This is a genomic window from Streptomyces sp. NPDC050433 (genome assembly GCF_044458565.1).
Lineage (GTDB): Bacteria > Actinomycetota > Actinomycetes > Streptomycetales > Streptomycetaceae > Streptomyces.
This window is the reverse complement of sequence record NZ_JBITIB010000002.1, coordinates 342231-457573: the sequence shown is the minus strand read 5'-3', so window position 1 is coordinate 457573 and position 115343 is coordinate 342231. Positions and strand designations below refer to the sequence as shown.

Annotated in this window: 85 protein-coding genes, 1 tRNA gene and 1 pseudogene (2 of these 87 cut by a window edge); 38 read left to right on the top strand and 49 right to left on the bottom strand. The window is 70.4% G+C overall.

The genetic code is table 11. The features are described from left to right. Positions 1-111, top strand: the 3' portion of a protein-coding gene (locus ACIBLA_RS04735; protein ID WP_363244826.1) for a LacI family DNA-binding transcriptional regulator. It extends 930 nt beyond the left edge of the window; the window shows 111 of its 1041 coding nt (coding positions 931-1041); the start codon falls outside the window, past its left edge; the stop codon is at positions 109-111. 59 nt (positions 112-170) lie between these two features. Here ACIBLA_RS04735 and ACIBLA_RS04730 read toward each other — a convergent pair whose 3' ends face one another. Both ACIBLA_RS04730 and ACIBLA_RS04725 read right to left on the bottom strand, forming a co-directional pair. Beyond that, the gene (locus ACIBLA_RS04730) at positions 171-2435 is read right to left on the bottom strand and encodes a glycosyl hydrolase (protein WP_363244827.1); all 2265 of its coding nucleotides are present in this window, start codon (positions 2433-2435) and stop codon (positions 171-173) included. Positions 2436-2557: 122 nt separating this feature from the next. Next, a complete protein-coding gene (locus ACIBLA_RS04725) occupies positions 2558-3430 on the bottom strand; it encodes a putative protein N(5)-glutamine methyltransferase (protein ID WP_363244828.1) in 873 nt (290 codons plus the stop codon). Positions 3431-3645: 215 nt separating this feature from the next. Between ACIBLA_RS04725 and ACIBLA_RS04720 the strand changes: the two genes are divergently transcribed. After that, entirely contained in the window at positions 3646-4410 is a 765-nt protein-coding gene (locus ACIBLA_RS04720) for a MerR family transcriptional regulator (RefSeq protein ID WP_363244829.1), read from the top strand. 19 nt (positions 4411-4429) lie between these two features. Here the strand turns inward: ACIBLA_RS04720 and ACIBLA_RS04715 are convergent, their stop codons facing one another. From ACIBLA_RS04715 to ACIBLA_RS04705, 3 genes are read right to left on the bottom strand one after another with little or no spacing between them, the layout of a single operon-like run. After that, positions 4430-6604: a 3-hydroxyacyl-CoA dehydrogenase NAD-binding domain-containing protein gene (locus ACIBLA_RS04715; RefSeq protein WP_399197733.1), complete on the bottom strand. Its 2175-nt coding sequence runs from the start codon at positions 6602-6604 to the stop codon at positions 4430-4432. Positions 6605-6644: 40 nt separating this feature from the next. Next, positions 6645-7859 (bottom strand): acetyl-CoA C-acetyltransferase, encoded by a 1215-nt coding sequence (locus ACIBLA_RS04710; protein WP_363244832.1) that lies wholly within the window; start codon positions 7857-7859, stop codon positions 6645-6647. Further along, positions 7856-9025, bottom strand: a complete 1170-nt coding sequence (locus ACIBLA_RS04705; protein WP_363244833.1) for a CaiB/BaiF CoA-transferase family protein — start codon at positions 9023-9025, stop codon at positions 7856-7858. The genes ACIBLA_RS04710 and ACIBLA_RS04705 overlap by 4 nt, the downstream gene beginning before the upstream one ends. A 233-nt stretch (positions 9026-9258) precedes the next feature. On the opposite strand from ACIBLA_RS04705, the gene ACIBLA_RS04700 reads away from it, so the two are divergent. Continuing rightward, on the top strand, positions 9259-10449 hold the full coding sequence (locus ACIBLA_RS04700; RefSeq protein WP_399197732.1) for a saccharopine dehydrogenase family protein: 1191 nt from the start codon (positions 9259-9261) through the stop codon (positions 10447-10449). Between the two features lie 324 nt (positions 10450-10773). Here the strand turns inward: ACIBLA_RS04700 and ACIBLA_RS04695 are convergent, their stop codons facing one another. Together ACIBLA_RS04695 and ACIBLA_RS04690 are read right to left on the bottom strand one after the other, a co-directional pair. After that, entirely contained in the window at positions 10774-11631 is an 858-nt protein-coding gene (locus ACIBLA_RS04695; protein WP_399197731.1) for an alpha/beta fold hydrolase, read from the bottom strand. Between the two features lie 81 nt (positions 11632-11712). Next, positions 11713-12408, bottom strand: a complete 696-nt coding sequence (locus tag ACIBLA_RS04690; RefSeq protein WP_399197730.1) for an endonuclease V — start codon at positions 12406-12408, stop codon at positions 11713-11715. Positions 12409-12591: 183 nt separating this feature from the next. On the opposite strand from ACIBLA_RS04690, the gene ACIBLA_RS04685 reads away from it, so the two are divergent. The 5 genes from ACIBLA_RS04685 to ACIBLA_RS04665 all read left to right on the top strand — a co-directional run bounded on the left by ACIBLA_RS04685 (position 12592) and on the right by ACIBLA_RS04665 (position 19541). Next, positions 12592-13008: an SsgA family sporulation/cell division regulator gene (locus ACIBLA_RS04685; protein WP_363244839.1), complete on the top strand. Its 417-nt coding sequence runs from the start codon at positions 12592-12594 to the stop codon at positions 13006-13008. 239 nt (positions 13009-13247) lie between these two features. After that, entirely contained in the window at positions 13248-14903 is a 1656-nt protein-coding gene (locus tag ACIBLA_RS04680; RefSeq protein WP_399197729.1) for an ABC-F family ATP-binding cassette domain-containing protein, read from the top strand. Between the two features lie 100 nt (positions 14904-15003). Further along, on the top strand, positions 15004-17274 hold the full coding sequence (locus ACIBLA_RS04675; protein WP_399197728.1) for an ATP-binding cassette domain-containing protein: 2271 nt from the start codon (positions 15004-15006) through the stop codon (positions 17272-17274). A gap of 236 nt (positions 17275-17510) precedes the next feature. Continuing rightward, entirely contained in the window at positions 17511-18485 is a 975-nt protein-coding gene (locus ACIBLA_RS04670; RefSeq protein WP_363244842.1) for an acyl-ACP desaturase, read from the top strand. A gap of 138 nt (positions 18486-18623) precedes the next feature. Further along, positions 18624-19541 (top strand): chitosanase, encoded by a 918-nt coding sequence (locus ACIBLA_RS04665; RefSeq protein ID WP_363244843.1) that lies wholly within the window; start codon positions 18624-18626, stop codon positions 19539-19541. Positions 19542-19574: 33 nt separating this feature from the next. On the opposite strand, the gene ACIBLA_RS04660 is transcribed toward ACIBLA_RS04665, so the two are convergent. From ACIBLA_RS04660 to ACIBLA_RS04650, 3 genes are all read right to left on the bottom strand, one after another. Next, positions 19575-19895 (bottom strand): WhiB family transcriptional regulator, encoded by a 321-nt coding sequence (locus tag ACIBLA_RS04660; protein ID WP_399197727.1) that lies wholly within the window; start codon positions 19893-19895, stop codon positions 19575-19577. Between the two features lie 71 nt (positions 19896-19966). Beyond that, positions 19967-20755, bottom strand: a complete 789-nt coding sequence (locus ACIBLA_RS04655; RefSeq protein ID WP_399197726.1) for a VOC family protein — start codon at positions 20753-20755, stop codon at positions 19967-19969. Between the two features lie 188 nt (positions 20756-20943). Further along, positions 20944-21981: a multicopper oxidase domain-containing protein gene (locus ACIBLA_RS04650; protein WP_363244877.1), complete on the bottom strand. Its 1038-nt coding sequence runs from the start codon at positions 21979-21981 to the stop codon at positions 20944-20946. Between the two features lie 204 nt (positions 21982-22185). Between ACIBLA_RS04650 and ACIBLA_RS04645 the strand changes: the two genes are divergently transcribed. After that, on the top strand, positions 22186-24666 hold the full coding sequence (locus ACIBLA_RS04645; RefSeq protein ID WP_399197725.1) for a ThuA domain-containing protein: 2481 nt from the start codon (positions 22186-22188) through the stop codon (positions 24664-24666). Positions 24667-24728: 62 nt separating this feature from the next. Further along, a complete protein-coding gene (locus ACIBLA_RS04640; protein ID WP_399197750.1) occupies positions 24729-26882 on the top strand; it encodes an OmpL47-type beta-barrel domain-containing protein in 2154 nt (717 codons plus the stop codon). Positions 26883-26968: 86 nt separating this feature from the next. Here ACIBLA_RS04640 and ligD read toward each other — a convergent pair whose 3' ends face one another. Further along, positions 26969-27991 carry a non-homologous end-joining DNA ligase gene (ligD, locus tag ACIBLA_RS04635; RefSeq protein WP_363244847.1) on the bottom strand — a complete coding sequence of 341 codons (1023 nt, stop codon included), beginning with the start codon at positions 27989-27991 and terminating at the stop codon, positions 26969-26971. A gap of 75 nt (positions 27992-28066) precedes the next feature. Between ligD and ACIBLA_RS04630 the strand changes: the two genes are divergently transcribed. Then, on the top strand, positions 28067-29131 hold the full coding sequence (locus ACIBLA_RS04630; protein ID WP_363244848.1) for an ATP-dependent DNA ligase: 1065 nt from the start codon (positions 28067-28069) through the stop codon (positions 29129-29131). 50 nt (positions 29132-29181) lie between these two features. Here ACIBLA_RS04630 and ACIBLA_RS04625 read toward each other — a convergent pair whose 3' ends face one another. The 4 genes from ACIBLA_RS04625 to ACIBLA_RS04610 form a co-directional block, all read right to left on the bottom strand. Next, positions 29182-29616, bottom strand: a complete 435-nt coding sequence (locus ACIBLA_RS04625) for a YchJ family protein (protein WP_399197724.1) — start codon at positions 29614-29616, stop codon at positions 29182-29184. A 274-nt stretch (positions 29617-29890) separates the two neighbouring features. After that, a complete protein-coding gene (locus ACIBLA_RS04620) occupies positions 29891-30691 on the bottom strand; it encodes an SAM-dependent methyltransferase (RefSeq protein WP_363244850.1) in 801 nt (266 codons plus the stop codon). A 144-nt stretch (positions 30692-30835) separates the two neighbouring features. Continuing rightward, the gene (locus ACIBLA_RS04615; RefSeq protein ID WP_363244851.1) at positions 30836-31072 is read right to left on the bottom strand and encodes a DUF397 domain-containing protein; all 237 of its coding nucleotides are present in this window, start codon (positions 31070-31072) and stop codon (positions 30836-30838) included. After that, complete coding sequence (locus tag ACIBLA_RS04610; protein ID WP_363244852.1) at positions 31073-31933, bottom strand: helix-turn-helix transcriptional regulator; 861 nt, start codon at positions 31931-31933, stop codon at positions 31073-31075. A gap of 200 nt (positions 31934-32133) precedes the next feature. Between ACIBLA_RS04610 and ACIBLA_RS04605 the strand changes: the two genes are divergently transcribed. The 4 genes from ACIBLA_RS04605 (at position 32134) to ACIBLA_RS04590 (ending at position 34987) form a co-directional block, all read left to right on the top strand. Then, positions 32134-32601, top strand: coding sequence for an ATP-binding protein (locus tag ACIBLA_RS04605; protein WP_399197723.1), 468 nt, complete (start codon positions 32134-32136; stop codon positions 32599-32601). Then, positions 32601-33023, top strand: a complete 423-nt coding sequence (locus ACIBLA_RS04600; RefSeq protein ID WP_363244854.1) for a hypothetical protein — start codon at positions 32601-32603, stop codon at positions 33021-33023. Before ACIBLA_RS04605 ends, ACIBLA_RS04600 begins: the two co-directional genes overlap by 1 nt. A 242-nt stretch (positions 33024-33265) precedes the next feature. Further along, on the top strand, positions 33266-34504 hold the full coding sequence (locus tag ACIBLA_RS04595; RefSeq protein WP_363244856.1) for an ROK family protein: 1239 nt from the start codon (positions 33266-33268) through the stop codon (positions 34502-34504). Between the two features lie 345 nt (positions 34505-34849). Continuing rightward, on the top strand, positions 34850-34987 hold the full coding sequence (locus ACIBLA_RS04590) for a hypothetical protein (protein WP_363244857.1): 138 nt from the start codon (positions 34850-34852) through the stop codon (positions 34985-34987). Positions 34988-35184: 197 nt separating this feature from the next. On the opposite strand, the gene xylA is transcribed toward ACIBLA_RS04590, so the two are convergent. Continuing rightward, positions 35185-36354 (bottom strand): xylose isomerase, encoded by a 1170-nt coding sequence (gene xylA, locus ACIBLA_RS04585; protein WP_363244858.1) that lies wholly within the window; start codon positions 36352-36354, stop codon positions 35185-35187. Positions 36355-36604: 250 nt separating this feature from the next. Between xylA and xylB the strand changes: the two genes are divergently transcribed. Both xylB and ACIBLA_RS04575 read left to right on the top strand, forming a co-directional pair. Then, entirely contained in the window at positions 36605-38080 is a 1476-nt protein-coding gene (gene xylB / locus ACIBLA_RS04580; protein ID WP_399197722.1) for a xylulokinase, read from the top strand. Positions 38081-38216: 136 nt separating this feature from the next. After that, positions 38217-39347 (top strand): hypothetical protein, encoded by a 1131-nt coding sequence (locus tag ACIBLA_RS04575; RefSeq protein WP_399197721.1) that lies wholly within the window; start codon positions 38217-38219, stop codon positions 39345-39347. Positions 39348-39385: 38 nt separating this feature from the next. Here ACIBLA_RS04575 and ACIBLA_RS04570 read toward each other — a convergent pair whose 3' ends face one another. The 3 genes from ACIBLA_RS04570 to tdh form a co-directional block, all read right to left on the bottom strand. Beyond that, positions 39386-40300: a LysR family transcriptional regulator gene (locus tag ACIBLA_RS04570; RefSeq protein ID WP_363244862.1), complete on the bottom strand. Its 915-nt coding sequence runs from the start codon at positions 40298-40300 to the stop codon at positions 39386-39388. A 67-nt stretch (positions 40301-40367) separates the two neighbouring features. Then, entirely contained in the window at positions 40368-41555 is a 1188-nt protein-coding gene (locus ACIBLA_RS04565) for a glycine C-acetyltransferase (protein WP_363244863.1), read from the bottom strand. A 73-nt stretch (positions 41556-41628) separates the two neighbouring features. After that, positions 41629-42660, bottom strand: coding sequence for an L-threonine 3-dehydrogenase (tdh, locus tag ACIBLA_RS04560; protein WP_363244864.1), 1032 nt, complete (start codon positions 42658-42660; stop codon positions 41629-41631). Between the two features lie 266 nt (positions 42661-42926). On the opposite strand from tdh, the gene ACIBLA_RS04555 reads away from it, so the two are divergent. Together ACIBLA_RS04555 and ACIBLA_RS04550 are read left to right on the top strand one after the other, a co-directional pair. Continuing rightward, positions 42927-44501, top strand: a complete 1575-nt coding sequence (locus ACIBLA_RS04555) for a CAP domain-containing protein (protein ID WP_399197720.1) — start codon at positions 42927-42929, stop codon at positions 44499-44501. A 381-nt stretch (positions 44502-44882) separates the two neighbouring features. Continuing rightward, positions 44883-45965, top strand: coding sequence for a hypothetical protein (locus tag ACIBLA_RS04550; RefSeq protein ID WP_363244867.1), 1083 nt, complete (start codon positions 44883-44885; stop codon positions 45963-45965). Between the two features lie 46 nt (positions 45966-46011). Here ACIBLA_RS04550 and ACIBLA_RS04545 read toward each other — a convergent pair whose 3' ends face one another. Genes ACIBLA_RS04545 through ACIBLA_RS04525 form a run of 5 tightly spaced genes read right to left on the bottom strand, consistent with a single transcriptional unit; the run spans position 46012 to position 50749 of the window. Further along, a complete protein-coding gene (locus tag ACIBLA_RS04545; RefSeq protein ID WP_363244879.1) occupies positions 46012-47571 on the bottom strand; it encodes a cytochrome P450 in 1560 nt (519 codons plus the stop codon). A 56-nt stretch (positions 47572-47627) separates the two neighbouring features. Further along, positions 47628-48239 carry a GTP-binding protein gene (locus tag ACIBLA_RS04540; RefSeq protein WP_399197719.1) on the bottom strand — a complete coding sequence of 204 codons (612 nt, stop codon included), beginning with the start codon at positions 48237-48239 and terminating at the stop codon, positions 47628-47630. Then, positions 48220-48591, bottom strand: a complete 372-nt coding sequence (locus tag ACIBLA_RS04535) for a DUF742 domain-containing protein (RefSeq protein ID WP_363244869.1) — start codon at positions 48589-48591, stop codon at positions 48220-48222. The genes ACIBLA_RS04540 and ACIBLA_RS04535 overlap by 20 nt, the downstream gene beginning before the upstream one ends. Continuing rightward, on the bottom strand, positions 48588-48995 hold the full coding sequence (locus tag ACIBLA_RS04530; RefSeq protein WP_363244870.1) for a roadblock/LC7 domain-containing protein: 408 nt from the start codon (positions 48993-48995) through the stop codon (positions 48588-48590). The genes ACIBLA_RS04535 and ACIBLA_RS04530 overlap by 4 nt, the downstream gene beginning before the upstream one ends. Then, complete coding sequence (locus ACIBLA_RS04525) at positions 48992-50749, bottom strand: sensor histidine kinase (protein ID WP_399197718.1); 1758 nt, start codon at positions 50747-50749, stop codon at positions 48992-48994. Before ACIBLA_RS04525 ends, ACIBLA_RS04530 begins: the two co-directional genes overlap by 4 nt. 369 nt (positions 50750-51118) lie before the next feature. On the opposite strand from ACIBLA_RS04525, the gene ACIBLA_RS04520 reads away from it, so the two are divergent. The 3 genes from ACIBLA_RS04520 to ACIBLA_RS04510 all read left to right on the top strand — a co-directional run bounded on the left by ACIBLA_RS04520 (position 51119) and on the right by ACIBLA_RS04510 (position 53772). Further along, positions 51119-52042, top strand: a complete 924-nt coding sequence (locus tag ACIBLA_RS04520) for a hypothetical protein (RefSeq protein WP_399197717.1) — start codon at positions 51119-51121, stop codon at positions 52040-52042. A gap of 115 nt (positions 52043-52157) precedes the next feature. After that, entirely contained in the window at positions 52158-53486 is a 1329-nt protein-coding gene (locus ACIBLA_RS04515) for a D-alanyl-D-alanine carboxypeptidase family protein (RefSeq protein WP_399197716.1), read from the top strand. 85 nt (positions 53487-53571) lie between these two features. Further along, positions 53572-53772, top strand: a complete 201-nt coding sequence (locus tag ACIBLA_RS04510) for a hypothetical protein (protein ID WP_363244288.1) — start codon at positions 53572-53574, stop codon at positions 53770-53772. On the opposite strand, the gene ACIBLA_RS04505 is transcribed toward ACIBLA_RS04510, so the two are convergent. Beyond that, entirely contained in the window at positions 53757-56426 is a 2670-nt protein-coding gene (locus tag ACIBLA_RS04505) for an AAA family ATPase (protein WP_363244287.1), read from the bottom strand. The two genes, ACIBLA_RS04510 and ACIBLA_RS04505, sit on opposite strands and share 16 nt — an antisense overlap. A 146-nt stretch (positions 56427-56572) precedes the next feature. Here ACIBLA_RS04505 and ACIBLA_RS04500 point away from each other — a divergent pair, with 146 nt between their 5' ends. Then, a complete protein-coding gene (locus tag ACIBLA_RS04500) occupies positions 56573-57586 on the top strand; it encodes an abortive infection protein (RefSeq protein ID WP_399197715.1) in 1014 nt (337 codons plus the stop codon). Positions 57587-57652: 66 nt separating this feature from the next. On the opposite strand, the gene ACIBLA_RS04495 is transcribed toward ACIBLA_RS04500, so the two are convergent. Next, the gene (locus tag ACIBLA_RS04495; protein ID WP_399197714.1) at positions 57653-58423 is read right to left on the bottom strand and encodes an antibiotic biosynthesis monooxygenase; all 771 of its coding nucleotides are present in this window, start codon (positions 58421-58423) and stop codon (positions 57653-57655) included. A 758-nt stretch (positions 58424-59181) separates the two neighbouring features. Here ACIBLA_RS04495 and ACIBLA_RS04490 point away from each other — a divergent pair. The 9 genes from ACIBLA_RS04490 to ACIBLA_RS04450 all read left to right on the top strand — a co-directional run bounded on the left by ACIBLA_RS04490 (position 59182) and on the right by ACIBLA_RS04450 (position 76080). Beyond that, positions 59182-59397 (top strand): type A2 lantipeptide, encoded by a 216-nt coding sequence (locus tag ACIBLA_RS04490; RefSeq protein ID WP_363244284.1) that lies wholly within the window; start codon positions 59182-59184, stop codon positions 59395-59397. 169 nt (positions 59398-59566) lie between these two features. Then, entirely contained in the window at positions 59567-60373 is an 807-nt protein-coding gene (locus ACIBLA_RS04485; RefSeq protein ID WP_399197713.1) for a hypothetical protein, read from the top strand. 155 nt (positions 60374-60528) lie between these two features. Then, positions 60529-62649, top strand: coding sequence for an NHLP family bacteriocin export ABC transporter peptidase/permease/ATPase subunit (locus ACIBLA_RS04480; protein ID WP_363244291.1), 2121 nt, complete (start codon positions 60529-60531; stop codon positions 62647-62649). A 1-nt stretch (position 62650) separates the two neighbouring features. Continuing rightward, positions 62651-65611, top strand: a complete 2961-nt coding sequence (locus ACIBLA_RS04475; protein ID WP_399197712.1) for an NHLP bacteriocin export ABC transporter permease/ATPase subunit — start codon at positions 62651-62653, stop codon at positions 65609-65611. Positions 65612-65660: 49 nt separating this feature from the next. Then, positions 65661-67154 carry a membrane-associated oxidoreductase gene (locus ACIBLA_RS04470; protein ID WP_399197711.1) on the top strand — a complete coding sequence of 498 codons (1494 nt, stop codon included), beginning with the start codon at positions 65661-65663 and terminating at the stop codon, positions 67152-67154. 80 nt (positions 67155-67234) lie between these two features. Beyond that, positions 67235-68536, top strand: a complete 1302-nt coding sequence (locus ACIBLA_RS04465; RefSeq protein ID WP_399197710.1) for an FAD-binding protein — start codon at positions 67235-67237, stop codon at positions 68534-68536. A gap of 326 nt (positions 68537-68862) precedes the next feature. Continuing rightward, on the top strand, positions 68863-70014 hold the full coding sequence (locus ACIBLA_RS04460; RefSeq protein ID WP_399197709.1) for a ricin-type beta-trefoil lectin domain protein: 1152 nt from the start codon (positions 68863-68865) through the stop codon (positions 70012-70014). 165 nt (positions 70015-70179) lie between these two features. Beyond that, entirely contained in the window at positions 70180-72408 is a 2229-nt protein-coding gene (locus ACIBLA_RS04455) for a DEAD/DEAH box helicase (protein ID WP_363244278.1), read from the top strand. 231 nt (positions 72409-72639) lie between these two features. Further along, positions 72640-76080: a CARDB domain-containing protein gene (locus ACIBLA_RS04450; RefSeq protein WP_399197708.1), complete on the top strand. Its 3441-nt coding sequence runs from the start codon at positions 72640-72642 to the stop codon at positions 76078-76080. Positions 76081-76149: 69 nt separating this feature from the next. Here ACIBLA_RS04450 and ACIBLA_RS04445 read toward each other — a convergent pair whose 3' ends face one another. Beyond that, positions 76150-76302 carry a hypothetical protein gene (locus ACIBLA_RS04445; protein WP_399197707.1) on the bottom strand — a complete coding sequence of 51 codons (153 nt, stop codon included), beginning with the start codon at positions 76300-76302 and terminating at the stop codon, positions 76150-76152. Positions 76303-76507: 205 nt separating this feature from the next. On the opposite strand from ACIBLA_RS04445, the gene mptB reads away from it, so the two are divergent. Both mptB and ACIBLA_RS04435 read left to right on the top strand, forming a co-directional pair. Next, a complete protein-coding gene (gene mptB / locus ACIBLA_RS04440; protein ID WP_399197749.1) occupies positions 76508-77962 on the top strand; it encodes a polyprenol phosphomannose-dependent alpha 1,6 mannosyltransferase MptB in 1455 nt (484 codons plus the stop codon). Then, positions 77959-79206 carry a glycosyltransferase 87 family protein gene (locus ACIBLA_RS04435; RefSeq protein WP_399197706.1) on the top strand — a complete coding sequence of 416 codons (1248 nt, stop codon included), beginning with the start codon at positions 77959-77961 and terminating at the stop codon, positions 79204-79206. Before mptB ends, ACIBLA_RS04435 begins: the two co-directional genes overlap by 4 nt. Here ACIBLA_RS04435 and ACIBLA_RS04430 read toward each other — a convergent pair. From ACIBLA_RS04430 to sucC, 8 genes are all read right to left on the bottom strand, one after another. Further along, complete coding sequence (locus tag ACIBLA_RS04430; protein WP_363244290.1) at positions 79136-80086, bottom strand: lysylphosphatidylglycerol synthase transmembrane domain-containing protein; 951 nt, start codon at positions 80084-80086, stop codon at positions 79136-79138. The genes ACIBLA_RS04435 and ACIBLA_RS04430 overlap by 71 nt on opposite strands. 213 nt (positions 80087-80299) lie before the next feature. Then, positions 80300-81823, bottom strand: a complete 1524-nt coding sequence (locus tag ACIBLA_RS04425; protein ID WP_399197748.1) for a GMC family oxidoreductase — start codon at positions 81821-81823, stop codon at positions 80300-80302. Positions 81824-82121: 298 nt separating this feature from the next. Next, positions 82122-82209: transfer RNA gene (locus tag ACIBLA_RS04420), tRNA-Leu, on the bottom strand. 129 nt (positions 82210-82338) lie between these two features. Further along, positions 82339-82749, bottom strand: coding sequence for a VOC family protein (locus ACIBLA_RS04415; protein WP_363244272.1), 411 nt, complete (start codon positions 82747-82749; stop codon positions 82339-82341). A gap of 10 nt (positions 82750-82759) precedes the next feature. Beyond that, positions 82760-83212: a helix-turn-helix transcriptional regulator gene (locus ACIBLA_RS04410; RefSeq protein ID WP_363244271.1), complete on the bottom strand. Its 453-nt coding sequence runs from the start codon at positions 83210-83212 to the stop codon at positions 82760-82762. Positions 83213-83334: 122 nt separating this feature from the next. Further along, entirely contained in the window at positions 83335-84876 is a 1542-nt protein-coding gene (locus ACIBLA_RS04405; RefSeq protein WP_363244270.1) for an aldehyde dehydrogenase family protein, read from the bottom strand. 408 nt (positions 84877-85284) lie between these two features. Continuing rightward, the gene (sucD, locus tag ACIBLA_RS04400) at positions 85285-86175 is read right to left on the bottom strand and encodes a succinate--CoA ligase subunit alpha (protein WP_363244269.1); all 891 of its coding nucleotides are present in this window, start codon (positions 86173-86175) and stop codon (positions 85285-85287) included. A gap of 21 nt (positions 86176-86196) precedes the next feature. Next, positions 86197-87330: an ADP-forming succinate--CoA ligase subunit beta gene (gene sucC / locus ACIBLA_RS04395; RefSeq protein ID WP_363244268.1), complete on the bottom strand. Its 1134-nt coding sequence runs from the start codon at positions 87328-87330 to the stop codon at positions 86197-86199. Positions 87331-87511: 181 nt separating this feature from the next. On the opposite strand from sucC, the gene ACIBLA_RS04390 reads away from it, so the two are divergent. From ACIBLA_RS04390 to ACIBLA_RS04375, 4 genes are all read left to right on the top strand, one after another. Beyond that, on the top strand, positions 87512-89194 hold the full coding sequence (locus tag ACIBLA_RS04390; RefSeq protein ID WP_363244267.1) for a thiamine pyrophosphate-binding protein: 1683 nt from the start codon (positions 87512-87514) through the stop codon (positions 89192-89194). 11 nt (positions 89195-89205) lie between these two features. Continuing rightward, a complete protein-coding gene (frc, locus tag ACIBLA_RS04385; protein WP_399197705.1) occupies positions 89206-90477 on the top strand; it encodes a formyl-CoA transferase in 1272 nt (423 codons plus the stop codon). A gap of 47 nt (positions 90478-90524) precedes the next feature. Then, positions 90525-92624, top strand: coding sequence for an acetate--CoA ligase family protein (locus tag ACIBLA_RS04380; RefSeq protein ID WP_399197747.1), 2100 nt, complete (start codon positions 90525-90527; stop codon positions 92622-92624). Between the two features lie 276 nt (positions 92625-92900). Beyond that, on the top strand, positions 92901-94289 hold the full coding sequence (locus ACIBLA_RS04375; RefSeq protein WP_363244264.1) for an OFA family MFS transporter: 1389 nt from the start codon (positions 92901-92903) through the stop codon (positions 94287-94289). A gap of 121 nt (positions 94290-94410) precedes the next feature. Here the strand turns inward: ACIBLA_RS04375 and ACIBLA_RS04370 are convergent, their stop codons facing one another. The 14 genes and pseudogenes from ACIBLA_RS04370 to ACIBLA_RS04305 all read right to left on the bottom strand — a co-directional run. Next, the gene (locus ACIBLA_RS04370; protein ID WP_363244263.1) at positions 94411-95460 is read right to left on the bottom strand and encodes a sugar phosphate isomerase/epimerase; all 1050 of its coding nucleotides are present in this window, start codon (positions 95458-95460) and stop codon (positions 94411-94413) included. A gap of 17 nt (positions 95461-95477) precedes the next feature. Next, complete coding sequence (locus ACIBLA_RS04365; protein WP_399197704.1) at positions 95478-96884, bottom strand: alkaline phosphatase family protein; 1407 nt, start codon at positions 96882-96884, stop codon at positions 95478-95480. Beyond that, positions 96881-98050 (bottom strand): metabolite traffic protein EboE, encoded by a 1170-nt coding sequence (eboE, locus tag ACIBLA_RS04360; protein ID WP_363244261.1) that lies wholly within the window; start codon positions 98048-98050, stop codon positions 96881-96883. Before eboE ends, ACIBLA_RS04365 begins: the two co-directional genes overlap by 4 nt. Before the next feature lie 3 nt (positions 98051-98053). Continuing rightward, positions 98054-98902: a TatD family hydrolase gene (locus ACIBLA_RS04355; RefSeq protein WP_363244260.1), complete on the bottom strand. Its 849-nt coding sequence runs from the start codon at positions 98900-98902 to the stop codon at positions 98054-98056. Then, complete coding sequence (locus ACIBLA_RS04350; protein WP_363244259.1) at positions 98902-99498, bottom strand: EboA domain-containing protein; 597 nt, start codon at positions 99496-99498, stop codon at positions 98902-98904. Before ACIBLA_RS04350 ends, ACIBLA_RS04355 begins: the two co-directional genes overlap by 1 nt. Beyond that, positions 99495-100340, bottom strand: coding sequence for a sugar phosphate isomerase/epimerase family protein (locus ACIBLA_RS04345; RefSeq protein ID WP_363244258.1), 846 nt, complete (start codon positions 100338-100340; stop codon positions 99495-99497). Before ACIBLA_RS04345 ends, ACIBLA_RS04350 begins: the two co-directional genes overlap by 4 nt. Then, positions 100337-101617, bottom strand: a pseudogene (locus ACIBLA_RS04340) (UbiA family prenyltransferase); the annotation flags it as partial. The gene ACIBLA_RS04345 and the pseudogene ACIBLA_RS04340, both read right to left, overlap by 4 nt. A gap of 2 nt (positions 101618-101619) precedes the next feature. Continuing rightward, positions 101620-102747, bottom strand: coding sequence for an inositol-3-phosphate synthase (locus ACIBLA_RS04335; RefSeq protein ID WP_363244256.1), 1128 nt, complete (start codon positions 102745-102747; stop codon positions 101620-101622). Positions 102748-102877: 130 nt separating this feature from the next. Further along, on the bottom strand, positions 102878-106513 hold the full coding sequence (locus ACIBLA_RS04330; RefSeq protein WP_363244255.1) for a ThuA domain-containing protein: 3636 nt from the start codon (positions 106511-106513) through the stop codon (positions 102878-102880). 316 nt (positions 106514-106829) lie between these two features. Next, positions 106830-110537, bottom strand: a complete 3708-nt coding sequence (locus tag ACIBLA_RS04325) for a ThuA domain-containing protein (RefSeq protein ID WP_399197703.1) — start codon at positions 110535-110537, stop codon at positions 106830-106832. Positions 110538-110878: 341 nt separating this feature from the next. Then, on the bottom strand, positions 110879-111883 hold the full coding sequence (locus ACIBLA_RS04320) for a sugar phosphate isomerase/epimerase family protein (RefSeq protein ID WP_399197702.1): 1005 nt from the start codon (positions 111881-111883) through the stop codon (positions 110879-110881). An 11-nt stretch (positions 111884-111894) separates the two neighbouring features. Further along, positions 111895-113121 (bottom strand): Gfo/Idh/MocA family oxidoreductase, encoded by a 1227-nt coding sequence (locus ACIBLA_RS04315; protein ID WP_363244252.1) that lies wholly within the window; start codon positions 113119-113121, stop codon positions 111895-111897. A 77-nt stretch (positions 113122-113198) separates the two neighbouring features. Further along, positions 113199-114230: a substrate-binding domain-containing protein gene (locus ACIBLA_RS04310; protein WP_363244251.1), complete on the bottom strand. Its 1032-nt coding sequence runs from the start codon at positions 114228-114230 to the stop codon at positions 113199-113201. Positions 114231-114348: 118 nt separating this feature from the next. Continuing rightward, positions 114349-115343 carry the 3' portion of an ABC transporter permease gene (locus tag ACIBLA_RS04305; RefSeq protein ID WP_363244250.1) on the bottom strand. The gene runs 70 nt beyond the window's last position, so the window shows 995 of its 1065 coding nt (coding positions 71-1065); its start codon lies beyond the right edge, outside the window; the stop codon is at positions 114349-114351.

Sequence of the window (115343 nt, the reverse complement as noted above, 5' to 3'; positions counted from 1 at the left end):
CGGTTGATGGCGCGGCTGCTGCTGCGGGGTCTCGACAGGGAGAGCACGGAGGCGCGGGCGCCGGCGTCCGTGATCACGCCGACGACGCTGGTGCGGCGGGCCTCGGCCTGAGGAGTGTCGTTCCGATCAGGCCGGAGACCCGCCGCGGTCGGGGGACGGCGGTTCGGGGATCAGCCCGTGCTGCTCGCCGTGGAGCGGGCGGGCACCGTGAGCGTCGTACCGTCCGAGAACGTGACCGTCCGCTCCGTCGACGCGAAGTTGTGCGCCGTGTACGTGCTCACCCCGCCCTTCGTGAAGACGGCCGAGGTGGGGATCGACCCGGTCACCGTCGGGTCGGGGGCGCCGACCGCGTCGAGGGTGCCGATCCAGTGGTGGACGTGGGCCTTGGACTCGCCCGCCTCCGGGGACAGCGCCGCCTGGCCCGCGTCCCATTTGGCCTTCGCCGCCGCCGGGTCGGCGATGGCCTCGAACTCCCAGAGGATGTCGCGCCATTCGACGGCGGGCCCGCCGTTCTCCTTCTCCATCTCGGCGATGTTGCGGCCGATGGCCTCCTTCTCACGGCCCAGGTGGAGTGAACCCCCGGTCACGGGAAGGACGTTGATGCCGTGGATCTCCTCGGGGTTGGCGGTCCACCAGGTGGAGTACGCACCGCCGCTGCCCCACACCATGCCGACCGTGCCGCGTGCGAAGTCCGCCGGGAAGACCTCCTGGTCGGCGTCGAACCAGTACTGGCCGATCGCCTCGGACTCGGTGGCCAGCAGATACGAACCCAGCTCGCGCAGTTCGTCGTTGCCCGTCGCCGAACCCCAGAGGACCAGTCCGGCACTGAGGTTGATGGACTCCGACGACGACTCCTGGTTGTTGCCCGCGGCGAAGCCCTGGTGGCCGGAGGCCCAGCTGTGGCCCGCGTACACGTCGAAGCCGCGCAGGAACGGGAAGTCGCTGTCCGTACGGCTCGGGTTGGCCGCGTCCCGTACCAGCGTCTCGACCATCCCGCCCCAGGCGGACTCCGCCGCCCACGCCTGGTCGTACTGGGCGACGATCGCCGCCGCGTAGACGTAGTAGCTGTAGTGGAAGTGGTGGTCGTTGAGTTCGGTGTCGCTGCCGTACGACGCCGGGTATCCGGTCAGCGTCTTCCAGTCGTCGTCGTAGCTGAACTCACTGGCGCCACCCGCCGTGAACCACTCCTCAAGACGGCCCTTCAGCAGGTCCACGATTCTGTCGCGGGTCGCGCTCTCGCCGATCTGGTCGGCGATCGGGGCCAGTTGGGCGAGCCGGCCGAGCGCCTTGCCCGTCCAGTAGGTGTCGGTCGCGCCCGAGAACGGGTCGCCGGCGTTCACCACGTCGTCCAACTGCGCCTTGAGCGCCGCCGCGTCGACCCCGTTCGACTTGGGCAGTGCGGGCAGGACACCGGACGCCTTCTGGCGGGTGGTGAAGGACGTGGACTCGCGCACCTTCATCGTGCCGCGCGGTGACACGTAGGTGTACGGGGTGAGTTGGTCGGTGGTGTTGAGCCACTGGTGCCGGTAGAGGGCCTGGAGGGTGCCCGTCTCGGTGCCCTCCTGCGGCTCGGTGGTGAGGGTGTACGTCGCCTCGACGTCGCCGCCCCCGGCGTTCCAGCTCGTCGTGGAGCCGGTGACGAAGCTGAAGGCGTACTTGGTGTACGTCGCGAGCGCGTCCTCGGACGGCAGGAGCGCGAGCGAGAAGTAGTCCTTCGCGCCGAGTCCGGCCGTGAGGGTGGAGCCCGAGACCGACCAGTCGCTGCCGGTCGGCGCGAAGAGCGCGTAGTGGTGGCCGGAGACGGTGATGCCGAGGACGTTGCCGTCGTCGGCGAAGACGGTCGGTGCGGCGGCGGTGGTGATGCTGGCGTCGCCGCCGGAGCCCTTGGCGTACACGTAGGGCATGCCGTGGCCGATGGTGGTCCGCAGCGTGCGGGTGCCGTCGGACCAGTAGGGCGTGACGGTCCAGTCGGACCAGTCGTCGGCCTTGGTGTCCGGGGAGTTGAGGCCGGACAGGCCGAGGGTGAGATCGGCCTTGTGCGCGTACTCGTACTGCCGGCCGTCACCCACGATGGCGGGGGTCGTGGGATAGCCGACCTCCAGTCCGCCGGCGGTGGCCTGGTAGGTGAGCGGGTGGCCGTACATCGGGGTGGAGTACGGGTTGTCGCCGTACCGCTGATAGGCGAGCGAGGTCCACCAGTCGTTGGTGGGCACCGGCCGGTCCTTGGCCGCCTCGGTCAGCTTGGGCGTGACCGGGGCGCCGACGTTGTTCGTCGGCCCCGACGTGCCGGCGGGGCGGGTGTCGGAGTAACTGCCGGAGCCGACAGGGATGTTCGCGGCCGACGCGGGACCGGCGGCGGGACCGAGTCCGACGGCGGCCATGGCGGTGACCAGAACCAGCACCGAGGCCGGTCGTCCGGGGCGGGAGGTGGGCATGGACGGCACCTCGAAGTCATGGGGGGGAAGGGGGTCCGAGAGCGCTCTCAGATGCAAAGGAACGTAAAACTTCTGAAACGTAAGTGTCAATAGACCTGACAGAGAAGGCAGTTGTGTGTCGGTCAACGCCGTTGTGCGTTCGAGTCTTGACGGCTGGACACAACCGGAAGGCCGCCCCTGTGCTGGGCTACGACGACGGTCGCGTCCCACTCCTCGGACGTCACGACCCGTGGTGCGAGTCCGTCGCCGCCGACCGTGCCGACGGCGTCCGGCACCTGGCGCTCACTGGTCTCGAACAGCAGATGTCCGCCGGGTGCCAGCCAGCGGGACGCCTCGGCGCTCACGCGCCGCAGGACGTCGAGCCCGTCGGCGCCGCCGTCGAGCGCCACCAGCGGCTCGTGGTCGCGCGCCTCGCTCGGCAGGAGTCCGACCTCTTCGGTGGGGACGTACGGCACGTTGGCGAGAAGGATGTCGATACGGCTCCGAAGGTCGTCCGGCAGCGCCTCGAAGAGGTCCCCTTCGAGGACCGTGCCGCCCGGGGCGATGTTGCGGCGGGCGCAGGCGACGGCGGCCGGGTCGATGTCGGAGGCGTACAGCTCGACGTGGCCGTGCGCCGTCGCGAGCAGCGCGGCACCGAGCGCGCCGGAGCCGCAGCACAGGTCGACGACGACGGCGGGCCGTCCGGCGGTGGCCTGGTGGGCCAGGGCCGCCGCCTGCCGTACGAGGAATTCGGTACGGCGCCGGGGGACGAAGACCCCGGCGTCGACGGCGATCCGCAGGCCGTAGAACTCGGCCCAGCCGATGACATGTTCCAGGGGCAGTCCGGCGGCGCGGCGGCTCACCATGTCGGTGAGGTCGGCGGGGGTCCGCGCGGCGGAGACCAGGAGCCGCGCCTCGTCCTCGGCGAAGACACAGCCGGCGGCGCGGAGCCTGGTGACGACGGCGGGGAGGGAGGGCAGTGCGGAGGAGAACGACAAGGAGCGTGTTACCGACATGGAAACCTTTCGGGGCGCTGACGGGCGCTCCGGCGGTCTCAGCCTGTCGGAAGGACCGCGCGGCCGTGGGAGGGGAGCACCCGGCCTGACACTGCGGTAATGGGTCCCACCTCCTCCGGTCGTGCTGTACGTAGGCCGGTCACAGTACCCCACCGGTGCCCCTCGTGGTCCTCGATCATCTTTCGCAGTAGTGGTGAGACAGCAATACTGTCGGTATGGACACAGAGGCCGCAGGGGAGAGCGCGACCGAGGCGGGGGCCGGGCCCGGGGAGCCGACGCTCACCGTCGACGAGCTGGCCGCGCGGGCCGGTGTCACCGTGCGCACCATCCGCTTCTACAGCACCCGCGGTCTGCTGCCGCCCCCGGTGATCGGGCCGCGCCGGGTCGGCCACTACGGCCCTGACCATCTCGCCCGGCTCGCACTCATCGAGGAGCTTCAGCACCAGGGCATGACCCTCGCGGCGATCGAGCGGTATCTGGAGCAGCTGCCGCCGGACCTGAGCGCGAACGACCTGGCGATCCACCGGGCGCTGGTGGCGACCTGGGCGCCGGACTCGGCGGAGGACGCGACGCGGGCGGAGCTGGAGCGGCGCGCGGGACGCGCCCTGGCCGAGGACGACGTCGACCGGCTCGCGGCCATGGGCGTCCTGGCGCGTGCCGAGGCTCCCGGCCGCTACCGGGTCGATCCGGGGCTGCTGCGCCTCGGCGTCGAGCTGCTGGACGTGCCGATCGCGCACGAGACGATCCTCGCCGCCCGTACGGTCCTGCTGGAGCACACCCGCTCGGCCGCGCACCAGTTGTCGCGGCTCTTCCGGGACGAGGTGTGGAGTCCGTACGAGGGGAGCGAGCCGGACCCGGAGCGGGTGGCCGCTATGAAGTCGCTGTCGGCCCATATGCAGCCGATGGTCGTGCAGGCGCTGGTGACGGCCTTCCAGCGGTCGCTGAAGGAGGAGTTGCGGGCCGCGTTCACGCAAGGGTGACGCGGCCCGCACGAAGGGATCAGCCGTCGTGGTACGTCTCGCCCCGCTCCGCCTTCGCCACCAGCGACGCGGGCGGCGCGAAGCGCTCCCCGTACGTCGCGGCCAGCTCACCCGCCCGCGCGACGAAGCCCGGCAGGCCGCCCTCGTACCCGTTGATGTACTGGAGCACTCCACCGGTCCAGGCCGGAAAGCCAATGCCCATGATGGAGCCGATGTTGGCGTCGGCGACCGTCGTCAGGACGTTCTCGTCCAGGCAGCGCACGGAGTCCAGCGCCTCCGAGAAGAGCATGCGCTCCTTCAGGTCGGTGAACGACACGTCCACCTCCGGCCTGGTGAAGTGCTCGCGCAGGCCCGGCCAGAGGCCGGCGCGGCTGCCGTCCTCGGCGTAGTCGTAGAAGCCCGCGCCGCCGCTGCGGCCGGTGCGGCCGAAGTCCTCCACCATGCGGTCGATGACCACGTCCGCCGGGTGCGGGATCCAGGTGCCGCCCGCCTCCTCGACCGCGCGCCGGGTCTCGTTCCGGATCTTGCGCGGCAGGGTGAGGGTCAGCTCGTCCATCAGCGAGAGGACCTTGGCGGGGTAGCCGGCCTGCGCCGCCGCCTGCTCGACGGAGGCGGGCTCGACGCCCTCGGCGACCATCGCGACGCCCTCGTTGATGAAGCGGCCGATGACGCGCGAGGTGAAGAAGCCACGCGAGTCGTTGACGACGATCGGCGTCTTCTTGATCTGCCGTACCAGGTCGAAGGCGCGCGCGAGTGCTTCGTCGCCGGTCTTCCCGCCCTTGATGATCTCCACGAGCGGCATCTTGTCGACAGGTGAGAAGAAGTGCAGACCGATGAAGTCGGCGGGCCGGGCGACTCCTTCGGCGAGGGCGGTGATGGGCAGCGTCGAGGTGTTGGAGCACAGCAGCGCGTCGGGCTCGACCACGTCCTGGATCTCCTGGAACACCTTGTGCTTGAGCGCCGTGTCCTCGAAGACCGCCTCGATCACGGCGTCGCAGCCCGCGAGGTCCGCCACCTCGCCGGTGGGGGTGATCCGCGCGAGCAGCGCGTCCCGTTCGGCCTCGGTCCTACGGCCCCGCGCGACCGCCTTGGTCAGCAGCTTCTCCGAGTACGCCTTGCCCTTGGCCGCCGCCTCGGCCGTGACGTCCTTGAGAACGACGTCGATACCGGCGCGGGCGCAGGAGTAGGCGATTCCCGCTCCCATCATCCCGGCGCCGAGGACGGCGACCTTGCGCACCGGGCGCTTCTCGGTGCCCTGGGGACGGCTGGCACCCGAGTTGACCGCCTGGAGGTCGAAGAAGAACGCCTGGATCATGTTCTTGGCGGTCTGCCCGGTGACCAGTTCGGTGAAGTACCGGGCCTCGATGGTCTGCGCGGTCTCGAAGTCGACCTGCGAGCCCTCGACGGCGGCGGCGAGGATGTTGCGGGGGGCGGGGTAGGGCGCGCCGCCGGTCTGCTTCCGGAGGTTGGCGGGGAAGGCGGGGAGGTTGGCGGCGAAGCGCGGGTTGGACGGCGTACCGCCGGGGATCCTGTAGCCCTTGACGTCCCACGGCTGCCAGGACTCGGGGTGGGCGTCGATGAAGGCGCGCGCCCTGTCCAGCATCTCCTCGGTGGTGGCGGCGACTTCATGGACGAGGCCGCTGTCCAGCGCGCGGCGCGGCGAGTACTGCGTGCCCTGGAGCAGCACCTTGAGGAGCGCGTCGGAGATGCCGAGGAGCCGTACGGTACGGGTGACGCCGCCGCCCGCGGGCAGCAGGCCGAGGGTGACCTCGGGCAGGCCGATCTTCGAGCCGGGCGCGTCGAGCGCGACGCGGTGGTGGCAGGCCAGGGCGATCTCGTAACCGCCGCCCAGGGCTGCGCCGTTGATGGCGGCGACGACAGGCTTGCCCAGTGTCTCGATGGTGCGCAGGGCGCGCTTGACGGCCAGGCCGGCGTCGAACGCCTGCTGGGCGTCGCCCGGACCGAGCTTGATCATGTCCTTGAGGTCGCCGCCGGCGAAGAAGGTCTTCTTGGCGGAGGTGACGATGATGCCGCGGATACTGTCCTTCTCGGCCTCCGCGCGTGCCGCGATCGCGGCGATCGAGGTCCGGAAGCCCTGGTTCATGGTGTTGGCCGACTGGGCGGGGTCGTCGAGGACGAGGGTGACGACGCCTGTCGCGTCCTGCTCCCAGCGGATGGTGGTGGACTCGCTCATGCTGCTGCTCCGTAGAGATGCGTGGGGAGAGGACGGAAGGTCAGACGCGTTCGACGATCGTGGCGACACCCATGCCGCCGCCGACGCAGAGCGTGACGAGGCCGTACCGCTTGTCCCGGCGCTCCAGTTCGTCCACGAGGGTGCCGAGGATCATCGCGCCGGTGGCGCCGAGCGGATGGCCGAGCGCGATGGCCCCGCCGTTGACGTTGACCTTGTCCAGGGAGAGCCCCATGTCGGCGACGTAGCGCAGGACGACGGCGGCGAACGCCTCGTTGATTTCCACGAGGTCGATGTCGTCGATGGTCAGTCCGGCCTTGGCGAGTGCCTTGCGGCTGGCGGGCGCTGGGCCCGTGAGCATGATCGTGGGCTCGGAGCCGGACACGGCGGCCGAGACGATACGGGCGCGCGGCGTCATGCCGTACCGCTCGCCGGTCTCGCGCGAGCCGATCGCGACGAGGGACGCGCCGTCGACGATGCCGGAGGAGTTGCCCGCGTGGTGGACGTGGTCGATCTTCTCGACCCAGTGGTACTTCTGGAGCGCCACCGCGTCGAATCCCCCGAGGTCGCCGATCTGCGCGAACGAGGGCTTGAGCGCGGCCAGCGAGTCGGCGGTGGTGCCGGGGCGCAGATGTTCGTCGCGGTCGAGGACGGTGAGTCCGTTGGCGTCGCGGACGGGGACGACGGAGCGGGCGAACCGGCCGTCCTTCCAGGCCGCCGCCGCGCGCTCCTGCGACAGCGCGGCGAACTCGTCGACGTCGCGCCGCGTGTAACCGCCGATGGTGGCGATCAGGTCGGCGCCGATGCCCTGGGGGGCGAAGCCCACCCGGAAGCTGGTCATCGGGTCCATCGCCCAGGCGCCGCCGTCGGAGCCCATCGGCACGCGCGACATCGACTCGACGCCACCGGCCAGGATCAGGTCCTCCCAGCCCGAACGGATCTTGGCGGCGGCCAGGTTGACGGCTTCGAGGCCGGAGGCGCAGAAGCGGTTCTCCTGGACGCCGGCGACGGTGTCCGGCAGCCCGGCGGCGACGGCGGCGATCCGCGCGATGTCGGAGCCCTGGTCACCGAGCGGGCTGACGACGCCGAGGACGATGTCGTCGATCGCCGCCGGGTCCAGGCCGGGGAACCGGTCGCGCATCTCGTGGATCAGGCCGACGACGAGATCGATCGGCTTGGTGCCGTGCAGGGCACCGTTGGCCTTGCCGCGACCACGCGGGGTGCGGATCGCGTCGTACACATACGCTTCGGTACTCAAGACGGCGGCCTTTCGGGGTCGTTGGGGGTGGTGGGGTTCGCGCTGCCGCTGCGGAGGCTCGGTACGTCCCAGTCCTCGGCGATCCGCCCGGCGTCCGCCCCCGGCAGCGCCGGCGCGCTCCGTACGGAGGTGGGCGTCGCCGAGAAGCGCGGCGCGGGGGCGGGCTGCGTGATGCCCGCGTGGTCGGTGAAGGTGCCGCGGGCCACGAGGTGCGGGTGGGCGGGCGCTTCGCGCAGCGACAGTACGGGCGCCACGCAGGCGTCGGACTCCTCGAAGACGGCCGTCCACTCGGCGCGGGTCTTCTCCTTGAACCGGGCGGTGACCGCGGCCTTCAGCTCGTCCCAGCGGGCGAAGTCCTTCCGGGCGGGTACGTCGTCCTTGATGCCCAGCAGGTCGATGAACTCGTTGTAGAAGCGCTGCTCCAGCGCCCCGACGGCCATGTACTCGCCGTCGGCCGTCTCGTAGTTGCCGTAGAAGGGGGCTCCGCCGTCCAGCAGGTTCGCCCCGCGCCGGTCCTGCCAGCCGCCGGCCGCCGACATCGCGTGGATCATCGTGGTCAGATGGGCGGCGCCGTCGACGATCGCCGCGTCCACGACCTGGCCGGTGCCGCCGGGTGTGCGGGCGTGCTGGAGGGCGGCGAGGACGCCGATGACGAGGTAGAGCGAGCCGCCCGCGTAGTCGCCGACGAGATTGGCGGGGACCGTGGGCGGCCGGTCGGCCTCACCGAACATGGAGAGAGTGCCGGCGACGGCGATGTAGTCGATGTCGTGCCCGGCGCGCTGGGCGAGCGGGCCGTCCTGGCCCCAGCCGGTCATCCGGCCATACACCAGGCGGGGGTTGCGGGCGAGGCATTCGGCGGGGCCGATGCCGAGGCGTTCGGCGACGCCGGGGCGGTAGCCCTCGATGAGGATGTCGGCGCGCTCGACGAGGTCGAGGACGCGGGCGGGTCCTTCGTCGTCCTTGAGGTCGACGAGTACGGAGCGTTTGTTGCGGTTCATGAGGTCGTACCGGGGGTCGATCCCGAGCCCGGCGCCGCCCGGCCGGTCGACGCGTACGACATCGGCGCCGAGGTCCGCCAGCTGCATGGCGGCGAACGGGCCCGGCCCGATACCGGCCAGCTCGACCACCCGCACCCCGGCCAGCGGGCCGTTCGTTGTCGCTGTCATGGTGAGCCCCCAGCGGTGTGACACCAACGATGTAACAGCAGTGATGTTAGGAACGCCCACCAGTCCGCACAAGCCCACGGGGCCGCTCGGCAAGCAAGCGCTTGTTCCTGTCAATGGTCGCAGACTTCCACACGAAGACAGCGCTCCCCCGGTCCGGCGCCGCGGGCGACAGGTACTAGCCTCGGCCCCCGGTACGGCACCGACAGCGGCACGGCTCGAACGGCGGAGACTCGATGAACAGGCAGAACGGGGCAGAACGCCCGTACGACGTGGTGCTCTTCGGGGCGACCGGCTTCGTCGGAACGCTCACGGCCGAATATCTCGCCCTGACCGCGCCCGAGGGCTGCCGCTGGGCGGTGGCCGGCCGCGACCGGACCAAGCTGGAGAAGCTGCGGACCCGGCTGGCCATGCTCTCCCCGCGCTGCGCGGACCTTCCGCTGCTGGTCGCCGACTCCTCCGACCCCTCGTCGCTGCGGGCGCTCGCCGAGTCCACCCGCGTGCTCGCCACGACCGTCGGTCCGTACGTCTGGCACGGGGAGGACCTGGTCGCCGCGTGCGCGGAGGCCGGGACGGACTACGCGGATCTGTGCGGCGAGCCGGAGTTCGTCGACCGGATGTATCTGGCGTACGAGGACCGGGCGCGGCAGACCGCGGCGCGGCTGGTGCACGCCTGCGGGTTCGACTCCGTACCGCACGACCTGGGCGCGTACTTCACGGTCCAGCAGCTGCCTGCCGAAGTGCCGCTGCGTATCGACGGGTTCGTCCGCACCAACGCGTTCTTCTCGGGCGGCACCCTCGCCTCGGCCCTCAACGCGGTGAGCCGTGGCCGGCAGACCATGGAGGCCGCGAAGCAGCGGCGGCTGCACGAGCCCCGGCTGGTCGGCAGGCGGGCCGTCGGGGCGCTGGGCACGCCGCACTTCAGCAAGGAGACCGGCGCCTGGGCCCTGCCGCTGCCCACGCTCGACGCCCAGGTGGTGGCACGCTCGGCGGCGGCACTGCCCCGGTACGGCCCCGACTTCCGCTACCGGCACTTTGCGGCGGTCAAGTCGCTGCCGGTCGCCCTGGGCGGCACGGTGGCGGCGGGAACGGGCGTCGCGCTGGCGCAGGTTCCGGCGGTACGGCGGGCGCTGATGAACCGTTTCGAACCGGGCTCCGGGCCCAGCGAGGCGCGCAGGAGCGCCAGTTGGTTCACGGTGCGGTTCGTGGGCGAGGGCGGCGGGCGCAGGGTGTTCACCGAGGTCGCGGGCGGTGATCCGGGTTACGACGAGACGGCGAAGATACTCGCCGAGGCGGCGCTGAGCCTGGCGTTCGACCCCCTTCCCCCCACGGCCGGCCAGGTCACCCCGGCCACCGCGATGGGCGACGCGCTGCTGGCCCGGCTGCGGTCGGCCGGGATGACGTTCCGGGTCGCGCACTCACGCTGATCCCCCAGGGGGTGTCTTGTCGATCAGGCCCCGCTCCCTGATCCGGCCTGATCGGCAAGACACCCCCTAGGGCGCCCCCGACGGAATCTGTGGCCTGGCGTCGGCCGTACGTCGGGGGGAGCTGACCGTGGGGAACATCGTGTCCGTGGCCGTCGGGGCCGGTTTCGGGCTCATGGACCGTCCGGCCCACGGACGGCAGGGACGATCGCAGAGCCGAGCACCGGGAGAGCGCGGCGGCCCGTCCCCAGCACGGGCCGCCGCGCTCGTACGGGACCCGCCGTCGGCGTCCCCCGGTGCGCGGTGGGTCAGGTCGGTTCGGTCGGTTCAGGTCATGTGGCTGGTGAGGAAATCGCGCAGCAGAGGCGCCAGTGCCGCCGGGTCGAACTGGTGGCTCTGGCCCGGCAGTTCGCGGTATTCGGCGTGGGGCAGCAGCTCGGCGGCCGACCTTGCACCCGACCGCATGAAGGGCTCGCTCTCACCGCCGCAGATCACCAGCACCGGCGCGCTCACGCCGCTCCAGAGACCGGCCGGGAGTGGGTTGCCGGACATCGTGTCGCCCATGACGAGGCCGTCGTACACGAGGGTGTGGGCGATCTTCTCCATGTCCGCCCAGGACGGCGGCTGGATCTCGCCCTCCGCGGTCCCGGCCGCGGGCTGGTTCTTCATGGCGTCGACGTACTCGGCGGGTATGCCGACCGCGTCGGTCAGGAACAGCCCCACGGCCTGGTCCCTGCGGCCCGCCGCCACGGCGGTCCTGATCCGCTCGACATAGTCGGCGGGCAGCGGCGGGCGGCTGTCGTCGACGATGAACGGCGGCTCGTACACGGCGACTTGGCTGACCTTCGCGCCGAGCGCGTCGGCCGCCGCCAGCGCGAGCGCGGCGCCGGACGAGAAGCCGAAGACGGCGGACCGTCCGCCGTGCGCGTCGATGAGCGCGTCGATGTCCTCCACCTCGCGCGCCACGGCGTAGGGCTCGGTGTCCCCGCTGCGGCCCCGTCCGCGTCTGTCGAAGTCGACGACGGTGAACCCGGTGGCCAGCGGCGCGCCGATGGCGGAGTCCTGCGGGCCGGTGCCGGTGCCGAGTGCGCCGGTCACCGGGATCAGGACCGGTCCCGTGCCGCTCGTACGGTAGGCGATCGATGTGCCGTCCTTCGACGTCACCGTGCCCGCTGTGCCGGTCATGGCGTGGCCCCTTACGTATGGCTGTCCGCTTTCAGAGGGGCAGACCGGGGCACCGCGCGAAACTCATCGCTGCGCGCGGGATCAGTTTCCGCGCGCGTCCCGCGTCGCCGCGCGCAGCGCCTGACGGCAGAGCGTGTCGGCGCGGCGGGTCGTCTCCGGGATGCGGAAGTCCGGGGACAGCCGCAGGGTGTGCGCGCAGGCGGTGTCGAGGCCGGTCCGGTGCCCGACCGAGACGAACACGGGCTTCACACCGTCCTGCGTACGCAGCGCCCGGCCCACCTCCTCACCGCCGTCGGCCAGCAGCGGCGAGAAGTCGCCACGCCGGGCGCCGGGCTGCTCGTACGAGAAGGTGAACGGGTTCTTGGCGACACCGATCACGGGCAGCCCGGTCAGCACCCCGAGATGGCTGGCGAGCCCGAAGCGGCGCGGGTGGGCGCGGCCGTAGCCGTCGCAGACGACCAGTCCGGGGTCCGACGACAGGCCGTCGAGGGCGGCGAGGACGGTCGGGACCTCCCGGAAGGCGAGCAGCCCCGGTACGTACGGAAAGGCGACCCTGCCGACGGCGGTCGCCTCGTCGACGACGGCGAGGGTGGCCGCGTCGAGGACGACGGCCGCGGCGGCGACGATGTCCCGCTCGTCGTCGTACGCGACGTCGACCCCGGTCACCAACCCGGTCCCGGCGGCCGGCCCCGCCTCGTCGAGCACGACGCGCTCGCGCAACTCGTCCTGGATCGCCCTGGCTTCGGCCTCGTCGGCGGGTGTCCTGATCGTCGTCATGGTGCGCCAAGACTATGGCGTGTCCGCCGGCCTCATCGCGAGCCGCCGATCACCCGACCCGCCGGTAACGAAAACGGTGACGTAGGTCACGCCGTTCGCCGAGCACTCTTCAGTGCGCTGCGTCGTCCTTCCCTGTAGCGGAGGACACTCATCCGCCCGAGCCGTGCATAAGGGGAGCTGGCCTTGTCCAACGTCATCGAGCAGGCCCTGCAAGCCCGGCTGGTCGCCTCGGCGCCGCAGCTGGAGACCGTTCCCGCGACCCTGCGCTACGACGGCGAGGATCCGTTCGCCGTGCGGATGGCGTTCCCGGCCACGGCGACGCTGGAGGGCACCGAGGTGGCCTGGGCCTTCTCGCGCGAACTCCTGACCGTCGGGATGGACGAGCCGGCCGGGCTCGGTGACGTACGGGTGCGGCCGTTCGGCTACGACCGTACGGTCCTGGAGTTCCACGCCCCCGAGGGCGTCGCGATGGTCCATGTCCGCACCTCGGATGTGCGGCGTTTCCTGGACCGTTCGCAGACCGTCGTTCCCGTCGGCCGCGAGCATCTGTACCTCGATCTGGACCACGACGTCGCCGAACTGCTGCGCGACGCCTGCTGAGCCCCCGCCGTAAAACGCGTTGCCCGCGCATCCGCGCCCTCGTACGGTGTTCAGCAGCCCTGTTGTCACCGAACGGAGTGGGACGTTGATCTTCTGAGGTCCTGAGACACCGTGCGGCGCGGCCCTCTGCCCGCGCGCACCGCGTGTGACCTCGGCTGTCGAGCCGTCCTTTCCCGGTGCCGTCCGCCGGTGTCTCCCACCGTTGCCCCGCTTTCCTTCGCAGCAACCTGGAGACCTCCATGTCTACATCCCCCCATGTCACGTGCTCCGCGCTCTCCTTCGCCTGGCCCGACGGGTCCGTCGTGTTCGAGGACTTCGACCTGGCCGTCGGCCCCGGCAGGACCGGTCTGGTCGGGGTCAACGGGTCGGGGAAGTCAACGCTGTTGAAGCTGATCGCCGGCGCGCTCACGCCGACCGGCGGCAGGACGAACACGGTGGGTGAGATCGGCTACCTCCCGCAGGACGTCGTGCTGGCCACCGGTCTCCGCGTCGACCAGGCGCTCGGTATCGCCGGTACCCGCGCCGCGCTGCTCGCCGTCGAGGCGGGAGACGCGAGCGAGGAGAACTTCGCCGCGATCGGCGACGACTGGGATGTCGAGGAACGGGCGCGCGCCACCCTCGACCAGCTCGGTCTCGGACACATCGGACTCGACCGGACCATCGGCGAAGTGTCGGGCGGCGAGTGCGTCCTGCTGCGGCTGGCGGCCCTGCTGCTGGCCCGCCCCTCGGTGCTGCTGCTCGACGAGCCGACGAACAATCTGGATCTGTACGCACGCAGACGGCTCTACCGGACCGTCGACGCCTGGTCGGGCGTGCTGGTCGTGGTCAGCCACGACCGTGAACTGCTCGATCTCGTCGACCGGATCGCCGATCTGCGGGACGGCGACGTCACCTGGTACGGCGGGAACTTCTCCGCGTACGAGGAGGCGCTGGCCGTCGAGCAGGAGGCCGCCGAGCGCATGGTGCGCGTCGCCGAGAGTGACGTACAGCGGCAGAAGCGCGAACTGACGGACGCCCACGTCAAGTTGGCCAGGCGCAAGCGCTACGGACAGAAGATGTGGGACACCAAGCGCGAGCCGAAGACCATCATGCAGGAGCGCAAACGCCAGGCGCAGGTCTCGGCGGGCAAGCACCGCATCATGCACACCACAAAGCTCGCGGAGGCGAAGGAGCGGCTCGACCAGGCGGTGGAGGCGGTACGCGACGACGACGAGATCCGGATCGAGCTGCCCGCCACCGAGGTGCACCCAGGCGTCGGAGTGCTGCGGCTGCGCGAGCTGGAGCTGCGGTACGGTGCGCGGGCCGACGGCGAGTTCACCGTCCACGGCCCGGAGCGGATCGCGCTGGTGGGCCGCAACGGGGTGGGAAAGACAACGCTGCTGCGGACGGTCGCAGGGGAGCTGGCGCCGGTCTCCGGCGAGGCCGAGGCCCTGGTACCGACGCGCTTCCTGCCGCAGCGGCTCGATGTCCTGGACGACACGCTGTCCGTGGTGGAGAACGTGGCGCGGTTCGCGCCCGCCGCCACGCACAACGAGATCCGGGCGCGGCTCGCCCGCTTCCTGTTCCGGGGCACTCGGGCGAACCAGCCTGCCGGGACCCTGTCGGGCGGGGAGCGGTTCCGCGCGTCGCTCGCCGCCCTGCTGCTGGCGGAGCCGGCGCCCCGGCTGCTGATGCTGGACGAGCCGACGAACAATCTCGACCTGGCGAGCGTGCGCCGGCTCACGGCGGCGCTGGGGTCGTACCGGGGCGCACTCGTCGTGGCCGGCCACGACGTGCCGTTCCTGGAGTCGATCGGCATCACGCGGTGGCTGGTGCTGGACGGCGAGCTGCGGGACACGACGGTGCGGGAGGTACGGGCGGGACTGCCGTCGGCGGGCGCGTCAGGCACCTCCTGAGGTGCCGTCCCGGGGTCCGTCCTGAGGCTCGGGAGAAACACGTGAGGCCGATCGGAAATCCGGACAGAGGCTGTCTGGATTTCCGATTAGCTTCGGGCCCATGCCTCAGAACATCACCATCGTGGGCGCCCGTGAGAACAACCTCAAGGACGTCTCACTGACCATCCCAAAGGACCGGATCACCGTCTTCACCGGGGTCTCCGGGTCGGGCAAGTCCTCGATCGTCTTCGACACCATCGCCGTGGAGTCGCAGCGCCAGCTCAACGAGACCTTCACGACGTTCATCAGGAACCGGCTGCCCAAGCACGAACGCCCCCATGTCGAGGCGATCGACGACCTGTCGGTGGCGATCGTCATCGACCAGAGACCGGTCGGCGGCAACATTCGCTCCACGGTCGGCACGATGACCGACATCTACTCGGTGATCCGGGTGCTGTTCTCGCGGTACGGCACGCCCAGCGCGGGGGCGGCCACCGCGTACTCCTTCAACGACCCGTCCGGCATGTGTCCCGAGTGCGACGGCGTGGGACGGGTGGTCCGGCTCGACCTCGACCGTGCGGTCGACTGGTCGAAGTCCCTGAACGGGGGCGCGCTGCTGCTGCCGGGGCTGACGGTGGGCAGCTGGGAGTGGAATCTGTACGCCGGGTCGGGGCACTTCGACCCGGACAAGCCGATCGACCGGTACACCGCCGAAGAGCGCCGACTGCTGCTCCACGGGGGTGACTTCACCGTCAAGGTGGAGATGCGGACGGGCTCGGCCGATGTCAGGTTCGAGGGTGTCGTGGGCCGTTTCACCCGGCTTTTCCTCAAGCGGGACACGGCCAACATGTCCGAGAAGCGCAGGGAGGCGGCGAACCGGTTCACCGCGCAGCGGGTGTGCGACGCGTGCGGCGGGGCGCGGCTCAACGAGGCGGCGCTCGCTACCCGTATCGACGGCCTGGGCATCGCCGACTACACCCGGATGGAGGTCGCCGACCTGGTGGATGTGCTGGCACGGATCGACGACCCGGTGGCGACGCCGATCGCCGACGCCGCGCGCGCCCGGCTCGACCGGCTGGTGGGGATCGGCCTCGGCTATCTGAGCCTGGACCGGGAGACGAGCACGCTCTCCGGCGGTGAGGGTCAGCGGCTCAAGATGGTGCGCCATCTGGGGAGTTCACTGACGGGGCTGACCTTCATCTTCGACGAACCGAGCGTCGGCCTGCACCCGCGCGACGTGGGACGGCTGAACGATCTGCTGCGGCGGCTGCGCGACCGGGGCAACACGGTGCTGGTGGTGGAGCACGATCCGGACGTCGTGGCGATCGCCGACCATGTCGTCGACATGGGGCCGCGGGCGGGCGCGGACGGCGGGCACGTGGTGTTCGAGGGGACGGTGGAGCGGTTGCGGGACGCCGGCACGCTCACCGGTCGGCATCTCGTGAGCCGTACGCCCCTTAAGGGCGTCTTCCGCTCCCCCACCGGCCAACTGCCGGTACGCGGAGCCGCGTTGCACAATCTGAAGGGCATCGACGTACGGTTCCCGACAGGGGTGCTGACGGCGGTGACCGGCGTCGCCGGGTCGGGCAAGTCGACGCTGGTCTCGCAGGTCTTCACGACGGCGCACCCGGACGCGATCGTCATCGACCAGACCGCGATCACGGCCTCGTCGCGGTCCACCCCGGCGTCGTATCTCGGCGCCATGGACATCATCCGTAAGGTGTACGCGAAGGAGAACGGTGTCGAGCCGGGCCTCTTCAGCTTCAACTCCTCGGGTGCGTGCGCCGGGTGCGCGGGGCGCGGGATCATCTACACCGACCTCGCGTTCATGGATCCGGTGACGACGGTCTGTCAGGTGTGCGAGGGGCGGCGGTTCAACGACGACGTACTGGCGCTGCGGGTGGGCGGCAGGTCGATCGTCGACGTACTGAACATGACGGCCGCTCAGGCGATCCCGTTCTTCGGGGAGTTCGGCGCCGACCGGGCGATGCTGCGCAAGCTGCGGACACTGAACGACGTGGGGCTGACCTATCTGACGCTCGGTCAGCCGCTGAGTTCGCTGTCGGGCGGGGAGCGGCAGCGAATCAAGCTGGCGACCCAACTGCACCGTACGGGCAGCGTGTACGTCCTGGACGAGCCGACCACCGGGCTGCACATGGCGGACGTGGGCACCCTGCTGGCGCTGCTCGACCGGCTGGTGGACGCGGGGAACTCGGTGATCTGCGTCGAACACAACATGGATGTGGTCAAGCGCGCGGACTGGGTGATCGACCTGGGCCCGGACGGCGGGAAGCACGGCGGCGAGATCGTGTTCGAGGGCACTCCGGCCGAACTGCTGCGCCATCCCAAGTCGTTCACCGCCGAGTATCTGCGACGGGAGGTCGGGGCGTGACGGCGCCTCTCCGGTGATTCGCGGGCGGGCTCCGGGTGACCGGCTCCGGGAGGCGGGGCAGGGCAGGCGCGAAGGGTGCGTGACCTGCCTCTCGGTGCGGCCATCTGACCTGCGCGCATAACCGCAGGTAACCGGTCATCGCGGATCCGGGCTTGGCTCTCCGCTTACCGCACCCTTAACCTACGGTCACGTAACCTACGAACCCGTAGGTACTACTCCCGTCCCCAGGAGCATCCGTGACACTCACCTCTCCCCATCTCGGCAGTTCGGAGGCGTGGAGCGACGCCCGCCTGCTGTACGCGCTGGAAGAGGTGGTGGAGAAAGAACTCAACCGCCATCTCAAGGTCGCCAAGGACTGGATGCCGCACGAGTACGTGCCCTGGTCCGACGCCCGCAACTTCCCCGGTCTCTTCGAGGACGGCACGGCCTGGGAGCCGCAGCAGTCCAAGGTGACCGACATCGGCAAGATCGCCCTCGTGGTGAACCTGCTGACCGAGGACAACCTCCCCAGCTACCACCACGAGATCGCCAGCCTCTTCGGCCGCGACGGAGCCTGGGGCACCTGGGTGCACCGCTGGACCGCCGAGGAGGGCCGGCACGGCATCGTGATGCGCGACTATCTGCTCGCCTCGCGCGCCGTGGACCCGGACAAGCTTGAGCAGTTCCGGATGACGCACATGTCGGAGGGCTTCGAGTCGGACAACCGGCACTCGATGCTGCACTCGGTGGCGTACGTCGCCTTCCAGGAACTGGCGACCCGCGTCTCGCACCGCAACACCGGCCACCAGTCGGGCGATCCGGTCTGCGACCGGATGCTGGCGCGTATCGCCACCGACGAGAACCTGCACATGGTCTTCTACCGCAACCTGCTCGGCGCGGCGTTCGAGATCGCCCCCGACCTGACCATGCAGTCCGTACGCGACGTGGTCGTGAACTTCCGGATGCCGGGACACGGCATGCCGGGCTTCGAGCGCGCCGCCGCGCAGATGGCGATCGGCGAGATCTACAACATGCGCATCCACCACGACGACGTACTCCAGCCGGTGCTGCGCTATCTGAAGGTGCTCGACGTCGACGGGCTCGGCCCCGAGGGGCTCAAGGCGCAGGAGGAGCTGGGTCTCTACATGGGCGGGCTCGACGCGGAGGCAAGCAAGTTCGACGAGAAGCTCGCCGCCCGCAAGGCGCGGATGGCAGCGCGCGCGGGCAGCTGATCTCGGGGGTCACGGCGGTCGCGCCGCCCTGCGCCGTCGGGGGTCACCGCAGGTTCATCACGTGCCCCACCAGGGTGTGTTGACTCCGAGAGGGAGCTCCCCGCGGGTGTTCGAATCGGGCATCGTACGCTTTACGCCGTGAAGCCCGTCACCCGTCTCTTTCTCATCGGCGCACCCGTCGTTGTCGTCGTCTCCGTCATCTTCGGCGGAGGCGGCGACTCTGGCGTTCTGGCCGACGATCCGCCCGCGAGCGCGGCGAGCGCCGCCCCCAATCCCCTCGCCTCCGGAAGCGCGGACGAGCAGGCGGAGCTGGAGGAGCGGATCAGGAAGATGCCGCCGGGTCTCGCCGCCCCCGCGAAGAAGGAGACGGCCGCCCGGATCATCGCGAGCGCGGAGAACTCCACACTGGACTGGCGCAGTCAGTACGACGCGATCGAGGACCTGGACGACGGCAACGGCTACACGGCCGGGATCATCGGATTCTGCTCGGGCACCAACGACATGCTCCAGCTCGTCGAGGACTACACCAAGAGCCACCCGGACAACCCGCTGGCGTCGTACCTCCCGGCGCTGCGCGAGGTGGACGGCACCGACTCGCACGAAGGACTGGATCCCGGCTTCACGGCGGCATGGGCGGAGGCGGCCGAGAGCCCCGACTTCCGCGAGGCCCAGGACCGGACCCGTGACCGGGTCTACTTCGACCCGGCGGTACGGCTGGCGAAGATGGACGGCCTGGGCACCCTCGGCCAGTTCATCTACTACGACGCGATGGTGCTGCACGGGCCCGGTCTCGACACGGGCGGCTTCTACGGCATCCGGCACGCGGCGATGAAGAAGGCCAGGACGGCGGCCGAGGGCGGTTCGGAGAAGGAGTATCTGAACGTCTTCCTCGACCGGAGCAGGCTCGTGATCAAGACGAAGGTCACCGAGACGCAGCGGGACACCTCACGTATCGACACGGCGCAGCGGGTCTTCCTCAGGGAGGGCAACATGGAACTCGCGGGGCCGCTGCGCTGGAAGATGTACGGAGAGCCGTTCGAGCTTCCCGCTCCCTGACCCTCTGTGTACGGGACGGAATCAGGCGGTCAATCAGGCGGTCCTGGACGCCACCGTCCCAGCCGCGAGGCCACGGCCCCCGGCGGCACCGCGGCGGCGCAGGCGCTCGCGCTCCTTCTCCGAGAGCCCGCCCCACACCCCGAAACGCTCGTCGTTGTCCAAGGCGTATTCAAGGCACTCCAGCCGCCCCTCGCAGGCACCGCAGAGCTGCTTCGCCTCGCGGGTGGACGAGCCGGGGGCCGGAAAGAAGAACTCGGGGCCGGTCTGGGCGCACAGGGCGTTCTCCTGCCAGGCGAGTTCCCGCCCCGTGCGCCCGGTGATGCTGGTGAGGGTGTTCGTGGGATTGATCGGCATGGCACACACGCTGCCTGGTGCCGATAAACATTCGATCAACGACCTGTTGGCAACCGTCCGAAAGACTGCCTTCAGGCGTCCTGCGAGAAGCCCTGCATCAGCGCAAGACGCGCGCCGTACGGGTCGGTCAGGACGGCGAAACGGCCGACACCCTCGATGTCCGTGGGCTCCTTGACGGTCGTGCCGCCGAGCCGGTCCGCGTTCGCCACGGCAGCATCGCAGTCGGCCGTGCCGAAGTACAGGAGCCAGTTCGGCCCTGTCGCGGGATCGCTCTCGGTGGGGACGATCCCCCCGAACATGCCGTCCGGGCCCTTGCCCGCGGGGTGGACCATCAGATAGTCGCCCCCGCCTCCGGGCATCGGCATCGTGCTCGTCTCCCAGCCGAAGACGGAGCCGTAGAAGCCGGTGGCGGCCTTCGTGTCCGGCGTGGACAGCTCGGCCCAGCAGAGGCTGCCCGGACCGTCGGTGGCCTCCAGGCCGGTGTTCTTCCCCGGCTGCCAGGTGGCGAAGCCGGCCCCGGCCGGGTCGGCGCAGAGCGTCATACGGCCAAGGTCCTCGACGTCCATCGGCTCGTTCACGACCGTGCCGCCGTTGTCCTTCACGGCCGTGGAGGTGGCGTTGGCGTCGGCCGTCTGGAAGTAGACGGTCCAGGTCGGCGGGGCCTGTTCGGCGGGGAGCTGCATGGCCCCCGCGACGGTCTTGCCGTCCAGCTGGAACATGCCATAACCGCCGAATTCGGGGCCGGCCGACACATGGTTCCAGCCGAAGACGCCTCCGTAGAAGTTCTTCGCGCCCTCGATGTCGGGCGTGGCGAGATCCGCCCAGTTCGGTGATCCCGGTACGTAACGGGTGGTGAGCATCGTGACTCCTTCGAGAGTCCCCCCGTGCGCTTTCCCTCCCGAGTCTGCTACTGATCGGGGCCTCTCGCATGTGTACGACGGGCGACCCGCGTCGGCGCCGGACGCGGCGCCGGACCGGCCGTGCGGCGGCCCGTCCGGCGGCCGGTCCGACGCTCGATGTCACGCGTCTCGCGATGCCGGCCCGTCGGTCAGTGACCCGCGTGGGCGCCCTGCGCGGCGTCCGCACCCTTCGCGGCGTCCGCGTCCTTCTCGGCCGTCGGGTGGTGCGGCTCGTAGCCGGGAATCGTGCCGTCCGGCTTGGCGATCAGGAACAGGCCCGCCATGCCCTGGTCCGAATGGCTCTGCACATGGCAGTGGTACATCCAGGCACCCGCGCCGACACCCTCGCCCGCGATGATCTGGAGCCCGAAGGAGTCGGCGGGCCCGGTGATCTTGTTGTCGACGATCCGGCTGGTGTCACCGGGGCCGCTGAGCAGCCCGGTCCTGTTGTCGGCCCAGCGGTGACCGTGGATATGGAACGTGTGGTAGAACTCGCCGTGCGTGATCATGACGACTTCGAGCCGGTCGCCCACCGTGGCCTCGAAGTTGGGGCTCTGAGCACCCGGCAGATTGTTGATCTGCATGTCGTTGAAGACGATCGTGAACTGCTTGTCGGGCAGAATGTCACCCTCCCGGCGGACCACGAGGCCACCGTAGAGGCCCTGCTTGATGCCGCCCGTGCCGTGGTCCGTGCCGACGACATGGTCGTGGTAGTGCCAGTAGCCGGCACTGCCCTCGCGGTACGTGCCGTCCGCGCGCTTGCCGGGCCTGTGGGTGCGCCAGGTGTAGGTGCGCTTGCCACCCGGCGCCACATGACTCTTGTTCATACGGGTGCCGTCGCTGGCGATGTCGTAGTCGACCCCGTGCACATGCAGGCTGGCGTCGACGTCCGTGAGGTTCGTGAACTCGATGTGGACGGTGTCGCCCTCGACGATGTCGATCAGCGGACCGGGGATCGTCGCCTTGCCCTTCTCGAAGCCGTAGCCGATCTTCCCGGTGCCCAACCGCTCGGCCACCATCGTGAGATGGTGCACCTTGCCGCCGGCGGGTGCTCGCTTCGGGCCCTCCGCCACCGCCATCGGCGCGGGAGCGGCCGAGGAGGCCGAGGCAACGGACAACGATGTCACGCCAGTTGCCGCGACTGCGCCTCCGGCCATCAGGCGCCGGTTGAAACTCCGTCTGTCCATCGCCATGCCGAACTCCCCACATGCGGTGCTGAGACTGTCGGGACACAGTGAAGCCCCTGGGACGGCCACACGGTAGCTCGGGGATCTTCGTTTATCCACACTCAGGACAAAGTTAGTTCCATTCTGGTGATACCTCTTGGCTCACCACCGAAAGAGGTCTAGCTTCACGCCTGTTGCTGTGACCAAAGATGGGTGGGTGAACACATGCAGCGCGTACCACATCGCCGGTCAAGATCCCGGCGCGCAATGGCCGCGGCCGTGGTGGCCGGGACGATGGCCGCGTCTCTGCTAGGCGGAAACGCCATGGCGGGTCCGTACCCGGAGCCGCCGTCGACAACGTTGTCCCTTCCTTCGCCGCCCGGCGGCGGCAAGACCGTGAAGGTACTCGTCTTCTACGGCTCGACGTCGGAGGAGTCTCCGATCGTCAACGCCGGAATCGAGGCGATCGAGAAGATCGGCCTCAGCGCCCCGACCGGACAGCGGTTCCAGACCGAGACCAACGGTGACGGTTCGGTCTTCACCAACGCCACCAAACTCGGCACGTACAACGCGGTCGTCTTCCTGACGGGCGGCGGCGATGTACTGGATCCCGAGCAGGAAGCAGGACTGGAAGCCTTCGTCGAAGCCGGCGGAGGCTTTCTCGGTATCCGGGACGCGGCGCGCACCGAACCGTACTCGGACTGGTTCACCGGACTGATCGGCGCCCGTCCGAAGGAGACGAGCCCGGACAACGTCCAGCGCGCGACCGTCGAGGTGGGTGACCGTCAGCACCCCGCGACCAAGAACCTCCCGAAGGAGTGGAAGCGCTCCGACAAGTGGTTCAACTGGGACAAGAACCCGAGCGGCGACGTGCACACCGTGGCCCGCGTCAGGGAGAGCACCTACAAGCCGGGTGAGGGCGCCAACGGCGCGGACCACCCCGTCTCCTGGTGCCGCGACTACGACGGCGGCCGGTCCTTCTACACCGGCATGGGCGCCACCGTCGACTCGTACTCCGAGACCGACTTCCGCGACCACCTGCGCGGCGCCCTCCTGTGGACCACGCGCCTCTCGCGAGCCGACTGCAAGGCCACGATCAACGCCAACTACACGGCCGAGCGGGTGACCCAGCCCAACAAGCCGGGCGAGTCGGACCAGATCGGCGAGCCGCACGGCACCGTCGTGGCGCCGGACGACCGCGTCTTCTACATCGGCCGCGGCGGCGGCGACAACACCCAGCCCGTCGTGACCGACTGGGCGAACCCGGACATCGGCAAGGGCGAGGGCCAGATCCACGTCTACGACCCGAAGACCAAGCAGGTCACCAAGGTCGGCGGCCTGACCATCTTCGGCAACAAGGGCGGCGGCGACGAGCTGGTCAAGAACGAGGAGGGTCTGCTCGGTATCGAGCTGGACCCCGACTTCATGACCAACGGCTGGGTGTATCTGCACTACACACCCCACTCCGAGATCAACCGTGACACCCGGATGGCGGAGCGCCGCGTCTCGCGTTTCACGCTGGACCTCGCGACGAACAAGCTCGATCTCGCCACCGAGAAGACGCTGCTCGCCTGGCCGGTGCAGATCAACAGCTGCTGTCACTCGGGTGGCGGCATGGCCTGGGACTCCAAGGGCAACCTCTACATCGCGACCGGGGACAACAACTCCTCGCAGTTCAGCCAGGGTTACTCGGGCAACAACCCGGAGCCGAACTACAAGGGCGTCTCCTTCGCGGACGCGCGCCGTACGGCCGGTAACACCAACAACCTCAACGGGAAGATCCTGCGGATCCACCCCGAGGCCAACGGCACGTACACCCTGCCCGAGGGCAACCTCTTCACGGGTGAGGAGACCGCCGAGGGCGGCGGCAAGACCCGCGGCGAGATCTATGTGATGGGTGTACGCAACCCGGCACGCATCTCGGTCGACAAGAAGACCGACACCCTGTACGCGGGCTGGGTCGGCCCCGACGCGGGCGCTCCGAGCACCACCTGGGGCCCGGCCAAGTACGACACCTTCGCCGCCATCACCAAGGCTGGCAACCAGGGCTGGCCGTACTGCATGGGCAACAAGCAGCCGTACCGCGACCGCAATCTGCCGGACCCGACGAAGCCGCTCGGCTGGTACAACTGCGACGCGCCGAAGAACGAGTCCCCGAACAACGACGGGCTCGTGAACATCCCGCCGATCACGGGCAACACCATCTGGTACTCGCCCCAGGGCGGCGCGCCGGACTACCCGCGTGACGCGAACGGCATCCCGAGCTACAAGGCGGAGGAGGCGACCTTCCTCCTGCCGTGGCTCAAGGGCGGTGGCCAGGCGACCATGAACGGCCCGCTCTACCGGTACGACGCCGCCAAGGCGACCGCCGAGAGCTGGCCGTCGTACTGGGACGGCAAGTGGTTCGTGGGCGACTTCTACGACCAGACCCAGCCGCGGCACGCGGTCGAACTCGACCCCAGGACCGCCGGCAACGGCGGACTGCCCGTGCACGCCGAGTCGCTGAAGAAGATCATTCCAGTCGGTGACAGCGGCATCCGCAACCTCATGGACTGGAAGTTCGCTCCGGACGGCTCACTCTACGTACTCGACTATGGGCGTGGCTTCTTTACTTCGGACGCGAAGTCGGCACTGTGGCGTGTGACGTACAAGGGCGGCGAGGCCACTCCCGCCGCCGCGGATCTGGCAAGGAAGGCGGCGCAGTGAGACAGAGTGGCGCAGTGAGAAAACGACCTCTGCATCTGTGGACGGCCCTGCTGGGCTCGTTGATGCTGGTGCTGGGGCTGACCTCGACACAGGCATACGGACGGGCCGACGACCGGCAGGCGGCGGCGCAGGTACTCAACTGGACGGCGGGCAACTCCACCACGGGGTACCTGACGTCCCCGAAGACGGCCGTCGCGGGTCCCGCGACGATCGTCTTCGAGAACAGCAAGGCGACCGGCAACACCACGTCGATGCCGCACACGGTCACCTTCGACACGTCGAACCCCGACTACAACAACGACGTGGCGCTCAACCTGATGGCCAGCCCGGACGACGCGCAGGGCGGTAAGTGGACGGCCGAGGTCAATCTGACAGCGGGCACCTACCGCTTCTTCTGCCAGATTCCGGGTCACGGCATGATGACCGGCACCCTCACCGTCACCGAGGGCGGCGGGGGTGACGACACCACCGCCCCCGAGACCGCGGCCAAGGTTGACGGCGACCAGAATGAGGCCGGCGCGTACATAGGCCAGGCGTCGGTGACGCTCTCGGCCACCGACGCCGGATCGGGTGTCGACAAGATCGAATACGCGGTCGGGGCAGACGGCGAATGGCAGCTCTACACCACACCCGTGGTGGTCAATACGGTCGGTGATCACGTGATCAGATATCGCGCGACCGACAAGGCGGGCAATGTGGCCGCCGAGAAGACTGCCGAGTTCAAGGTCGCCTCACCGCCCACGGACGACACCACCGCGCCGGAGACCTCGGCGACGGTGACCGGCGAACAGGACGCGGACGGCGCCTACCTCGACATGGCGACGGTCACCGTGACCGCTTCGGACGCCGGTTCCGGTGTCAACAAGATCGAGTACGCGATCGGTACGGACGGGGCCTGGCAGGACTACACCGCGCCGGTGATGGTCCACGAGGTCGGTACGCACAAGATCCGTTACCGTGCGACCGACAAGGCGGGCAACGCCGCCGCCGAGAAGGCCGTCGACTTCAAGGTCGTGACGCCGCCGGTGAAGGACACGACCGCGCCGGTGTCGACGGCGGCCGTCACGGGTGACAAGAACTCCGACGGCGCCTTCATCACGAGCGCCACGGCGACGCTCAAGGCGACGGACAGCGAGTCGGGTGTCGAGAAGATCGAGTACTCGCTCGACGGCGGTCCGTACCTCGCGTACTCCAATCCCGTGATCGTCGACGCGGTGGGCTACCACAGGCTCGCGCACCGGGCGACGGACAAGGCGGGCAACACCTCGGTGGCCAAGGAGGTCACGTTCACCATCGCCAAGGGCGGTGGCGTTCCGGCCCCCAACTGCCCCGAGTACGACGTACGGCTGACGGTCATCGTCGGCGCCGTCGACACGGGTGTGCCGAACCGGCTCACCACGAACCGGTGCACGATCAACGAGCTGATCGAGGACGAGAAGGACTGGTCCTCGCACGCCCTGTTCCTCAAGCACGTCGAGACGGTGCTGACCAAGCTCCGCACGGACGGGGTCATCGACCAGCGTGAGTTCACGAAGATCACGCAGGCCGCCAAGGCGTCGAAGATCGGCAGGCCGGGTCAGACCACCGGCTACCGCACGCTCTTCGACGGCACGGAGGGGACCTTCTCCGACTGGGCGCACGTCGGCGGCGGCAAGTTCGCGCTCTCCGCGGACGGTGCGATGACGAGCAGCACGACCGTCGCGGGCATGGGCATGCTGTGGTTCCCGGAGCGGAAGTACGACGACTTCTCGCTGAAGCTCCAGTTCCGTGACGACGCGCCGGGCACGGGCAACGCCAACGGCGGTGTCTTCGTGCGCTTCCCGGACGTCAACGGTCACCCGCTGGAGTCCCGGCCGGAGTGGGTCGCCATCAACTACGGGCACGAGGTCCAGATCCTGGACCGTCCGGACGGCGACATGTACAAGACGGGATCGATCTACGGCTTCGACCGCGTGGGCCTGGCCGGCGCGGGCATCACGCCGAAGGGCAGCTGGAACGACTACGAGATCAAGGTGGTCGACCAGCACTACACGATCCTGCGCAACGGCGTCGTGATCAACGAGTTCGACAACATCGGCGGCCAGGAGTTCACTCCGCCGCGCGCCGGTGACGTGGGTACCGACGGCCGGCGTTACTCGTCAGGCTATGTCGGGCTCCAGGTGCACGGCACGACGGACGTCATCTCGTACCGCGACATCCGGATCAAGCAGCTCTGACGCCTCTGTAGGAGGCTGAGCCGACAGAAGTGCCCCTTCCCTTACGGGAGGGGGCACTTCGCCGTTCCCCGGCCTCGTCGGCCACCCTAGGCCGTGTCCTCACGGGCACGGCTCGGCTGGACCCGCTTCGGCTCGCCCGGCATCTTCGGGTAGTCCGGCGGGTACGGCAGATCGCCGTGGCCGTGGTCGCGCTCGTCCCTGGCGGCCAGTTCCAGCAGGCCCTCCAGGCTGAACGCCTCCGAGTCCATGTCCGCGTGCAGGTCGCCGAGTTCGGCGAAGCGGGCCTGCATCGTCGCGATGTCGAAGTCGCGCGGGGTGACGTCGTCCAGCTCGTCCCAGCGCAGCGGCGCGGAGACCGTGGCGTACGGATTGGGGCGCACCGAGTACGCCGAGGCGATGGTGCGGTCGCGCGCCGTCTGGTTGTAGTCCACGAAGATCCTCTCGCCGCGCTCCTCCTTCCACCACGCCGTGGTGACCCGGCCCGGCATGCGCCGTTCCAGCTCCCGGCCGACGGCGATGGCGCAGCGCCGTACCTGGGTGAAGGACCAGCGCGGCTCGATCGGCACGAACACGTGCAGTCCGCGCCCGCCGGAGGTCTTGGGCCTGCCGTGCAGGCCCTGTTCGTCGAGGAGGCCGTGCAGTTCGTGGGCGGCCCGGACGGCGTCGTGGAAGTCGGTGCCGGGCTGCGGGTCCAGGTCGATGCGCAGTTCGTCGGGGTGCTCGGTGTTTCCCCGCCGTACCGGCCAGGGGTGGAAGGTCAGGGTGCCGAGATTCGCCGCCCAGAGCACGGCGGCCGGTTCGGTGGGGCAGATCTCGTCGGCGGTGCGTCCGCTGGGGAAGGCGATACGGGCGGTGGGGATCCAGTCGGGCAGATTCTTGGGGGCGCGCTTCTGGTAGAAGGACTCGCCGGTGATGCCTTCGATGTAGCGCTGGAGGGTGGTCGGCCGGTTCCGCAGGGCGCGGGTGATCCCCTCCCCCACCGCGATGTAGTACTGGGCGACGTCCAGCTTGGTGAAGCCACGGTCGGGAAAGTAGATCTTGCCGGGGCTGGACAGCCGTACGGTCCGCCCGCCGACTTCCAGCTCCATCGCCGCGCCCTTGCTCGCCATACGCGCCACCGTAGGCCTGGCTCCCCCGGCCCGCATATCGGGCGGACCGGCCCCGTCCCGCGCACAATCGGGGGCATGGATCTGCCGGTGATGCCTCCGATGAAACCGATGCTGGCCAAGTCCGTGGCGAAAATCCCGCCCGGTATGCAGTACGAGGCCAAGTGGGACGGCTTCCGTGCGCTGATCCACCGGGACAGCGACGAGGTGGTGATCGGCAGCCGGAACGGCAAGCCGCTGACCCGCTACTTCCCCGAGCTGGTCACCGCCTTTCTGCGGGAGCTGCCCGAGCGGTGCGTGATCGACGGCGAGATCGTGATCGCGTACGAGGGCCGGCTGGACTTCGACCGGCTCAGCGAGCGCATCCACCCGGCGGACTCGCGCGTGCGGACGCTCGCCGAGCGGACCCCGGCGAGCTTCGTGGCCTTCGACCTGCTGGCGCTCGGCGACCGGTCGCTGCTCTCCACCGCTCAGTCGGAGCGCCGGGCCGCTCTCGTCGACGCGCTCGGCGGCGTCTCGGCCCCGGTCCATCTGGCGCCGGCCACCACGGATGTGGAGGTGGCCCAGGAGTGGTTCCGGCGCTACGAGGGCGCGGGGCTCGACGGGGTGGTCGCCAAGCCGCTGGACCTGCCCTACCGGTCGGACGTACGCGTGATGTACAAGATCAAGCACGAGCGGACGGCGGATGTGGTGGTGGCCGGGTACCGCCTTCACAAGAGCGGTCCGGTCGTCGGGTCCCTGCTGCTCGGCCTGCACGACACCGCCGGGACGCTTCAGCATGTGGGGGTGTGTGCCGCGTTCTCGATGAAGCGCCGGGCGGAGCTGGTGGAGGAGCTGGCGCCGCTGCTGATGGATCCGGCCGACGGCCATCCGTGGGCCGACTGGGCGCGGGAGTCGGCGCACGAGGGTGCCAGGCTGCCGGGCGCGCCGAGCCGCTGGACGGGGAAGAAGGACCTGTCGTGGGTCGCGGTGCGGCCGGAGCGGGTGTGCGAGGTGGCGTACGACCACATGGAGGGCGACCGGTTCCGGCACACGGCGCAGTTCCGCCGGTGGCGCCCGGACCGTACGCCCGAGGAGTGCACGTACGCGCAGTTGGAGGAGCCGGTGCGGTACGACCTGGCGGAGGTGCTGGCGTCCGGCTGATCCGGGCGGGGCGGGGGCACGGCTGATCCGGGCGGGCGGGCGGGGGGCGGCTATTCGACGAACGTGCCCTCGACGTAGACCCAGGCGCCTTCGTGCCGTTCGAAACGGCTCCGCTCGTGCAGCGCGCCCTCCTCGCCGCGACGGGTGTAGCGGGCCCGGAAGGTGACGGTGCCCGTGGTGTGGAAGGCGCTGCCCTCGGTGGTGGCCAGGATCTCCAGGCCCGCCCAGCGCATCGCCGGGTCGAGATCGACGCGCGAGGGGCGGGTGGTGGGGTGCCAACTGCTCAGCAGATACGGCTCGTTGCCCACCGCGAAGGCGCTGTAGCGGGAACGCATCAGCCGCTCGGCGGTGGGGGCGGCGGCTGCCGCCGAGTGGAACCGCCCGCAGCACTCTCCGTAGGAGGCGGGCAGACCGCAGAGACAGGGCGCGGTGTCTCGCGTGGGGCGTAGGGGGCGGCGCGCGGGGCGTGGGGGGCGTGGGGCCATCCACATATTGTGCCCGGCGCCGGACGCCCTGCGGGCCGGGAGGGGAGGGCCGAGAAAGGGGCCAGGGGGCCGCTGGGCGGTCGCGGGGCCACTCCCCCAGCATCCGGGGCACCGGGGCCGGCTCGGCGCTGTGACGTGGCGCACACGCGGTCCTCTGCGGTCCGGAGCCGGGTCGGGAAACGCCTCGGCGCCGCTGCACCCCCCGAGAGTGCTGCGGCGCCCAGGCGCTTGCCCGTCCGGACCCCCCGCCGGTCCGAACCGTGAAAGTCCTGTGTCAGGGCTTGCGGGCCACGCCCACAAAGCCGGGAATGAGTCCGTTGTCCGGAACGAAGACGACCTCGCCCAGCTCCGGCCGCCACTCGGCCACCAGGGAGATGCCGGGGTCGGCGAGTTCGAGACCGTCGAAGAACTGCCCGACCTCCTCGCGTGAGCGCAGCGCGAGCGGCACGCCCTTCGCCTTGTACAGCTCGGCGGCCTTCTCCGAGCCCTCCGGGTCGTAGTCCCCCGTGACGTGGGAGATCACCAGGTAGCTGCCGGACGCCAGCGGCTCCAGCAGCTTGCGTACCAGCTCGTGCGCGCCGTCCTCGTCCGGGACGAAGTGCAGCAGCGCGATCAGCGACAGGGCGACCGGTTTGTCGAAGTCGAGGATCTTCCCGGCCTGTTCGACGATCTTGCCGGGTTCGCGCGCGTCGGCCTGGATGTACTCGGTGAGGCCCTCGGGGCTGCTGCGCAGCAGCGCCTCCGCGTGCCGCAGCACGATGGGGTCGTTGTCGGTGTAGACGACGCGCGAGTCGGCGGCGACCTCCTGCGCTATCTGGTGCAGGTTGGGCTCGGTCGGGATACCCGTGCCGATGTCGAGGTACTGGCGCACGCCCGCGGTGGCGCCGAGCCAGCGGGTGGCCCGGTGCATGAACGCGCGGTTGCACTTGGCCATCTCCCGGCCGAGCGGGTTCAGTTCGAGGAGTTGCCGAGCCATCTCCTCGTCGACGGGATAGTTGTCCTTGCCGCCGAGGAACCAGTCGTACATCCGGGCCGGGTGCGGCCTGCTGGTGTCGATGGGGTCGTGCCCGGTCATATGCGCTCCATGGGTCTCGGCGTCACTGGCAAGAACGAGTGGCAAGGAACAGGTGAGCTGAGATCCGATCGGGCCTTGTCGGCTCGTCGGGTCCGGTCGGTCCGGTCGGTCCGGTGGGTCCGGCCAGGTGCGGGCCGGATCAGGTCACGTCAGCAGGAAGTCGGCCTGACCGGACTTGGCGCCTTGAATGAACGCGGCGATCTCGCCATGGGTGTAGATCAGCGCGGGGCCGTCAGGGTCGTTGGACTGGCGCACGGCGACTCTGCCGTCGGCCAGCTTCATGGCCTCGATGCAGTTGCCGCCGTTGCCGCCGCTCCATGGCTTGTGCCAGCCGTCGGCGCCAAGGTCGGTGGCGGGCATGCCGTTGTATATCGGATCCATTCACAGCTCCTTGCGGACATCCTTGAGGATCTCCTTCGTGCGTTGTGCAGTTGCAGCCTGAGCCGCCATGCGGTCCATGACCTCAAGGTGGGTCGCCACCTCGGGACGCGCGTCGAGATAGACGGCGCCGGTCAGGTACTCGCTGTAGATCATGTCGGGCAGTTCGGGCATGGCGAAACGGAAGAGCACGAACGGCCCGTACGTTCCGGGGTGGTGTCCGGAGGAGAACTCCGCGATCTGAAGCGTCACATTGGGCATCTCGGACGCGTCGACGAGCCGGTCGATCTGCTCGCGCATGATCTCCGGCGTCCCGACGGGACGGCAGAGCACCGTCTCGTCCATGATCACCCACAGCTTGGGCGCGTCCGACCGTGTGAGCAGGGACTGACGCTGCATACGGAGCGCCACATGCCGGTCGATGGCCTCCGGCTGGACCTGCCCCACGGCGCCGGCGTGCATGACCGACAGGGCGTACCCCTCCGTCTGGAGCAGCCCCGGCACGAAGTGCGGTTCGTACGCCCTGATCAGGGAGGCGGCGCCCTCCAGACTGACGTACATGCTGAACCAGTCCGGCAGGATGTCGTGGAACCGCTGCCACCAGCCGGGTTTGTTGGCCTCCTCGGTCAGCTCGACGAAGGCGGCCACTTCCTCGTCGCCGACTCCGTAGGCCCGGAGAAGCACCTGCACATAGGGGACCTTGAGCGTGACCTCGGCGGTCTCCATCCTGCGGACGGTGGCCGCCGCCACCCGGAGAAGCTTCGCGGCTTCCTCGCGTTTCAGGCCGGCTCTCTCGCGCAGATCCATCAGGCGTTTGCCGAGTACGACCTGTCCCACGGTCGGGGCAGACCGCGGTTCACTCACTTTGGAACCTCCCCATGCACGGTTGCCAGCAGTGTGCCATGCCCTTGCCACGAAGAACACGGCACTCTGAAAATTTCACAGTGCCACTTGCCAAGTGTCTCGCACGGGTCCAGAGTGGTTCGCTGAACCAGTTCACGCAGTCGTCGTGCTCCGCCCGGAGGTTTCGCACGGTGCTGCTTCCCCACCGTTAGGAATCGGTCGTGGCACCTGGTAACGCGCTCACCCCCCCACTGATGACCGTGTGCCGTGGCAACGTTGTCCGCCGATACGGTTTCGCACTGCCCGCCCACGCGGAGTCGGTCTGCCGCGCCAGAAGGCTCACGCGTGAGCGCCTTGACCGTTGGGGCACCACGATCGAGACGCTTGAGACGGCGATTCTGATCATTTCGGAGCTGGTCACGAACGCCGTCGTGCACGCGCCCGGTGACCATGTCATCTGCGAATTGCGCGAAGAGAAAAGCCAGCTGCGCATAGCGGTCGAGGACCAGGGTTTCGGCCCCATGGGGCCGCAGTTGCACCGCGTGTCCGACGACGAGGGCGGCCGGGGACTGCTCCTCGTGGACGCCATGAGCAGCTGCTGGGGAACGCACGACACATCCGGTTACGGCGCCGGGCGTGTCGTATGGGCGGAGCTGCCACACGAGGCGGGGCAGGGGCAACCGTGTTGATGGGTACGTTGCGCCGGTTCGCCCGTGGGCTGCGTGAGGAGCGGAGCGGCTTCGCGGAACTGCCGCTGCCGCCGACGCTGCCCGCCTCGCTCGGCTGTGACGCGGTGGGCGTCCCCGCGCGGCACGGGTTCCGGCTGATGGGCAGGCTGCCCAGTACCGGCTGCGTCTTCGCCGACACCGACTGGTGGTGGTGGATCGTGCCCGCCGGCTCGGATCAGGAACTGGACTGGCCGCTGCCCGCGCGCTACGTCTCCGGGACCCTGGTCCCGGCCACGCACCCCCGGCTGATCCACTGGCCGGACGCACCCACGCCGTACACCCCGCCGATCCCCTTCTATCTGATGGTGTGCCAGCTCGCGGGGACGACGCCTACGTGGGAGGCGCGGCGGCAGGGAGAGATCCCGGTGCGGCAGCGGGGCTGACGGCCGGCGTTTTTCGTGGGGTGGCGCACGCGTCCGTGTATAAGGACGCGTCCTTATAGGGAGAGCGAGTTCCAGTTCGTCTCGTCGGCCGCCGGCAACTCCCGTGTGCGCTCCCGGCTGCGCGGCCTGCGGGAGGCGCCCGCCGGACGGCCGTTGACCACGGAGCAAGTGTCTGGAAGGGCCATTGATCTGTTGGGATCGGCCATCCGTCCGGATACCGATCACATAGGCTCGACCGCACCATGAACAGCAACCACACATCGCTCGGTCCCAAGGCCGACAAAGAGACGGTGCGCCGGCACAATCTGAGCCTGGTGCTGCGCGCCGTACGGGACGAGGGCGAAGCGACCAGGGCCGGTGTGGCCGCGCGAGTCGGGCTCACGCGGGCCGCGGTGTCGTCGCTGGTCGAGCAGTTGCTGGACAGCGGATTCCTGTCCGAGTCCGGCAAGACGTTCAGCGGGCAGGCCGGGCGGCCCGGCACCGTACTGAAGGTGACGCGCTCCGGTCCGGCGGGTATCGGTGTCGAGATCAACATCGACTACGTGTCGGTGTGCGTGGTCGACCTGTCGGGCACCGACCGGGTGCGCCTCACCGAGCACCTCGACAATCGCGGTGCCGCGCCCGCCGAAGTCCTCGCCCGTGCCGCCCGGATCGCCGCGCGCACCCTCGACTCGGCGGCGGAGCAGGACCTTTCCCCGGTCGGTGTGCAGCTCGCGCTGCCCGGTCTGGTGTCCGGGGGTACGGTCCGCCAGGCGCCCAACCTGGGCTGGAACCAGGTGCCCGCCGAGGAGTTGTTCGCGGGGGCGCTGGCCGAGGCGCAGCCCGCCGTGCCGCCGCTGCCGGTGCGTTCGGAGAACGAGGCCAATCTGGCGGCGCTCGCCGAGCTGTGGTTCGGCGGCCTCGGCGGGATCCGCAGCTTCCTCTATCTGTCGGGCGAGATCGGTGTCGGTGGCGCGCTGGTGCTCGAAGGTGAACTGCTGCGTGGCGCAAACGGGTTCGCCGGTGAGATCGGCCATGTGGTCGTGGACGCCGAGGGGCCGCTGTGCCGGTGCGGCTCGCGTGGCTGTCTGGAGCAGTACGCGGGCCAATCGGCGCTCCTGCGGGGCGCCGGGCTCGACGAGAACGCCGGGGTGCCGGGCGTGGCGGAGCTTGAGGCGCTGGCCAGGAGCGGCGACAAGCGCGCGATCACCGCGATCGGTGAGGCGGGCAGGATGCTGGGCCGGGTGCTGTCGGGCGCGGTGAATCTCTTCGACCCCGACGCGGTGGTGCTCGGCGGGATCTACCGGAGCCTGATGCCGTGGCTGTCGCCGCCCGCCGACGGCGAGTTGACGGACCGGGTGGTGTCCGGCCTGTGGCCGCGCGACAGTGGCAGGCTACGCGCGTCATCCTCGGCGGGCGACGCGGCGCGTGGCGCGGCGGCCCTGGTGGTCCGCGCGGTCCTGGCGGACCCGGTGGCGTACGCGGACCGTGCGAGCGCGTAGCGCGCGGGGCGCGGGGGTTGGGGTGTCGCCGGCGCCGACGCGCGCCGGCGCGGAGCCCGGGTCGGCGCCGGACCGGGCGACGCGGCGCGGGGGCGCGGCAGCCATGGTTGGTCCCCGCGGTCCTGACGGACCCGGTGGCGCACGTGGACCGCGCGAGCGCGTAACCGTGCGGAGCACGGGAGTTGGAGTGTCGGCGGCGCCGACGGGCGACGGCGGCGGACGTCGCCAGACACCGAACCGGGACCGGGACAACACGCGGATGCGCAGGGGCCTTCGGACCACGACCGGCGGGCCACCGACGCAGGCCCAGGGCGCTGTCGCGCGGATGCCCGAAGGCTCCGGACGATGACGGGCGTCGACACACGCCGCACCGGCTCCGTCGCGCGACGCGAGGAGTTCGGGTCGGCGCGCGGCGCCGAACTGGGCACCACCGGACAGCCAGGGCCCGGTACGCGAAGCCGCAGCGCACGCTGCACGGAGTAGCACCGGCACACAGGTCACGTCTCGGAAGCGGAAGCGCAGGCCGCGCGGCGGCCGGACCGAGCGCCACCGGACGGCCGGGGCCCGCCTCGCGAAGCGGCACCCGGCGGGGATCGCGCGCGGGCCGCCCGGCCCCGCGCGGGCAGGGCCGGGCGGCCCGGCGCCGTACGCGCGGGGGTGTCAGGACACGGTGCGGCGGGTCAGCGGGCGCCCACGAGGTGGTCCATGGCCAGTTGGTCGAGGTGTTCGAAGGCCATGCCGCGGCTCGCCGCCGCCGCCGCGTCGAAGTCCTCGTACGCGCTCCGGTCGGCCAGCAGACCCGCCAGCCCGTCCGCCGCGGTCGGCTGCGCCAGTTCGTCCAGGCGCGCGGCGCGCAGCGCCTCCTGGACCTCCGGGTCCGCGCGGAACGAGGCGGCGCGCTCCTTGAGGATCAGGTAGTTGCGCATGCAGCCGGCGGCGGACGCCCACACCCCGTCGAAGTCCTCGGTGCGCGGCGGCTTGAAGTCGAAGTGCCGCGAGCCGTCCCAGCCCGCCGACTCCAACAGGTCCACCAGCCAGAACGCGGCGCGCAGGTCACCGGCGCCGAAGCGCAGGTCCTGGTCGTAGCGGGTGCCGTGCTGGCCGTTGAGGTCGATGTGGAACAGCTTGCCCGCCCACAGGGCCTGCGCGATGGCGTGCGGGAAGTTCAGCCCGGCCATCTGCTCGTGGCCGGTCTCGGGGTTGACGCCGTACAGCTCGGGGCGCTCCAGGCGCTCGATGAAGGCGAGCGCGTGGCCGACGGTCGGCAGCAGGATGTCGCCGCGCGGCTCGTTCGGCTTGGGCTCGATGGCGAACTTGATGTCGTACCCCTGCGACACGACGTACTCGCCCAGCAGGTCGAAGCCCTCCTTCATCCGGTCGAGCGCGAGGCGTACGTCCTTCGCGCCGCCGGACTCCGCGCCTTCCCGGCCGCCCCAGGCGACGAACCGCTTGGCGCCCAGCTCGGCGGCGAGGTCGAGGTTGCGCAGGGTCTTGCGCAGCGCGAAGCGGCGGACGTCGCGGTCGTTCGCCGTGAAGCCGCCGTCCTTGAAGACGGGGTGGGTGAAGAGGTTGGTCGTGACCATCGGCACGACGAGCCCGGTGGTGTCCAGCGCCTGCCGGAAGCGCTTGATGTGCGCCTCACGCTCGGCGTCGGACGAGCCCCACGGGATCAGGTCGTCGTCGTGGAAGGTCACTCCGTACGCGCCCAGTTCGGCGAGGTGCTTTACGGATTCGGTGGGATCGAGCGCCGGGCGCGTCGCGTCTCCGAACGGGTCCCTGCCTTGCCAGCCGACCGTCCACAGACCGAAGCTGAACTTGTCCGCGGGGGTGGGAGTGAAGCGTTCCGTCATTTCTCTGGCCGCCTTCGATACCTCAGGTCCGGCAGGTGCAGACCTTTTTGTTTCCTGACATGACTAATAATGCACGTCTGGGTGGACACCGAAAAGACCCCGCGTTCGCCCAACCGTGTCCGAGGGGTCGAACACCGCCTCGGCCAAGGAAATGACGCTCACCCCTGCCGGATGCACGACAACATCACGTAATTTGTTGGCCTGCGGCCAAAATCCCGCCGCAAGCCCGGACTCAGGAAGAGGTACGACCGTGCCGCACAGCCAGGTGGTCATCGGCGTCGACAGCTCCACCCAGTCGACCAAAGCGGCGTTCACCGACGCGGCGACCGGGCGGCTGCTCGCCGTCGGGCGCGCCCCGCACCGGGTGACGGGCGAGGCCGGGGCGCGGGAGACCGACCCGGAGGTGTGGTGGCAGGCGCTGCGGGAGGCCGTCGCCATGGGGCTCAAGGAGTCCGGCGTACCGGCGTCCGCCGTCGCCGGCATCGCGGTGGCCGGGCAGCAGCACGGCCTGGTGGTGCTCGACGCGGCCGGGAAGCCGCTGCGGCCCGCGCTGCTGTGGAACGACACCCGCTCCGCCCCGCAGGCCGCCGCGCTCACCGAGGCACTGGGCGGGCCCGAGGCATGGACCGCCAGGACCGGATCCGTGCCGGTCGCCTCCATGACGGCGGCGAAGTGGCAGTGGCTCCGGGAGAACGACGCCGCATCCGCCGACGCGGCGGCGGCCGTCCGGCTCCCCCACGACTTCCTCACCGAACGCCTCGCCGGTACGGCGGCCACCGACCCCGGTGACGCGTCGGGCACCTGCTGGTACTCGACGGCGACCGGGGCGTACGACCCCGAACTGCTCGCGCTCGTCGGCCTCGACGAGTCGCGGCTGCCGGCCGTCGCCCCGACCGGCGCCGCGCGGGTCGGCTCGCTCACCGCGTCCGCCGCCGAGCAGTTGGGACTGCCCGCCGGGATCGCGGTCGCCGCCGGGACCGGCGACAACATGAGCGCGGCCGTCGGCCTCGGTCTCGGCGGCGCCGGGCTGCTGGACCACCCCGTACTGAGCCTCGGCACGTCCGGCACGGTCTTCGCCGCCACCCGCACCCGGCCCGCGTCGGCGGCGCTGTCCGGGTTCGCGGCGGCCGACGGTACGTTCCTGCCGCTCGGCTGCACCCTGAACTGCACGCTCGCCGTCGACAAGGTCGCCCAACTGCTGCGCCTGGACCGCGAGGACGCGGCGCCCGGCGGCGAGGCGGTGCTGCTGCCGTACCTCGACGGCGAACGCACCCCCGACCTGCCGACCGCCGCCGGCCTGCTGACCGGCCTGCGGCACGACACGACGCCGCAGCAGCTGCTCGGGGCGGCGTACGAGGGCGCGGCGTACACGGTCCTGCGCGCGCTCGACGAGGTCCTGCGCGCCTGCGGCCTCGACCCGGCGGACCCGGCGGTGGCGACCCGGCCGCTGCGCCTGGTGGGCGGCGGCGCCCAGGGCCGTACGTGGGTGGACACCGTACGGCGCCTCTCCGGCCGGCCCGTGATCGTGCCGGAGAGCGGCGAACTGGTCGCCCTGGGCGCGGCGGCTCTGGCGGCGTCGGCGGCCACCGACGAGGACCCGGTGGCGATCGCCACGTCCTGGCGGACCGGCGACGGCCTTGAACTCCCGTCGGTCGCACGGGACATGGAGACATGGGAGCGCGTCGGCTCGGTGCTGGACCGGGCGGCGCCGAGCCTGCTGTCGTAGCGGGTGCGGGCCGGCACCGGTGTACGAAACGCGCCGGTGCCTGGCCCGAGTCGCCCTCTTGATGGTGGCTCAGGAACCGCCCTACCCTGCGGGTTGCGCGGCGTCGCCGCGCGCCGGAGGAGGACGAGACCCGCCCATGTCCGACGCACCGAACGACGACGCGCTCGCCGACGCACTGCCCGACACGGACATACTCAAGGCCCTCGCCCCGTACGTGGCCAAGAGCGGCGGGGCGCCGATCCGTCCCGACCGGCTCCGGGACGTCGAGCGACGGCAACTGCTGCGCTGCCGGATCGTCCGCTTCACCGAGCGACGTCAGGAGAGATCCCGTACCGCCTTCGGTACAGAGGATCTGTCGGCGTTACCTCTTTACGAAGGCGCCATCGAGGACCACCCCTTACCGGCGCCCGAAGGACCCGGCAAGCTCACCCTGATCCGCACGGGCTCCTACCGGCCGGTGCCCTGCCCGTGCGACAACGGTACGCAGCGGTGCGCCAGTTGCTCGGGCAGCGGCGAGCATCCGTGCACCTGCCGCAACGAGCCGCCGCCGTGCGACCGGTGCCTGAATGTCGCACCGTGCTCGGCGTGCGAGAAGACGGGCACGCGCCGGACGCGTACGACGAAAGCGCGCCCCGCCGCCACCGGTCCCGGCGCCATGGCACCCGGCGCGCAGCGGATCACGTGCGCGGTGTGCGGAACGCCGGAGGCCGCCTGCCCGCGCTGCTCGGGCCGGGGCAGGGTCCGCTGCCCGCACTGCGGGGGCCGGGGACGCGAGACATGCGCGCGCTGCTCGGGGCGCGGGGTCGGCACGCACGACGTGTGCGGCGGCAAGGGCAGCCTCACGCACTGGGTGGAAGGGACGGTCGAGTACGCACACGAGACCGCGACCCTGTCGCTGCCCCGGCCGGACTGGCCCGACAGGGTCCGGGAGCGGCTGACCACCGCCGCCCGGTGGCAGCCGTGCGAGATCCCGGCGGGCGGCGCGGCGCCCTCCGGCGTCCACGGCGTCCACGGCGAGCACCGCGCCGCCCTCGCCGCCCACCTCGCGCGCGGACGGTTGGAGCTGTCCCGGCGGGTGACTCTCGAAACCTGCCCACTGGCCCGTGTCGAGCTGGTGGACGATCCGAACCGGGTCTTCCACGTCTTCCCCGGCGCCCGGAGTCTCGAAGTCGTCGCGACGCTCTCGCACCGGCTGAAGCGGCGGCTGATCGCGGCCGGTGCGGTGATCATCATCGTCGCGGTGCTGGTGCTGCGGCTGCTCACCTAGGTCGCCGGTGAGTGCCGGACAGACCCGGTCAGGCCCGGTCAGCCGGTCGTCAGGCCCGACGCCGACTCCGTGAGCGCGTCCAGGACCGGGCGGATCAGCGGGTGGTGGTCCGCGCCCCTGCGCACCGCGGCGAAGACCCGGCGCGTGGCGGGCGGGCCGGACACCGGGCGCACCACGGTGCCCTTCAGCTCCATCCCGCGCAGCGCCGAGCGCGGCACGAGCGCCACCCCCGCGCCGGCGCCCGCCAGGGCGACCACCGCGCGGAAGTCGTCCGACGAGTGCACCAGGCGCGGTTCGAAGCCCGCCAACTCACAGGCGAGGCGCATCACTTCGTGGCACGGGTTGCCCGGATACGGGCTGATCCAGTCGCTGTCCGACAGCTCCGCGAGGGGAACCTCGATCTCGCGGCACAGCGGGTGCCCCTCGGGCAGGACCGCGTCGAACGGCTCGGCGTAGAGCGGTACGCGCGACAGGCGCGGGTCGTCCTCGGTGGGCGCGCCCCGGTACTCGACGGCCAGCGCCACGTCCGCCTGGCCGTCGAGCAGCAACGGCAGGCTCTCGTCGCCCTCGGAGTCCCGTACCCGTACGCGGATGCCCGGCCGCGAATCGGCGAGGTGCGCGATCGCGGGGGCCAGCACCTCGGCGATCCCCGTGGCGAACGCGGCGACCGTGACCTCACCGGCCGCGCCGCCCGCGTACGCCGCCAGCTCCGCCTCGGCCCGCTCCAGCTGCGCGAGCACTTCGTGGGCGTGCGTGAGCAGGATCTCCCCGGCGGCCGTCAGCCGTACGCCCCTGCCGCTGCGGGACAGCAGCGCGTGGCCGGTCTCCTGCTCCAGCGCGGCGAGCTGCTGAGAGACGGCCGACGGGGTCAGGTACAGCGCCGCCGCCGCGGCGGTCACCGTGCGGTGGTCCGCCACGGCACGCAGGATACGCAGCCGCCGGGGGTCGATCATTCGGCCATACTGCCAGGCCAGGGCTGCTTACGGATCGGCCGCCCTCAGGGCCCTCGCAGGGCCGCCCTCAGGCCTTGAGCGCCTCGCGCGCGTCCACGAACGCCGCCACCGCCCGCCGTACGTCGTCCGCCGAGTGCGCCGCCGACAGCTGGACCCGGATCCGCGCCTGTCCCATCGGAACGACGGGGTACGAGAACCCGATCACATACACCCCGCGCTCCAGCAGCAGCTCGGCCATCCGCCCCGCCTCGGCGGCGTCGCCGATCATGACGGGGGCGATGGCGTGGTCACCGGGCAGGATCTCGAACCCGGCCGCCGTCATCTCCGTACGGAAGAGTGCCGTGTTCGCCTTCAGCCGTTCGCGCAGCCCGTCGGCGCTCTCCAGCAGGTCGAGGACCTTGATCGAGGCGGCGGCGATGACCGGGGCGAGGGAGTTGGAAAAGAGGTACGGGCGCGAGCGCTGGCGCAGCAGCGCGACGATCTCGGCACGGGCGGCGACGTAACCGCCGGACGCGCCGCCGAGTGCCTTGCCGAGCGTGCCGGTGATGATGTCGACGCGGTCCATCACACCGTGCAGTTCGGGGGTGCCCCGGCCGCCGGGGCCGACGAAGCCGACGGCGTGGGAGTCGTCGACCATCACCAGGGCGTCGTAGCGGTCGGCGAGGTCGCAGATCTCGGCGAGGGGCGCGACGTAACCGTCCATGGAGAAGACGCCGTCCGTCACGACCAGGCGACGGCGCGCGTCCTGCGACTCCTTGAGGCGCGCTTCCAGCTCGGCGAGGTCGCGGTTGGCGTAGCGCAGCCGGCGGGCCTTGGAGAGGCGGATGCCGTCGATGATACTGGCGTGGTTGAGGGCGTCGGAGATGACGGCGTCCTCGGGGCCGAGGAGCGTTTCGAACACGCCGCCGTTGGCGTCGAAGCAGGAGGAGTAGAGGATCGTGTCCTCCTGGCCGAGGAACGAGGAGAGGCGCTGCTCCAGTTCCTTGTGGATCTCCTGGGTGCCGCAGATGAAGCGTACGGAGGCCATGCCGTAGCCCCACCGGTCGAGCGCGTCCTTGGCCGCCGCGACGACGTCGGGATGGTCGGCGAGGCCGAGGTAGTTGTTGGCGCAGAAGTTGAGGACGTCGCCTTCGGCGACGGAGACGGCGACGGACGCGTTCTGCGGGGTGGAGATGACGCGCTCGGGCTTGAAGAGGCCGGCCTCGCGGATCTCGTCGAGGGTGGCGCGGAGGTCGTCGCGGACGGAGGCGTACACAGGGGGCTCCCGGTGGGAAGAGTGAGCGGGGCGAGGGGTACTGCGCGGGAGGGCGGGGCCGGGCCCGCGGGGATCAGGCCCAGTTGAGGATGATCTTGCCGCCGGTGGCCGTGGCCGCCTCGTCGAAGGCCGCGTCGAAGTCCTCGTAGGCGTAGCTGCCGGTGATGACGGGCGCCAGATCGAGTCCGGCTTCGAGCAGCACCGTCATGGCGTACCACGTCTCGTACATCTCACGGCCGTAGATGCCCTTCACCGTGATCATCGAGGTCACGATCTTCGCCCAGTCGACGGCGAACTCCCGCGCGGGCAGCCCCAGCATCGCGATCCGGCCGCCGTGCGTCATGTTGTCGACCATGTCGCGCATCGCCTCGGGGCGGCCGGACATCTCCAGGCCGATGTCGAAGCCTTCCTTGAGGCCCAGCCTGCGCTGCGCCTCGGCGATGCCGGTGTCGGGGTCCGACACGTCGAGCGCGAGCGTGGCGCCGACCTTGCGGGCGATCTCCAGGCGGTCGGGGCTGACGTCCGTGATCACGACGTTGCGCGCGCCCGCGTGCCGGGCGACGGCCGCCGCCATGATGCCGATCGGGCCCGCCCCGGTGATCAGCACGTCCTCGCCGACGAGGGGGAAGGTGAGCGCGGTGTGCACGGCGTTGCCGAACGGGTCGAAGATGGCCGCGATGTCGAGGTCCACGGGCGCGCGGTGGACCCAGACGTTCGACGCGGGCAGCGCGACGTACTCGGCGAACGCGCCGTCGCGGCCGACACCGAGTCCGACCGTGCTGCGGCACAGATGCCTGCGTCCGGCAAGACAGTTGCGACATTTACCGCAGACCAGATGCCCCTCGCCGCTCACGAGGTCACCGACGGCGATGTCCCGGACGTCGGCACCGACGGACGCGACCTCGCCGACGAACTCGTGGCCCAGGACACGCGGCGTCTCGACCGCCTGCTGAGCCCAGCCGTCCCAGGCACGGATGTGCAGGTCGGTGCCGCAGATGCCGGTGCGGAGCACCTTGATGAGTACGTCCGCCGGGCCGGCCTCCGGCTCGGGTACATCGGTGAGCCGGAGCCCCGGCTCGGCCGTCAGCTTCACAAGTGCCTTCATCGGGGCGGCTCCAGGCGGTGCGGGTGCGAACGGTGCGGGTGGTGCTGATCGATGCCGGCACCAATCTGCCGCCGCCGCGACCGTTCGGTCCATCGAGGATTTCTTAAGCGGGTCGACAGCGGAGCTTCACGCAGAACGGGCATCAAGTAGAAGACAGTTGAAAACGGACGCACGGCCGACTATGAATTCGCCCACTTGTGCGGTAGGAGGCCGTCCTTCCCCTTACGATCGGTGGCCACCCGAGTCACGAGTGGGAGTGAGACAGCGTGAGCAGTCCGTTCAAGGCCTCAGTGGTCAAGGCGGCGCAGCGCGGGGATGAGCGGGCCAGGGACCAACTCAGCCACGCGTCCCTGCCGCTGGTCCACCAGCTCGTCGGCCATGCCCTGCACGGCCACCCGGAAGCGGACGCCCTGGTGCGGGAGACCGTGCGCCATGTGCTCGACGGCCTCGGCGGGCTACGGCGCCCGGCCGACTTCCGCTCGTACCTGGTGACCACCACGATCGCCCGGATCCGTGACTACGCGGACTATCCGTACGACCCTGCCCTCCGCCGCCCCGACTTCGACTTCGTGGATCTGATGATCAGCCGTCTCGGGCTGTCCGGTCAGCACCGGGAGGTCGCCGAGGCCACGCGGTGGGTCGACAGGGAGCATCACGCGCTGGTGCCGCTGTGGTGGCTGGAGACCGCCGGCGAACTCACCCGGCCGGAGGTCGCCGCCGCTCTGGCCGCCGACTCCCAGCAGGTGGACGCGCGGATCGAGCGCCTGGAGTACGAGCTGGAGACCGCCCGCGTGGTGGTCCGCGCGCTTCTCGCCGAGCCGCCGTGCGTCCTGCTGGAGCAGCTTGCCGCCGGCTGGAACGGCGTACCGTCCCCGCTCTGGCGCGAGCGAATGGCCGGGCACGCCTACGACTGCACCGTCTGCTCCGGATACGCGGCCGATCTGGTCCCGGCCGGCGCGCTCGTGGCCGGGCTCACGCTCGCCCTGGTGCCGGTCGGCGGCGGCGGTACGGGCGACGAAGGCGGACACGGCGGGCACGGCGGACACACGAACCGTACGCAGGCCGGGGACGGCGGGCACCGCGACCGGCGGGCGAGACGGCGCCGGGCCGTCACCGTGACCGCCGCCGTCGCCGCCCTGCTCACCGCCGCCGGCGTCGCCCAGTACGTCACGGGCGACCGGGGCGAGGACGACTCACGCGCCTCGTCCGCCGTCGAACCGGGGACGCTGGAGCCCAAGTCGGCGGCGAGCCGCACGGCCGAGCCGGCCAGCCCCTCCCCCTCTCGCAGCAGCGCGAGCCCGTCGCCCTCGCCGACCCGCTCGCCGTCCAAGAAGGCGGCCGAGCCGAGCAGGACCGCCCCCGGCCCGCGCCCCTCCACCGCCGATCCGGCCCCGAAACCGGATCCGAAGCCGACACGGACCCCGACGCCGGACGATCCGAAGCCGGGCGGCGGGGGCGGCGACTTCGCCGCGCAGGTCACCACGCTCGTCAACTCCGAGCGCTCGAAGGCGGGTTGCAACCCGGTGAGCGCCAACGCGCAGCTTCGGACCGCCGCGCTGCGGCACTCCCAGGACATGGCGGCCAAGGGCTACTTCGACCACAAAAGCCCGGACGGAAGGGACCCCGGCGACCGCATCACGGCGGCGGGCTACCGGTGGACGACCTACGGCGAGAACATCGCCAGGGGCCAGCGGACGCCCGCCGAGGTGATGAAGGGCTGGATGAACAGCCCCGGCCACCGGGCCAACATCCTGAACTGCGCCTTCAAGGAGATCGGTGTCGGTGTCCACGACGCGTCCGGCGGACCGTGGTGGACCCAGGCGTTCGGGGCGCGCGGCTGACGGGCCGACGAGTGGCGCGGGCTGACAAACTCCACGCTCTTCGTCTCGTTCGGTCACCTTCCGTTGGCGTACTGAACACGATCGCGACTATGTCCATGGTGGATTGAACCTGACCACTCAGATTCCGCCCGAATCGAACTCTCCGGCGCCGTAGGGCCAACCCCGTACGGGTTATGACGTGGGGACCCGAGAGCGCGAGCCGCCCACGCGATCCCGGCCACTCCACATACGGTCAATTCCGGCCAGACATAGACCTCTGGCACTGTTATTGACGAACCGTCATGGGCATATACGCTCCGTTCGAACCGCCACCGCTCCACACCGCCCGTACCAGGAACTCGCTGAACCAGTCCTGCGCCCACCCATCTCCAGGAGGCCGGTATGACGTGCGTCGAGGAACAGGCCGTGGCGCGGCAGCTACCTGCCGCGCCGTTCTACTGTCCGGTGGAACCGGCCATGCATCCCGGCGTTGACGTCCTCAACGACCTGACGGTGGACTGGATGCTGCGACAGAACCTCGATACCGACGAGCAGCAGCGCAAGCGCCTCGCCGTCTGCGACTTCGGCGGGCTCACCGCCTCGACGATGCCGTACGGGAGACTCGAACCCCTCATCCTGATGACCAAGTTCCACGCCGTGCTGTTCTCCCTCGACGACGGCGTCTGCGACGAGACCGACGCCACGGCGGATCTGATGGCCCAGGAGACCTCGCGCATCATGCGCGCGGTCGAGGCCCCCGCCGCGTATTCCCGTGCGGACTCCCCGCACACCGCCGCGTTACGGACCCTGCGCACGGAGCTGGAGCAGTACGCCTCCCCGCGGCAGCTGCGCCGCTGGACGGACGCCATGCGGGTGTACACATCGGGTCTGGTGTGGGAGGCGTCCTGGCGCCGGAGCCCCGAACTGCCGTCGCTCAACGACTACATCACGCTGTGGATGCGGGCCATAGGGATGGCGCCGTCCACGGCGATGATCGAGATCGTCGGCGGATTCTCCGTGCGGGACGAGGAGTTCGCGGACCCCCGCGTCCAGGCGCTCACCGAGATCACCTGGACGCTGGTCAGTTGGGACAACGACCTCTACTCCCGCAACAAGGAACTCCTGCGGGCGGGCGACGATCTCAATCTGATCGACGTGCTCTGCCAGGAGCTGGGCTGCGAACCGCCCGAGGCACTGAGGCACGCGGTGGCGATGCGCGACCGGGTGATGGTGCTGCAAGGCCGGCTGAGCGAGCAGGTACTCGCGGACGCGAGCCCGGAACTGCGCGCCTACATAGAGGGGTTGGGGCAGTTCCTCCGGGGTCATCTCGACTGGGCGTCGGTCTGTCCCCGCTACTCGGTGCCGTCGGGAGCGGCGTTCGAGCCGCGCGACTGGTGGAAGCGGTACCCCTCCGACGCGGGCCGCGAGCCGCTGCCGATCCCCACGATCTCGTGGTGGTGGGAGCAGCTGGACGCTCCGCGCTGAGCGTCCAACCGGCCCCGCACCGCGGCGCCTTGGGCGCCAGGGGGTGTCAGTACCCCCGCCACCACCGCACCACTGCCCGCCACGCCCGCGCCGGCGCGCCCGGCCCGCGCTGGGCGGGGATCGACCCGGCCGGCGTCGGCGCCACCGGTGGCGGTGACCCGGCGGGCGGCACCGGCGCCGGAGGCGGTACGGCCGCACCGGTCGCGCTCCGCGCCGACACCGGACGGGGCGACTCCACCTGCCACTCGGTGCGCGGCGCGTGCTGCGGCGTCGCTGACGGAGGCCCGGCGACATCCTGCGGAGGACGCGCGGCGAAGGTCACCGGCAGCTCCTGGAGATGCCGTGACATGAGCGAGGCCGACCAGCGCAAGTCCTCCTCGGGGACGGCCAGTTGGATGTCGGGAAGCCGCAGCAGCAGCGCGTCGACCCCGGTGTCGGCGATCGCGCGCCCGATGTCCTGGCCGGGGCACTCGTGCGGGCCGCCGCTGAAGGCGAGATGGGCGCGGTTGCCCTGCATGGAGGCGTTGACGTCGGGGCGTACGACCGGGTCGACGTTGGCGGCGGCGATCCCGACGACCAGCGCGTCGCCCGCCTTGATCCGCTGCCCGCCGAGTTCGGTGTCGCCGACGGCCCACCGGCCGAAGATGGTGGTGAACGGCGGCTCGTCCCAGAGTGTCTGCTCGACCGCCTCGGGGAGTGTCATATGGCCGCCGCTGAGCTGGGCGCGGAAGCGCGGGTCGGTGAGGACCATCCGGAGCACGTTGGCGATGAGGTTGGCCGTGGTCTCGTAAGCGGCGATGAGCACCAGCCGCAGATGCTGGGCGACCTCGGCGTCCGTGAGTCCCGCCGGGTGCTCGACGAGCCAGCTCGCGAAGTCCTCCTCGGGGGCCGCCCGGCGGCGGACCACCAGCCGGTTCAGGGCGCCCATCACGTACTCGTTGCTCTCGACCGCCGTCTCGGTGCCCTTGATCATGTCGCGGGCGGCCTGGACCAGCCGTTCGTTGTACTCCTCGGGCATGCCGAGGATCTGGACCATCACCATCATCGGCAGATGCTCGGCGAAGCGGCTGACGAGATCGGCCTTGCCGTTCTGGCAGAAGTCGTTGACGAGCCGGTTGCTGTAGCGGTTGATGAAGCGCCGCACGCCCCGGTGGTCGATCCGGCCGATCGAGTCGGTGACGGCGCCGCGCAGCCGCTCGTGGTCGGCGCCGTCCGCGAAGACGCAGATCGGCTGCCAGGTGAAGATGGGCGCGAGGGGGTGATCGGGCGGCACGCTGCCGTCGTTGACCGCGCGCCAGCGGCGGGAGTCCCGCGAGAACTGGGAGGGGGTCCGGGTCATGTGCAGGTTCTCGCTGTGCCCGAGGACCAGCCAGGCGGGTACGTCGCCGTGCAGCAGGACAGGCGCCACCGAGCCGTGCTCGGCGCGCAGCTTCTCGTACAGACCCATCGGGTCGTTCTCGGCCTCGGGGCCGTAGAGCCGCCGCAGCCCGGAGGGCGCCAGGTGGTCGCCGCCGAAGGCGTCGGCGACCAGGCTGTGGGCCGGGCAGCCCGGTGGCGGGACGGCCTGTTCGTCCGTTCCCGGCCGGTGCGGATAGGGCGTTGTCACGGTCACTCCAGGGATGGGAGGAGTCCAGGGATGGGCAGGGACAGGAAAAGGGCGGGTCAGGCCGGCAGTGCCAGCGAGTGCAGATAGCGCATGAGGGTCATCAGGACATCGCGGCTCGACGCGCGCAGCCGCGCGTCGCAGTCGACCATCGGCACCTCGTCGGGCAGGTCGAGCGCGGTGCGCAGCGCCTCGACGGGATGGCTCGGCGCGTCGGGGAAGGTGTTGACGGCGACGACGAACGGCACGCCGCGTTCCTCCAGCCGCCCGATCACGTCGAAGCTGACTTCGAGGCGGCGGGTGTCGACGAGGACGACGGCGCCGAGTGCGCCTTCGAAGAGGCCGTTCCAGAGGAACCAGAAGCGTTCCTGGCCGGGGGTGCCGAAGAGATAGAGCACCAGTTGGTCGCTGACGCTGATCCGCCCGAAGTCCATGGCGACGGTGGTGGCGGTCTTGCTCTCCACCCCGGAGTTGTCGTCCACGCCGACTCCGGCCTGGGTCATGGTCTCTTCGGTGGTGAGCGGGCGGATCTCGCTCACCGAGCCGACCATGGTGGTCTTGCCGACCCCGAATCCGCCGACGATCACGACCTTCACCGCGGATGTCGCCGTGGTGGGAAGTACGTCCTCGCTCCGGGGGCCCGTGATCGTGTCAGAGCTTCTGGAGTCCATGCATCACCGCTTCGAGAAGGGACCTGTCGGGGAGTGAGGCGCGGGCGACCGGCGCGCGCGACTCGACCAGATCCAGCGTGAGGAGGTCGGTCAGCAGCGCCGTCACCACGCTGAACGGCAGACTGAGATACGCCGACAGCTCGGCCACGGACAGCGGCGCCCCGCACAGCCGCAGGATGGCGGCCTGTTCGGGCGGCACCGTCGGTGAGGGGGCCTCGCGTGCCACGATCATGGTGACGAGGTCGAGCGAGGCGCGCCGGGCGCCGTCCGGACCACCCGTGATCACGTACAGCCGTTCCGGGTCCCCCACGTCCGCCCCGGGCAGCCTGCGTTCTCGTCGGGGAGGGGTCATCCGGTGTGCCCGTCATGGCGCGGGGGACTCGTCAGATGGGCACCGATCCGGACGACCATGTCCCGCATGCGGGCGCCGACGAGTCCGGCGTCGACCGTCTCGTCGGCGAGTACGGCGAGATAGGCACCGGTGCCCGCCTCCATCAAGTAGAAGAATCCGCCGCTCACTTCGATGACGACGAGCCGCATCCGGCCGTCGCTGTGCGGGATTTCGGCGGCGACGGCGGCGGCGAGACTCTGAAGTCCCGCGCAGGCGGCGGCGAGCCGGTCGGCGACATCGGGGTCACCGCCGTGTCTGGCGATCCGCAGTCCGTCCGCGGAGAGCACGACGATCTGCTGGACCTGCGGAACCCCGTCCGCGAGCTCCTTGAGCATCCAGTCCAAGTTGGCGCGCTGCTGGATCACTTCAGGTCCCCTTTGCCCCACACGTCGTCTGTTTCGCCGCGGTCGCCATGCGGATCCGGCGGCGCGTCTGATGTGCCTGTCGGGCCCGTGGTGCCACCCGTGGTGCCCGTCGGGCCCGCCCCTGAGGAGGTGCCGGCCGGCTGCTCCCGCGTGTGCGGGTCGCCGTTGACCGCCTTCGTGAAGGCTTCGAGCCAGATGCCGGGGCCGGGTTTCCCGGCTTCGCCGGTGCCGTTCGCCGTGCCCGGCATACCGGTCGCCCCCGCCGTACCGGGTGCTCCGCGCGTACCGGCGGCCGTGCCGTTCGAGCTGCCCGGTGCGGGCGTGCGCGCCACGTTGTGCGAGCCCAGCGGGGCCCTGCCGCGGCTGCGGCGCTGCGGGAGGCCGTTCGCCGTCCACTCGGTGACGACAGGAACGTCGTCCTCCGTGGCGGCACTGACGGGCGCCGGCCTGACCGGGCCGGTGGCCGGACGGGGCGCGGGAACGGCGGCCGGCGCGGGCGCCGGGTCATTCGTGCCGCCGGTGGCGGCCGTACGCGGCTTGCGCATCTCGGGCAGCTCAGTGCCGCCGGTCCCCATCGCGGTCGCGCCGATGCCGTGGGCGATACCGGGCGCGGGCCCGGTGGTGACCACGTCGCGGGGGACGACGAGGACGGCGCGGACGCCGCCGTACGCGGACTGCCGCAGCGAGACCTGGAGGTTGTACATCTGGCAGAGGCGGCCGACGACCGCCATACCCAGGCGCGGGGTCTCGCCGAGGTCGTTGAGGTCGATACCGGCCTGCGCCTGCGCGAGCATCCGCTCGGCGCGGGTGCGTGCCTCCTCGCTGAGGCTGACGCCGCCGTCCTCGATCTCGATGGCGATACCCGTCTGCACCTCGACGGCGGTCACATGGACGCGTGTCTGCGGGGGCGAGTAGCGGGTGGCGTTGTCGAGGAGTTCGGCGCACGCGTGGATCAGCGGTTCGACGGCCGTGCCGATGATGGCGACCTTGGCGATGGAGTGCAGATCGACCCGCTGGTACTCCAGGATCCGGGACATGGCACCGCGCAGCACGCTGAACAGCGGTACGGGCCTGGGCCATTGGCGGCCGGGGCGCGCCTTGCCGAGTACGGCGACACTGTCGGCGAGGCGCCCGATCAGAGCGGTGCCGTGGTCGATGCGCAGCAGGTCGTCGAAGACCTCGGGGTTACGGCCGTGGTGCTCCTCCATCTCGCGCAGCTCACTGGCCTGTTGGTGGACGAGGGACTGGACGCGGCGGGCGATGTTGACGAAGGAGCGCTGCGCGGACTCGCGCATGGCCTCCTCGTCGTCCACGATGTCGAGGATCGCGCGGAGCAACGCGCGCTGGGAGTCGGGGAGTTCGCGGTAACGCTCGTCGCCGTCGACGATGACGTGCATGACCTCCTGGGGTGAGTTGCCCCGGCGCAACTGCTGGATCGCGAGCGGCATCAGTTCCTTGCCGAGGCGCACGCTCTGGCTGTCGTGCTCGGCGATGCGCCGTTCCAGGAAGGCGACATGCTGCCCGTACTGGGTGCGCAGTGCGCGTGTCGCCTCTCCCCTGCGCGCGATCGCCACCGCGCCCCAGCTGACGAGGACGGTGGCGACGGCGCCGCAGGCCGCGACCGGTATCCGGGCGGCGTCGGCGACGAAGACCACGACGACGGCCGTCGCTGTGGCCATCAGGGCCGCGGAGAGCAGAAGCGCGCGAACGGTGGGAGACGCTTGATCCTTCATGGGTGCTTCAACACGAACCATGTAAGCCCTCTGGCGGTCGATTCAGGGGTCGGGTGACTCAGTCGATTCAGGGGTCGGGTATTCGAAACGATTACGGCACAGGGGAACAAGCGCCTGATTCCGTATCAACTCGACGCGCTCCGCGAGAGCCTAGTGCGGCCGGAACGCCTCATCGGCATATTCACGAACCTCGTGCGCGGGCGGGCTCGACAGGCATAGACTCGCGAACTTTGCACGGAGAGCTTTGCCGGCGGCACACAGAGTGAGGATTTCTGTACAGGTGACGAGGCCGGTTACCCCTGCCACCTGCGACGGCCCCGCCTTCCGCGTGGACGACCTCCGTCCGTTTCGTTCAAGACCGCCGATGGCCGGACCGCGCAGACTCGTCCCATGGATCTCACCCACACCCCGAACCTCAGCGGTGCCGCCGCCTTCATGACGACGCACGCGCGGCTGCTGGACCGACGCCGCTTCGAGCTTCTGCGCGGCACCGGCACCCCCGCCGCCGTCGTCACCGCGCTGGACGGCTACCGCAACGGGGACGGCGGCTACGGCTGGGCACTGGAACCGGATCTGCGGTCGGCCCTGAGCCAGCCGGTCGGCGCGCTCCTCGCCTTCGAGGTGTTCGAGGAGTGCGGTCCCGCCGTCTACGCGCGGGCCACCCAGCTGTGCGACTGGCTGGAGTCGGTCGGCCGCCCCGACGGCGGCATGCCCTTCGCCCTGCCGATGACCGGCCCGGACGCGGCGGGCTCGGCCCCGTTCTGGGCGGCGGCCGATCCGGAGGTCTCCTCGCTGCACATGACGTCGGAACTCGCCGGCGCCGCGCACCGCGTGGGCCGCAACGACCCGGACGTACGCGACCACCCCTGGCTCGCGCGGGCCACCGCCTTCTGCCGGGACCGGATCGCCGCCCTCGCCCGCCCGCCGCACGTCATCGAGTTCCGGTTCGTCCTGGACTTCCTCGACACCGTCCATGACACCCACCCGTGGGCCCCGGCCGAGCTGGAGCGGCTGGCCGCGTTCCTGCCGAAGGACGGCAGCCCGCTGCCGGTCGAGGGCGGGAGCGAGGGCGAGGTGCTGCGGCTGCTCGACTTCTCGCCCCTGCCCGGCCGGCCGCTGCGGGCGCTCCTCGACACGGCGGCGGTCGCCGCCGAACTCGACCGGCTCGCCGCGGACCAGCAGGAGGACGGCGGCTGGACGGTCGACTGGACGCCCCACTCCCCGGCGGCGGCGGTGGAGTGGCGTGGGTACGAGACGGTGCGCGCCCTCACGATCCTGCGCGCGCACGGCGTGCCGCTCAGCGAGGACCGCTGAGGACGCGCGTGGCGGGGGTCGGGATCGAGGGTCGACTGCGCACGGACGGACGGCGATACGTCCGGTCGGCTCACGTGGTCGTGCGCTCGACGTGGTCCGTTTCTACGGTGGCTGAATGATCATCAGACGGATCCTGCGCCCCGCGTTCGCGGGCTCGGTGGCACTGACGACCGGGCTGGCCGGGCTGCTGGCCCTCCTCCCGCCGTCGGTGTCCACCCCGACGGCCACCGCCGCCACGACTGCCACGGCTGCCACCGCGGCCACAGCCGTCAGGGCGGACCCCTCGCTGCTGTACCGGCCCGGCACCCACGTACGTGCGACGTCCGGCGCGCCCGCGCCGCCCAAGGACGTCTCCGCCCTCTCCTGGGTGGTCGCCGACGCGGGCACGGGCGCGGTGCTCGCGGCCCGTAACGCGCACCGCGCCCTGCCGCCGGCCAGCACACTCAAGACGCTGTTCGCCGTCACCGTGCTGCCCCGGATCCCCGCCGGCGTCCGGCACAGGGTGACCGAGGCGGATCTGGCGGGGATCGGCGACGGCAGCAGCATGGTGGGGGTGGCCCCCGGCCTGACGTACGACGTGGCCGATCTGTGGCGCGGTGTCTTCCTCAGTTCGGGCAACGACGCGGTGCGGGTGCTCGCCCGGATGAACGGCGGCTGGAAGTCGACGATCACTCATATGCAGGCCAAGGCGAAGGAGTTGGGGGCGAAGGACACGCGCGTGGTCTCCCCCGACGGCTACGACGAACCGGGGCAGGTGTCGTCGGCGTACGACCTCGCCGTGTTCGGCCGCGCCGGGCTGAAGCTGCCGGCCTTCGCGGAGTACTGCGCGACCGTCGAGGCCCGGTTCCCCGGCCGGGCCGGTAAGACGTTCGGCATCCTCAACACCAACAAGCTGCTGACCGGTGCCGATGGTGTGCGGCGCTATCCGGGGCTGATCGGCGTCAAGAACGGTTACACCTCCCACGCCGGGAACACGCTCGTCGCCGCGGCCCGGCGCGGGGACCGTACGCTGCTGGCGACGGTGATGAATCCGCAGTCCGGGGCCTCGCGGGCGGTGTACGAGGAGGCCCGGACCCTGCTGGACTGGGGTTTCGCCGCCGCGCCCGCCGTCACTCCCGTGGGGTCGCTGGAGCCGCCCAGGCCGCCGAACCCGCCGCGTCGGGCGGCCGAGGTGGAGAAGCAGGGGCCGGTCGCGCGGGCCGCGCGGGCGGCGGGCCCGGACGCGGACGCGGGCCGTGCGGACACCGTACGGCCGGGGGCGGTGCACCGCAGTGCCGCGTCGGCGGCCGAACCGGCCGACCGGGCGTCCGGACCCTCCGGGTACGTCGTGCCGATCGCGTTCATCGGGGCCACGTGCCTCGCCGCGCCGGCGCTGCTCCTCCTGTGGCGGGCCGCGCGGCGACGCCGTGATCCGGCGGACCCGGACGGGATCCCCCTGCCGTGAGGCGCGTCCGCACCGTGGCGGGAGGAACCGTGCGGAGAGCAACCGTGAGGATGCGGCCGGCGGCGACAGCGCGCACAGTGAATATATGGAGCAACATGTGATGGCCGTGGTCCTGCCACCGTGCGGCGGTGGCCGACGCGTCTGGGTCGACGGCCACGACGCCGGTCGCGCACGCCGGCCGGCCGACGTGGCGGAGCTGCTGCGCAGGGCCGGAATCGACCCCGAGCGGATGACCGACACCGACACGGTCGAGTGGCGCGGCGGCGGTCCTCAGTCCTGGCGCTGATTCACGCCGCCGCCCACCGGCCGTATGTCCTCCAGCGCCAGCCGGGCCCGTTCCGCCAGTCCGTCTGCGCCGCACTCCAGGGCCAGCACACGGCCCCGGCCGAGGTCCGGCGCCGACCGCGCGGCGATGCCGTACTCGACACGGGCGACCGCCAGCTCGTACGTACAGGGTGAGGCTTCGAGATGGGTGACGGCGTCGGCGAGCAGTTCGACCGCGGCCGGTCCTTCGGTCAGGGACGCGGAGCAGCACAGCGCGACGCCTATCGCGGTGTGCGTGCCGAAGCGCTCGGCGCGGTCGCGGGCGTACGCGGCGAGTCCGGCCGCGCGCTCCGGGTTCTCGTCGGCCAGTGCCCGCGCGAGATCGATCGCCCAGGTGGCCATCACCCCGTTGTGTCGGCCTCGCTCCGTCAACGCCCGCCCCGTGGCTTCGAGTTCGGCTATCGCCTCCTCCTTGCGGCCGAGGGCGAGCAGCAGCCGGCCCCGGACGGATCGTGCGTCGGGCACGGCCAGGGACGAGGCGTACGGCGGTCCGAAGGCGTAGCGCTCGGCCGCTTCGCGTGCCTCTTCGACATGGCCGCGGGCGAGCAGCGTGTCGACGAGCATGCAGATGCCGTTCCAGTGCATCGGCAGACGTTCGCCGACCCGGTCGGCGAGGCGCAGGCTCTCGCGCAGATACGCCTCCGCGTCGGCGAGGCGGCCACGTCTGCGGTGGGCGTAGCCGACGAGCGTGTGCGCGAAGGCGAGATGGCCGCCGCTCCAGCCGGAGATCTCAAAGGCGCGCATGCCTTCGTCGAACAGGGTCTCGGCCCGGTCGAGCCGGTCGGCGAAGGCGAAGGCGAGCGCGAGCAGGGCAGGTGGTTCGAAGCCCCAGGACGTGCCGGTCCAGCCGGTGCCGGGCGCGAGCGCGCCGTCGACCAGGGCGCGTTCGGCGATCTGGACGATCTCTTCGGCGCTCTCGCCGCGTGCCGTGGCGTCGAAGGCGCGCAGCATGAGCAGGACACGTTCGGTGTTGTCGCGTCCGGTGAGTCCGGCGGCGGTCTCGGCGAGACGGCGGGCACGCGCCGTGCCGTCGTCCTCGGTGTCCTGGACGCCTTCCCACAGGAAGTGCGCGGTCTTGAGGCGCATCTGGGCGGGTCCGGACGGGATGCGGGACGCTTCGGTGGCGACGACCAGGGCGGCTTCGCGCGTCTGGTCGTTGTGTGTCAGGGCCTGGGAGAGCCGGAAGACGGCGTCGACGCGCAGGCTGTCGTCGAGGAGTTGGGTGTCGATCGCGTCGCGCAGATGCCTGACGGTGGTGGCGGGTGACGACAGGAGGGTCGCGCAGCCCAGCTCGTACAGGACTTCGGCCCGTATCCGGGGCAACGGCGGCTCGGTCAGGGCGCGTTCGAGACAGCGGCGGGCGGCGTCGGGGGCGCCGACCGCGAGGTGTTCGGCGGCGGCCTCGCGCAGCTGCTCGACGAGTTCGGCGTCGTTGTCGGGGTGGACTTCGAGGAGGTGCCGGGCGGCGAGGGCGGCGCCCCGGCCGCTGCGGGTGACGAGCCAGGCGGCGCGGCCGTGGAAGGCGGTCCGGGTTGCCGAGGGGATGGCGCGGTAGACGGCGGTGGCGATGAGGGGGTGGACGAATTCGAGCGGGTCGGTGCCGACGAGGATACGGGCCATCCGGAGCCGTTCGGCGCTGTCGGCGGCCTCGGTGGGGCCCATTCCGGCGAGTGACACGACGAGTTCGAGGGAGATGTCGGTGCCGAGTATCGCGGCGGCCCAGGCGAAGCGGGTCGTGGTGGTGCCCAGCTCCTCCAGCCTGGCGATGAGGCCGGTGCCGCGGGTCATGGCGCCGAGCGCGCTGAGGGCGTCGGCGGATTCACCGACGGGGCTGAGGGCTTCGTCGCGTGCCTTGGCGAGCAGTTCGACGGTTTCGTAGGCGTTGCCGCCGGTGACCTCCCACACCTCGCGGCAGAACGGGTCGTCCGCGTGCTCGCCGAGGGTGGCGCGGGCGAGTTTGGCGGTGGCTTCGGAGGTGAGGGCCTTGAGGGTGACGAGCAGTCTGGCGCTCTCGCCGAGGGCCCGCAGCAGGTGGGCGCATTCGCCGATCGCGTCCTCGCTGCGGTACGCGACGACGACGAGGATCGGCGGGCCGCCCGTACGCCGGGCGAAGGACGCCAGCCAGGCGAGGGATTCCAGGTCGGACCAGTGCGCGTCGTCGACGATCACGACCAGCGGGGGCAGTGTCTGGGCGAGTCTGCGGAACAGGGTCTCCAGGCCGTCCCTGACACCCTGCGGGTCGGCGGGCCGCTCGCCGGGCGGCGCGACTCCGAGGGCGGGGCCGACGATGTCGTACCCGCCGCCGAGCAGTTCCCGTACGTCGCCGGCTCCGGGCGCCGCGAGGGCGGGCTGGAGCAACTGACGTACGACGTGGAACGGTACGGAGGTCACGGTCTCGCCGCCGCGCGCCGACCACACGGTGCAGCGGCCGGCCGCCATCCGGCGTACCTTGGAGAGCAGCGCGGTCTTGCCGAGTCCGGCGGCGCCCCGGTAGACGAGAAGTCCGCCGGAGGGCGTATCGCCGAAAAGCCCCTCGACCGCGTGCGCCGCCGCGGCGATCTCCGGCTCGCGTTCGAGAAGTGGGAAGCCGACCGAGTCCTCCGGCGGGAGCACCATCGGCCTCCTTGGTTGAATGGCGTACAGGTCAGATCACGACACTAGCCCGCCCGTCCCACATGTGGGCAGCGGTCCGCGCGGATCTGGACGATTTCGCCGGTGCTGATCGATCACGTGCAGGCGTCGGATGTCTCTAAGGTCACACCATGCGAGAAGAACCCACCGAACGCGCGGCTCCGTTGGTCTGGAAGGGCGTCAACTACGACACGGGAACGGACTACTCGGGCGCCGGCTCGGCCCCCGCGCCCTGGCCGGACGATGTGGTAAGGCGTCATATGGCACTCATCCGCGCCGAGTTGCACGCGAACTCGGTCACCCTGCTCGGCACGGACGTCGACCGGCTGACGGCGTACGCGGACTTCGCCGCCGAAGCGGGCCTGCATGTCTGGTTGCAGCCCCGGCTCATCGAGGGCGACGCGGACGCGACGCTGGCGTATCTGGCGACCGCGGCCGAGGCGGCGGAGCGGCTGCGGGGCCGCCACGGGGCGGTCGACCTCAACGTCGGCTGCGAGCTGACGGTCTTCGCCTCGGGCTTCGTCCCCGGTGACACCTATGACGAGCGCTCGGCCAAGCTGGCACTCCCGGAATGGTGGCCGCGCATGCCGGAGTTCAGCGAGAAACTGAACGGATTCCTCGCCCGCGCCGTCGAGGTGGCCCGTGCGCGCTTCGGCGGCCGGCTCACGTACGGCGGCGCGCTGTGGGAGCAGGTGGACTGGTCGGAATTCGACTTCGTCGGACAGAACTACTACCGGATGGCGTACAACACCGAGCACTACACGGACGGCCTGCGCGCCCATCTGGACCACGGAAAGCCGCTCCTGATCACCGAGTTCGGCTGCTGCGCCTTCGAGGGCGGGGCGGCTGCGGGCCCGACCGGCTACGACATCGTCGACTGGTCGGCGGATCCCCCGGTCCTGAACGGCCCCTACGTCCGGGCGGAACAGGAACAGGCCGACTACCTGGCGGAGTTGCTCGACCTGTACGAGGCGCACGGCGTCCACGGCGCGTACGTCTACGAGTTCGCCACGTCGAAGCCGCACTCCCCGGACCCGGCACGCGACTTGGACATGGCGAGCTTCGGCCTGCTGAAGGCGGTCGACGGCGACTGGGAGCAGAAGGAGGCGTTCCGGGCGGTGTCGCGGCGGTACGGCGCCGGGTGAGGGGCTCAGGTCCGGTCGCGGGCGGTCCGGTCGAGTCGGCGGTCCCGCCCGGCAGTCGGGCGCCCCCTACGGCTGGTAGGGAGGCGTCATTCCCCATCCCCAGTGCGGGACCGGTGCGTGGGGTACCGGGGTGGCGTCCGACTGCGAGTTCTCCATGGCGATGCGGGTGCCCCACTCGATATAGCTCAGGAAGGCCGAACGGAATTCCGGGTCGGCGGGGAGGCCGACGTCGTCCGCCGCGTCGTTGAGTAGGTCGACCCAGCGCCGGCGCTGCTGTGGGGTGATGGCCCTGCCGATGTGGTGGCCGAGCATGTTCTCGTAACCGCCGTGGTGGGCCGTGTATTCGGCGGGGCCGCCGAATACCTCGCCGAGCCAGAGCGCGACGTGGTGCGGGTGTTCGGCGATCATGTCGGCGAACATCGGTGCGAGCAGTTCGTCGGTGCCGACGATTTCGTAGAACCGGTGGAACAGGCGCTCGAAGGCCTCCCTGCCACCGGCCCACTCGTAGAGGCTCGGCGGTCGTGGTGTGCCGGCGCCGATGCCGGTGACTTCGGTCGGTGTGTAGTGGCGCATCTCCTCGATGGCGTCGACGTACGGCCGGATCTCCGTGAAGAAGGCCCGGAATTCCTCGCTGGCTCTGAAGTCCTTCAGATGCTTGTCGAGCGATTCCCAGCGGATCCGCAGGATGTAGTGGCCGGACTCCTCGACACAGCGGGACAGCTCGAAGTCGAGACAGAAGGGCGACCGGCTCAGGGGCTCGGCCGCGCGGGCACAGGCGGCCTCGAATTCGGCCGCGTCGTTCTCGGGAATTCGGTAGCGAATGTATTCGAGGATCATGTGTCCTCACCTCCAGCAGCGAGAATACACAGATCCATCCGTGTCCGGTGTATCCGCTTTTTGGTGCGCATTGACTGTGTCGTAGGGCCAGGACGGGCGAAGATGGCGCCGATGTGCCGACGGACGCATGATCCGGCCCGGAGACCTACAGAAGCGGGCAACTCGACCGGAAGGACGCCATTTCCCCCGCGTCCGGCGCAACGCCGTTATGCCTTTATGTTGCCTTCTCCTGGAAGCCGTGCCGTTTCCCCGGAAATACCGTGACCAGGCAATCCGTGCAGTCCACACGGGATTTGCGGCTCGTGCCGCACAGCCCTCGGCGGCGCTGTCTCCCTGCCGTCTCCCTGCTGTCTCCTTCGATGAATCTGCACACCGAATACGCAGGCGAACACATTTGACCGTCAGGTCCGTACCTGCGACGACCGGCCCGTACGGCCTTTGGGCCGTTAATGTCCACTTCGGGGCGGTCGATCGCGTGAAGAAGCTGCTACCAAGCCATGGACGCGTGGGCACTTCGGGGAGCTCCAACACCACGGACCTGTCTGATCGTTCGGCGTTCGAGTGGCTACTCGACTGGCCCGCGTGCTTTGATCCTTCGCATCGCGGGAGTCACCCCGGCGCCTTTCGGAGGATTTCCGAATCCTGAGACTCGGAAATCCGAAGAAGCGTCCCGACAACCGCTGCTGCGGCCTGTGCGCCAGCCTGGCGAGGCCGGTCGCGGCCATTGTGAAATAGCCATGCGAAGGGAATCTCACATCATGAACCGCTCTCCCCAGGTTGAGACCCAGGAAATCTCCGACAGCGACCTCGACAACGTGTCGGGCGGCCTCGTCGGCGGTCTGGTCGGCACTGTCGACTCCATCGTCCCCGTGTCCAGCACGGTCGGCGGCGTCGTCGGCACCGTCGAGGGTGCCACCGGCATCAGCACGGCGGGCGTCACCGGTCTCGCCAATGGCCTGGTCTCCAGCCTCTGAGCTGCGACCCCAGCTTGCCGCGTCGGTCGTGTGCCCCGAACCCGGGGCACGCGGCCGGCGCGTCGCTGGTCGTGGCGCACACCATCGGGCACCGGAAACTCGGACCCGCGGAACGCGGAACCGCAGAACGCAGAACCGCTGAAAGACTGAGCAACGAGGTACGAGCGTCGTGCAGTTCCGTCAACAGGCCCTTTCCAAGCTGCAGTCGCCCGAGGACATCGATCTGCCGGTGCGCTTCGCCCGGCCCCAGGGCTGTCTCGTCCTGGTCGTCACGGTCGTCGCCATGATCGCCGCGGCCGTCTGGGCGGTGACCGGCAATGTCTCGTCCACTCTCGGCGCCCCCGGCATCCTCACGCACGCGCAGGGCAGTTACGTCCTCCAGAGCCCCGTCGCCGGACAGATCACCGACGTGCTCGCCGAGGAGGGCGAGCGGGTGTCGGCCAACTCCCCTCTCATCAAGGTCCGTACCGCCGAGGGCAGCACCGTCGTCCGCACCCTCGCGGCCGGCCGGCTGACCACTCTGGTCGCCGCCGTCGGCTCCGTGATCACCACCGGGGCCGATGTCGCGGCGGTGGAACGGATCGAGAAGGACGACGATCCGCTGAGCGTGATGCTGTACGCCCCCGCCGAGAGCGGGGCGACCGTACCCGTCGGCGCCTCCGTGGACGTCACCGTCCAGTCGGTGCCGAAGCAGCGGTACGGCGTGCTGCGCGGCCGCGTCGAATCCGTGGGCCGGGTCGCCGAGACCAGTAGGCGCATCACCGGGTTCCTCGGCAGTACGCAGCTGGGCGAACAGTTCTCCCGCGAGGGCCCACCCGTCGCCGTACTGGTGCGGCTTGACGAGTCGTCAGCCACCAAGTCCGGCTACACCTGGTCGTCGCCGGACGGGCCGCCGTACTCCGTCGAGTCCATGACCCTGGCCACCGGCTCCATCAAGCTGGCCGAACAGAACCCGATCGATTGGCTGCTCCCGTGAGCCCGCAGCGGCACCAGCTCCCCCCGGCCCCGCGCAGGCACCAGCAGCCGAAGCACCAGCAACTGCCGCCCGGCCGGCGGCGGGCCCCCAAGCGCGCCCGGCCCGCCGCCGGAACCCCCAGGCCCAAGACCGTCCGCACCCCCACCGTCCTCCAGATGGAGGCCCTGGAGTGCGGCGCCGCCTCCCTCGCCATGGTCCTGGCCCACTACGGCCGCCATGTCCCCCTGGAGGAGCTGCGTATCGCGTGCGGCGTCTCGCGCGACGGCTCACGCGCCTCCAACGTCCTCAAGGCGGCCCGCAGTTACGGCCTCCAGGCCAAGGGCATGCAGATGGAGGCGGAAGCCCTCGCCGAGGTCCGGGCGCCCGCCATCCTGTTCTGGGAGTTCAACCACTACGTCGTGTACGACGGCATGAGCCGGCGGCCCGGCCGCCGAGGCGTGCACATCAACGACCCCGACAAGGGCCGCCGTTTCGTCCCCGCCGAGGACTTCGACACCAGCTTCACGGGCGTGGTCCTGATCTTCGAGCCCACCGACGCCTTCCGCCGGGGCGGCCGTAAGCCCGGCATCATGAGCGCCATGCCAGCGCGGCTGCGCGGCACGGCCGCCACCCTGCTGGCCGCGCTGCTCGCCAGCCTGCTGCTGGTGGCGGTGGGCGCGGCGGTGCCCGCGCTGAGCCGTACGTACATCGACATGTTCCTGATCGGCGGTCAGACCTCGCTCCTGGGGCCGCTGTTCGCGTCCATGGCCACGATGCTGGTGCTCACCGCCGTACTGACCGGGCTCCAACAGGCGAACCTGCTGCGCGGGCGCATCATCTCGTCCACGCTGAGCGGCGCCCGGTTCCTGCGGCATCTGCTGCGGCTGCCGGTCACCTTCTTCGCGCAGCGCAGCCCGGCCGACCTCGTCCAGCGGCTCCAGTCCAACGACGCGGTGGCCGAGACGCTGGCGCGGGACCTCGCGGCGGCGGCTGTCGACGGGGTCGTGGTGATCCTCTACGCGGCGCTGCTCTGGTCGTACGACCCCCAACTGACGGTTGTCGGCGTACTGATGGCGCTGCTCAACGTGGTCGCGATGCGCATCGTGATCCACCTGCGCTCCACCGGTACGCGCAAGCTGCGGGCGGACAGCGCGCGGCTCACCAACACCTCGTACACCGGCCTTCAGTTGATCGAGACGATGAAGGCGACCGGCGGCGAGAACGGGTACTTCCGGCGGTGGGCCGGGCAGCACGCCACGACGCTGGAGGAGCAGCAGAAGCTCGGAGTGCCGAGCGCGGCGCTGACGGTCGTCGCCCCCACGCTCGCGACGCTCAACAGCGCGCTGATCCTGTGGATCGGCGGGCTGCGGGCGGTGGAGGGGGCGATCTCGATCGGTCTGCTCGTCGCGTTCCAGGCGCTGGTGGTGCGGTTCACCGCGCCGATCACCCGGCTGAACGGGGTCGCGGGCCGGATCCAGGACTTCGCCGCCGACGTGGCCCGGCTGAAGGACGTCGAGAATTTCCCCGTAGACCCGCTCTACTCGCGGCAGCAACCGGACTCCAGTACACGCCGGCTGACGGGCCATGTGGAGCTGGAGAGCATCGTGTTCGGCTACAGCCCGCTGGACGCGCCGCTGCTCGACGGCTTCTCACTGACGGTGGGGCCGGGGCAGCAGGTCGCGCTCGTCGGCGGTTCCGGCAGCGGCAAGTCCACGGTCTCCAGGCTCATTTCAGGTCTCTACAGTCCGTGGCAGGGGACGATCCGCATCGACGGTCAGCGTCTGGAGGACATTCCCCGCAGCGCGCTCGCCGCCTCGGTGTCCTTCGTCGACCAGGACGTCTTCCTCTTCGAGGGCACCGTCCGGGACAACGTGGCGCTGTGGGACCCGTCGATACCGGACGACGCCGTCGTCACCGCCCTCAGGGACGCCGCGCTGTACGACGACGTGATCGCGCGCCGCCCCGAGGGCATCCACAGCAGGGTCGAGCAGGACGGCCGCAACTTCTCCGGCGGCCAGCGCCAGCGGCTGGAGATCGCCCGCGCGCTGGTCAGGCGGCCGAGCATTCTGGTCCTCGACGAGGTGACGAGCGCACTGGACGCGGAGACGGAGCGCCTGATCATCGACAATCTGCGGCGGCGCGGCTGTGCGTGCGTGGTGATCGCGCACCGGCTGAGCACGGTGCGCGACAGCGACGAGATCGTCGTGCTCGACCACGGCACGGTCGTGGAACGCGGCAGGCACGAGGCCCTGGTCGCCGCCGAGGGGCCGTACGCGCGACTGGTCAGGGAGCACTGAGGTGGCCTTCACGACGGCGGGAGCGGCGGCAGATTCGACCGGGGGCGCCGACCCGGTGATCCACGCCCTCGGCGCGCTGGGCACACCGGTCGACTGCGCCGGTCTGCGCAACGTGCCGCTGGAGGGCCCGCATGTGCTGTGGCTCGTCGTCGGTGGCACGCTCGACCTGTTCGCCGTCGACGCGGCGGAGCAGGGGCACTGGCACTTCCTCGGCCGTCTCGAAGCGGGGACGCTGCTGCTCGGGCCGGTCGAGGGTCCCCGGCACACCTTGGTGAGCAGGCCGTCGCAGGACTGCGCGCTGCGGCGGATCGCGCTGCGGGAGCTGTACGCGCAGCCGTCCGCGTACGACGCGACGTACGACACCGGGTCCCATGCCGCGTACACCGATCCGCACACCGCCCCGTATGCGGATCCGTACGCCGATCCGTACGGCACCGCCGCCCACGCCGCACCGTCCTCGCCCCCCGTCCCGACCCCGCTGGAGCACGCCTTCGCGCTCGGTACCGCGCGCGGCCTCGGCGCGCTCTTCCAGACGCCGCTCGACACCCGCCCGTCCACGGACGGCGCCGTGTCCGACGACGACGTGCTGTGGATGCCGGTCTCGCCCGGCAGCGTGCAGTACGGCGCCTCGTACAGCGCGGACGCGGCGGGCGACCTGCTGGTCGACGGCGCGATGTGGCAGCGGATGGTCAATCAGCAGCATCGGCTGCTGTCGGCCGTCGATCACTGGATCGAGCGGCAGGAGCGCGCACACGAGGACCGGACGGCCGCCGGGATCAAGGCCGGTGAGGCGGTCCGCGCACGGGCGGACCAGGCACTGGTGGCGTCCATCGGCCGGCGCGGCACCGGCGCGGACGGGAGCGGCACGGCCGACGGCGCGGTGACCGGCGACGCCGCCCGCGACGCGACGTTCACCGTCTGCCGCCTGGTCGCGGCGGCCTCCGGCATCACCCTCTCCGACCACTCCCGCAGCGCGGGCACCCCGCTGGACGACCGTGTCGACCCGGTGGAGCGCATCGCGATCGCCTCCCGCGTCCGTACCCGCTCCGTCCGGCTGGACGGCCCCTGGTGGCGGACCGACTCGGGGCCGCTCGTGGGACATCGGGCCAAGTCCGGCGCCCCGGTGGCGCTGCTGTGGCGGCGCGGCCGTTACGAGGCGGTCAACCCGGCCACCGGGGCGCGGCTGCGCGTCGGCGAGCAGAACGCGGACGACTTCGAGTCGCGCGCCGTGATGTTCTACCGCCCGTTGCCCGACGAGCCCATGACGCCGTGGCGGCTGCTCCGCTTCGGTCTGCGCGGCAACGGTGCGGATCTGCGCGGACTGGCGCTGACCTGCCTCGTCACGGTGGGGCTCGGGGCGCTGGTGCCGATCGCGACCGGGCGGGTGCTCGGCGAGTACGTGCCGAGTGCGCAGACCGGCCTGATCACGCAGGTCTCGCTCGCCGTGATGATCACCGGCATCGTCTCGGCGTCCTTCATGCTGATGCAGAGCCTCACCATCCTGCGGATGGAGGGCCGTATCGAGAGCACGCTCCAACCCGCCGTGTGGGACCGGCTGTTGAGGCTCCCGACGAAGTTCTTCTCCGAACGCTCCACCGGTGAGCTGGCGAGCGCGGCGATGGGCGTCAGCGCGATCCGCCGGGTGCTGTCGGGCATCGGGCCGGTGATCGTGCAGTCGGCCGCGGTCGGCGCGATGAGCCTCGTGCTGCTGCTCGTCCACAGTGTCCCGCTCGCTCTGACGGCGATGGGCATGCTGGTCGTCATCGCCGCCGTGTTCCTCGGGATGGGGCTGTGGCAACTGCGCTGGCAGCGGAAGTTGGTGGTCCTCGGCAACAAGCTCAACAACCAGGCGTTCCAGACCCTGCGGGGGCTGCCGAAGCTACGGGTCGCCGCGGCCGAGGGCTTCGCGTACGCGGCGTGGGCGCGCGGCTTCGCCCGCTCCCGCGAACTCCAGCAGCGGGCGGGCCGGATCAAGAACCTGACGACGGTGCTGGACGCGGTGTATCTGCCGTTCTGCTCGCTCGTGATGTTCATGCTGCTGGCCGGGCCCGCGCGCGGCAGCATGACGCCCGCGGAGTTCCTGACCTTCAACACCGCCGTGACCATGCTGCTGACCTCCGTCACCCAACTCACCGGCGCACTCGTGTCGGTGGCCGCCGCGCTGCCGATGTTCGAGCAGATCAAGCCGGTCCTCGACGAGGCGCCCGAGGCCGGCGACGGGGGCGCCCAGCCCGGCGTGCTGACCGGCGGGATCGAAGCCAGGAAGCTCTCCTTCCGCTACACCGACGACGGCCCGCTGGTTCTCGACGACGTGTCGCTGCGGATGGAGCCCGGCGAGTTCGTGGCGGTCGTCGGGCCCAGCGGCTGCGGCAAGTCGACACTGCTGCGGCTGCTGATCGGCTTCGACCGGCCGGTCGCGGGAAGCGTGCTGTACGACGGCCAGGACCTGGCCGCTCTCGACCGGGCGGCCGTACGGCGCCAGTGCGGGGTCGTCCTGCAGAACGCGCAGCCGCTCACCGGCTCCATCTGGGACTGCATCTGCGGCGCCGAGACGTTCTCGCAGGAGGAGGTCTGGGAGGCCGTCGAGATGGCGGGGCTGGCGGAGGACATCAAGCGCATGCCGATGGGCCTGCACACCATGATCGCCGGAGGCGGCGCCATCTCCGGCGGCCAGCGGCAACGGTTGATGATCGCCCAGGCGCTGGTCCGCCGTCCGCGGCTGCTCTTCCTGGACGAGGCCACCAGCGCGCTGGACAACGAGACGCAGCGGATCGTGATCGAGAGCACCCGCAAGCTCAACGCGGGCCGGCTGGTCATCGCCCACCGCCTCTCCACGGTCCTCGACGCGGACCGCGTACTGGTCATGGACGCGGGACGGATCGTCGAACAGGGGCCGCCGGCTGCTCTGCTGGCCGACGGGGGCGGCAGGCTGCATGAGCTGGTACGGCGTCAGCTGGCTTGATCCGGAGGGCTGTTGACTCCGGGGGCGCCGCCGGGCGAGAGTCGCGGCAATGGAGATCAACACTATGACGGCGGCCGAGCGGCGCGTGTGGGACGCCTTTCCCACGGGCGAGGTCGTGTACTTCCGCACGGCCGACGACCCGGCCCCCGGACTCGGCGGCCGCTGGGGGCCGGAGCGCAGTGTGCGGGCCGAGGTGGTGCGCGCCGTACTGCTCGGCGGGACGCGGCTGGACGGGGAGATACCCGCGCTGCGGATAGTGGGCGCCCGGATCACCGGGTCGCTCAACTTGCGCTATGCGACGGCCGATTGCTCCATTCTTCTCGGCGGCTGCTTCTTCGACGACGTGCCCAATCTGTACGGGGCGCAGTTCAGGCAGCTCAACCTCAGCGAGTCCGTACTGCCCGGACTGACCGCGGCGACGCTGCGGATCGACGGTGTGCTGCGGTTGACCGACTGCCGGGTCCGGGGTCCCGTCCGGCTCGGGGCGGCGCAGATCTCCGGAGCCGTGTTTCTCGACAGGGCCGAGTTCAGCGCGGCGGCGCCCGACCCCGCACCGGACGGAGACCCCGATCCTGAGCCGTTGCTCCAGCTCAACCACGCCACCGTCGGCACCGACCTGTCGGCCCCCGGACTGCGGGTCGACGGCTCGCTACGGCTCGACTCCGCCACCGTCACGGGGTCCGTCAACCTGGACGACGCCGTCCTTACCGCTCCCGGTCGCCTTGCGCTCGACGCGGAAACGCTGACGGTCGGCGCGGACCTGCGCGCGATGCGGCTGCGCGTGCGGGGCCGGGTCAATCTGCGCGGAGCCCGTATACCGGGTCAACTCAACCTCGCTTACGCCCGGTTGTCGCAACCCGGTGGCGTGGCCCTGCGTGCCAGCAGCTGTGCCGTCGGTGAACTGTGGCTGCGCGAGGCGGCCCCCGTCGAGGGCTCGGTCAATCTGCGGCGCTCCCAGATCGATCTGCTGTTCGTGCCGCCGGAGGTCTGGCCCGAGAGCGTCCGGCTCGACGGGCTGACGTACGGGACGCTCGCCCCGCACGAGCCGGCCGAGCGGCGGCTGGCCGTTCTCGAACGGGACGGCGACGACTATGTGCCTTACGCCTACGAGCAGTTGACCGCCTCGTACCGCCGGATCGGCGACGATGCGGCGGCCCGGACCGTACAGCTCGCGAAGCAGCGACGGCACCGCCGGGGGCTCGCCTGGTACGCGCGGCTGTGGGGCCATGTCCAGGACATCACCGTGGGCTACGGCTTCCGGCCGATGCGGGCCGTGGCCTGGATGCTGTCGCTGATGCTGGTGGCCTCGGTCGCGTACACCGTGCGCCGGCCTCGCGCGCTGAAGGCCGAGGAGTCACCGGACTTCAATCCCGTCTTCTACAGCCTCGATCTGCTGCTGCCGATCATCGACTTCGGTCAGGAGCGCGCCTTCACGCCCGAGGGCGGATGGCATCAGGGGCTGTCGTACGTCCTGATCATCACCGGCTGGATCCTGGCCACGACGATCATCGCAGGCGTGACGCGAGCGGTCAGCAGGCAGTGAGGGTGCCCTGTACGCGGGCGGCGGAGGCGTGATCGAATCGAGTCACTTCAGCATGGCATGGGGCGGAAGAGGGCGGACAGATGGCGGACGCAGTGGCCGGCGAACCGGTGACCGGCGGCTCGGGGTCCAACTGGGCCGGGAACATCGTCTTCTCGGCCGACCGGGTGCACCGCCCGACCACCCTCGACGAGCTGCGCGCGATCGTCGCGGGCGGCTCCCGCGTGCGGGCGCTGGGCAGCGGGCACTCGTTCAACCGCATCGCCGACACGGACGGCACGCTGGTCTCGCTCTCCGGGCTGCCACAGACAGTGGAGGTCGACTCGGCTGCCCGTACGGTCCGTGTCGGAGGCGGCGTACGGTACGCGGAACTGGCCCGGACGGTGCACGCCCGGGGGCTCGCCCTGCACACCATGGCGTCCCTCCCGCACATCTCGGTCGCGGGGTCGGTCGCCACGGGCACGCACGGCTCCGGTGACTCGGCCGGTTCGCTCGCGACCGCCGTACGCACGGTGGAGCTGGTCACGGCGGACGGCGACTCGCTGACGCTGGACCGGGAGAAGGACGGTGAGCGCTTCGCCGGTTCCGTGGTGGCGCTCGGCGCTCTCGGCGTGGTCACCTCGCTCACCCTGGACCTGGTTCCGGCCTTCGACGTACGGCAGTTCGTGCACACCGGGCTGCCGCTGGATGTGCTGGCGGAGCACTTCGACGCGATCACCACGGCCGCGTACAGCGTGAGTCTCTTCACCGACTGGAGCGCGCCGCGGTTCGGCCAGGTCTGGCTGAAGCACCTCATCGACGACACCGCCGCGCCGGGCTCCCCCGACCCGGACTTCCCGTGGGCCGACCCGGCCGACGAGCCCATGCACCCGGTGCCCGGCATGCCCGCGAAGCACTGCACCGAACAGCTCGGGGTGCCGGGGCCGTGGCACGCCCGACTGCCGCATTTCCGGGCCGAGTTCACTCCCAGCAACGGGGAGGAGCTTCAGTCCGAGTATCTGGTCCCGCGCCGCCACGCCGTCGCGGCGCTGCGGGCGGTGGCCGCGCTGGGGCCGGTGATGGCGCCGGTGCTGCTGGTCAGCGAGATGCGCACGGTGGCCGCCGACGGGCTGTGGCTGAGCCCGGCCGAGGGCCGGGACACGGTCTCGCTGCACTTCACCTGGGTCAAGGACACGGCAAAGGTGTTGCCGGTGATCGCGCGCGTCGAAGCCGCTTTGGAAGGCCTGGACGCCCGCCCGCACTGGGGCAAGGTGTTCACGACGGCACCGGCCGTGCTGCGGGGCCGCTATCCGCGTATGGCGGACTTCCTGGAACTGCGGGCCTCCCTGGACCCGGCGGTCAAGTTCACGAACGACTTCCTGCGACGGCTGCTGTTCGAGGACTGACCTGCTGGGCCGTGTGCCTGTCCGCGAAGTGGCGTCGTCCGCCCGAAGGGCGGGGCTCACGCTCGTCGCCCGCGAGACCGGCAAGATCGGCAAGACGCCCCCTGGGCCCGGCCCGTGGTTGTTCCTGGCCGGAAGTGCGGCGGGCCGTGGCCGGAACAGCGTCATTTTGCCAACACCGTTGTCTCATCCCTCGCCGGGAGACCCGGCCGGTGGTATCTACAACATGGCCGCCACTCTCCCCCGTACTTCTCTTCACGCGCGCACGCACCATCGGACACATCGTGCGCGACCCCCCAATCCCCGGCGGCCCCTCGGAAGGACCCGCCTTGCGAAGAAGTGCCTCACTCCGTGCGCAAGCCCTCCTCAGCCTCCTGGTGTTCGCCATCGCGGCGGCCCTGGTGACACTCACTCAGACCGCCGCGACAGCGGCGCCCGCCGCGCCCGCCGCGCCCGCGCCCGCGCCCGCCGAGTCCAACGGCGGAGTGCGGATCATGCCTCTCGGCGACTCCATCACCCACGGCTACAACATCCCCGGCGGCTATCGCATCAACCTCTGGCAGCACCTCGCGGCCGGCGGCTACACCGTCGACTTCGTCGGCTCGCAGGTCAACGGCCCGCCGGAGCTGGGCGACCACGACCACCAGGGCCACTCGGGGTGGCGTATCGACCAGCTCCGTTCGAACATCGACGGCTGGCTGGCGGCCAGTGACCCGCGCACGATCATGCTCCAGATCGGCACGAACGACGTGAACCAGAACTACGACCTGGCGAACGCCCCGGCCCGGCTCTCCGACCTCATCGACCGCATCCTCCAACAGAAGCCGCAGATCGAGCTGTTCGTGGCGACGATCACGCCCGAGGAGAGCCCGGCCCTGGAGGAGCGGGTCAAGACGTTCAACGCGGCGCTGCCCGGCATCGTCAGCGGCAAGGGGCCCCGCGTCCATCTGGTCGACATGCACAAGGCGTTGACGGTGGCCGACCTCGCCGACGGCGTCCACCCCAACGCCGCGGGCTACGCCAAGATGGCGACCGTCTGGTACAACGCGCTGCGCTCGGTGCCCGCCAGCCTCGTCCCGCTCGGCGTCACCGGTCAGGGCACGCTTGTCAACGCGCAGTCGGGCCGCTGCCTCGATGTCGAGGGAGCCGTGGCGACCGCGGGCACGCGGACGATCGTCTACGACTGCCACCGCAGGGTGAACCAGCAGTGGGCCCGTACGGCCTCCAACGAGCTGCGCGTGTACGGCAACCGCTGTCTGGACGCGAGCGGCGCCGCCACCGCCGACGGCACCCCGGTCATCATCTGGGACTGCCGCGGCACGGCCAATCAGCAGTGGCGCGTCAACGCGGACGGCACCGTCGTCGGCGTCGCTTCCGGCAAGTGCCTGACCCCGGTGGCGGACGGCACGGTGAACGGTACGAAGCTCGAACTCCGCACCTGCGACGGCGCCTCCGGCCAGCGCTGGACCATGGCCGCGTAGTCCACGGCGGTCGGCGAACCTCTCCCAGCGGTACGGGGACGGCTCGTCGACGGCCTCCCGACCGTTCCCGATATCGCCGGGCGCGCCGAAAACAGCCGCCCGGCGATGTCGTACCCCCGTGAAATCATGTCGCTCGACCGGATGTGGTGAACCACGAGAGGCGTCATGAACGACGGAGCGGGGCCCGGGGAAACGGTCGGGAGGCTGGTGCCGGTGGGCAGCGGCGCGCGAGCCGTGCTCGACCGGGCCGACCGCCTGCTCGCCTCGGCGCGCCGGGTGGCCGCCGACCACGCGGTCGTACGGAGCGGTGTGCTGAGCGCCGTCGCCCCGCTGCGCGACGCCCTGGTCCGCCGGGAGTTGGCGGGCATCCCCGTCGCGCGGCTCGCCGACGTCACCGAGGGCAGGCTCCGGCTGGGCGCGCTCGAACAGGCCGGGTACTCCGACGTCGGAAAGGTGCTCGACGCCTCGGCGTACGAGCTGCGCGCCATCCCCGGCATCGGCGCGCAGAGCTCAGGTCACGCCATCGCCGCCGCGCGGCAGCTCGCGGAGGCGATGGAGGAGCATGTCGCCGTCCGGGTGGATGCCGACGACATCGGCGATCCTCATGCCACGGCCCTGGTCATGGCGTTGAGCCCGCTGGTGACCGCGGGTCCCGACATCCCGCGCGCCCTCGCCGCGGCGGCCCGGATCGACGCCGAACTCGCCCCGCTGCTGCCGCCGGCGCGCCCGGCCGGCGACCGGCTGCGGATGCTCGTCACCGGAAAGCGCCGCAGACAACAGGCGCAGCGGGCCGTCCAGTCGGTCGACGCGTTCCTCGCCGACGCCGCCGCTCGCGAGGTCCCGCTCCTGCTCGCCCAGGCGGCCACGGATCTGCTGCGGCCCGTCGCCACGGCGGACGAGGTGTGGCTGGACTTCCAGGTCCGTCCGGCCGACTATCTGGTCCTGCTCGCCGAGCTGTCCGACGCCACCCCGGACGCCGAAGCGGCCCAGGCGGCCGAGGGCTTCCTGCCCGGCGACATCTCCGAACGCGTCCGCGCGCAGCGGCTGGACGACACGCACCGGCGGGTGTCGCTGCGCGGCTACCAGGCGTTCGGCGCCCGGTTCGCGCTGGTCCAGCGCCGGGTGATCCTGGGCGACGAGATGGGTCTGGGCAAGACCATCCAGGCCATCGCCGCCCTCGCGCACCTCAAGGCCGAAGGCCGTACACACTTCGTGGTGGTCTGCCCTGCCAGTGTCGTCATCAACTGGATCCGCGAGATCGAGTCCCGCAGCACGCTGCGCGCGTACCGGGTGCACGGCCAGGACCGGACGGTGGCCCTGGGTCAGTGGACGCGGCACGGGGACGTGGCGGTCACCACGTACGACGTCCTCGGCTCGCTTGCCGTCCCCGGCGACATGACGGTCGGCATGCTCGTCGTGGACGAGGCGCACTATGTGAAGAATCCCGAGACGCGGCGCTCCCGGACCGTCGAGAGCTGGGCGGCGCGTACGGACCATGTGCTGTTCCTGACCGGGACACCGATGGAGAACCGGGTCGAGGAGTTCCGCAACCTGGTGCGCCATCTGCGGCCCGAGCTGCTGCCGGGCATCCGGGACGGCGACGCGGCCATCGGCTCCGAGGTCTTCCGCAAGGCTGTCGCGCCCGCGTATCTGCGCCGTAATCAGCAGGACGTCCTCACGGAGCTGCCCGAGCTGCAACAGGTCGACGAGTGGGAGGAGTTCAGCCCCGCCGCGCGCGCCGCCTACCGACAGGCGGTGGCGGCGGGGAACTTCATGGCCATGCGCCGCGCGGCGTACGCGGATCCCGCCACGTCGGCCAAGCTCAGGCGGCTGCGCGAACTCGTCGCCGAGGCCGCGTCGAACGGTCTGAAGGTCGTCGTCTTCTCCTTCTTCCGCGAGGTGCTGACGGCCGCCGAGGAAGCCCTCGACGCACCGCCGACCGTCTTCGGCCCACTCACCGGAAGGGTGCCCGCCGCCCGGCGGCAGGAGTGGGTGGACGGCTTCGCCGAAGCGTCCGGGCACGCGGTCCTGCTCAGCCAGATCCAGTCGGGCGGCACCGGTCTCAATCTCCAGGCCGCGTCCGTGGTGATCCTGTGCGAGCCACAGGTCAAACCGACGCTGGAGGCGCAGGCCATCGCCCGCGCCCACCGTATGGGGCAGATACGCCATGTCCGGGTGCACCGGCTGCTGACCGCCGACAGTGTCGACCAGCGCGTGCTGCGGCTGCTCGGCACGAAGAAGCGGCTGTTCGACGCGTACGCGCGGCGCAGCGACGTCGCGGAGTCCGTGCCCGACGCGGTGGACATCTCGGAGCAGGCGCTGGCCCGGCAGATCGTCGCGGAGGAGCAGGAGCGCATGGCGCTCGTGCCGGGTCCCGTCACTCCCGCGCTCTGACCACCGGTCCGACGCACCGTCAAACCCCCGTGCCACGACCGGCAGGGGGCGTTCGTCGCGCGCCGGAGCACCCGCTTGTTACCCGTGCGAAAACCGTTGACAAGCCGTTGACAGGATTGCAACCTGTGAATCGCAAAAAAGTAAGCAACTGACTCAAATTCTTAAGCGCCTTCTCGCAACTTCATCGCATCACCTCCCCCGCTCCCTCGTTCCAACCGAACAGAGGACCATATGAGACGGAAGCAGCGCAGACCCGGACAGTTCAGCTGGCGACTGATCACCGGCATCGTCATGGCCGGTCTGGTCGCCGTCGGGCTCACCCCCCTCTCGGCCACGGCCGCCGAGCGCCCCAACCAGTCGATCGGCAAGAGCGTGTCGGCGAGTGGGTCCGAGGCGAACCACCCCGCCTCCAACGTCACCGACGGCAACCAGGCCTCGTACTGGGAGGGGCCGAACAACGCCTTCCCGCAGACGCTCCGGATCGACCTCGGCCGGAGCGTCGCCGTCGATCAGGTGGTGCTGAAGCTCCCGACCACCTGGGAGGCCCGCACCCAGGCCCTCAGCGTCCAGGGCAGCACCGACGGCAACAGCTACAGCACCCTCTCCGCCTCGCAGGGGCGGCTGTTCACCCCCGCGTCGGGGAACACGGTCACCATCGACTTCCCCTCCGCGGACGCCCGTTACGTACGGCTGACCATCACCGGCAACACGGGCTGGCCGGCGGCGCAGATATCCGAGTTCGGGATCTACGGGCCCGCGGGCGAGGACCCCGGCGACCCCGACCCCGGTGACGACGGCACCGATCTGGCGCGCGGCAAGGCCATCGAGGCGTCCTCGGTGATCCACACGTATGTCGCGGCCAACGCCAACGACGGCGGGACCGACACGTACTGGGAGTCCGCCGGGCACCCGTCGAACCTGACGGTCAAGCTCGGGGCCGAGGCCGACATCACCTCCGTCGTGGTCAAGCTCAACCCCGACGCGGCGTGGGGCACCCGTACCCAGAACATCGAGGTGCTCGGCCGCGCCCAGGGCGCCACCGGCTTCACCTCCCTCAAGGCGCGCGCCGATTACGGCTTCAACCCGGCGACGAACCAGAACTCGGTACGGATCCCGGTCACCGGGCGCGTCGCCGACCTGCGGCTCCAGATCTTCTCCAACTCCGGTGCGCAGGGCGGCCAGGTCGCCGAACTCCAGGTCATCGGGGCGCCGGCGCCGAACCCGGACCTCACCGTCACCGCGCTCTCGTGGTCCCCCACCTCTCCGGTAGAGACCGACGCGACCACGGTGAGCGCGACGGTGCGCAACGTCGGCACTGCCGCGTCCGGCCCGACGACCGTGAACGTCAGCATCGGCGGAGTGGTCGCGGGCAGCGCCTCCGTGGGCGCGCTGAACGCCGGCGCCTCGCAGATCGTCCAAGTCGCCGCGGGCAAGCGCGCCGAGGGCACCTACAAGGTGACGGCGGTGGTGGACCCGACGGACACGATCGTCGAGCAGGACAACGACAACAACAGCTTCACGGCGGCCGGATCGCTGGTCGTCGGCCAGGCACCCGGCCCCGACCTCCAGGTGCTGAGCGTCAGTTCGACGCCGCAGAACCCCGCCGTCGGCGCGGAGGTCCGGTTCACCGTGGCCGTGCAGAACCGCGGCACGACCGCGTCCGGCGCCACCACGGTCACCCGTGTGACGGTGGGCGGCACGACACTGAACACCGACACCCCGTCGATCGCGGCCGGTGCGACGACGAACGTGAGCGTCAACGGCGGTTGGACCGCCACCAGCGGCGGCGCCAACATCGTGGCCACCGCCGACGCGACCGGTGTGGTGACGGAGACCAACGAGACCAACAACGCGTTCTCCCGCTCGATCGTGGTCGGGCGCGGCGCCGCGGTCCCGTACGTCGAGTACGAGGCCGAGGCCGGCCGGTACCAGGGCACGCTGGTGGAGGCCGACGCCGTACGCACCTTCGGGCACACCAACTTCGGCTCCGAGTCCTCGGGCCGTAAGTCGGTACGCCTGGGCAGCACCGGCCAGTTCGTGGAGTTCACCTCCACCAACCCGGCCAACTCGATCGTGGTGCGCAACTCGATCCCCGACGCCCCGAACGGCGGCGGCACCGAGGCCACGATCAGCCTGTACGCCAACGACACCTTCGTGAAGAAGCTGAACCTGTCCTCGAAGCACAGCTGGCTGTACGGCGACACGGACGGCCCCGAGGCCCTGACGAACACGCCCCAGGCGGACGCCCGCAGGCTGTTCGACGAGGCCAACTCGCTGCTGTCCACGACCTATCCGGCGGGCACGAAGTTCAAGCTCCAGCGCGACGCCGGTGACAACGCGTCCTTCTACTACATCGACCTGATCGACCTGGAGCAGGTGGCGCCCCCGGCGGCCAAGCCCGCCGAATGCACCTCGATCACGGACTACGGCGCGGTGCCGGGCGACGGGATCGACGACACGACCGCCATCCAGTCGGCGGTCACCGCCGACCAGAACGGCACCATCGCCTGCGTCTGGATCCCGCCGGGCCAGTGGCGCCAGGAGAAGAAGATCCTGACCGACGACCCGCTGAACCAGGGGCAGTTCAACCAGATCGGCATCAAGAACGTCACCATCCGCGGCGCCGGCATGTGGCACTCACAGCTCTACACGCTGACCGAGCCGCAGAACGCGGGCGGGATCAACCACCCGCACGAGGGCAACTTCGGCTTCGACATCGACGACAACACGAAGATCTCCGACATCGCGATCTTCGGCTCGGGCCGGATCCGCGGCGGCGACGGCAACGCCGAGGGCGGGGTCGGCCTCAACGGCCGGTTCGGCAAGAACACCAAGATCACAGACGTCTGGATCGAGCACGCCAACGTGGGTGTCTGGGTCGGCCGCGACTACGACAACATCCCCGCCCTCTGGGGTCCCGCCGACGGCCTTGAGTTCACCGGCATGCGGATCCGCAACACGTACGCCGACGGCATCAACTTCACCAACGGCACACGGAACTCCAAGGTGTTCAACTCCTCGTTCCGCACCACCGGCGACGACTCCCTGGCGGTCTGGGCCAACCGGTACGTCAAGGACCCCTCGGTGGACATCGCGCACGACAACTCGTTCACCAACAACACCATCCAACTGCCCTGGCGCGCGACCGGCATCGCGGTCTACGGCGGCTACGGCAACAAGATCGAGAACAACATCGTCTCCGACACGGCGAACTATCCGGGCATCATGCTGGCGACCGACCACGACCCCCTGCCCTTCTCGGGGCAGACCCTGATCGCCAACAACGCGCTCCACCGCACGGGCGGCGCCTTCTGGAACGAGGACCAGGAGTTCGGTGCGATCACCCTCTTCGCGGCGAGCCGGGACATCCCCGGTGTCACGATCAGGGACACCGACATCTACGACTCGACGTACGACGGCATCCAGTTCAAGACGGGCGGCGGCACCATGCCGGGCGTCGTGATCAGCAACGTCAAGATCGACAAATCCAACAACGGCGCGGGCATCCTGGCCATGAGCGGGGCCCGCGGCAGCGCGACGCTGTCGAACGTCACGATCACGGACTCGGCGGACGGCGACATCGTGACCCAGCCGGGCTCGGGCTTCGTGATCACCGGCGGCCCGCCGGCGGCACCGGCGTCCGGCAGAGTGACGGGCGGTGGCCGACGGTAACCACGGCGATGAACGCGGCGGGTGCCGATCGGGAAGCGTCCCGATCCGCACCCGCTCGCGCACCGGCGATCAGTCCCGGCGCGTGACCAGCGCCTGCCACAGCGCGACGACGACGATCAAGCCGTCCGCCACCTCGCCCCAACTGGCGCGGAAGGTCGGCGCGTTGTCCGCCGGAGCACGCTCCCGCTCCGCGGTCATCTGCGTGATCAGGTGACGCGTCATGGCGACGCGTTCGGCGTGCACCCCCGGTCGGCAACCGCGTCGGCGTGCCGGCGGGCGATGGCGCGCACCAGGTCGGTCTTGGTGCGAAGCGCACCGCGTCGATGAGCGACATGTGCCGTTCCTCGACACCCGACACGTTCCGGACTCCCTGCGGCGCACCGCACGTTCCTTTCTCGCCACCGGCCGCGGACACGCTCCCTGAGTGCTGACCCCGGGCGACGAATCGCATATACGCAAATGCCGGCTACTGGGGCTCACCGGTTCCACGGCCGTGGCCGTCGGCGGCGCGAGCGCCGGGGCCCTGCCGGTCGGTGATGCCCTCGCACCGTCGTCGGAGGCGGCGGCCGTGGGACTCTTCGGCGCCTACTTCGGGCTCGTACTGCTCGTCGCGGCCTGGGCCTGGCTGGGCCGCGCCGTACATGGACCGCGACCGCCCGGTACGCGCGGCATGGTCGTCACGCTCGTGGTGTGGGCCGCACCCCTGCTGATCGCCCCGCCGCTGTTCAGCCGCGACGTGTACAGCTATCTCGCGCAGGGCGCGATGGTGGACGCCCAGATCGACGTGTACACCCATGGCCCCGCCCAGCTCGGCGGTCCGCTCGCCGCGCAGGTCGCGCCCATCTGGCAGGACACGCCGACCCCGTACGGTCCGCTGTTCCTGTCGTTCGCCTCGCTGATCACACGCGCCTCGCAGACGGAGCTGCCGGCGGGGGTGCTCGGCATGCGGCTGGTCGCGCTGCTCGGCGTGGGCCTGATGGTGCTGTCGCTGGTCCTGCTGGCCCGCCGCAGCGGAACCGCCCCCGCCGCAGCGCTGTGGCTGGGGGCGCTCAACCCGCTGCTCCTGCTGCATCTGGTGGCCGGCGCGCACAACGACGCCGTGATGCTGGGGCTGCTCGGCATGGCGCTGGTGGCCGCGAAGGGCCGCCTGCCTGTGCTGGGCGCGGTCCTGATGACGCTCGCCGCGCTGGTCAAGGCACCTGCCGCGCTGGGGCTGCTGGCCGTCACGGCATTCTGGGCCGGGGGGCTCACCGGCCGGTACCGATGGCTCAGAGCGGCGTGCGCGGCCGGCGGTGTCGCCCTCGCGACGACCGCCGTGGTGACCGCGGTCTCCGGCACCGGCTACGGCTGGATCGGCGCCCTCAACACCCCGGTGTCCCGGCAGAACTGGGCCCTCACCTCCCTCCTCGGCCGGATGACCGCGTCGGCACTGCACAGCGCGGGCAGCGACCTGGCACCGCTGGCCCTGGACGCGTGGCGCGCCATCGGCCTGGCGGCGACGGCCGTCGCCGTGCTGCTGGTGTGGCTGCGCCGCCCCCGGCACAGCCCCGTGTACGCGCTGGGCCTCAGCCTGATCGCGGTCGCCGTCCTGGGCCCGGCGATCCGCCCCTGGTACGTGCTGTGGGGACTGTTCCCGCTGGCGGCGGCTGCTCCACCGGGACGGGCGCGCCAGGTCGTGGCCATCGCCAGCGGGGTGCTCGCGCTGGCCCAACTGCCCAGCGGACTGGCCGCGGACGGCCTCCAGTTGGCGCTCGCGACATGCGGCGGACTGTTCGCGGTGGTCGCGCTCTTCTGGGTGCGGGAGATGTCGGGCGGGCTGTCGGGCGGGCTGGCGCGCGACGAAGTGACGCTGACCGCACGGGAATCGGGGAGGACGGCATGACGGGGTGGTGGCCGATGTCACGGAGCCGCAGATATCTGCTCCTGGGCGTGCTGTGCGCGGGCGTGACCGCTTTTGTCGCGACCGTCCCGTTCCACCGCGACTGGTTCGACCTGTGGGTCTACTACGACGCGGTGCGCTACTGGATCGACGCCGGGGGCGGGCTGCGGGGCGCCGGGCTCTACGACTACCGGGTGCCCGGCCAGGTGTACGGATTCACGTACCCGCCCTTCGCCGCCCTGTGCGTACTGCCGCTGTCGCAGCTCAGCTGGCCCGTCGCGGTCACCGCGGGCATCGCCGCGAACCTCGGCGCCGTGGCCCTGATCCTGCGCCGGCTCGCCGAACCGGTGATCCGCCGTCACGGGCTGGACCGGTGGACCGCGTACCTCCTGATCCTGTGCATGCTCGCGCTGCTGGAACCGGTCTACGACAGCGTCAGCTTCGGCCAGGTCAATCTCCTCCTGCTGGCTCTCGTCCTCACCGACGCCCGTCTGCTGTCCACCGGCAGCCGGTGGGCGGGCGTCGGCATCGGACTCGCCGCGGCGATCAAGCTCACCCCCGCGATCTTCATCGGCTACCTCGTCGTCACCCGCCGCCGGCGTGCCGCCGGCACGGCCGCCGCAGTCGCCGTGGGCGCCACCCTGCTCGCCGTGTGGCTCGCACCGGGTGCCTCACACGCGTACTGGACATCGGCCCTCTGGGACACCAGCCGCATCGGCGACCTGAGTTACGTCTCCAACCAGTCCTGGCAGGGCGTCCTCGCCCGGCTCTCCGCACCGTCCGACCCCGACCGGCTCTGGTGGGCCTGCGGCGTCCTCGCGATCGTCGGCGTCTGGGCGTACCGGGTCGACAAGGCCCGAGCGGTGGGCGACGTGCGCGGCGGCATCGCGCTGACCGGCGCCGCCGCGTGCCTCGTCAGCCCGGTCACCTGGGTGCACCACCTGGTCTGGCTGCTGCCGGCGCTCGCGGTGCTCGCCGACCGGGCCCTCGAACCGCCGCGCCGCGGACGCCCGTTGATCGCGGCGGTCGGGGTGTACGTGATCCTGTGCAGCTACGTCGTATGGCTCTGGCGGTTCGACGTGGGCGGCATCGACGGCTTCATCGGCGGCAACACCTTCGTCTGGACGGAGCTGGCACTGCTCCTGGCGCTCCCCGTCCGGCCGCCGCAGCCGGCGTTCAGAGCACTTTCCGGCGGACCAGCACGGCCAGCACCAGAGCGCCGGGGAGCAGCGGCAGCCACACGGTGACGATGCGGAATCCGAGGACCGCGGCGGTCGCCACATGGACCGGGGAGCCCGCGCCGACGAGCGCGATGAGCAGCGCCGCCTCGACGGAGCCGATCCCGCCCGGCGTCGGCACGATCCCGGCGACGATGCCGGCGGCCAGGTAGGCGATCATGATGTCGACCGTGGGCACCGGCATCTGGAGCGCGCGGGCCACCGTGACCATGACGCCGGCCTGGAACGCGGGGAAGGCCAGCGCCCCGGTCCACAGGGCGATCGCCCGCGCGGGCCTGGCGTGCAGGGCGCGCGCGTCGGTCAGCGCGGTCCGCAGAAAGTCCTGGACGAAGCCGCGCAACGGCCGTACCGACCACAGCACCAGCGCCGCGAGCGTGAGCCCGCCGACCAGGATGAGCAGCGCCGGCATCCCGTACTCCGCCGGCAGCAGTCCGCCCAGCGGGATGGCGTGCGGATAGACGGCCATGAGCGTGAGCAGCAGGGTGTACCGGCCGATCGGCTGGGCCAGCGAGTAGAGCGCGAGCGCGGCGCAGGCCCGCGCGGTGGAAATCCCGCAGCCCTGGAGGAACCGCAGCGTCACCACGTGCGCGCCGAGCCCGGCGGGCAGCAGATGGTTCGCCGACCCGGCCGCGACCTGCGAGGCCAACAGCCGCCCGACGGGCAGCCGTTCCATGACGGTGCCCTGGCGCAGCAGACAGACCGGTACCCAGCACCCCACGGTCACGACGACAGCGGCCAGCAGCCAGCTCGGGTCCGCGCCGCGCAACTCGTCGATCCCCGCAAGGATCACCGGCCAGTTCCCGACCACCCAGGCGGTCACAAGGAGCAGCGGAACGAGGCAGACCAACTGCCGCAGCGGCAACCGCCGCAGCGCGGAGGGCAGGGTCATCGACACGGCGCAGCCGTCCTTCCATGACGCGCCAAGGCGCGGGAGGGGGTTCCCTCCAGGAATCCCCGCTCCGCGCGACCTTGCGGTGTCGTGCACCCGTCGCCCGGTGGAACGGCCCGAGCCATGTGTTCGGTTCCGGCCATGGGGAAGATGCCGCACTGCCCCGGCAACGCGGAGAACCCCACACGGGGTGGGGTCTCAGCCTTCGGCGCCTCAGCGCTCGGCGCGGGCGGCGACCAAGTGCGCCGCGCGCTCGGCGATGCCCAGGACGGCCGCGTTGGTGTTGGCCGCGACAATCGAGGGCATCACGGAGGCGTCGGCGATGCTCAGGCCGTCGATACCGTGGACGCGCAGGGCCGTGTCGACCACAGCCCCGTCGTCCGCGCCGATGCGGCAGGTGCCCACCGGGTGGAAGTAGGTGCCGACGGTGCGGCGGATGTACGCACCGCACTCTTCGTCGGTGACAGCCTCCTTGCCAGGGAGGATCTCGTCGTCACGCCAGGCTGACAAGGCGTCGGCCCGCGCGATGTGCCGTGCCATGCGCAAGGCGGTGACCATACGGGCCAAGTCTTCGCTTTCGGTCAAATAGGCAGGGTCGATGAGGGGGTAGGAAGTGGGGTCCGCGCTGCGCAGACGCACGCTGCCCCGGCTGGTGGGGTTCGCAAGGCCGAAGAGGATCGAGAAGCCCTCTTGGGCACCTGCCCATCGTGGCTCCAGCGCCACGGACGTGAAGCTCATCAGGATGTCGGGGTCCCTGTCCCGGCTGGTGCGTGCGAGGAGCATCGCCTGCCGCGAGGGGCCAGGTACCGGGGACTTCTTCACCCCGTAGGAGATCCAGGCCAGGGGATGGTCGTGCAGGTTGGCGCCCACACCGGGGAGATCGGCACGAACCGGGATCCCCAGCTGTCGCAGATGGTCGGCGGGGCCGATGCCGGAGAGCATGAGAATCTGAGGAGATCCGATGGCTCCCGCGCTCAGCACGACTTCCCGCTCGGCGTGGACGGTGCCTGGTTTGCCGTTCCGAACGTACTCGGCACCTCTGCATCGGCCGTTGTCCATGAGGAGGCGCTGCACCTGTGCGTCGGTGACAACAGTGAGATTGGGCCGTGAGAGCACCGGAAGCAGATACGCGTCCGCAGCGCTCTGCCTGCGGCCTCCGGCGACATTCCTTTCGGACCAGAACACCCCTTCGGCCTGGGGGGCGTTACCGTCCTCACAGCGCGGGAAGCCCGCGTCGACCGCCGCGTCATGGAGGTCCTGCGCGAGAGGAGTGGCGGCGGGCGGCTCCTCGATGGTCATGGGACCCGCTTGTCCCCGGAAGCGCGGATCCCTGCCTGCCGCCCGCTCGCTGCGCATGAGGAACGGCAGCATTTCCCGGTAGTTCCAGCCAGCGGCGCCCTGCTTCTCCCAGGCGTCGTAGCTTGATGCGTGGCCGCGCAGGTGAGTCAGGCCGTTGATACTGCTGGAACCGCCCAGTACCCGCCCTCTGGGCCAGGTATGGACGGTGTTTTCGGTACCTGACTGAGGTGTTGTCGTGTAGTTCCAGTCCACGGACGATCCCCAGAGACCGACTGCCGCCTCAGGATTCCCATCCGACATGATCGCAGGGCCCTCGCCGGCTCCCGCCTCCAGAAGGGCCACACGGGCTTCAGAATTTTCCGACAGCCGGGCGGCCAGCGCTGCGCCGGCCGTTCCGCCGCCGATGATGACGTAGTCGTAGATTTGCTCCACAGCCATCCTCATTCATCCGGAATTTCTCACGGACTGCCCGTCGGTTTCTGCGACCGATGGGCGATGAATAAAGGAGACTACCCGCATGAACCGGGTGCCGACCTCCGAGTTCGGGAAACGGCACGCGAAGGTCGGCCGGGCCGGGAGAACACAAATCAAAGACCGGATAAACCGGTCCATGCCGGTCGTCAGGCGCTCGAAAGTACCGGCTGCTTCGGCCTGGAGAATTCGCCAAGATTTGCGATGTATTCGCCACGAAGAACTCCCAGCCCGGACGAATCCGTGCTGGGAGTTGAACTACCTCTGGTGTCCGAGGGGGGACTTGAACCCCCACGCCCGATAAAGGGCACTAGCACCTCAAGCTAGCGCGTCTGCCATTCCGCCACCCGGACGAGTGGTCGAACCTCGGCGTTTCCGCCGGGCGACACACTGAACGATACCAGGGCTCAGGGGTGCTCTTCACCCACATATCCCATGGTCCGGGGCGCGCAGGGGCGTGCGGTGCCGCGAGCGCGGCGCGGTTACGCCTTCGGCTCCTGGGAGATCCGCACCATGTTGCCCGAGGGGTCGCGGAACGCGCAGTCGCGCGGGCCCCAGGGCTGGTCCTTGGGCTCCTGGAGCACCTCGGCGCCGGATGCGCGTACCTGCTCGAAGGTCGCGTCGAGATCGTCGGTGCGGAAGATGAGCTGGGTCAGGACGCCCTTGGTGAGCAGTTCCTGGAGGGCGTCGCCGTCGGCCTGGGAGCGGCCGGCGTGCGGTTCCGAGAGGACCAGCTCAAGGCCGGGCTGGGTCGGGCTGCCGATGGTGACCCAGCGGAAATCGCCCGAGGAGACGTCGTTGCGGACCTCGAAGCCGAGGGCGTCGCGGTAGAAGGTGAGCGCCTCGTCCGGGTCGTTCACGGCGATGTGGCAGTACTGGAGTGCGATAGTCATAGCGTCAACGCTAGGCCGCGGCCTCGCGGCCCGCTTCTCGAATCCTGCTCGGTGCGTCTTTGCGTGCGTCTCTGGCCGGCCGGGTGCGGACCTTCGCCACGCACTCGGGCATCGCCGTCACGGCGCCGTGCTCGCGGGCGGCGTACGCGCTCGGCGTCTCGCCCAGGATTTCGGTGAAGCGGGAGCTGAACGAGCCCAGCGACGTACAGCCCACCGCCATGCAGGCGTCGGTCACACTCGTGCCCGCCCGCAGCAGCGCCATCGCCCGCTCGATGCGGCGGGTCATGAGATAGCTGTACGGCGTCTCGCCGTAGGCCGCCCGGAACCGCCGCGAGAAGTGCGCCGGCGACATGAGCGCACGCTGGGCCATCGTGGGCACGTCCAGCGGACGCGCGTACTCGCGGTCGATCAGATCCCGTGCACGGCGCAGATGCGCCAGGTTGGCGAGATCTTTCGGGTCCATGCGAACGAGGCTAGCACCGCCCTCGGACAGCCTGTCTGACCTGCGAAGATGAGGAGGAATCGGCTGAGGAGGGGTCCGACGACCTCAGCCGATTCCGGTTCATGGTGAGGGTGAGCCCATCCTCACGGCATCAGGTGGTAGTCCGGGAAGTTGCCCGGCGGGCGCTCCCCGTCCGGGCCGTTGGTGACCGCCTTGACCAGCAGTTCGCCGCCGACGAAGGCGCCCCGCCAGGAGGAGCCGAAGCCGCCGAACAACTCGTCCCGGTCTCCGCGCGAGCGCGGTCGGCCGTGGCCGACCTTGAAGGCGCGTATCTGCGGTGACAGACGCGCGTATGTCTCCGGGTCGTCGGTCGCCAGCGTCGCGACCAGCGCGCCGTTGGAGGCGTTCATCGCCGCGAGGAGTTCCGCCTCGGTGTCGACCAGGACGATCGTGTCGACCGGGCCGAAGGGCTCCGCGTGGTGCAGCGGCGAGGACGGCGGCGGGTTGAGCAGCGTCACCGGCGCGAGATAGGCGGAGGTGTCCTGGCCGGGCAGGAAGCGCCCGTCGGCGAGCGATCCGTGGTGGACGGGGACGGCGCCGCGGTCGATGGCCTCGGCCACCTGGTCGTCCAGTTCCTTGGCCTTGGCCGCGTTGATGAGCGGGCCGAAGTCCAGTTCGGGCAGGGGGTCGCCGGGATTCTCGACGGCCAGGGGGTGACCGAGCCGGATGGAGCGTACGGCGGGCAGATAGGCCCCGAGGAAGTCCGCGAAGAGGGAGCGCTGGACGACGAAGCGGGGGTAGGCGGTGCAGCGCTGCTTGCCGTAGTCGAACAGCTTGGGGATGACGGCGGTGAGGGCGTCCCAGTCGGTGTGGTTCCAGACGCCCCAGGTGTTGAGGCCCTCCTGTTCGAGGATGTGGCGCTTGCCGTGGTCGGCGACGGTGGTGGCGATCCGGGCGCCGGTGTCGCGGCCTCCGACGAAGGAGACGCAGCCGATCTCCGGGGAGCGGACCAGCGCCTCGGAGAGTTCTCCGCCGCTGCCGCTGACCAGGGTGATCGGCAGCCCTTCGCGGGCGGCGAGGGCGGAGGCCAGGGTGAGACAGGCGACGCCGCCGTCGGTGGGCGCCTTGGCGATCACGGCGTTGCCGGCCAGGGCCTGCACCAGCATGGCGTGGACCAGGACGGACATGGGGTAGTTCCAGCTGGCGATGTTGGAGACCGGGCCCGGCAGCGGGCTGCGGCCCGCCAGCATGGGCTCGACGCCGTCCACGTACCAGCGCACGCCGTCGATGGCGCGGTCGACGTCGGCCCGGGCGAGCCGCCAGGGCTTGCCGATCTCCCAGACGAGGAGGAGGGCGAGCAGTTCGCTGTGCTCGGTGAGTGCGTCGAGGGTGGCGCCGACGCGGGCGCGGCGCTCGGAGAGCGGGATGTGCCGCCAGGCGCGGTGCTGGTCGAGCGCGGCGCGTACGGCCTGCTGGGCGGCGTCGGCGTCGAGCCGTGGCGGGCCGACGATGGGGCTGCCGTCGACGGGGCTGGTGGCGGGGAGGGTACGGCCGCCGGACTGCCAGGTGGCGGACCAGAGATTGAGGACGTGATCGTCCCGGAAGGCCTCGGGCGCGACGGCGAGGCACTGCTGCCAGGCGTCGGCCCAGGCTGTGCCCGGCTTGAGGATGAGGGTCGGTGCCATGGGCTTGTCTCCGCTCGAAAGGGGGCGGGGTCGCGTGCGCGCGGTGGCGGGACGACGTGCGTGCCGCGCGGAACGCGGTGGTGCGGACACCGGACGAGGTGCACGGTTCGTCCGGTTACGGCGGTGTGGTGCGGTGAGCGTGTTGTTGTCAACGGGCCCGCCCGGTGGGGCGGTCCGTCCTCAGATGCCGGACGGGCTGGGGGTGGCCGCCCACGGGTTCGTTGGCGCCGCCGTTCCGAGTCCCGCGAACCGAACAGAACCGGAGCGCCCGACGGGCCGGGCACGAAACCGTCGGCGGCGTCGCGCGACCCGTGACCGGACCTGCCCGTCCGGCCGCCGGGACGCGCGACGCCGCCCTCTCCCCCCGGCTTGATGGCGCCCCGGCCTGATGGCGCCGCGGGGGCCGCGTCAGGGCGTTGTGATCGCCAGGCGGTCGAGCACGAATCGGGCCGTTTCCGAGGGGGTTGAGCCCACTCGGACTCCCGACGCCTCCAGCGCTTTCTTCTTCGCCTCCGCCGTGCCCGACGAGCCCGAGACGATCGCCCCGGCGTGGCCCATCGTCTTGCCCTCCGGCGCGGTGAACCCGGCGATGTAGCCCACCACCGGCTTCGTCACATGGTCGGCGATGTACGCCGCCGCCCGTTCCTCCGCGTCGCCGCCGATCTCGCCGATGAGCACGATCAGTTCGGTGTCCGGGTCGGCCTCGAAGGCGGCCAGGGCGTCGATGTGCGTCGTGCCGACGACGGGGTCTCCGCCGATGCCGACCGCCGACGAGAAGCCGATCTCGCGCAGCTCGTACATCAACTGGTACGTCAGCGTGCCCGACTTGGAGACCAGCCCGATCCTGCCGGGCTTGGTCGCGATGTCGGCCGGGATGATGCCCGCGTTCGACTGGCCGGGGCTGATGAGCCCCGGACAGTTGGGCCCGATGATCCGGGTGTCGCTCTTCTCAGCGTACGCCTGGAAGACCACCGCGTCATGGACGGGAATGCCCTCGGTGATAACGACGGCGAGGCCGATGCCCGCGTCGATGGCCTCCATGACCGCCGCCTTCGCGAACGACGGCGGTACGAAGACGACGGTGACGTCCGCGCCGGTCGCCGCGATGCCGTCGGCGACGGAGCCGAAGACGGGGACCGCCCGGCCGTCGAAGTCGACGCTCTGGCCCGCCTTGCGCGGGTTGACGCCGCCGACGACGTCCGTGCCGGCCTCCAGCATGCGGCGCGTGTGCTTCATGCCCTCGCCGCCGGTCATGCCCTGGACGAGGACCTTGCTCTCCTTGGTCAGGAAAATCGCCATGGTCTCTTCTCCCTCTTCCCGTTATCCGGCGTTCGCGAGTACGGCGGCCTGGCGCGCGGCGCCGTCCATCGTCGTGGCCTGCTCGACGAGGGGATGCGCACGGTCGTCGAGGATGGCGCGGCCCCGCGCGGCGCTGTTGCCGTCGAGGCGTACGACGAGCGGTTTGGTCAACCGGACGGATTCCAGGGCCTGGACGATGCCGTCTGCGACGGCGTCGCAGGCGGTGATCCCGCCGAACACGTTGACGAACACGGACTTCACGTCGGGGTCGGACAGGATAACGGACAGTCCGTCGGCCATGACCTGCGCCGAGGCGCCGCCTCCGATGTCGAGGAAGTTGGCGGGGCGGGCGCCGCAGCCGGCGACGACGTCGAGGGTCGACATGACGAGTCCCGCACCGTTGCCGATGATGCCGACCTCGCCGTCGAGCTTGACGTAGTTGAGGCCCTTGGCGGCTGCCGCGGCCTCCAGCGGGTCGGCGCCGGGGTCCTGCTGGTCGTCGCCCCAACGGCTCTGGCGGAAGCGGGCGTTGTCGTCCAGGGTCACTTTTCCGTCAAGTGCGAGGATCCGCCCGTCCGTTGTCCGGACGAGCGGGTTGACCTCGACGAGCAGGGCGTCCTCCCGGATCAGGACGTGCCAGAGCGATTCGAGTACGGGGGCGGCCTCCGGCGGCAGCCCCGCCGCCGCCGCGATCTCCGCCGCCTTGGCCGCCGTGACTCCCTCGGCCGGGTCGACGGGGATCCGGGCCACCGCCTCGGGGCGGGTGGCCGCCACCTCCTCGATCTCCATACCGCCTTCGGCGGACGCGATCGCGAGGAAGGTCCCCGCGGCACGGTCGAGCACGTAGCTGACGTAGAACTCGGTCTCGATGTCCACCGGTTGGGCCAGCATCACCGTACGGACGGTGTGGCCCTTGATGTCCATCCCGAGGATCTGGCGGGCGGTCAGTTCGGCTGCGGCCGGGTCGGCCGCGAGCTTCACCCCGCCGGCCTTGCCCCGGCCCCCGGTCTTCACCTGTGCCTTGACGACGACCCGGCCGCCGAGCCGCTCGGCCGCGAGGGCGGCTTCCCTGGCGAACTCGACGGTTTCGGCCTCCGGCACGGCGATGCCGTACTCCGCGAACAGGTCTCTGGCTTGGTGCTCGTACAGATCCATGCCGGCTCCCACTGCAACAGAAAGGAATGAAAGTGCCGCACGCCCCCTGGACACCACCCACCGAATGCGGGATAACAAGCTTCATACAGTATTCGTCGACTGTATGCAATCCATCGCGGGAGCCCTGGGGAGCATCCCCCAAGAGCCCCCCAGCTCCCCTACGAAGGGACAGGACAACCTCATGCCCGACGACAGCCAGGAACTCATCTCCGGTGGTCATCTGGTCGCCAAGGCACTCAAGGCAGAAGGTGTCGAGGTCATCTACACACTCTGTGGCGGCCACATCATCGACATCTACGACGGCTGCGTCGACGAGGGCATCGAAGTCGTCGACGTACGTCACGAGCAGGTCGCCGCCCACGCCGCCGACGGCTACGCGCGCATCACCGGCAAGCCCGGCTGCGCCGTCGTCACCGCCGGACCGGGCACGACCGACGCCGTCACCGGTGTCGCCAACGCCTTCCGCGCCGAGTCACCCATGCTGCTCATCGGCGGCCAGGGCGCGCTCACCCAGCACAAGATGGGCTCGCTCCAGGACCTGCCGCACGTGGACATGATGACGCCGATCACCAAGTTCGCCGCGACGGTGCCCGGCACGGCCCGTGCCGCCGACATGGTCTCCATGGCCTTCCGCGAGTGCTACAACGGTGCTCCCGGCCCGTCCTTCCTGGAGATTCCGCGCGATGTCCTCGACGCGAAGGTCCCGGCCGAGACGGCACGCGTACCCAAGGCCGGCCAGTACCGGGCCTCGACCCGTTCGGCCGGAGACCCCGCGGCCATCGAGAAGCTCGCCGATCTGCTCGTGCACGCCGAGAAGCCGGCGATCCTGCTCGGCAGCCAGGTGTGGACCACACGGGCCACGGACGACGCCATCGAACTGGTACGGACGCTGAACGTCCCCGCCTACATGAACGGCGCGGGACGAGGCACCCTGCCGCCCGGCGATCCGCACCACTTCCAGCTCTCGCGCCGCTACGCCTTCACCAACGCCGACCTCATCATCATCGTCGGCACCCCGTTCGACTTCCGGATGGGATACGGCAAGCGGCTCTCGCCCGACGCGACGGTCGTCCAGATCGATCTCGACTACCGCACCGTGGGCAAGAACCGCGACATCGACCTCGGCATCGTCGGCGACGCCGGCCTGATCCTGAAGTCGGTCACCGAGGCGGCGAGCGGTCGCATCAACGGCGGCTCCGTCAAGCGCAAGGCGTGGCTGGAGGAGCTGCGCGCGGCCGAGCAGACCGCGATCGAGAAGCGGCTGCCGAATCTGCGCAAGGACAGCTCACCGATCCACCCCTACCGGCTGGTCAGCGAGATCAACGACTTCCTCACCGAGGACTCGATCTACATCGGCGACGGCGGCGACATCGTCACCTTCTCGGGCCAGGTCGTGCAGCCCAAGTCGCCGGGCCACTGGATGGACCCGGGCCCGCTCGGCACGCTCGGCGTCGGTGTCCCCTTCGTCCTCGCGGCGAAGAAGGCACGGCCGGACAAGGAGGTCGTGGCGCTCTTCGGCGACGGCGCCTTCTCGCTGACGGGCTGGGACTTCGAGACGCTGGTCCGCTACAACCTGCCGTTCGTCGGCATCGTCGGCAACAACTCGTCGATGAACCAGATCCGTTACGGCCAGAAGGCCAAGTACGGCGACGAGCGCGAGCGGATCGGCAACACCCTCGGCGACGTCCACTACGACAAGTTCGCCCAGATGCTGGGCGGTTACGGCGAAGAGGTCAGGGACCCGGCCGACATCGCGCCCGCGCTCCAGCGGGCCCGTGAGTCCGGGCTGCCCTCGCTGATCAACGTCTGGGTCGACCCCGACGCGTACGCCCCCGGAACCATGAACCAGACCATGTACAAGTAAGGGAGGCCATGATGACCCAGGCTCAAGTAGCCCCGGAGAACTCCCCCGACACGAGCCCCCAGGCACTGAGCGGTGTCCGTGTCCTCGACATGACGCATGTGCAGTCCGGTCCCTCGGCCACCCAGATCCTCGCCTGGCTCGGCGCCGACGTGGTGAAGGTGGAGGCACCGACGGGCGACATCACCCGTAAACAGCTGCGCGACATCCCCGATGTCGACTCGCTGTACTTCACGATGCTCAACTGCAACAAGCGCAGCGTCACGCTCAACACCAAGACCGAGCGCGGCAAGGAGCTCCTGACCGAACTCATCCGCCGCTCCGACGTGATGGTCGAGAACTTCGGCCCCGGCGCGGTCGACCGGATGGGATTCACCTGGGAGAAGATCCAGGAGATCAACCCGAAGATCGTGTACGCCTCCATCAAGGGCTTCGGCGAAGGCCCGTACACCAACTTCAAGGCGTACGAGGTCGTCGCACAGGCGATGGGCGGCTCGATGTCGACCACCGGCTTCGAGGACGGTCCGCCGCTGGCGACCGGCTCGCAGATCGGCGACTCCGGCACCGGCATGCACGCGGTGGCCGCCATCCTGGCCGCGCTCTACCAGCGGACCGCCACCGGGCGCGGGCAGCGCGTGAACGTCGCGATGCAGCACGCCGTGCTCAACCTCTGCCGGGTCAAGCTCCGCGACCAGCAGCGCCTGTCGCACGGCCCGTTGGCCGAGTACCCGAACGAGGACTTCGGCGACGAGGTCCCCCGCTCGGGCAACGCCAGCGGTGGCGGCCAGCCCGGCTGGGCGGTCAAGTGCGCGCCGGGCGGCCCCAACGACTACGTGTACGTGATCGTGCAGCCGGTCGGCTGGAAGCCCGTCAGCGAGCTGATCGGCCGGCCCGAACTGGCCGAGGACCCCGAGTGGGCGACTCCCGAGGCCCGTCTCACCAAGCTGGGCAAGATGTTCCAGCTCATCGAGGAGTGGTCCTCGACGCTTCCCAAGTGGGAGGTGCTGGAGAAGCTCAACGCGCACAACATCCCGTGCGGCCCGATCCTCTCCACCAAGGAGATCATCGAGGACCCCTCGCTCGCGGCCAACGACATGGTCGTCGAGGTCGAGCATCCGCAGCGCGGGACCTTCACCACGGTCGGGAGCCCGTTGAAGCTCTCCGACTCCCCTGTCCAGATCACCTCATCTCCGCTGCTCGGCGAGCACAACGCGGAGGTGTACGTCGGCGAGCTCGGGCTCGGCGACGAGGAACTGCGCCTGTTGAAGACGAACGGAGTCATCTAGTGGCGGACAGCCATCAGTTCAAGCCCGACAAGGATGCCGTCGGGGCGATCATCGAGGCCGCGCTCGCACAGGGGCGTACCTCACTCACCGCGCCCGAGGGCAAGGCGGTGACGGACGCGTACGGCATCCCGACACCGGGTGAGGCGCTGGCGGAATCGGCGGACGACGCCGTGGCCGTGGCGGCCCGGCTCGGTTTCCCCGTCGCGATGAAGATCGTCTCGCCCGAGATCCTGCACAAGACGGACGCGGGCGGCGTGCAGATCGGCGTCGGTTCGGCGGCCGAGGTGCGCTCCGCGTTCACCTCGATCGTCTCCAACGCGCGGGCGTACGACCCGAAGGCGCAGATCCTCGGCGTCCAGGTGCAGCAGATGGTGCCCGCGGGCACCGAGATCCTGATCGGGACCGTCACGGACCCCACCTTCGGCAAGGTCGTGGCCTTCGGGCTCGGCGGTGTCCTGGTGGAGGTGCTGAAGGACGTCACCTTCCGGCTCGCGCCGGCCTCCAAGGACGACGCGCTGTCCATGCTGGACGGCATCCGGGCCGCGGAGATCCTGCGCGGTGTACGGGGCGGCGCGGCGGTCGACCGTGACGCGCTGGCCGATCTCGTGGTGCGGGTCTCGCAGTTGGCGGCCGACTTCCCCGGTATCGCGGAGGTGGACCTCAACCCGGTCTTCGCCTCGGCGAGCGGAGTGATGGCGGCCGACGTACGGATCCTGCTCACCGACGAGGCGCCGGCCGTACGGCGCAGCTACTCGCGCGAGGAGATCCTGACCTCGATGCGCCGGCTCATGGAGCCGCGTTCGGTGGCGGTCATCGGTGCGTCCAACGAGGACGGCAAGATCGGAAATTCGGTCATGCGGAACCTCATCGACGGGGGTTTCGCGGGCGAGATCTACCCGGTCAACCCCAAAGCCGATGACATTCTCGGCCGCAAGGCGTACAAGAGCGTGATGGATGTTCCTGGTGAGCCTGACGTGGCGATATTCGCGATTCCCGCGAAGTTCGTCGCCACCGCGCTCACCGAGGTCGGCCGCAAGAACATCCCCAACGCCGTCCTGATCCCCTCGGGTTTCGCCGAGACCGGCGAGCACGAGTTGCAGCAGCAGATCGTGACGATCGCCGAGGAGAACGGGATCCGGCTGCTCGGGCCGAACATCTACGGCTACTACTCCACCTGGCAGGACCTCTGCGCGACTTTCTGCACCCCGTACGACGTCAAGGGCGGCGTGGCACTGACCTCGCAGTCCGGCGGCATCGGGATGGCGATCCTCGGCTTCGCGAGGACCACCAGGACGGGCGTGTCGGCGATCGTCGGGCTCGGCAACAAGTCGGACCTCGACGAGGACGACCTGCTGACCTGGTTCGGTGAGGACGACAACACCGACTGCATCGCGATGCACCTGGAGGACCTGAAGGACGGCCGCGCCTTCGTCGAGGCGGCGCGCGCGACCGTCCCGAAGAAGCCGGTGGTGGTCCTGAAGGCCGGGCGTACGGCGGCCGGCGCGAAGGCGGCGGGCTCGCACACCGGGGCCCTGGCGGGCGACGACGCGGTGTACGAGGACATCCTGCGGCAGTCCGGAGTCATCAGGGCGCCGGGGCTGAGCGACATGCTGGAGTACGCGCGCGGACTGCCTGTACTCCCCACTCCCAAGGGCGACAACGTCGTGATCATCACGGGCGCCGGCGGATCGGGTGTGCTGCTGTCGGACGCGATCGTCGACAACGGCCTGTCCCTGATGGAGATTCCGCCGGATCTGGACGAGGCGTTCCGCGCCTTCATCCCGCCCTTCGGGGCGGCGGGCAACCCGGTGGACATCACGGGCGGCGAGCCGCCGTCGACGTACGAGGCCACGATCCGGCTGGGGTTGGAGGATCCCCGGATCCACTCCCTGGTCCTCGGTTACTGGCACACGATCGTCACCCCGCCGATGGTCTTCGCCGAGCTGACGGCGCGGGTGGTGGCGGAGTTCAGGGAACGCGGCATCGAGAAGCCGGTGGTGGCGTCGCTGGCGGGCGACGTCGAGGTGGAGGCCGCGTGCCAGTACCTCTACGAACGGGGCGTCGTGGCGTACCCGTACACCACGGAGAAGCCGGTCGAGGTGCTTGGCGCGAAGTACCGGTGGGCGCGGGCGGCGGGGTTGCTGTGAGGGCCGGGTCGCGGGCCGAACACCGGCCGGGGGTCCGGGGGTTGCCCCCCGGAACAACACTGCCGGTGGGCACGGGCGGCGGGGTTGCTGTGAGGGCCGGGTCGCGGAGCCGCCGGGCCCCCGGAACGCGGGGCTCGGGATTGTGGGGAGGCGCCGGATGAGCTGACGGTGCGACCCAGGGGGCCTGTGGATTCCGCTCATCGCAGGCCCCCCGCACGAAGAGAACGGACAGGGGGCGCTGGCCTGACTTCTTCGACGCAAGGGGTTCGATCGACAATGGCGACAACTGACATCTCCGCATCTGTCCCCTACCAGGAGGTGACGGACCGGAACGGCCGTATCTACCGGATCGGGCAGTCCGACCGGCAGATCATGGGCCGGCCGCGCTGGACGATGGTGCTCTTCCCGTGGATCGGGATGATGGGCATCAGCTCCTCGGAGTACGCGTTCACCGCGGCCGAGGACACTCTCCACACGGCACACATGTGGAGCAGCGGGCACATCTTCTGGCTGATGGGTGTCTGGATCTTCTTCCAGGCGGCCGTGGCCTTCCCCGCGGGGCAGCTCCGTGAGAGCGGCAAGCTGCCCGCCCGCTACGCGATGATGCTCGGCGCGCTCGGCACGCTGCTGGGCTATCTCTCCCTGGCCTACGCGCCGCACGTGATCGTGGCGTACATCGGCTTCGGTATGTTCAGCGGTATCGGCGCGGGTCTGGTCTACGCGACCTGCGTCAACATGGTCGGCAAGTGGTATCCGGAGCGCAAGGGAGGCAAGACCGGCCTCGTCAACGGCGGTTTCGCCTACGGCTCGGTGCCCTTCGTCTTCCTGTTCACCTCATACATGGACCTCAGCAACTACCAGGGCGTTCTCGTCTTCGTGGGTGTCATCTGCTGTGTGATGGTCGCGGTCTCGGGCTGGTTCTTCAAGGACCCGCCGAAGTACTGGTGGCCCGAGGGCGCCGACCCGCTGAAGGTCTCGGACGACCCGAGGATCCGGCGCGCGCTGGAGAAGAACCCGCCGGCCGTCCGGCAGTACACACCGAAGGAAGCGGCACGGGTCCCGGTCCTGTGGATGATGTGGTTCTGCCTGCTCTGCACGGCGGGCATCAACATCTTCGGTATCGCGATGCAGGTGCCGTTCGGCAAGGAAATGGGCTTCGCCGGCGGGATCGTGGCCACGGCCATGTCGCTGAAGGCCATCGTGAACGGCACGGGACGCGGCGTCATCGGCTGGATATCCGACAAGTACGGACGCCGTCAGACACTGATCTTCGTCTGCATCGTCCTGGGCATGTCGCAGTTCGGCGTGCTGGCCTCCGGTTCGATCGGCAACATGCCGCTGTTCCTGGTCTGCTCGATGATCTCCGGCTTCGGCGGCGGCGCGATCTTCCCGCTGTTCGCGGCCATGACGGCGGACTACTTCGGCGAGAACAACAACGCGTCGAACTACGGCATGGTCTACAGCTCCAAGCTCATCTCCGGCCTGGTCGGTGCCGGTGTGGGTGGAGTCGTGGTGAGCAACTGGGGCTACAACACGGCGTTCATCATCGCCGGTGGCGTCGGGTTGTTCTCGGCGTGCCTCGCGACCTTCCTGAGGGCGCCCGGCAGGCCGGACATCAAGAAGATCCAGGCGAATCCGAACCCGATCGGCCGGGAGGACGCCTGAGCGGAACCATCGGGACAGACGGATCCTGAACACGCGTACGAGGCCCCCTGTGCGGCTCCGGAAGGAGTCGTACAGGGGGCTCCGTCATGCGGTCCTCGCATCGGACCGGCCGGCGGTGCCGTCAGCAGCGCTTCTCGCGCAGCGAGTGCAGGTGGTCGGCCGACTTCTCGGCGAACAGGATGGAGTCGACGGGGTTGTCGTGCTCCGCCTGCCAGTGGTGGTCCCTGCGGCCGTTGTGGGTCTTGTTCACGGCCGAGATGAACTTCTTGTAGTCGATGTCGCCGTCGCCGACGTCGACCATGTCGTAGCCGTCGCGTGCCTCCTCGTTCCGCACGCCGTCCTTGACGTGGAAGAGGGGGTAGCGGTCGGGCTGCTTGAGCACGTAGCTCAGCGGCTCGAACGGCGCGGGCTTGCCGTCACCGGTCTGGCTGAAGCGGTGCTTGGCGGCGAACGCCCAGTAGATGTCCATCTCCAGATAGACGAGCTTGGGGTCGGTCTCCGCGAGCAGGACGTCGTAGAGGCGGACGCCGGGCTGGTCGCTCGCGAAGGAGAACTCCTCGGCGTGGTTGTGCTGGTAGAACTTCATGCCGCGCTTGCGGGCGGCGGCGCCGTAGGTGTTGAAGTCCTCGGCCGCCCGCTTCAAGGCGTCGACGGTGTTGCCGTGCCGGAAGGGGCCCGACGCGGTGCCGATGTGGTCCAGGCCCATCGCCTGGGCGTCGTCCAGCACCTTCTCCAGGTTCTGGGCGAAGCTGTACGCGTTGGGGTTGTTGTCGTCGGCGTAGTTGACGTGGCTGCCGATCGGACGCAGACCGTGGTTCCTGGCCAGCTTCCGGAGCTGGGGGATGGTGATGGCGCCGGCGCTGCCCTGGCTGTAACCCGCGAACTCGATCTCGTCGTAGCCGAAGCGCTCCAGCTCCGCGAAGACCTTCGCGAAGCCGAGCGAGTTGACCTTGTCACGCAGCGAGTAGAGCTGGATGCCGAGGTGGCCCGGAGTGAGGACGGGCTCGGTGCCGTGGCCGCGATCGTGCTGACGGTCCGCCGCGGCGGCGGGGGTGGCCGCCGCCGAGAGGCCGAGTATGGCGGCGGCGCCGGTACCGGCGGCCACCCCCAGCATGTTGCGCCTGCTGAGCTTGGCTGCGAGCTCCGGGTCGACTGACTTCTTGCGGCTCATGCGTGGAACTCCTTAGGTCAGTGCAGTCCTGCGAGAGTGAGGAGCAGGGATTTCACGTCGGTGGCCTCGGTGCGGCCGGTGACGGCTTCGGGGGTGGAGCAGAGGATGAGCGGACCTTCTTCCTCGCTCGTGGGAAGGCGGCCGTGGCTGCCGCGGATCGGTGAGGGGTCCAGGGGGACGACGGCGAGCCGGTAGCGCATGCCGAGCTTCTTGCGGGCGATGGCCTTGGCCGCCTTGAGCTTCACGTACGGGTCGAGGGGGTCCATGAACAGCTCGACGGGGTCGTAGCCCGGCTTGCGGTGGATCTCGACCAGTTGGGCGAAGTCGGGCGCCTTGTCGTCGTCCAGCCAGTAGTAGTACGTGAACCAGGCGTCCGGTTCGGCTACGGCGACGAGTTCGCCGGAGCGCGGGTGGTCCAGGCCGTGCCTCTTCTTGCCCTCGTCGTCCAGGATCTCCTCGATCCCCTTGAGGTCCTTCAGCGCCTCGCGGGCCGCGTCCAGGTCCTCGGGGCGGCGTACGTAGATGTGCGAGATCTGGTGGTCGGAGACGGCGAAGGCACGGGAGGCCATCGGGTCCAGGTACTCCATGCCGTCCTGGGTGTGGACTTCGAGCAGTCCGGCGCGGCGCAGGGCCCGGTTGATGTCGACGGGCCGGGAGACGTTGGTGATGCCGTACTCGGACAGGGCGACGACCGTTCGGCCCTCGGCGCGCGCGTCGTCCAGCAACGGGCCCATCGCCGCGTCGAGTTCGCGGGCCGCCTGGAGGGAGCGGGGGTCGTCGGGGCCGTAGCGCTGGAGGTCGTAGTCCAGGTGCGGGAGGTAGCACAGCGCCAGGTCGGGGTGGCGGGTGTCGATGATGTGGCGGGTGGCGTCGATGATCCACTGGGAGGAGACGAGGTCGGCGCCGGGGCCCCAGAAGTGGAAGAGGGGGAACGTGCCGAGTTTGTCGGTCAGTTCGTCGTGCAGGGCGGGCGGCCGGGTGTAGCAGTCGGGTTCCTTGCGGCCGTCGGCGTAGTACACCGGGCGGGGGGTGACGGTGTAGTCGGTGTCCGCGCCCATCGCGTACCACCAGCAGATGTTGGCGACGGTGTAGCCGGGGTGCACTCGGCGGGCGGCGTCCCAGAGCTTGTCGCCGGAGACCAGTCCGTTGTGCTGGCGCCACAGCAGCACGTCGCCCAGTTCGCGGAAGTACCAGCCGTTGCCGACGATGCCGTGCTCGGAGGGCAGGGCGCCGGTGAGGAAGGTGGACTGCGCGCTACAGGTGACGGCGGGCAGCACGGTGGTCAGCGGGCCCTGCGAGCCCGCGGCGGCCAGCTTCTTGAGGTTCGGCATATGGGCCAGGAGCTGGGGCGTGAGCCCGACGACGTCCAGCACCAGCAGGGGGGTGGGCTTGGGCGTGGCGGCGGCGGTGGGGTCGGGGGTCATGGCAGCTCCTTGAGACCCAGCTCGACCAGGAGGTCGCGGGCCAGCGTCAGTTCGGCGGCGATGCCCTCGGCGAGCCTGCCCCGTGAGCGGGGGCGCAGCTCGGGCGGGAGCGCCTGCCAGGTGTACGTCTCGACCTCCAGGTGGCGGGTGAGCGGTTCGGGGCCGCCGACGAGCCGGGCGAGGGTGTCCTGGAGTACGGGGAGGGTGGAGGTCAGGGGCGGGGCGGGGGGTGCGTGCAGCGGGACGTGGAAGTGGGAGCGCCAGGGGGCACCGTCGGGCAACGCCTCACCGGACAGGGCCTCTTCGAGGTCGTCGGTGCCGCGCAGACCGGCCGCCGTGCGGGTGCGGGTCTGGTGCAGGAAGCGCGGCTCGGCGAAGGCGGCCAACGCCTCGCGTACCTCGGGCAGATGGGGGTGCTCCGCGTGCAGCGCGGCGGAGAGCTGGGCCTTGGGGATGGTGACGCCGGCGTCGGCGAGGGCCTTCAGCGCGGTCGCCGGGTCCTCGAAGGAGGTGGCGAGATGGCAGGTGTCGACGCAGATACCGATGCGGGCGCTGGCGACGTCGGTGAGCGGGCCTATCGCGTCGGCGGTGGTCTCGACGGTGCAGCCGGGCTCGGGCTCCAGCGCGATCCGGATGGATTTGCCGGTCAACTCCTCCAGGGCGTCGAGCCGTTCGGCGAGGGTGGTGAGGGCGGCGTGGGCGGTGCGGGCCGCGGTGTCGTCGAAGGCGGTGCGCCAGGCGAGCGGCAGGGTCGAGACGGAGCCGTCGGTGACGTCGTCGGGCAGCAGGGAGGCGAGGAGGCGCGCGAGGTCGGTGGTGTGGGCGAGGCGCTCGGGGTCGGCCCAGTCCGGCTTGTAGACGCGGTACTTGACCTCTTCGGCGCCGAAGCCCTCGTACGGGAATCCGTTGAGGGTGACGACCTCCAGGCCCCGCCGCTCCAACTCGCCTTTCAGCCCGCGCAGTTGGACGGGATCGTTGATCAGGGAGCGGGCGGCGCCGCGGGCGAGCCAGAGGCCGATGCCGAGGCGGTCGCGGCCGAGGCGTTTGCGTACCGGCTCGCAGTGGTCACGCAGTTGGGCCAGGACGCCTTCGAGGTTCTCGGCGGGGTGGACGTTGGTGCAGTACGAGAGATGGACGGTGGAGCCGTCGGGGTGGCGGAAGCGCATGGGTCACTCACCGCCGCGGAGGATCGAGTTCCCCTCGTGCAGGGCTTCCGGTGCGGGGACGTCGAGCTGGAGTCTGCCGCTGAGGCCGTAGAACGCGACGGGGTTGCGCCACAGGACCTTGTCGACGTCGTCGTCGGAGAAGCCGGCCGCGAGCATCGCGTCGCCGACCTTGCGGGTCTTGAGCGGGTCGCTCTTGCCCCAGTCGGCGGCGGAGTTGACGAGGACGCGGTCGGTGCCGTGGGAGCGCAGCACGGCGACCATCCGGTCCTCGTCCATCTTGGTGTCGGGGTAGATGGAGAAGCCGAGCCAACTGCCCGACTCCGCCGCGTCCTTGACGGTCGTCTCGTTGAGGTGGTCGAGCAGGACGTGCTCGGGGTCGAGGTTCGACTCGGCGACGACGTCGATGGTGCGGCGCAGGCCGGTCAGCTTGTCGCGGTGCGGGGTGTGGACCATCGCCGGCAGCGCGTACTCGGCGGCGAGCTGGAGCTGGGTGGCGAGCGCGACGTCCTCGGCGGGGGTCATGGAGTCGTAGCCGATCTCGCCGACGGCGACGACGCCGTCCTTGACGAGGTAACGCGGCAGTTCTTCCAGGACGGGGGTGCAGCGCGGGTCGTTCGCCTCCTTGGGGTTGAGGGCGAGCGTGCAGTGGTGCGCGATGCCGTACTGCGCGGCGCGGAAGGGCTCCCAGCCGAGGAGCGCGTCGAAGTAGTCGTAGAAGCTGGCGGGCGACGTGCGGGGCTGGCCGAGCCAGAAGGAGGGCTCGACGAGCGCGCGGACTCCGGAGGCGTACATGGCCTGGTAGTCGTCCGTGGTGCGGGAGGTCATGTGGATGTGGGGGTCGAAGATACGCATCAGGACTCCTCGCCGGTCATGTTCAGTACGCGGTGCAGGTCCGGTGGGACCGGCCGGCCCGCCGCGGTGCGTTCGGACGCGTAGTCCGTGAGCATCCGGGCGAGTTCGGCGTCGCCGTGGGCGCGGCCTTCCGCGCCGGCGACGGCGGCGACGGGCACGCCGGTGAAGAGGCACTTCAGTACGGCGTGCCGCCAGGCGTGCGGGTCGAGATGGTCGGCGGCGTACGGGCCGACGGCCGCCTCGACGAGCCTGGTGTCGTTGGTGCGCAGGGCGTCCTCGACGAGCGGCAGGGCCTCGGGGCCGGGGACGCGGTGCGGCAGGGCGAGGAGTACGGCGCGGCGCTCGGCGGCGGCGCCCTGCTGGTAGAGGCGGGTGAGGGTGGCGACGTCGGCGGCGGCGTGCTGGAGGAGCAGGACGCGGACGTCGTCGGCGTTCTCCTGGCCGCAGTGGCGGCCGGCGGCGGCGAAGCGGAGCTCCCACTTGGGGACGGCAACGTTGTCGGTCTTCTCGGCCGTTTCGGCCGCCACGGCGAGTGCGTGGTCCAGCCAGGCGACGGCCGTGCTGTCGAGCCGTTCGGCGATCTCCTCGCGGTTCATGCCGATGCTCCCTTCGAGCGCAGGAAGTCCAGGGAGGTACGGGCCATTTCGGGGCCGGCGTGCGAGTGGCGCGGCAACTCCACGACGGTCAGGCCCTGGTAGCCGGTGGCGTCGAGGGCGGCCAGCACGGGCGGGAAGTCGATCTCGCCGTCGCCGAAGGGCAGATGCTCGTGCACGCCGCGTCGCATGTCCTCGATCTGTACGTGGCGCAGCCAGGGCCCGGCGTCCCGTACGCAGTCGGCGGGCGACGCCTCCTCCAGGCACTGGCAGTGGCCGATGTCGAGGGTCAGGCCGAGGGGTTCGGGGTCGCCGAGGAGCCCTCTGAGGTGGTGGAAGCCGGCGATGTCGGAGAGGAGATGGCCGGGTTCGGGCTCGATGGCGACGGGGATGCCGGCGGTCCGCGCGGCGTCGACGACCGGGGTGATCGACTCCTCCAGCCGCTTCCAGGCGGTGTCCGTGTCCGTGCCGTCGGGCGTGATGCCGCTGAAGCAGTGCACGGCGTGCGCGCCGAGATCGGCCGCGACCTGTACGGCGGTGACGAGCAGCCCGGTGCGGGCGGCGCGGGCGGCCGGGTCGGGGTCGAGAAGGGTGGGGCCGTGCTTACGGCGCGGGTCGAGCACGTAGCGGGCGCCGGTCTCGACGGTGACGCCGAGGCCGAGTTCGGTGAGGCGGGCGGCCACCTTGCGGGTGCGGGCGGCGAGTTCGGGGGCGAGCGGGTCGAGATGCATATGGTCGAGCGTCAGCCCGACCCCGTCGTACCCGAGGTCGGCGAGCAGCCCGAGCGCGTCGTCCAGACGCAGGTCGGTGAGCCCGTTGGTGCCGTATCCGTAGCGGATGGTCATGTCACACTCACCTTTCTCGCGAGCTTCCTGGCCAGTGGTACGAGCCCCATGACGGCGAGCCCGATCCCCGGGGCCCCACCGCGCGCCGCGAGCGCGGCCTGGAACGGGATCATGGCGCGGATCCCGCCGCCGACGGCCCGTTGGGTGAGCTGGGGTGAGGGGTTGAGCGCGGCGTGCAGGAAGGGCCGCCCGGCGGTAACGGCGTACGCGGCGGCGAGACCGCCGGTGACGAGCGCGGCGCCGCCGGGTGTACGGGGCCGCCCGACGACCCCGCCGAGCACCCCGGTGACGACGAGCGCACCGAGCGGCGCCCCGACGGACCCGCCGTACACCTCGCGGCGCGAGACGGTGGTGACGGCGACGGTATGCGCACCGAGGAGCGCGGCGGGGGCGAGGGCACTGCGCGGCACGGCGTGCTGCTCACCCGCCGGCCCGGCGCTCCGGGAGGCCAGGGGCTCCACCGGGCCGTTGGCCCACGCGGACATCCGCGCCAGCACGTCCCGCCCGGTGGGCGGAGACGAGAACCGCGCCGTCGAGACGGCAGCCTCGGACGCCCCGCGGGGAGCCGAACCGTTGAGCTTGCTCGCCGGGGCGCCCCCCGGCGTCGAACGGTCCCGAGAGACCGACGCCGTCGGTGTCCGGCCGGAGCGGGACCCCCGGCCGCGTCGTGGCGTCGAGCCGTCCGCCCACGCCGACAGGCGCGCCAGCACGCCTCGCCGCGGTGACGTCGAGGCGGCCTCCACCACCGGGCGGCCCACCGAGCCGGTGAGCCTGCTCACCAGGGTCCCAACGGAGCCGGTCGGCGAACCCTGGCGGGGCGGGGTGCGGCGGGACGCCGCGTGCGTTGCCGCCGCTCCCAGCAGGACGTCCAGCGCGCGGGCCGCGCCCATCGCCGCCGGGCCCGCCGGAGTGTGCTTCAGGCGGAGGTCGTACGCCCAGACCGTGGCCGCCAGCGCCGTACTGAGGGCCAGCGTCGGGCGGCCCGCGCGGGAGGCGAAGAGAAGGCCGGTGGCCGTCAGGGCGCCCGCCGCCGTCAGCGCCGCGTTCGGGGTGATGCGGCCCGACGGGATCGGGCGGTGCGGGCGCTCCACGGCGTCCTCGTCGCGGTCGGCCCAGTCGTTGAGCGCCATCCCCGCCTCGTACAGGCACAGGGACGACGCCACGGCCAGCGCCGTGCCGCGGTTGGGCCGGACGCCGGTGGACGCCGCGCCGGCCAGGGCGTCGCCCGGGACCGTGAACAGCGCGGACACCCGCAGGAGTTCGGCCCAGGCGCGCAAGCTCACTTGCTCTCCCTCAGGCGCTCGGCGAAGGAGAGGAGCGCGTCGAACTGTTCCGCCAGCGCGGCCGGTCCGCCGTCCGGGTCCTTGAAATAGAAGCCCAGTTCGGGCAGCGGCCCGCTCAGCCCCGCCTCGTGGGCACGGGAGACCAGTCGGGCCAGGTCCAGGACGAGCGGCGCGGCGAGCGCCGAGTCGCAGCCCTGCCAGATGGTCTGGAGGATCATGCGGGAGCCGAGGAACCCGTCGAACGCGATGTGGTCCCACGCGGTCTTCCACTCACCGAGCGCGGGCACGTCGTCGATGTGCACCTCGCCCTCGGGCGCGATCCCGAGCGTGTCGGCGAGGACCCGCTCCTTGCCCGCGTTCTTGGCCGCCGCCGCCGCCGGGTCGGCCAGCGCCGCTCCGTCCCCGCCGCCCAGCAGGTTGGTGCCCGACCAGGCCCTGACATCGAGGGCGCGCTGGACGAACATCGGGGCGAGCACGGAACGGAGCAGCGTCTGGCCTGTCTTGCCGTCGCGGCCCGCGTGGGGAAGTCCGCTGGTCTCGACGGCGTCCGCGAGGGCCGCGCTGCGCAGGCCGGTCGACGGAGTGAAGTTCACGTACGCGCAGCCCGCCTTGAGCGCGGCGGCGGCGTAGAGGGAGCTGGCCGGCAGCCGCGGGTCGTCAGCGGCGGGCTCGGGCTCGGTGGAGGAGACGTTGACGACGACGGCGCGCGCGACGCCGGTGCGCCGGACGAACGCGGTGATGTCGTCGGCGAACGCGGCTATCAGTTCGTCGTCGGTGCGCGTGTCGCCGGGCATCGGGCCGCCGACGCGGATCTCCGCGTCGGCCGCCTCCAGTTCGGTGGCGATCGTGTTCGGCAGGCCGTGCGGCAGCACTCCCGCCGCGGTGAGCGCTTCGGCCCGTTTCGGCAGGGGGCAGCTCGCGGTGTCGTGGCCGCCGAAGACCAGCGAGGACAGCGCCGGCAGGCCGGACCCGGCGAAGGGCGGGGTCTCGGCGACCATGCCGGTCGTGGGGTGCAGCCCGGCGACGACCGCCGCGCATCCCGCCACGGCTGTCGTCGCGACGGAGCCGCGTGCTCCGACGAACCAGACTCCGGTACGTCCTGCAGTCGAATCGTTGCTGGTCACGGGCTGCCTCCCTGCCGGGTGGGTGTGTTGGTGGACGGCGGGCGGGGGGTACGGCGCCTCCCCGCCCGCCGCCGGCTGACGGCCGGCCTCCTGGTCGGTGCCAGGAGGCCGGGTGGCTCTCCCGGCGGTGCTAGGAGGCCAGTTCCTTCAGTTGGATGTCGCGGAACGCGACCTGGTCGTCGGCACCGTGGTTCTGGATGCCGATGTAGCCGTTCTTCAGGCTGCGGACCGGGTCCTTGTTGGTGAAGTCGTTGATCTTGACTCCGTTGAGGAAGATCTGGACCCGTTCACCCTGGACCTTGATCTCGTAGTTGTTCCACTGGCCCGGAGGCCGCAGAACCTGGTCCCTGGCCTTGATGTCGGCCGACTTGAAGCCGTAGACCGCGCCGGTGGTGCGGTCCGCCGCGTCGGTGGCGTCGATCTGGATCTCGTAGCCGTTGTTGACGGCCGACCAGGGGTCGTCGGATGCCGGGAAGCCGATGAAGACACCTGAGTTGTCGTCTCCGTCCATCTTCCAGTCCATCTTCAGCGAGTACGCGCCGAGTTCCTTGGCCTGGTACCACAGCATGCCCATGCCGCCCTCGGTGTGCAGTTCGCCGCCGCCGATGGTGAACTTGCCCGGTCCGGCCTGCTTCCAGCCCTCCAGAGTCTTGCCGTTGAAGATCGACCGGTAGCCGGTGTTCGGCTTGCAGTCGGCCTTGACCTGGCCGGCCGCGTAGCGCAGCCCGCCCAGCAGGTGCTCACGGAAGGCCGGTTCGGCGTACGACTCCTTGGTGTGGCCGCCTCCGGTGTAGAAGGACCGGCCGCCCTCGTAGGTCTGGCACCAGGCGATCGGGTGGTCGCCCTTCATGGTGCCGCCCTGGTAGGTCGTCTCGTCGAGAGTGGCGAGGACCTTCACGTTCGAGCGGGGGTTGTCACGGTAGTTGTACCACTCGTCCGTGCGCTGCCACTCGTCGTCCAGGTGGGCGGTGGCCGGGTGGGCCTTGTCCTCGACCCGCACTGTGGCCTGCTGGATCTGCGGGTGCCCGGCGAAGTAGGCGCCGACCAGCTTGCCGTAGTAGGCCCAGTCGTACTCGGTGTCCGAGGCGGCGTGCACGCCCATGTAGGCGCCGCCGGTGGAGATGTAGTACTCGAACGCCTTCTGCTGCTCGGGGTTGAGGACGTCACCGGTGGTGGAGAGGAAGACCACCGCGTCGTACCGGGCGAGGTTGTTGGTGGTGAACTGCGCCGCGGTCTCGGTGGCGTCGATCGTGATGTTGCTGGTCTTGCCGAGTTCCTTCAGGGCCTCGATCCCGGCGGGGATGGCGTCGTGGCGGAATCCGGCCGTCTTGGAGAAGACGAGGACCCGCTTCTCGGTCCGGCCGGCGGCCTCTTCGCTGATCTCGAAGTCGTCGAGGTCGTAGAGCGAGCCCTCGCCGCCCTTGAAGACGAGGAACAGCTCCGTGGTGGCCGTGGGCACCGAACGCAGCGGCACGTCGATGTCCTGGAAGGTGTCCCAGCTGCCGGTCACCGGTATCGGCGCGGAGCCGAGGAGCTTGCCGGTGGCGGAGCCCGTACGGACTTCGAGGAATCCGCCCGCGCCGCCGGAGGAGATCCGGGCGGTGAGGGTCTTGGACCCGGTCAGGTTGTACGGCTTGAAGGAGATCCAGTCGCCGTTGTTGATGTCGCCGACGGTCTTGCCGCCGTTGGCCGACGCCTTGTCGTACGTCTTGATGCCCGACTGGCCCGTGAAGTGCTCGGCCTGCCGGTGGCGGGGCTGGAGCTGCACCTGGTCGTGCGTGGTGAGCGCGGCCTGGCCGCCGCCTCCGCCGTCGGTGTACTCGGCGTCGATGACTCCGAAGATGTCGGCGTTGGGGTCGTGCTCGCCGTCCGCCGGGGTGGTGATGGTGCCTTCGCAGCCCTTGGCCGAGGTGATCGGGTGGCCGTGGCTGTCGTGGCCGAGGATGTAGCGGACGGTGACCTTGGAGCAGTCGATCGGACCGTCTTCAGGGTCGGTGACCGTGACCTTGAAGGGCAGCTCGTCACCGAACTTGAAGAGGGCTCCGTCGGCGGGCACGGTGAGCGTCACCTTGGGCGCGGTGTTGCCGACGACGACCCGTACGGACGCGTTGCCGGTGTGACCCTTGGGGTCGGTGGCGGTGAGCGTCGCGGTGTAGGTGCCGTTCTTCTTGTACACGTAGCTGGGGTTGGCCTCGGTGGACTTGCCGCCGTCGCCGAAGTCCCAGGCGTAGGTGAGGGTGTCGCCGTCCGCGTCCGTGCTGCCCGCGGAGGAGAAGTTCGCCCGCAGCGGCGCCGTGCCGGATGTCTTGCTCGCGGTTGCCACAGCGACGGGGGCGCGGCCGTCGGCGATGTTCTCGATGCGGTAGACCGCCGAGTTCTCGTCGCCGCCGAACCAGGCGCGGCCGTAGTCCAGGACGTAGAGCGCGCCGTCGGGGCCGAACTCCATGTCCATGACCTGGGTACCGGACCACGGGAAGTCGTGGATGCCGGTGACGGTGCCGTCGGCCTCCTTCTCGACGCGCTTGATCCACTCACGGCCGAACTCGCCGGCGAAGAAGTCGCCGTCGTACTCCTCGGGGAACTTCGCCGGGGAGTCGAGGTCCGGGTCGTAGTTGTAGACCGGGCCGCCCATCGGGGACTCGGAGCCGTCTTCGAACTCCGGGACGCTGTTCCCGTCGTAAGGGATCCAGGCGGCCTGGGACGGCGGCAGGTCGGTGAGACCGGTGTTGTGCGGCGAGTCGTTCTTCGGCGCCGCGCAGTCGAACGCCGGGCCGGAGGTGCCGGTGGCGAAGTCGTAGTCGCGGTAGGCGTCGTTGTCGCCGGTGCAGAACGGCCAGCCGAAGTTGCCGGCCTCCGTCATACGGGCGAACTCGACCTGGCCGGCCGGGCCGCGGGCCTCGGACGCCGCGCCCGCGTCGGGGCCGTACTCACCGACGTAGACGACGCCGGTCTTCTGGTCGACGTTGATCCGGAAGGGGTTACGGAAACCCATCCCGTAGATCTCGGGGCGCGTCTTGGCGGTGCCGGGGGCGAAGAGATTGCCCTCGGGAACGGTGTACGAACCGTCGTCGGCAACCTTGATCCGCAGGACCTTGCCCCGCAGGTCGTTGGTGTTGCCCGAGGAACGCCGGGCGTCGAAGGCCGGGTTGCGGTCCGGGCGTTCGTCGATCGGCGTGTAGCCGTCGGAGGCGAAGGGGTTGGTGTCGTCACCCGTCGAGAGGTAGAGGTTGCCGTCCGCGTCGAAGGCGATGTCACCGCCGACATGGCAGCAGATGCCACGGGTGGCGGGGATGTCGAGGACCTTCTTCTCGCTGGCGTTGTCGAGGGTGCCGTCCTCGTTCAGCGTGAAGCGGGAGAGCCGGTTGTATCCGTCGAAGGGGGCGAAGTCGGCAGCCGTGCCCGTCTCGGGCGCGTCACCGGCGGGGGTGTCGAGTTTGGGCGCGTAGTAGAGGTAGATCGCGCGGTTCTCGGCGAAGCCGGGGTCGATACCGACGCCTTGGAGGCCTTCCTCGTCGTGCGAGTACACGTCGAGCTTGCCGGCGACCTTGGTGGCGCCCGCCGCGTCGGTGATGCGCAGTGTGCCGTCGCGGGAGGTGTGCAGGACCTGGCGGTCCGGCAGGACGGCGAGCGACATCGGCTCGCCCACCTCGTCGACACCCTTGGCGAGGGCGACCTGCTGGAACCTGTCGTCCGCCGGGTGGGGATCGTCCGGGTGCGCGGCTGCGGGGACGGCGGCGATGGTGCCGGCGATGAGGGCGCCGGCCATGAGGGCGAGGAGGGATCTGGATCTATGACGTCTTCTGGGCACGAAGTCCTCCAGGGGTGGGGCTGTTCGTACGTGCGGGTGCCGAGGGACGCCAAGCGCCGCTCCCGACCAAGCCTGAGGAACGTTCTGTTCGAGCAACGTGCCCCCTACATCTCGCTGGACGTTAGCCCGGTTGGTCCGTGCCGGAAAGACCTTGCGCAGCAATTGGGTTCAACTTTTTCCCGGTTGAGGACAAAGGCAGAAATGGCAGACCGGACGGCCCGGCGGTGGGTTGCTCGCCACCGCCGGGCACGTCCTTGTCACCTGGCCGTTCCCGCTACGTAGGCCCCTCCTTGAGCTGGATGTTCCGGTAGGAGACCTGGTCGTCGGCGCCGTGGTTCTGGAGGCCGACATAGCCGTCCTTCAGGCTGCGGACCGGGTCGGTGTTGGTGAAGTCGTTGATCGCGACCCCGTTGAGGAAGACCTGAAGGCGCTCCCCCTCGACCCTGAGTTCGTAGCTGTTCCACTCACCCGGCGGCTTGAGCGCCTTGTCCCTGGCCTCGATGTCGGCGGCCTGGAATCCGTACACCGATCCCGTGGTGCGGTCGTCGGCGTCGGTGGCGTCGATCTGGACCTCGTAGCCGTTGTTCACGGCCGAGTTGACGTCGTCGGAGGCCGGGAAGCCCACGAAGACACCGGAGTTGTCGTCACCGGCCATCTTCCAGTCGAGCTTGAGCGAGTACGAGGACAGCTCCTTCGCCTCGTACCAGAGCAGGCCCATGCCGCCCTCGGAGCGCAGTTCACCGTCGACGATCGCGAACTGACCCGGTCCGGCCTGCTTCCAGCCGTCCAGCGTCTTGCCGTCGAAGATGGGGGTGTATCCGGGGTCGGGGTCCGGGCCGGTGCCGGCCGGTGTGCAGTCGGCCTCGACCTGTCCGGTGGCGTACTTCAGTCCGCCGAGCAGGTGTTCGCGGAAGGCCGGTTCGGCGTACGACTCCTTGGTGTGGCCGCCCCCGGTGTAGAAGGACCGGCCGCCCTCGTACGTCTGGCACCAGGCGATCGGGTGGTCGCCCGCCATGTTGCCGCCCTCGTAGCTCGACTCGTCCAGCGAGGCGAGCACACGGGCCTGCTCACGGGGGTTGGTGCGGTAGTTGTACCACTCGTCGGTACGGTCCCAGGTGTCCTCCAGATGGGCCGTGGCCGGGTGCTCGCGGTCCTCGACCTTCACCGTGGCGGGCTGGATCGCCGGGTGGGAGTCGAAGTAGGCCCCTACCAGGCCTCCGTAGAACTCCCACTCGTACTCGGTGTCGGCGGCGGCGTGGATGCCCAGATAGCCGCCGCCTCCCGCGACGTACTCCTCGAACGCCGTCTGCTGCTCGGCGTTCAGCACGTCACCGGTGGTGGACAGGAACGCCACCGCGTCGTAGCCGGCCAGGTTCTCGGCCGTGAACGCGCCGGCGTCCTCGGTGGACTCGACCGTGATCTCGGCCGACTCCCCCAGCTCCTTCAGGGCCCCGGTGCCGGCCTCGATGGAGTCGTGCCGGTAGCCCGCCGTCTTGGAGAAGACCAGGACGCGCTCACCCGCCTCGACGGGTGACTCCCCGGTGATCTCGAAGTCGTCCACCTCGAAGAGGTCGCCCTCGCCGCCCTTGAAGGTCAGGACGAGATCGGTGGTCTCCGCCGGGGCGCCGGTCAGCTCCACCTCGACGTCCTCGAACGTGGTCCAGCCGCCGGTGGCGGGCACCTCGGCCGAGCCGAGGACCTTGCCGTCGGCCGCGCCCTCCCGTACCTCCAGGGTGCCTCCGGCGCCGCCGGAGGAGACGCGCGCGGTGAGCTTGGCGGCGCCCGCCAGGTAGTACGGCTCGAAGGAGATCCAGTCGCCGTTCGAGATGCCGCCGACGGTCTTGCCGCCGTTGGCCCCCTCGCGGTCGGTCACGGTGGTGCCGGACGAGTCGTTGGCGTGCTCCGCCTGACGGTGCCTCGGCTGGATCTCGGACTGGCCGTGACCGGTGAGCGAGGCCTGGCCGCCGCCCCCGCCGTCGGTGTACTCGGCGTCGATCACTCCGAAGATATTGGCGTTGGGATCGTGTTCGGCGTCGGCGGGCGCCGTGATGGTGCCCTCGCAGCCGGTCTTCGAGGTGATCGGGTGACCGTGGCTGTCATGACCGAGGATGTAACGGACGGTGACCTTCGAGCAGTCGATGTCCTCCCCGTCCTCCGGGTCCGTCACGGTGACCTTGAACGGCAGCTCGTCCCCGAAGCTGAACAGCGTGCCCGGCGCGGGCAGTTCCAGCTTCACCACGGGTGCCGTGTTGCCGACGACGACCTGCACGGACGCGGTGCCGGTGAGCCCTCCGGGGTCCTTCGCGGTGACGGTCGCCGAGTAGGTGCCGTTCTTCTCGAAGGTGTGGGTCGGGTTCGGCTCGGTGGAGGTGCCGCCGTCACCGAAGTCCCAGGCGTACGTCAGCTCGTCACCGTCCGCGTCCTCGGTGCCCTCCGACGAGAAGGCCACCTCCAGCGGTCCGGTGCCGGACGTCTTGTCCGCCGCCGCGACGGCGACCGGTGAGTATCCCTCGGTGGCGTTCTCGATGCGGTAGAGCGCCGAGTGCTCGTCGCCGCCGAAGAAGCCGGTGCCGTAGTCCAGGACGTAGAGCGCGCCGTCGGGGCCGAACTCCATGTCCATGACCTGGGTGCCGGACCAGGGGAAGTCGTTGATCGAGTTGACCGTGCCGTCGGTACCCTGGTCGATGCGCTTGATCCACTTGCGGCCGAACTCGCCGGCGAAGAAGTTCCCGTCGTACTCCTCGGGGAACTTGATCGGGGAGTCGAGGTCCGCGTCGTAGTTGTAGACCGGGCCGCCCATCGGGGACTCGGAGCCGTCGCCGAACTCCGGGACGCTGTTCCCGTCGTAAGGGATCCAGGCGGCCTGGGACGGCGGCAGATCGGTGAGACCGGTGTTGTGCGGCGAGTCGTTCTTCGGCGCCGCGCAGTCGAACGCCGCGCCGGATTCGCCGGTGCCGAAGTCGTAGTCCTTGAACGGCTCGTTGTCGCCGGTGCAGAACGGCCAGCCGAAGTTGGCCGCCTCGGTGACACGGGCGAACTCGACCTGGCCGGCCGGTCCGCGGTCCGGGTCGGCCGCGCCCGCGTCGGGACCGTAGTCACCTACGTAGACGACGCCCGTCTCCTTGTCGACGGAGATCCGGAACGGATTGCGGAAGCCCATGGCGTAGATCTCGGGCTTCGTCTTCTCCGTACCGGGGGCGAAGAGATTGCCCTCGGGGACGGTGTACGACCCGTCGTCCGCGACCTTGATCCGCAGCACCTTGCCGCGCAGGTCGTTGGTGTTGCCCGAGGAACGCCGGGCGTCGAACGCCGGGTTGCGGTTCGGCCGGTCGTCGATCGGGGTGTAGCCGTCGGAGGCGAACGGGTTGGTGTCGTCGCCGGTCGACAGATACAGGTTGCCGTCCGCGTCGAAGGCGATGTCACCACCGACATGGCAGCAGGTGCCACGGGAAGCGGGGACGTCGAGGACCTTCTTCTCGCTCCCCTCGTCGAGGGTGCCGTCCTCGTTCAGCGTGAAGCGCGAGAGCCGGTTGACGCCCTCGAAGGGGGCGAAGTCGGCTTCCGTGCCCGTCTCGGGCGCGTCACCCGCGGGGGTGTCGAGTTCGGGCGCGTAGTAGAGGTAGATGGCCCGGTTCTGGGCGAAGCCGGGGTCGACCCCGACGCCTTGCAGTCCTTCCTCGTCGTGGCTGTAGACGTCGAGGGTGCCGGACACCTTGGTGGTGCCGCCCTCGTCGGTGATACGCAGTGTGCCGTCGCGCGAGGTGTGCAGGACCTGGCGGTCGGGCAGCACCGCCAGGGTCATCGGCTCGCCTGCTTCTTCGGCGCCCTTGGCCAGGGTCACCTGCTGAAACGTGGGGGCGGCGGCTTGTCTTCCGGGGTCGGCGGCGTTGGCCGGCACCGCGCTGAGGGTCGACCCCGCGAGCAGGGCGCCGGTCAGCAGTGCGAGAAAGGATCGGTATGTGGGACGTCGTTGACTGTGCACGAGAGTCCTCCGGTAAAGCCTTTGGTACGTGCGGGGTCCGAGGGGGGCAGCCAGCACGAGCGCTGTGCTCGCCTCGGGTGGGGGGATGGGGGGAGTGCTCGTCCAAGCACCCGTGTTCCCGCATCTGTTGCTCTCGGTCTGCTGTCTCGCCGGGGCGCGCCGTCGCACCGGAGATCAACATGTCCTGTACATCTCAGTGACCGTAACTCTGTTCGTCCGAGACGGAAAGCCCTTGCGCAGCAGTGAAGTTCAACTTTTTCCTGCCTCAGGACAAAGGGGTTCCGGGCATGCCGGACGGCCCGGCGGTGAACTTTCCACCACCGGGCTCGTGTTCAGCCGAACTACTCGCCGCCGCCGAAGGCCGCGTCGAAGGACGCGGTGGGCGGGTCGAAGTCGAACCTCTTCAGATCGGCCAGTGCCTCGGGCGCGCCGGAGAGCCGGTCCATGCCGGCGTCCTCCCACTCGACCGAGATCGGGCCCTCGTAGTTGATGGACCGCAGCATGCGGAAGACGTCCTCCCACGGCACGTCGCCGTGCCCGGCCGAGACGAAGTCCCAGCCGCGCCGCGGGTCGCCCCAGGGCAGATGCGAACCGAGCCTGCCGTTGCGGCCGTCGAGACGTTTGCGCGCCTCCTTGCAGTCGACGTGGTAGATCCGGTCCCGGAAGTCGTAGAGGAATCCGGTCGGGTCCAGGTCCTGCCAGACGAAGTGGCTCGGGTCGAAGTTCAGCCCGAACGCGGGCCGGTGGTCGACCGCTTCGAGCGCCTGCTTCGTCGTCCAGTAGTCGTACGCGATCTCGCCGGGGTGGACCTCGTGGGCGAAGCGCACACCCTCGGTGTCGAAGACGTCGAGGATCGGGTTCCACCGCTCCGCGAAGTCGTCGTAGCCCCGCTCGATCATGCCGGGCGGCACCGGCGGGAACATCGCCAGCAGATGCCAGATGGACGAACCGGTGAAGCCGATGACCGTGTTGACACCGAAGGCCGCGGCGGCCCTGGCGGTGTCCTTGATCTCGGCGGCGGCCCGTTGGCGTACGCCTTCGGCCTCCCCGTCGCCCCAGATTCGGGCCGGCAGGATGCCCTGGTGGCGCTCGTCGATGATGCTGTCGCAGACCGCCTGGCCGACCAGATGGTTGGAGATCGCCCAGCACTTGAGGCCGTACTTGTCGAGCAGCTGGTGGCGGCCCTCCAGATAGCCGGGATCGGTGAGCGCCTTGTCGACCTCGAAGTGGTCGCCCCAGCAGGCCAGTTCCAGACCGTCGTAACCGAAGTCACGGGCGAGCCGGCAGACCTCTTCCAGCGGCAGATCGGCCCACTGGCCGGTGAACAGCGTGAACGGGCGGGGCATACGGGACCTTCCTAGGACTCGGTTCCGGACGGGGCCGGCACGGGTGTGTAGATGGCGTTCTTCTCCGCGCTCTCCTCCACGGCGGCGAGCACCCGCTGCACCTGGAGGCCGTCGGCGAAGGAGGGCGCGGGATCGGTTCCGGTGGCGATCGCCTGGACCAGATCCCTCGCCTGGTGCACGAACGTGTGCTCGTAGCCGAGCCCGTGGCCCGGCGGCCACCAGGCGTCCAGATAGGGGTGTTCGGACTCGGTGACCAGGATCCGCCGGAAGCCGGCGGTGACCGCGGGCTCCGACTGGTCGTGGAACGACAGCTCGTTGAGCCGCTCCAGATCGAAGGCGAGCGAACCGCGCTCGCCGTTGATCTCCAGCCGCAGCGCGTTCTTGCGTCCGGCCGCCATCCGGGTCGCCTCGAAGGACGCCAGCGCCCCCGAGGCGAGGCGTCCGGTGAACAGCGCGGCGTCGTCCACGGTGACCGGGCCCGTCTCCGCGCCGCCCGTCGCCGTGAGACCGGCCGACGCCCCTGACAGCAGCGGCCGTTGCCGTACGAATGTCTCGGTCATCGCCGAGACCCCGGCCAGCGGCTCCCCCGCCAGGAACTGGGCGAGGTCCACGATGTGCGCGCCCAGGTCGCCGAGCGCCCCCGAGCCCGCGTGCTCACGCTTGAGCCGCCAGGTGAGGGGGAACTCGGCGTCGACCAGCCAGTCCTGGAGGTAGGTGACCCGGACGTGCCGCAGCGCGCCGAGCCGGCCCTCCTCGATCAGCTTGCGGGCGTACGCGATGGCGGGCACCCGCCGGTAGTTGAAGCCCACCATGGCCAACTGCCCACGGGACCTGGCCGCTTCGGCGGCCCTGACCATGGCCTCGGCCTCGGCGACCGAGTTGGCGAGCGGCTTCTCGCACAGGACGTGCTTGCCCGCCTCCAGCGCGGCGATGGCGATCTCCGCGTGACTGTCCCCCGGCGTGCAGATGTCGACCAGCTGCACGTCGTCACGCGCGATGAGGTCCCGCCAGTCGGTCTCCGCGGCGGCCCAGCCGAGTTTGTCGGCCGCCTGGGCGACGGCCGTCTCGTCCCGCCCGCAGATGGCGGCCATGTGCGGCCGCATCGGCAGATCGAAGACATGTCCCGCCGTGCGCCAGCCCTGCGAGTGGGCGGCACCCATGAACGAGTATCCGATCATGCCGATACCGAGTGGCGGCGGTGCGCCGGCTTCCTTCTCCGGCGCTTCCCTGCTGGTCATAAGGGAGTACTCCTCGTCTCTCGCACGTGTGGGGGTCAGGGCCTGTTCGGTGGATCAGGCCGGATCGGCGGAGCCGGTCAGCTGAATCCCTGGGGCAGGTACTCGTCGATGTTCGTCTTGTCGACGACCGCCGAGAACAGGGTGACCTGGGCCGGGATCTCCAGACCGGCCAGGCCGCTGACGCCCTTGCCCTGACCCAGCGCGCGGGCGAGGTCGATCGCCGACGAGGCCATGATCGGCGGGTAGAGCACGGTCGCCTTCAGGACGCTGTTGTCGGCCTTGATGGCGTCCATGGCCGCCTTGGCGCCGGCGCCGCCGACCATCAGGAAGTCGTCGCGGCCGGCCTGGTCGATGGCGCGCAGGGCGCCGACGCCCTGGTCGTCGTCGTGGTTCCACAGGGCGTCGAACTTGGACTGCGCCTGGAGCAGCTGGGCCATCTTGGCCTGGCCGGACTCGACGGTGAAGTCGGCCGCCTGGCGGGCGACCTTCTTGATGTTCGGGTAGTTCTTGAGCGCGTCGTCGAAGCCCTGGGTGCGCTGCTTGGTCAGCTCCAGGCTGTCGGGGCCCGACAGTTCGATGACCGTGGCGTTCGCCTTGTCCTTCAGCTTCTCGCCGATGTAGTTGCCCGCGTTGACGCCCATGCCGTAGTTGTCACCGCCGACGTAGCAGCGGAACGCCTGCGGGTCGGCGAAGATGCGGTCCAGGTTGATGACGGGGATACCCGCGCGCATCGCCTTGAGACCGGCCTGGGTGAGGGCCTTGCCGTCGGCCGGCAGGATCACCAGGACGTCGACCTTCTTGTTGATCAGGGCGTCGATCTGGCCGATCTGGGCGGCGGTGTCGTTCGAGCCCTCGGTGATGTCGAGCGTGACGTCCGAGTACTTCTTCGCCTGCGAACGGGCGTTGTCGTTGATCGCGTTGAGCCAGCCGTGGTCGGCCTGGGGGCCGGCGAAGCCGATGGTGACCGGCTTGCCGGGCTTGTCGTCGGCCGCGGGCTCGTTGTTCGCCGCGGGCTCGTCCTTCTCGTTGCTGGTGCAGGCGGTGAGCAGGGCACCCGCGGAAATGGCGGCGGTGCCGAACAGCAGGCCTCTGCGGCTCGTTTCTGGCATGACGGTTCGTCCCCTTCAGGAGAGCTGTTAGAGCGGTGCGTCTAAGGCGGTGCGTCGGGATGCGGTACGAGGTCGGGCCCCGGTGCCGGGTCCTGTCCGGCCGGACAGGACCCGGGAGTCAGGCCTCGCCGTTGCGCGCCGTGCGGCGCTGGACCAGGACGGCGGCGACGATGATCGCGCCCTTGGCGATCTGCTGGACGTCGCTCTGCAGGTTGTTGAGCGCGAAGATGTTGGTGATGGTGGTGAAGATCAGGACACCGAGCACGGAGCCGACGATCGTGCCGCGACCGCCGCTGAGCAGGGTGCCGCCGATGATCGCCGCCGCGATGGCGTCCAGCTCGTAGAGGTTTCCGTTCGTGTTCTGGCCGGAGCCGGAGAGCACGATCAGCATGAACGCCGCGATACCGCAGCACAGCCCGGAGAACAGATACAGATACAGCCGCTGCCTGCGGACGTCGATACCCGCGAGCCGCGTCGCCTCCGCGTTGCCGCCGACCGCGACGGTGCGGCGGCCGAAGGTCGTACGGTTCAGCAGCAGCCAGCCGACCACCGTCACCACCGCGAAGATGATGACGAGCGGCGGGATCCCGAGGATGTACGAGTCACGGGCACCGAGGTCGAGCACCGACTTCAGGGTGACGATCTGCGTGTTGCCGTCGGTGATCTGGAGAGCCAGACCACGGGCGGACGCCATGATCGCGAGGGTCGCGATGAACGGCGCCATGCCGCCGTACGCGATCAGCACACCGTTGACCAGACCACAGGCCAGACCCACGATGATCGCGGTGAACAGGATGCCGGCGAAGCCGTACTCCTGTGTCGCCAGGGTCGTCGCCCACACCGAGGCCAGGGCCACGATCGCGCCGACCGACAGGTCGATGCCGCCGCTGGTGATGACGAACGTCATGCCGACGGTGACGACACCGATGATCGACGCCTGGGTGAGCACCAGTTGGAGATTGCTGGTGTCCAGGAACTGATCGGGCTTGGTGAATCCGCCGACGACTATCAGGGCGGCGAGCACACCGAGCAGCGAGAGAGTCCGGAAATCGAGACGCAGCCCGAGCGGCGGCCGGCTCCTGGATCCCTCCGGTGTCTTCCCCGCGGGCTTGG

Coding starts and splice junctions, on each gene's coding strand:
- ACIBLA_RS04730 (WP_363244827.1), bottom strand. CDS start 2,435: ATGCCCACCTCCCGCCCCGGACGACCGGCCTCGGTGCTGGTTCTGGTC.
- ACIBLA_RS04725 (WP_363244828.1), bottom strand. CDS start 3,430: ATGTCGGTAACACGCTCCTTGTCGTTCTCCTCCGCACTGCCCTCCCTC.
- ACIBLA_RS04720 (WP_363244829.1), top strand. CDS start 3,646: ATGGACACAGAGGCCGCAGGGGAGAGCGCGACCGAGGCGGGGGCCGGG.
- ACIBLA_RS04715 (WP_399197733.1), bottom strand. CDS start 6,604: ATGAGCGAGTCCACCACCATCCGCTGGGAGCAGGACGCGACAGGCGTC.
- ACIBLA_RS04705 (WP_363244833.1), bottom strand. CDS start 9,025: ATGACAGCGACAACGAACGGCCCGCTGGCCGGGGTGCGGGTGGTCGAG.
- ACIBLA_RS04700 (WP_399197732.1), top strand. CDS start 9,259: ATGAACAGGCAGAACGGGGCAGAACGCCCGTACGACGTGGTGCTCTTC.
- ACIBLA_RS04695 (WP_399197731.1), bottom strand. CDS start 11,631: ATGACCGGCACAGCGGGCACGGTGACGTCGAAGGACGGCACATCGATC.
- ACIBLA_RS04690 (WP_399197730.1), bottom strand. CDS start 12,408: ATGACGACGATCAGGACACCCGCCGACGAGGCCGAAGCCAGGGCGATC.
- ACIBLA_RS04680 (WP_399197729.1), top strand. CDS start 13,248: ATGTCTACATCCCCCCATGTCACGTGCTCCGCGCTCTCCTTCGCCTGG.
- ACIBLA_RS04675 (WP_399197728.1), top strand. CDS start 15,004: ATGCCTCAGAACATCACCATCGTGGGCGCCCGTGAGAACAACCTCAAG.
- ACIBLA_RS04660 (WP_399197727.1), bottom strand. CDS start 19,895: ATGCCGATCAATCCCACGAACACCCTCACCAGCATCACCGGGCGCACG.
- ACIBLA_RS04655 (WP_399197726.1), bottom strand. CDS start 20,755: ATGCTCACCACCCGTTACGTACCGGGATCACCGAACTGGGCGGATCTC.
- ACIBLA_RS04650 (WP_363244877.1), bottom strand. CDS start 21,981: ATGGACAGACGGAGTTTCAACCGGCGCCTGATGGCCGGAGGCGCAGTC.
- ACIBLA_RS04645 (WP_399197725.1), top strand. CDS start 22,186: ATGCAGCGCGTACCACATCGCCGGTCAAGATCCCGGCGCGCAATGGCC.
- ACIBLA_RS04640 (WP_399197750.1), top strand. CDS start 24,729: ATGCTGGTGCTGGGGCTGACCTCGACACAGGCATACGGACGGGCCGAC.
- ligD (WP_363244847.1), bottom strand. CDS start 27,991: ATGGCGAGCAAGGGCGCGGCGATGGAGCTGGAAGTCGGCGGGCGGACC.
- ACIBLA_RS04630 (WP_363244848.1), top strand. CDS start 28,067: ATGGATCTGCCGGTGATGCCTCCGATGAAACCGATGCTGGCCAAGTCC.
- ACIBLA_RS04625 (WP_399197724.1), bottom strand. CDS start 29,616: ATGGCCCCACGCCCCCCACGCCCCGCGCGCCGCCCCCTACGCCCCACG.
- ACIBLA_RS04620 (WP_363244850.1), bottom strand. CDS start 30,691: ATGACCGGGCACGACCCCATCGACACCAGCAGGCCGCACCCGGCCCGG.
- ACIBLA_RS04615 (WP_363244851.1), bottom strand. CDS start 31,072: ATGGATCCGATATACAACGGCATGCCCGCCACCGACCTTGGCGCCGAC.
- ACIBLA_RS04600 (WP_363244854.1), top strand. CDS start 32,601: ATGGGTACGTTGCGCCGGTTCGCCCGTGGGCTGCGTGAGGAGCGGAGC.
- ACIBLA_RS04595 (WP_363244856.1), top strand. CDS start 33,266: ATGAACAGCAACCACACATCGCTCGGTCCCAAGGCCGACAAAGAGACG.
- ACIBLA_RS04590 (WP_363244857.1), top strand. CDS start 34,850: ATGACGGGCGTCGACACACGCCGCACCGGCTCCGTCGCGCGACGCGAG.
- xylA (WP_363244858.1), bottom strand. CDS start 36,354: ATGACGGAACGCTTCACTCCCACCCCCGCGGACAAGTTCAGCTTCGGT.
- ACIBLA_RS04575 (WP_399197721.1), top strand. CDS start 38,217: ATGTCCGACGCACCGAACGACGACGCGCTCGCCGACGCACTGCCCGAC.
- ACIBLA_RS04570 (WP_363244862.1), bottom strand. CDS start 40,300: ATGATCGACCCCCGGCGGCTGCGTATCCTGCGTGCCGTGGCGGACCAC.
- tdh (WP_363244864.1), bottom strand. CDS start 42,660: ATGAAGGCACTTGTGAAGCTGACGGCCGAGCCGGGGCTCCGGCTCACC.
- ACIBLA_RS04550 (WP_363244867.1), top strand. CDS start 44,883: ATGACGTGCGTCGAGGAACAGGCCGTGGCGCGGCAGCTACCTGCCGCG.
- ACIBLA_RS04540 (WP_399197719.1), bottom strand. CDS start 48,239: ATGGACTCCAGAAGCTCTGACACGATCACGGGCCCCCGGAGCGAGGAC.
- ACIBLA_RS04535 (WP_363244869.1), bottom strand. CDS start 48,591: ATGACCCCTCCCCGACGAGAACGCAGGCTGCCCGGGGCGGACGTGGGG.
- ACIBLA_RS04525 (WP_399197718.1), bottom strand. CDS start 50,749: ATGGTTCGTGTTGAAGCACCCATGAAGGATCAAGCGTCTCCCACCGTT.
- ACIBLA_RS04520 (WP_399197717.1), top strand. CDS start 51,119: ATGGATCTCACCCACACCCCGAACCTCAGCGGTGCCGCCGCCTTCATG.
- ACIBLA_RS04515 (WP_399197716.1), top strand. CDS start 52,158: ATGATCATCAGACGGATCCTGCGCCCCGCGTTCGCGGGCTCGGTGGCA.
- ACIBLA_RS04510 (WP_363244288.1), top strand. CDS start 53,572: ATGGAGCAACATGTGATGGCCGTGGTCCTGCCACCGTGCGGCGGTGGC.
- ACIBLA_RS04505 (WP_363244287.1), bottom strand. CDS start 56,426: ATGGTGCTCCCGCCGGAGGACTCGGTCGGCTTCCCACTTCTCGAACGC.
- ACIBLA_RS04500 (WP_399197715.1), top strand. CDS start 56,573: ATGCGAGAAGAACCCACCGAACGCGCGGCTCCGTTGGTCTGGAAGGGC.
- ACIBLA_RS04495 (WP_399197714.1), bottom strand. CDS start 58,423: ATGATCCTCGAATACATTCGCTACCGAATTCCCGAGAACGACGCGGCC.
- ACIBLA_RS04490 (WP_363244284.1), top strand. CDS start 59,182: ATGAACCGCTCTCCCCAGGTTGAGACCCAGGAAATCTCCGACAGCGAC.
- ACIBLA_RS04480 (WP_363244291.1), top strand. CDS start 60,529: ATGGAGGCCCTGGAGTGCGGCGCCGCCTCCCTCGCCATGGTCCTGGCC.
- ACIBLA_RS04470 (WP_399197711.1), top strand. CDS start 65,661: ATGGAGATCAACACTATGACGGCGGCCGAGCGGCGCGTGTGGGACGCC.
- ACIBLA_RS04465 (WP_399197710.1), top strand. CDS start 67,235: ATGGCGGACGCAGTGGCCGGCGAACCGGTGACCGGCGGCTCGGGGTCC.
- ACIBLA_RS04455 (WP_363244278.1), top strand. CDS start 70,180: ATGAACGACGGAGCGGGGCCCGGGGAAACGGTCGGGAGGCTGGTGCCG.
- ACIBLA_RS04450 (WP_399197708.1), top strand. CDS start 72,640: ATGAGACGGAAGCAGCGCAGACCCGGACAGTTCAGCTGGCGACTGATC.
- ACIBLA_RS04445 (WP_399197707.1), bottom strand. CDS start 76,302: ATGACGCGTCACCTGATCACGCAGATGACCGCGGAGCGGGAGCGTGCT.
- ACIBLA_RS04435 (WP_399197706.1), top strand. CDS start 77,959: ATGACGGGGTGGTGGCCGATGTCACGGAGCCGCAGATATCTGCTCCTG.
- ACIBLA_RS04430 (WP_363244290.1), bottom strand. CDS start 80,086: ATGACCCTGCCCTCCGCGCTGCGGCGGTTGCCGCTGCGGCAGTTGGTC.
- ACIBLA_RS04425 (WP_399197748.1), bottom strand. CDS start 81,823: ATGGCTGTGGAGCAAATCTACGACTACGTCATCATCGGCGGCGGAACG.
- ACIBLA_RS04415 (WP_363244272.1), bottom strand. CDS start 82,749: ATGACTATCGCACTCCAGTACTGCCACATCGCCGTGAACGACCCGGAC.
- ACIBLA_RS04410 (WP_363244271.1), bottom strand. CDS start 83,212: ATGGACCCGAAAGATCTCGCCAACCTGGCGCATCTGCGCCGTGCACGG.
- ACIBLA_RS04405 (WP_363244270.1), bottom strand. CDS start 84,876: ATGGCACCGACCCTCATCCTCAAGCCGGGCACAGCCTGGGCCGACGCC.
- sucD (WP_363244269.1), bottom strand. CDS start 86,175: ATGGCGATTTTCCTGACCAAGGAGAGCAAGGTCCTCGTCCAGGGCATG.
- sucC (WP_363244268.1), bottom strand. CDS start 87,330: ATGGATCTGTACGAGCACCAAGCCAGAGACCTGTTCGCGGAGTACGGC.
- ACIBLA_RS04390 (WP_363244267.1), top strand. CDS start 87,512: ATGCCCGACGACAGCCAGGAACTCATCTCCGGTGGTCATCTGGTCGCC.
- frc (WP_399197705.1), top strand. CDS start 89,206: ATGACCCAGGCTCAAGTAGCCCCGGAGAACTCCCCCGACACGAGCCCC.
- ACIBLA_RS04375 (WP_363244264.1), top strand. CDS start 92,901: ATGGCGACAACTGACATCTCCGCATCTGTCCCCTACCAGGAGGTGACG.
- ACIBLA_RS04370 (WP_363244263.1), bottom strand. CDS start 95,460: ATGAGCCGCAAGAAGTCAGTCGACCCGGAGCTCGCAGCCAAGCTCAGC.
- ACIBLA_RS04365 (WP_399197704.1), bottom strand. CDS start 96,884: ATGACCCCCGACCCCACCGCCGCCGCCACGCCCAAGCCCACCCCCCTG.
- eboE (WP_363244261.1), bottom strand. CDS start 98,050: ATGCGCTTCCGCCACCCCGACGGCTCCACCGTCCATCTCTCGTACTGC.
- ACIBLA_RS04355 (WP_363244260.1), bottom strand. CDS start 98,902: ATGCGTATCTTCGACCCCCACATCCACATGACCTCCCGCACCACGGAC.
- ACIBLA_RS04350 (WP_363244259.1), bottom strand. CDS start 99,498: ATGAACCGCGAGGAGATCGCCGAACGGCTCGACAGCACGGCCGTCGCC.
- ACIBLA_RS04345 (WP_363244258.1), bottom strand. CDS start 100,340: ATGACCATCCGCTACGGATACGGCACCAACGGGCTCACCGACCTGCGT.
- ACIBLA_RS04330 (WP_363244255.1), bottom strand. CDS start 106,513: ATGGCCGGCGCCCTCATCGCCGGCACCATCGCCGCCGTCCCCGCAGCC.
- ACIBLA_RS04320 (WP_399197702.1), bottom strand. CDS start 111,883: ATGCCCCGCCCGTTCACGCTGTTCACCGGCCAGTGGGCCGATCTGCCG.
- ACIBLA_RS04315 (WP_363244252.1), bottom strand. CDS start 113,121: ATGACCAGCAGGGAAGCGCCGGAGAAGGAAGCCGGCGCACCGCCGCCA.
- ACIBLA_RS04310 (WP_363244251.1), bottom strand. CDS start 114,230: ATGCCAGAAACGAGCCGCAGAGGCCTGCTGTTCGGCACCGCCGCCATT.